This window comes from Bacillus sp. 205(2023) (assembly GCF_037027485.1).
Taxonomy (GTDB): domain Bacteria; phylum Bacillota; class Bacilli; order Bacillales; family Bacillaceae; genus Bacillus; species Bacillus halotolerans.
Map to the genome: position 1 here is coordinate 1,321,175 of NZ_JAXCHF010000001.1, position 115,343 is coordinate 1,436,517.

General features: G+C 44.6%; 117 protein-coding genes, 1 riboswitch and 2 other annotated features (2 of these 120 running past the window's edge). Of the genes, 34 read left to right on the forward strand and 83 right to left on the reverse strand.

Going from position 1 to position 115,343, the window contains the following annotated elements; all coding sequences use genetic code 11:
• Window positions 1-1,507: the 5' portion of a septation ring formation regulator EzrA gene (ezrA, locus tag WA325_RS06720; RefSeq protein ID WP_044153843.1), read on the reverse strand. It extends 182 nt beyond the left edge of the window; the window shows 1,507 of its 1,689 coding nt (coding positions 1-1,507); it begins with the start codon at window positions 1,505-1,507; the stop codon falls past the left edge of the window.
• Between the two features lie 196 nt (window positions 1,508-1,703).
• On the opposite strand from ezrA, the gene hisJ reads away from it, so the two are divergent.
• A complete protein-coding gene (gene hisJ / locus WA325_RS06725; protein WP_105953392.1) occupies window positions 1,704-2,510 on the forward strand; it encodes a histidinol-phosphatase HisJ in 807 nt (268 codons plus the stop codon).
• Here hisJ and refZ read toward each other — a convergent pair.
• A complete protein-coding gene (gene refZ / locus WA325_RS06730) occupies window positions 2,494-3,129 on the reverse strand; it encodes a transcriptional regulator RefZ (protein ID WP_010335311.1) in 636 nt (211 codons plus the stop codon). The genes hisJ and refZ overlap by 17 nt on opposite strands.
• Before the next feature lie 129 nt (window positions 3,130-3,258).
• Between refZ and WA325_RS06735 the strand changes: the two genes are divergently transcribed.
• Window positions 3,259-3,747 carry a GAF domain-containing protein gene (locus WA325_RS06735; protein WP_101860116.1) on the forward strand — a complete coding sequence of 163 codons (489 nt, stop codon included), beginning with the start codon at window positions 3,259-3,261 and terminating at the stop codon, window positions 3,745-3,747.
• 44 nt (window positions 3,748-3,791) lie between these two features.
• Here WA325_RS06735 and WA325_RS06740 read toward each other — a convergent pair whose 3' ends face one another.
• On the reverse strand, window positions 3,792-5,534 hold the full coding sequence (locus tag WA325_RS06740; protein WP_024122503.1) for a diguanylate cyclase domain-containing protein: 1,743 nt from the start codon (window positions 5,532-5,534) through the stop codon (window positions 3,792-3,794).
• Window positions 5,535-5,828: 294 nt separating this feature from the next.
• On the opposite strand from WA325_RS06740, the gene rpsD reads away from it, so the two are divergent.
• Window positions 5,829-6,431, forward strand: a complete 603-nt coding sequence (rpsD, locus tag WA325_RS06745; RefSeq protein WP_024122504.1) for a 30S ribosomal protein S4 — start codon at window positions 5,829-5,831, stop codon at window positions 6,429-6,431.
• Between the two features lie 22 nt (window positions 6,432-6,453).
• Here rpsD and sr7p read toward each other — a convergent pair whose 3' ends face one another.
• The 3 genes from sr7p to acsA all read right to left on the reverse strand — a co-directional run bounded on the left by sr7p (window position 6,454) and on the right by acsA (window position 10,048).
• Window positions 6,454-6,582, reverse strand: a complete 129-nt coding sequence (gene sr7p, locus WA325_RS06750; RefSeq protein WP_258182092.1) for a small protein SR7P — start codon at window positions 6,580-6,582, stop codon at window positions 6,454-6,456.
• A gap of 131 nt (window positions 6,583-6,713) precedes the next feature.
• Window positions 6,714-7,982, reverse strand: a complete 1,269-nt coding sequence (gene tyrS, locus WA325_RS06755; protein ID WP_069487060.1) for a tyrosine--tRNA ligase — start codon at window positions 7,980-7,982, stop codon at window positions 6,714-6,716.
• A 48-nt stretch (window positions 7,983-8,030) separates the two neighbouring features.
• Window positions 8,031-8,272, reverse strand: a binding site (T-box leader).
• A 54-nt stretch (window positions 8,273-8,326) separates the two neighbouring features.
• Complete coding sequence (acsA, locus tag WA325_RS06760; RefSeq protein WP_336183356.1) at window positions 8,327-10,048, reverse strand: acetate--CoA ligase; 1,722 nt, start codon at window positions 10,046-10,048, stop codon at window positions 8,327-8,329.
• A 160-nt stretch (window positions 10,049-10,208) separates the two neighbouring features.
• Between acsA and acuA the strand changes: the two genes are divergently transcribed.
• Genes acuA through WA325_RS06775 form a run of 3 tightly spaced genes read left to right on the forward strand, consistent with a single transcriptional unit; the run spans window position 10,209 to window position 12,675 of the window.
• On the forward strand, window positions 10,209-10,841 hold the full coding sequence (gene acuA, locus WA325_RS06765; protein WP_069487059.1) for an acetoin utilization protein acetyltransferase AcuA: 633 nt from the start codon (window positions 10,209-10,211) through the stop codon (window positions 10,839-10,841).
• A gap of 26 nt (window positions 10,842-10,867) precedes the next feature.
• Window positions 10,868-11,512: an acetoin utilization AcuB family protein gene (locus WA325_RS06770; protein ID WP_227598057.1), complete on the forward strand. Its 645-nt coding sequence runs from the start codon at window positions 10,868-10,870 to the stop codon at window positions 11,510-11,512.
• Complete coding sequence (locus WA325_RS06775) at window positions 11,509-12,675, forward strand: acetoin utilization protein AcuC (protein WP_336183357.1); 1,167 nt, start codon at window positions 11,509-11,511, stop codon at window positions 12,673-12,675. Before WA325_RS06770 ends, WA325_RS06775 begins: the two co-directional genes overlap by 4 nt.
• A gap of 11 nt (window positions 12,676-12,686) precedes the next feature.
• On the opposite strand, the gene motS is transcribed toward WA325_RS06775, so the two are convergent.
• The 13 genes from motS to WA325_RS06840 form a co-directional block, all read right to left on the reverse strand.
• Complete coding sequence (motS, locus tag WA325_RS06780; RefSeq protein ID WP_336183358.1) at window positions 12,687-13,415, reverse strand: flagellar motor protein MotS; 729 nt, start codon at window positions 13,413-13,415, stop codon at window positions 12,687-12,689.
• Window positions 13,405-14,223, reverse strand: a complete 819-nt coding sequence (gene motP, locus WA325_RS06785; RefSeq protein WP_105953384.1) for a flagellar motor protein MotP — start codon at window positions 14,221-14,223, stop codon at window positions 13,405-13,407. The genes motS and motP overlap by 11 nt, the downstream gene beginning before the upstream one ends.
• Window positions 14,224-14,292: 69 nt before the next feature.
• Window positions 14,293-15,297 (reverse strand): catabolite control protein A, encoded by a 1,005-nt coding sequence (gene ccpA, locus WA325_RS06790; RefSeq protein ID WP_024122513.1) that lies wholly within the window; start codon window positions 15,295-15,297, stop codon window positions 14,293-14,295.
• Window positions 15,298-15,578: 281 nt separating this feature from the next.
• Window positions 15,579-16,655 carry a bifunctional 3-deoxy-7-phosphoheptulonate synthase/chorismate mutase gene (locus tag WA325_RS06795; protein WP_024122514.1) on the reverse strand — a complete coding sequence of 359 codons (1,077 nt, stop codon included), beginning with the start codon at window positions 16,653-16,655 and terminating at the stop codon, window positions 15,579-15,581.
• 234 nt (window positions 16,656-16,889) lie between these two features.
• Entirely contained in the window at window positions 16,890-17,216 is a 327-nt protein-coding gene (gene ytxJ, locus WA325_RS06800) for a bacillithiol system redox-active protein YtxJ (RefSeq protein ID WP_105953383.1), read from the reverse strand.
• Window positions 17,217-17,240: 24 nt separating this feature from the next.
• Window positions 17,241-17,696: a YtxH domain-containing protein gene (locus WA325_RS06805; RefSeq protein WP_044153829.1), complete on the reverse strand. Its 456-nt coding sequence runs from the start codon at window positions 17,694-17,696 to the stop codon at window positions 17,241-17,243.
• 30 nt (window positions 17,697-17,726) lie between these two features.
• Window positions 17,727-18,146 (reverse strand): DUF948 domain-containing protein, encoded by a 420-nt coding sequence (locus WA325_RS06810; protein WP_024122518.1) that lies wholly within the window; start codon window positions 18,144-18,146, stop codon window positions 17,727-17,729.
• Between the two features lie 162 nt (window positions 18,147-18,308).
• Entirely contained in the window at window positions 18,309-19,607 is a 1,299-nt protein-coding gene (gene murC, locus WA325_RS06815) for a UDP-N-acetylmuramate--L-alanine ligase (RefSeq protein WP_059352187.1), read from the reverse strand.
• 246 nt (window positions 19,608-19,853) lie between these two features.
• Entirely contained in the window at window positions 19,854-22,745 is a 2,892-nt protein-coding gene (locus tag WA325_RS06820; RefSeq protein WP_336183359.1) for a DNA translocase FtsK, read from the reverse strand.
• 160 nt (window positions 22,746-22,905) lie between these two features.
• A complete protein-coding gene (ytpR, locus tag WA325_RS06825) occupies window positions 22,906-23,511 on the reverse strand; it encodes a YtpR family tRNA-binding protein (RefSeq protein WP_151174445.1) in 606 nt (201 codons plus the stop codon).
• Window positions 23,512-23,527: 16 nt separating this feature from the next.
• Window positions 23,528-24,337 carry a DUF1444 domain-containing protein gene (locus tag WA325_RS06830; RefSeq protein ID WP_105953380.1) on the reverse strand — a complete coding sequence of 270 codons (810 nt, stop codon included), beginning with the start codon at window positions 24,335-24,337 and terminating at the stop codon, window positions 23,528-23,530.
• Window positions 24,338-24,352: 15 nt separating this feature from the next.
• A complete protein-coding gene (locus WA325_RS06835; protein WP_010331513.1) occupies window positions 24,353-24,676 on the reverse strand; it encodes a thioredoxin family protein in 324 nt (107 codons plus the stop codon).
• Between the two features lie 39 nt (window positions 24,677-24,715).
• Window positions 24,716-24,832 carry a hypothetical protein gene (locus WA325_RS06840; RefSeq protein WP_125825412.1) on the reverse strand — a complete coding sequence of 39 codons (117 nt, stop codon included), beginning with the start codon at window positions 24,830-24,832 and terminating at the stop codon, window positions 24,716-24,718.
• A 77-nt stretch (window positions 24,833-24,909) separates the two neighbouring features.
• Here WA325_RS06840 and WA325_RS06845 point away from each other — a divergent pair, with 77 nt between their 5' ends.
• A complete protein-coding gene (locus tag WA325_RS06845; RefSeq protein WP_024122523.1) occupies window positions 24,910-25,356 on the forward strand; it encodes a YtoQ family protein in 447 nt (148 codons plus the stop codon).
• 57 nt (window positions 25,357-25,413) lie between these two features.
• On the opposite strand, the gene WA325_RS06850 is transcribed toward WA325_RS06845, so the two are convergent.
• Complete coding sequence (locus tag WA325_RS06850) at window positions 25,414-26,487, reverse strand: M42 family metallopeptidase (RefSeq protein ID WP_024122524.1); 1,074 nt, start codon at window positions 26,485-26,487, stop codon at window positions 25,414-25,416.
• A gap of 157 nt (window positions 26,488-26,644) precedes the next feature.
• Between WA325_RS06850 and WA325_RS06855 the strand changes: the two genes are divergently transcribed.
• On the forward strand, window positions 26,645-26,962 hold the full coding sequence (locus tag WA325_RS06855) for a PepSY domain-containing protein (protein ID WP_010331516.1): 318 nt from the start codon (window positions 26,645-26,647) through the stop codon (window positions 26,960-26,962).
• 54 nt (window positions 26,963-27,016) lie between these two features.
• Here WA325_RS06855 and WA325_RS06860 read toward each other — a convergent pair whose 3' ends face one another.
• From WA325_RS06860 to trmB, 3 genes are all read right to left on the reverse strand, one after another.
• Entirely contained in the window at window positions 27,017-28,717 is a 1,701-nt protein-coding gene (locus tag WA325_RS06860; RefSeq protein ID WP_336183360.1) for an NAD-dependent malic enzyme, read from the reverse strand.
• An 82-nt stretch (window positions 28,718-28,799) separates the two neighbouring features.
• A complete protein-coding gene (locus tag WA325_RS06865; RefSeq protein WP_336183361.1) occupies window positions 28,800-29,645 on the reverse strand; it encodes a YtnP family quorum-quenching lactonase in 846 nt (281 codons plus the stop codon).
• Between the two features lie 70 nt (window positions 29,646-29,715).
• A complete protein-coding gene (gene trmB, locus WA325_RS06870) occupies window positions 29,716-30,357 on the reverse strand; it encodes a tRNA (guanosine(46)-N7)-methyltransferase TrmB (protein ID WP_038954257.1) in 642 nt (213 codons plus the stop codon).
• Between the two features lie 207 nt (window positions 30,358-30,564).
• Between trmB and WA325_RS06875 the strand changes: the two genes are divergently transcribed.
• Window positions 30,565-30,843, forward strand: a complete 279-nt coding sequence (locus WA325_RS06875) for a YtzH-like family protein (RefSeq protein ID WP_024122528.1) — start codon at window positions 30,565-30,567, stop codon at window positions 30,841-30,843.
• On the opposite strand, the gene WA325_RS06880 is transcribed toward WA325_RS06875, so the two are convergent.
• The 5 genes from WA325_RS06880 to thpR all read right to left on the reverse strand — a co-directional run bounded on the left by WA325_RS06880 (window position 30,844) and on the right by thpR (window position 36,472).
• Window positions 30,844-31,641 carry a phosphotransferase family protein gene (locus WA325_RS06880; protein WP_336183362.1) on the reverse strand — a complete coding sequence of 266 codons (798 nt, stop codon included), beginning with the start codon at window positions 31,639-31,641 and terminating at the stop codon, window positions 30,844-30,846. It abuts the gene before it with no gap.
• 181 nt (window positions 31,642-31,822) lie between these two features.
• On the reverse strand, window positions 31,823-33,979 hold the full coding sequence (gene pulA / locus WA325_RS06885; RefSeq protein ID WP_336183363.1) for a type I pullulanase: 2,157 nt from the start codon (window positions 33,977-33,979) through the stop codon (window positions 31,823-31,825).
• A gap of 25 nt (window positions 33,980-34,004) precedes the next feature.
• Window positions 34,005-34,934 carry a YegS/Rv2252/BmrU family lipid kinase gene (locus WA325_RS06890; protein WP_336183364.1) on the reverse strand — a complete coding sequence of 310 codons (930 nt, stop codon included), beginning with the start codon at window positions 34,932-34,934 and terminating at the stop codon, window positions 34,005-34,007.
• Window positions 34,935-34,982: 48 nt separating this feature from the next.
• Window positions 34,983-35,897, reverse strand: a complete 915-nt coding sequence (locus WA325_RS06895) for a hypothetical protein (RefSeq protein WP_105990197.1) — start codon at window positions 35,895-35,897, stop codon at window positions 34,983-34,985.
• Window positions 35,898-35,920: 23 nt separating this feature from the next.
• On the reverse strand, window positions 35,921-36,472 hold the full coding sequence (gene thpR / locus WA325_RS06900) for an RNA 2',3'-cyclic phosphodiesterase (RefSeq protein ID WP_326139267.1): 552 nt from the start codon (window positions 36,470-36,472) through the stop codon (window positions 35,921-35,923).
• Window positions 36,473-36,620: 148 nt separating this feature from the next.
• On the opposite strand from thpR, the gene cysK reads away from it, so the two are divergent.
• Window positions 36,621-37,556 (forward strand): cysteine synthase A, encoded by a 936-nt coding sequence (cysK, locus tag WA325_RS06905; RefSeq protein ID WP_336183365.1) that lies wholly within the window; start codon window positions 36,621-36,623, stop codon window positions 37,554-37,556.
• Between the two features lie 32 nt (window positions 37,557-37,588).
• On the opposite strand, the gene pepV is transcribed toward cysK, so the two are convergent.
• Window positions 37,589-38,980 (reverse strand): dipeptidase PepV, encoded by a 1,392-nt coding sequence (gene pepV / locus WA325_RS06910; RefSeq protein ID WP_336183366.1) that lies wholly within the window; start codon window positions 38,978-38,980, stop codon window positions 37,589-37,591.
• A gap of 96 nt (window positions 38,981-39,076) precedes the next feature.
• Here pepV and pbuO point away from each other — a divergent pair, with 96 nt between their 5' ends.
• Window positions 39,077-40,375 carry a hypoxanthine/guanine permease PbuO gene (gene pbuO / locus WA325_RS06915; protein ID WP_105953371.1) on the forward strand — a complete coding sequence of 433 codons (1,299 nt, stop codon included), beginning with the start codon at window positions 39,077-39,079 and terminating at the stop codon, window positions 40,373-40,375.
• Between the two features lie 35 nt (window positions 40,376-40,410).
• Here the strand turns inward: pbuO and WA325_RS06920 are convergent, their stop codons facing one another.
• Together WA325_RS06920 and WA325_RS06925 are read right to left on the reverse strand one after the other, a co-directional pair.
• Window positions 40,411-41,568, reverse strand: coding sequence for an ABC transporter permease (locus WA325_RS06920; RefSeq protein WP_336183367.1), 1,158 nt, complete (start codon window positions 41,566-41,568; stop codon window positions 40,411-40,413).
• Window positions 41,565-42,275: an ABC transporter ATP-binding protein gene (locus WA325_RS06925; protein WP_326326475.1), complete on the reverse strand. Its 711-nt coding sequence runs from the start codon at window positions 42,273-42,275 to the stop codon at window positions 41,565-41,567. Before WA325_RS06925 ends, WA325_RS06920 begins: the two co-directional genes overlap by 4 nt.
• A gap of 287 nt (window positions 42,276-42,562) precedes the next feature.
• Between WA325_RS06925 and WA325_RS06930 the strand changes: the two genes are divergently transcribed.
• Window positions 42,563-42,784, forward strand: coding sequence for a DeoR family transcriptional regulator (locus tag WA325_RS06930; protein ID WP_003152337.1), 222 nt, complete (start codon window positions 42,563-42,565; stop codon window positions 42,782-42,784).
• A gap of 125 nt (window positions 42,785-42,909) precedes the next feature.
• Here the strand turns inward: WA325_RS06930 and WA325_RS06935 are convergent, their stop codons facing one another.
• Together WA325_RS06935 and murJ are read right to left on the reverse strand one after the other, a co-directional pair.
• Window positions 42,910-43,629, reverse strand: coding sequence for a pseudouridine synthase (locus tag WA325_RS06935; RefSeq protein WP_069487047.1), 720 nt, complete (start codon window positions 43,627-43,629; stop codon window positions 42,910-42,912).
• A gap of 65 nt (window positions 43,630-43,694) precedes the next feature.
• Window positions 43,695-45,332, reverse strand: a complete 1,638-nt coding sequence (murJ, locus tag WA325_RS06940) for a lipid II flippase MurJ (protein ID WP_105953367.1) — start codon at window positions 45,330-45,332, stop codon at window positions 43,695-43,697.
• Window positions 45,333-45,536: 204 nt separating this feature from the next.
• Between murJ and WA325_RS06945 the strand changes: the two genes are divergently transcribed.
• Window positions 45,537-46,799, forward strand: a complete 1,263-nt coding sequence (locus tag WA325_RS06945; RefSeq protein WP_336183368.1) for an NAD(P)/FAD-dependent oxidoreductase — start codon at window positions 45,537-45,539, stop codon at window positions 46,797-46,799.
• Window positions 46,800-46,992: 193 nt separating this feature from the next.
• The gene (opuD, locus tag WA325_RS06950) at window positions 46,993-48,525 is read left to right on the forward strand and encodes a glycine betaine transporter OpuD (protein ID WP_105953366.1); all 1,533 of its coding nucleotides are present in this window, start codon (window positions 46,993-46,995) and stop codon (window positions 48,523-48,525) included.
• 43 nt (window positions 48,526-48,568) lie between these two features.
• Here the strand turns inward: opuD and WA325_RS06955 are convergent, their stop codons facing one another.
• The 6 genes from WA325_RS06955 to rmgP form a co-directional block, all read right to left on the reverse strand.
• Window positions 48,569-48,751 (reverse strand): sporulation protein Cse60, encoded by a 183-nt coding sequence (locus WA325_RS06955; protein ID WP_003325003.1) that lies wholly within the window; start codon window positions 48,749-48,751, stop codon window positions 48,569-48,571.
• 63 nt (window positions 48,752-48,814) lie between these two features.
• Window positions 48,815-49,483: a YesL family protein gene (locus WA325_RS06960; protein WP_322008384.1), complete on the reverse strand. Its 669-nt coding sequence runs from the start codon at window positions 49,481-49,483 to the stop codon at window positions 48,815-48,817.
• Window positions 49,484-49,504: 21 nt separating this feature from the next.
• Window positions 49,505-50,794, reverse strand: coding sequence for a Gfo/Idh/MocA family protein (locus WA325_RS06965; protein WP_105953363.1), 1,290 nt, complete (start codon window positions 50,792-50,794; stop codon window positions 49,505-49,507).
• 12 nt (window positions 50,795-50,806) lie between these two features.
• Entirely contained in the window at window positions 50,807-51,310 is a 504-nt protein-coding gene (locus WA325_RS06970; protein ID WP_095714544.1) for a lipoprotein YteS, read from the reverse strand.
• A complete protein-coding gene (locus WA325_RS06975; protein ID WP_248337448.1) occupies window positions 51,307-52,428 on the reverse strand; it encodes a glycoside hydrolase family 88/105 protein in 1,122 nt (373 codons plus the stop codon). The genes WA325_RS06970 and WA325_RS06975 overlap by 4 nt, the downstream gene beginning before the upstream one ends.
• A 7-nt stretch (window positions 52,429-52,435) precedes the next feature.
• Window positions 52,436-53,401, reverse strand: coding sequence for a polygalacturonan/rhamnogalacturonan ABC transporter permease (rmgP, locus tag WA325_RS06980; RefSeq protein ID WP_059352175.1), 966 nt, complete (start codon window positions 53,399-53,401; stop codon window positions 52,436-52,438).
• 207 nt (window positions 53,402-53,608) lie between these two features.
• Here rmgP and WA325_RS06985 point away from each other — a divergent pair, with 207 nt between their 5' ends.
• The gene (locus tag WA325_RS06985; protein WP_336183369.1) at window positions 53,609-55,924 is read left to right on the forward strand and encodes a helix-turn-helix domain-containing protein; all 2,316 of its coding nucleotides are present in this window, start codon (window positions 53,609-53,611) and stop codon (window positions 55,922-55,924) included.
• 39 nt (window positions 55,925-55,963) lie between these two features.
• Here WA325_RS06985 and WA325_RS06990 read toward each other — a convergent pair whose 3' ends face one another.
• The 10 genes from WA325_RS06990 to WA325_RS07035 form a co-directional block, all read right to left on the reverse strand.
• Complete coding sequence (locus tag WA325_RS06990) at window positions 55,964-57,454, reverse strand: extracellular solute-binding protein (RefSeq protein ID WP_024122547.1); 1,491 nt, start codon at window positions 57,452-57,454, stop codon at window positions 55,964-55,966.
• Between the two features lie 23 nt (window positions 57,455-57,477).
• A complete protein-coding gene (locus WA325_RS06995; protein ID WP_105953794.1) occupies window positions 57,478-58,338 on the reverse strand; it encodes a carbohydrate ABC transporter permease in 861 nt (286 codons plus the stop codon).
• Between the two features lie 205 nt (window positions 58,339-58,543).
• The gene (locus tag WA325_RS07000; protein WP_248336990.1) at window positions 58,544-59,314 is read right to left on the reverse strand and encodes an NAD-dependent epimerase/dehydratase family protein; all 771 of its coding nucleotides are present in this window, start codon (window positions 59,312-59,314) and stop codon (window positions 58,544-58,546) included.
• A gap of 78 nt (window positions 59,315-59,392) precedes the next feature.
• Complete coding sequence (locus WA325_RS07005; protein ID WP_336183370.1) at window positions 59,393-60,580, reverse strand: cytochrome P450; 1,188 nt, start codon at window positions 60,578-60,580, stop codon at window positions 59,393-59,395.
• 89 nt (window positions 60,581-60,669) lie between these two features.
• Window positions 60,670-61,677 carry a biotin synthase BioB gene (gene bioB, locus WA325_RS07010; protein WP_336183371.1) on the reverse strand — a complete coding sequence of 336 codons (1,008 nt, stop codon included), beginning with the start codon at window positions 61,675-61,677 and terminating at the stop codon, window positions 60,670-60,672.
• Window positions 61,678-61,679: 2 nt separating this feature from the next.
• Window positions 61,680-62,375 carry a dethiobiotin synthase gene (gene bioD / locus WA325_RS07015; protein ID WP_059352171.1) on the reverse strand — a complete coding sequence of 232 codons (696 nt, stop codon included), beginning with the start codon at window positions 62,373-62,375 and terminating at the stop codon, window positions 61,680-61,682.
• Window positions 62,372-63,544, reverse strand: coding sequence for an 8-amino-7-oxononanoate synthase (gene bioF / locus WA325_RS07020; RefSeq protein WP_336183372.1), 1,173 nt, complete (start codon window positions 63,542-63,544; stop codon window positions 62,372-62,374). Before bioF ends, bioD begins: the two co-directional genes overlap by 4 nt.
• The gene (gene bioA / locus WA325_RS07025; protein WP_336183373.1) at window positions 63,534-64,880 is read right to left on the reverse strand and encodes an adenosylmethionine--8-amino-7-oxononanoate transaminase; all 1,347 of its coding nucleotides are present in this window, start codon (window positions 64,878-64,880) and stop codon (window positions 63,534-63,536) included. Before bioA ends, bioF begins: the two co-directional genes overlap by 11 nt.
• A complete protein-coding gene (bioW, locus tag WA325_RS07030) occupies window positions 64,852-65,646 on the reverse strand; it encodes a 6-carboxyhexanoate--CoA ligase (RefSeq protein WP_336183374.1) in 795 nt (264 codons plus the stop codon). The genes bioA and bioW overlap by 29 nt, the downstream gene beginning before the upstream one ends.
• Before the next feature lie 269 nt (window positions 65,647-65,915).
• Window positions 65,916-66,815: a dienelactone hydrolase family protein gene (locus WA325_RS07035; protein ID WP_105990181.1), complete on the reverse strand. Its 900-nt coding sequence runs from the start codon at window positions 66,813-66,815 to the stop codon at window positions 65,916-65,918.
• Between the two features lie 246 nt (window positions 66,816-67,061).
• Between WA325_RS07035 and WA325_RS07040 the strand changes: the two genes are divergently transcribed.
• The 5 genes from WA325_RS07040 to melA are packed head-to-tail and all read left to right on the forward strand — an operon-like array spanning window position 67,062 to window position 72,459.
• Entirely contained in the window at window positions 67,062-68,120 is a 1,059-nt protein-coding gene (locus WA325_RS07040) for a LacI family DNA-binding transcriptional regulator (protein WP_336183375.1), read from the forward strand.
• Window positions 68,121-68,130: 10 nt separating this feature from the next.
• Window positions 68,131-69,408 (forward strand): ABC transporter substrate-binding protein, encoded by a 1,278-nt coding sequence (locus WA325_RS07045; protein WP_105990180.1) that lies wholly within the window; start codon window positions 68,131-68,133, stop codon window positions 69,406-69,408.
• On the forward strand, window positions 69,401-70,312 hold the full coding sequence (locus WA325_RS07050; RefSeq protein ID WP_248336980.1) for a carbohydrate ABC transporter permease: 912 nt from the start codon (window positions 69,401-69,403) through the stop codon (window positions 70,310-70,312). The genes WA325_RS07045 and WA325_RS07050 overlap by 8 nt, the downstream gene beginning before the upstream one ends.
• Window positions 70,309-71,139, forward strand: coding sequence for a carbohydrate ABC transporter permease (locus tag WA325_RS07055; RefSeq protein ID WP_227598082.1), 831 nt, complete (start codon window positions 70,309-70,311; stop codon window positions 71,137-71,139). The genes WA325_RS07050 and WA325_RS07055 overlap by 4 nt, the downstream gene beginning before the upstream one ends.
• A 21-nt stretch (window positions 71,140-71,160) precedes the next feature.
• Window positions 71,161-72,459: an alpha-galactosidase MelA gene (gene melA, locus WA325_RS07060; RefSeq protein WP_024122560.1), complete on the forward strand. Its 1,299-nt coding sequence runs from the start codon at window positions 71,161-71,163 to the stop codon at window positions 72,457-72,459.
• A gap of 24 nt (window positions 72,460-72,483) precedes the next feature.
• Here melA and WA325_RS07065 read toward each other — a convergent pair whose 3' ends face one another.
• The 3 genes from WA325_RS07065 to WA325_RS07075 all read right to left on the reverse strand — a co-directional run bounded on the left by WA325_RS07065 (window position 72,484) and on the right by WA325_RS07075 (window position 76,089).
• Window positions 72,484-72,795 (reverse strand): rhodanese-like domain-containing protein, encoded by a 312-nt coding sequence (locus tag WA325_RS07065; protein ID WP_044153745.1) that lies wholly within the window; start codon window positions 72,793-72,795, stop codon window positions 72,484-72,486.
• Between the two features lie 115 nt (window positions 72,796-72,910).
• Window positions 72,911-75,325, reverse strand: a complete 2,415-nt coding sequence (leuS, locus tag WA325_RS07070; RefSeq protein WP_336183376.1) for a leucine--tRNA ligase — start codon at window positions 75,323-75,325, stop codon at window positions 72,911-72,913.
• A 110-nt stretch (window positions 75,326-75,435) separates the two neighbouring features.
• Window positions 75,436-75,650, reverse strand: a binding site (T-box leader).
• A gap of 103 nt (window positions 75,651-75,753) precedes the next feature.
• Window positions 75,754-76,089: a DUF4257 domain-containing protein gene (locus WA325_RS07075; RefSeq protein WP_003223352.1), complete on the reverse strand. Its 336-nt coding sequence runs from the start codon at window positions 76,087-76,089 to the stop codon at window positions 75,754-75,756.
• Between the two features lie 402 nt (window positions 76,090-76,491).
• Between WA325_RS07075 and WA325_RS07080 the strand changes: the two genes are divergently transcribed.
• Window positions 76,492-77,277, forward strand: coding sequence for a blue-light photoreceptor (locus WA325_RS07080; RefSeq protein WP_105990175.1), 786 nt, complete (start codon window positions 76,492-76,494; stop codon window positions 77,275-77,277).
• A 30-nt stretch (window positions 77,278-77,307) separates the two neighbouring features.
• Here WA325_RS07080 and WA325_RS07085 read toward each other — a convergent pair whose 3' ends face one another.
• Window positions 77,308-78,501: an MDR family MFS transporter gene (locus WA325_RS07085; protein ID WP_044153739.1), complete on the reverse strand. Its 1,194-nt coding sequence runs from the start codon at window positions 78,499-78,501 to the stop codon at window positions 77,308-77,310.
• Window positions 78,502-78,690: 189 nt separating this feature from the next.
• On the opposite strand from WA325_RS07085, the gene WA325_RS07090 reads away from it, so the two are divergent.
• On the forward strand, window positions 78,691-79,437 hold the full coding sequence (locus WA325_RS07090) for an LMBR1 domain-containing protein (RefSeq protein WP_227598083.1): 747 nt from the start codon (window positions 78,691-78,693) through the stop codon (window positions 79,435-79,437).
• A 37-nt stretch (window positions 79,438-79,474) separates the two neighbouring features.
• On the opposite strand, the gene WA325_RS07095 is transcribed toward WA325_RS07090, so the two are convergent.
• The 12 genes from WA325_RS07095 to WA325_RS07150 form a co-directional block, all read right to left on the reverse strand.
• Window positions 79,475-81,415: an FtsX-like permease family protein gene (locus tag WA325_RS07095; RefSeq protein WP_336183377.1), complete on the reverse strand. Its 1,941-nt coding sequence runs from the start codon at window positions 81,413-81,415 to the stop codon at window positions 79,475-79,477.
• Complete coding sequence (gene bceA, locus WA325_RS07100; RefSeq protein WP_024122567.1) at window positions 81,405-82,166, reverse strand: bacitracin ABC transporter ATP-binding protein BceA; 762 nt, start codon at window positions 82,164-82,166, stop codon at window positions 81,405-81,407. Before bceA ends, WA325_RS07095 begins: the two co-directional genes overlap by 11 nt.
• Window positions 82,167-82,267: 101 nt before the next feature.
• Window positions 82,268-83,272: a sensor histidine kinase gene (locus WA325_RS07105; RefSeq protein ID WP_044153730.1), complete on the reverse strand. Its 1,005-nt coding sequence runs from the start codon at window positions 83,270-83,272 to the stop codon at window positions 82,268-82,270.
• Window positions 83,265-83,960 carry a response regulator transcription factor gene (locus WA325_RS07110; RefSeq protein WP_105953793.1) on the reverse strand — a complete coding sequence of 232 codons (696 nt, stop codon included), beginning with the start codon at window positions 83,958-83,960 and terminating at the stop codon, window positions 83,265-83,267. The genes WA325_RS07105 and WA325_RS07110 overlap by 8 nt, the downstream gene beginning before the upstream one ends.
• Before the next feature lie 99 nt (window positions 83,961-84,059).
• Window positions 84,060-85,370 carry an ABC transporter permease YtrF gene (gene ytrF / locus WA325_RS07115; protein WP_105953346.1) on the reverse strand — a complete coding sequence of 437 codons (1,311 nt, stop codon included), beginning with the start codon at window positions 85,368-85,370 and terminating at the stop codon, window positions 84,060-84,062.
• Window positions 85,360-86,055 (reverse strand): ABC transporter ATP-binding protein YtrE, encoded by a 696-nt coding sequence (gene ytrE / locus WA325_RS07120; protein ID WP_105953345.1) that lies wholly within the window; start codon window positions 86,053-86,055, stop codon window positions 85,360-85,362. The genes ytrF and ytrE overlap by 11 nt, the downstream gene beginning before the upstream one ends.
• Window positions 86,056-86,069: 14 nt before the next feature.
• Window positions 86,070-87,047 carry an ABC transporter permease gene (locus WA325_RS07125; protein WP_326051366.1) on the reverse strand — a complete coding sequence of 326 codons (978 nt, stop codon included), beginning with the start codon at window positions 87,045-87,047 and terminating at the stop codon, window positions 86,070-86,072.
• Window positions 87,048-87,077: 30 nt separating this feature from the next.
• Entirely contained in the window at window positions 87,078-88,061 is a 984-nt protein-coding gene (gene ytrC / locus WA325_RS07130) for an ABC transporter permease YtrC (RefSeq protein WP_326051368.1), read from the reverse strand.
• The gene (gene ytrB, locus WA325_RS07135) at window positions 88,055-88,933 is read right to left on the reverse strand and encodes an ABC transporter ATP-binding protein YtrB (protein WP_105990170.1); all 879 of its coding nucleotides are present in this window, start codon (window positions 88,931-88,933) and stop codon (window positions 88,055-88,057) included. Before ytrB ends, ytrC begins: the two co-directional genes overlap by 7 nt.
• Window positions 88,926-89,318, reverse strand: coding sequence for a GntR family transcriptional regulator YtrA (gene ytrA / locus WA325_RS07140; protein ID WP_024122575.1), 393 nt, complete (start codon window positions 89,316-89,318; stop codon window positions 88,926-88,928). Before ytrA ends, ytrB begins: the two co-directional genes overlap by 8 nt.
• Window positions 89,319-89,351: 33 nt before the next feature.
• Complete coding sequence (locus tag WA325_RS07145; protein ID WP_044153715.1) at window positions 89,352-89,489, reverse strand: hypothetical protein; 138 nt, start codon at window positions 89,487-89,489, stop codon at window positions 89,352-89,354.
• 154 nt (window positions 89,490-89,643) lie between these two features.
• On the reverse strand, window positions 89,644-89,916 hold the full coding sequence (locus WA325_RS07150) for a YtzC family protein (RefSeq protein WP_010331570.1): 273 nt from the start codon (window positions 89,914-89,916) through the stop codon (window positions 89,644-89,646).
• 162 nt (window positions 89,917-90,078) lie between these two features.
• On the opposite strand from WA325_RS07150, the gene WA325_RS07155 reads away from it, so the two are divergent.
• Window positions 90,079-91,047, forward strand: a complete 969-nt coding sequence (locus tag WA325_RS07155) for a TIGR01212 family radical SAM protein (RefSeq protein WP_044153711.1) — start codon at window positions 90,079-90,081, stop codon at window positions 91,045-91,047.
• A complete protein-coding gene (locus tag WA325_RS07160; protein WP_202852644.1) occupies window positions 91,044-91,628 on the forward strand; it encodes a tRNA (mnm(5)s(2)U34)-methyltransferase in 585 nt (194 codons plus the stop codon). Before WA325_RS07155 ends, WA325_RS07160 begins: the two co-directional genes overlap by 4 nt.
• Here the strand turns inward: WA325_RS07160 and tbcS are convergent.
• Both tbcS and WA325_RS07170 read right to left on the reverse strand, forming a co-directional pair.
• Window positions 91,618-92,721: a tetraprenyl-beta-curcumene synthase gene (gene tbcS, locus WA325_RS07165; RefSeq protein WP_202852661.1), complete on the reverse strand. Its 1,104-nt coding sequence runs from the start codon at window positions 92,719-92,721 to the stop codon at window positions 91,618-91,620. The two genes, WA325_RS07160 and tbcS, sit on opposite strands and share 11 nt — an antisense overlap.
• Window positions 92,722-92,739: 18 nt before the next feature.
• The gene (locus tag WA325_RS07170; protein ID WP_227598088.1) at window positions 92,740-93,519 is read right to left on the reverse strand and encodes an alpha/beta hydrolase; all 780 of its coding nucleotides are present in this window, start codon (window positions 93,517-93,519) and stop codon (window positions 92,740-92,742) included.
• Window positions 93,520-93,569: 50 nt separating this feature from the next.
• Between WA325_RS07170 and WA325_RS07175 the strand changes: the two genes are divergently transcribed.
• The gene (locus WA325_RS07175; RefSeq protein ID WP_095714573.1) at window positions 93,570-94,085 is read left to right on the forward strand and encodes a gamma carbonic anhydrase; all 516 of its coding nucleotides are present in this window, start codon (window positions 93,570-93,572) and stop codon (window positions 94,083-94,085) included.
• 255 nt (window positions 94,086-94,340) lie between these two features.
• On the opposite strand, the gene alaP is transcribed toward WA325_RS07175, so the two are convergent.
• From alaP to metK, 3 genes are all read right to left on the reverse strand, one after another.
• Complete coding sequence (alaP, locus tag WA325_RS07180; protein ID WP_024122582.1) at window positions 94,341-95,732, reverse strand: alanine permease AlaP; 1,392 nt, start codon at window positions 95,730-95,732, stop codon at window positions 94,341-94,343.
• Window positions 95,733-95,868: 136 nt separating this feature from the next.
• A complete protein-coding gene (gene asnB / locus WA325_RS07185; RefSeq protein WP_326139240.1) occupies window positions 95,869-97,767 on the reverse strand; it encodes an asparagine synthase (glutamine-hydrolyzing) in 1,899 nt (632 codons plus the stop codon).
• A 149-nt stretch (window positions 97,768-97,916) separates the two neighbouring features.
• Window positions 97,917-99,119 (reverse strand): methionine adenosyltransferase, encoded by a 1,203-nt coding sequence (metK, locus tag WA325_RS07190; RefSeq protein ID WP_010331578.1) that lies wholly within the window; start codon window positions 99,117-99,119, stop codon window positions 97,917-97,919.
• A gap of 168 nt (window positions 99,120-99,287) precedes the next feature.
• Window positions 99,288-99,427: riboswitch (SAM riboswitch) on the reverse strand.
• Window positions 99,428-99,624: 197 nt separating this feature from the next.
• On the opposite strand from metK, the gene pckA reads away from it, so the two are divergent.
• Window positions 99,625-101,208 (forward strand): phosphoenolpyruvate carboxykinase (ATP), encoded by a 1,584-nt coding sequence (gene pckA / locus WA325_RS07195; protein WP_336183378.1) that lies wholly within the window; start codon window positions 99,625-99,627, stop codon window positions 101,206-101,208.
• A 39-nt stretch (window positions 101,209-101,247) separates the two neighbouring features.
• Here pckA and WA325_RS07200 read toward each other — a convergent pair whose 3' ends face one another.
• On the reverse strand, window positions 101,248-101,490 hold the full coding sequence (locus tag WA325_RS07200) for a DUF2584 domain-containing protein (RefSeq protein ID WP_024122585.1): 243 nt from the start codon (window positions 101,488-101,490) through the stop codon (window positions 101,248-101,250).
• Between the two features lie 52 nt (window positions 101,491-101,542).
• Entirely contained in the window at window positions 101,543-102,316 is a 774-nt protein-coding gene (locus WA325_RS07205) for an alpha/beta hydrolase family protein (RefSeq protein WP_336183379.1), read from the reverse strand.
• A 149-nt stretch (window positions 102,317-102,465) separates the two neighbouring features.
• Between WA325_RS07205 and WA325_RS07210 the strand changes: the two genes are divergently transcribed.
• From WA325_RS07210 to WA325_RS07220, 3 genes are read left to right on the forward strand one after another with little or no spacing between them, the layout of a single operon-like run.
• The gene (locus WA325_RS07210) at window positions 102,466-103,470 is read left to right on the forward strand and encodes an ABC transporter substrate-binding protein (RefSeq protein WP_227598091.1); all 1,005 of its coding nucleotides are present in this window, start codon (window positions 102,466-102,468) and stop codon (window positions 103,468-103,470) included.
• A gap of 12 nt (window positions 103,471-103,482) precedes the next feature.
• A complete protein-coding gene (locus WA325_RS07215) occupies window positions 103,483-104,265 on the forward strand; it encodes an ABC transporter ATP-binding protein (protein ID WP_024122588.1) in 783 nt (260 codons plus the stop codon).
• A complete protein-coding gene (locus tag WA325_RS07220) occupies window positions 104,240-105,052 on the forward strand; it encodes an ABC transporter permease (RefSeq protein ID WP_198097398.1) in 813 nt (270 codons plus the stop codon). Before WA325_RS07215 ends, WA325_RS07220 begins: the two co-directional genes overlap by 26 nt.
• Before the next feature lie 23 nt (window positions 105,053-105,075).
• On the opposite strand, the gene ytkD is transcribed toward WA325_RS07220, so the two are convergent.
• From ytkD to WA325_RS07235, 3 genes are all read right to left on the reverse strand, one after another.
• Window positions 105,076-105,552: an RNA deprotection pyrophosphohydrolase gene (gene ytkD, locus WA325_RS07225; protein ID WP_202852646.1), complete on the reverse strand. Its 477-nt coding sequence runs from the start codon at window positions 105,550-105,552 to the stop codon at window positions 105,076-105,078.
• Between the two features lie 212 nt (window positions 105,553-105,764).
• A complete protein-coding gene (locus WA325_RS07230) occupies window positions 105,765-106,169 on the reverse strand; it encodes a phage holin family protein (RefSeq protein ID WP_105990160.1) in 405 nt (134 codons plus the stop codon).
• 158 nt (window positions 106,170-106,327) lie between these two features.
• The gene (locus tag WA325_RS07235) at window positions 106,328-106,765 is read right to left on the reverse strand and encodes a Dps family protein (protein WP_010331587.1); all 438 of its coding nucleotides are present in this window, start codon (window positions 106,763-106,765) and stop codon (window positions 106,328-106,330) included.
• 123 nt (window positions 106,766-106,888) lie between these two features.
• Here WA325_RS07235 and ytzI point away from each other — a divergent pair, with 123 nt between their 5' ends.
• Window positions 106,889-107,038 (forward strand): YtzI protein, encoded by a 150-nt coding sequence (gene ytzI, locus WA325_RS07240; RefSeq protein WP_024122592.1) that lies wholly within the window; start codon window positions 106,889-106,891, stop codon window positions 107,036-107,038.
• Here the strand turns inward: ytzI and WA325_RS07245 are convergent.
• On the reverse strand, window positions 107,032-107,475 hold the full coding sequence (locus WA325_RS07245) for a FixH family protein (protein WP_105953334.1): 444 nt from the start codon (window positions 107,473-107,475) through the stop codon (window positions 107,032-107,034). The genes ytzI and WA325_RS07245 overlap by 7 nt on opposite strands.
• Window positions 107,476-107,596: 121 nt before the next feature.
• Complete coding sequence (locus WA325_RS07250) at window positions 107,597-108,070, reverse strand: S-ribosylhomocysteine lyase (protein WP_010331590.1); 474 nt, start codon at window positions 108,068-108,070, stop codon at window positions 107,597-107,599.
• Between the two features lie 127 nt (window positions 108,071-108,197).
• On the opposite strand from WA325_RS07250, the gene yidD reads away from it, so the two are divergent.
• The gene (yidD, locus tag WA325_RS07255; protein WP_010331591.1) at window positions 108,198-108,425 is read left to right on the forward strand and encodes a membrane protein insertion efficiency factor YidD; all 228 of its coding nucleotides are present in this window, start codon (window positions 108,198-108,200) and stop codon (window positions 108,423-108,425) included.
• On the opposite strand, the gene WA325_RS07260 is transcribed toward yidD, so the two are convergent.
• Together WA325_RS07260 and WA325_RS07265 are read right to left on the reverse strand one after the other, a co-directional pair.
• Entirely contained in the window at window positions 108,422-108,985 is a 564-nt protein-coding gene (locus tag WA325_RS07260) for a beta-class carbonic anhydrase (protein WP_024122594.1), read from the reverse strand. The genes yidD and WA325_RS07260 overlap by 4 nt on opposite strands.
• 110 nt (window positions 108,986-109,095) lie before the next feature.
• On the reverse strand, window positions 109,096-109,344 hold the full coding sequence (locus WA325_RS07265) for a type B 50S ribosomal protein L31 (protein WP_010331593.1): 249 nt from the start codon (window positions 109,342-109,344) through the stop codon (window positions 109,096-109,098).
• Window positions 109,345-109,545: 201 nt separating this feature from the next.
• On the opposite strand from WA325_RS07265, the gene WA325_RS07270 reads away from it, so the two are divergent.
• The 3 genes from WA325_RS07270 to WA325_RS07280 are packed head-to-tail and all read left to right on the forward strand — an operon-like array spanning window position 109,546 to window position 112,175.
• Window positions 109,546-110,877, forward strand: coding sequence for a cytochrome ubiquinol oxidase subunit I (locus WA325_RS07270; protein ID WP_044153676.1), 1,332 nt, complete (start codon window positions 109,546-109,548; stop codon window positions 110,875-110,877).
• Between the two features lie 42 nt (window positions 110,878-110,919).
• On the forward strand, window positions 110,920-111,963 hold the full coding sequence (locus WA325_RS07275) for a cytochrome d ubiquinol oxidase subunit II (protein WP_024122596.1): 1,044 nt from the start codon (window positions 110,920-110,922) through the stop codon (window positions 111,961-111,963).
• 53 nt (window positions 111,964-112,016) lie between these two features.
• Window positions 112,017-112,175, forward strand: a complete 159-nt coding sequence (locus tag WA325_RS07280) for a DUF1540 domain-containing protein (protein ID WP_010331596.1) — start codon at window positions 112,017-112,019, stop codon at window positions 112,173-112,175.
• Between the two features lie 22 nt (window positions 112,176-112,197).
• Here WA325_RS07280 and WA325_RS07285 read toward each other — a convergent pair whose 3' ends face one another.
• The 4 genes in view from WA325_RS07285 to WA325_RS07300 are tightly spaced (at most 18 nt apart) and all read right to left on the reverse strand, a layout consistent with a single transcriptional unit that may run on beyond the window.
• The gene (locus WA325_RS07285) at window positions 112,198-113,085 is read right to left on the reverse strand and encodes a metal ABC transporter permease (RefSeq protein WP_105953333.1); all 888 of its coding nucleotides are present in this window, start codon (window positions 113,083-113,085) and stop codon (window positions 112,198-112,200) included.
• Window positions 113,075-114,382 carry a metal ABC transporter permease gene (locus WA325_RS07290; protein ID WP_336183381.1) on the reverse strand — a complete coding sequence of 436 codons (1,308 nt, stop codon included), beginning with the start codon at window positions 114,380-114,382 and terminating at the stop codon, window positions 113,075-113,077. Before WA325_RS07290 ends, WA325_RS07285 begins: the two co-directional genes overlap by 11 nt.
• Before the next feature lie 5 nt (window positions 114,383-114,387).
• The gene (locus tag WA325_RS07295) at window positions 114,388-115,140 is read right to left on the reverse strand and encodes a metal ABC transporter ATP-binding protein (protein WP_202852662.1); all 753 of its coding nucleotides are present in this window, start codon (window positions 115,138-115,140) and stop codon (window positions 114,388-114,390) included.
• A gap of 18 nt (window positions 115,141-115,158) precedes the next feature.
• On the reverse strand, window positions 115,159-115,343 hold the 3' end of the coding sequence (locus tag WA325_RS07300) for a metal ABC transporter solute-binding protein, Zn/Mn family (protein ID WP_336183382.1). The gene runs 739 nt beyond the window's last position; only the last 185 of its 924 coding nucleotides appear in the window; its start codon lies beyond the right edge, outside the window; it ends in the stop codon at window positions 115,159-115,161.

The following is a 115,343-nucleotide window of genomic DNA, read 5'->3' on the forward strand; positions in this document are numbered from 1 at the left end:
TTTCAATCAGCATAACCTGCTCTACCAGTTCCTCTGATTCCCGGCTTGCCCTGTTCACGATATCTTCCGCTTGTTTCAGATGGGCTCCGGCTTCTTCCATATTTAAAGGAATTTCGTTTAATTGATTGACTGTTTCTTGAATGTGATGATGCGCGTTTTCCAGCATCTCTTGAATATGACTCGGGATGCCCGGGATGTTGCTTGTCTTCAGCAGTCTTGCTGTTTCAGAAATTGTTTTTTTCAGATTGCCAAGTGTCTCTCTCGCCTGCAGTTCTTCTTTTCTAAGAGCCTGCAGCTTTTCACGGTAATCCGTATGGTCTTTTTTCACTTCTTCAATCTGCTTCTCAATTGATGCGACCTCTTCAACTAAAAGAGAGTAGGCGACATGCTCTGCATCCAGCTTATCTTTTACTGACGCAAGCAGCTTGCCGACTTCATCAATGCGCTTTTCAAAGGCCTGCTGTTTGCCTAGCTCACCAGCTGTCAGTCTGTAGCTTTCCTTCACCAGTTCAGTTTCCGCCTTTGTCTGCTCCTTCTCTTCTTTCAGCTTATCGTAAGCAATGATCAGCTCAGGCATTTTGCTTAACACAGATTGGCCTGCTTCAACTTCACCCTCGAGCTGCTGGTAAACAGATTGAATATTTTCGTCTATGAGCTGCAGTATGGCAGATGCTTCATCAATATCCAGCTCAGTCATCAAAACATGTTCTGCCCGTTTCAGCTGATTTGACAGGTTTTCCAGTTCCTTATCAATCTGGATATGTTCAAGCTTATACCCTTTCTCTTTCATTTCGCGATATCCGTCTTTGAGCTTTGCAATCTGGCCCGGCAGCGTCTGCTTGCAGTCGGCTAACAGTTTCGGCACATCATCTATGTACGACTGAAGCCGTTCTAGATTGCGGTCCTGCTCAAGGAGAACTTTTCTTGCAGTAATATAGTTCCCGCCCTCTGTCTCTTCTTCAAACTGTTTGATCCCGCTCCAAATCTCGTCAAGATCTGCTTCAAGGCTGTCATAAAGCTCTCCGTAAAGGTGGCTGTATGCCAGCAGGTTTTTTCGGGACTTTGAGTAGCGTTCTCTTACCTGTTCAATCTCTTCGCGGCTCTTTTCTTCACTTGTGACGAGATTGCTGATTTCCCGGAGTATCTTTTCAATGTTCGATTCCGCCGCTGTCAGGAGATCGTCGATATGAACGAGCACTTGATTGGCTTTTTTAAACCGGTATTTGTCCGCGCATTCTTCGGCATCATAAAGGAGCTCTTCAACTTTCGGCATATGGGCAGTGACAATCTCATCCCATTCTTCACGCCATTTTTCAAAGAACTCTTCTGTCTGCCCCGTCATTTTCAGATGTTTAATTTTGGACATTTCTTCCACTATCGATCGATTGAGAATTTCAATCTTCCAAGATTCCAAACGATCAATTTCCGTGTAGATTTTTTTCCTGAAAAAGTAGCCCGCCGCAAACAGCGCGAGCAGTACAATTAATAATCCAATGACAAACTCCATAATGAGCCCCCTTGCTGTTAACCTTAATCTGTCAGGGTGTTTTATTTATTCAGAAAGATTTCAGGATATGTATTGAGAAAAACTGTCGTTTTCATTGTTATTATGATACCATGTAACCAACATTTTTTGAGCAGAAATCAAAAACTTTTTGTGCAAAATCGGCAGGATTTGACTATTTTTTCATGGGGTGACACCAATGCTAAAGCGAGACGGACATATTCACACACCATTTTGCCCTCACGGAACAGCAGACACACTCAGACAATATGCGGAGGAAGCGATAAAAAAAGGCTTTCAATCAATTACGTTTACAGAGCACGCTCCTTTGCCTCCCTCTTTTACCGATCCGACACCGCAAAAAGACAGCGCAATGGCGCAAGCCTCTTTGGAACGCTACATTAATGAAATTTCCGGATTAAAAAAAGAATATCGCGGACAGCTTGACATACGGACCGGGCTTGAGGTCGATTATATTGCTGAATACGAAGATGAAATCAAATCGTTTCTGAATACATACGGCCCATTTTTAGATGACTGTATCTTATCCGTTCATTTTTTGCGCACGGGCTCGTCCTATCTGTGCCTCGACTATGATGAGCATACATTTAAAAAGCTGATCTCAGAGTGCGGAAGCATCGAAGCTGTATATGAACTGTATTACCGCAGCATTTATTCTTCTATTGTAGCATCTCTCGGCGCCTATAAGCCAAAAAGAGTCGGTCACATCACACTCGTTAAAAAATTCATCAGGCTGTTTCCTTATAAAATGTCCGATCATATTCGCAGACTTGCTTCTGAGTGCCTGAACGCTGTCAAGGAAAACGGAATGGAGCTCGACTTTAATACATCAGGTCTGAGAAAAACATACGCGGGGGATATTTATCTGGAGGATTGGATGATTGAGGCGGCGAAGCAAAAAAACATCCCGCTTGTATTCGGGTCTGATGCCCATCAAGCGGGTGATGTCGGATACGCGTATGAGAAATTTACTGAACTGCGCTAATTTGTGACCGCATGTCTCCTGTCCGGAATACGCTTCTGATCCAAATCTTGATTTCTTCAAAATACATTTTATAAAAGTACGGCTCGTGCGGCTGCATATAGAGCACTTCAGAAATATATTGAGGCTGGAGATAGGGCATCATCAAGAGAGATTTTAATTGAAGAATAAAATGAGGCAGCGGCAGCGTTAAATGTTCTCGCTGTTTTTCTCCTTCCTCAATAATCAGCTGGAAGATATACTTTTCCTTCATCAGGTACGTCGACATTATTTCTCTTATTAAAGTCGAATCAATGGTGACTTCCCGGTAGACAAACCGAGTTAATTGACGATTGTTATGCTGATAGGATAAAATATCGAAAACCAATTGGAGAAGCTGTTCCTGCGTGCTTTGAAAAGAGATGTTGCCTGCCGCTGTTTCAAGTGTTTTATTGTAGCCTTCGTAAAACTCTGAAACTAAGTGTTCCATCAAACCTCCTTTGCCTTTAAAATAGTAGGAGATGTGCGCAACATTTACATCAGCTGACTTTGCAATTTCACGGACAGATGTGCCAGAAAATCCTTTTTGGTTAAAGAGCATGACAGCAGATTCAATAATTTTGTCTTTGGTGCTTACTTTCATACCGGCTCACTCCTTCCTCTTGTTACAAATTCAAGGCGGAGACCGGCTGTTCCTGTAAGAACTTATCGACAAATGCCGGCAGAAAAGCCGGGATTTTGTTTTATATTATAGAAAAAGTGAGGGTTTTCCATGTTTCATGTCGAACAACAATCTGGAGATAAAGAAAAAGACTATCAGCTTCTGCTCAAACAGCTCGAAGCCATAACAGAAGACGAAACAGATCAAATTGCAAACTACGCAAATGCGTCAGCACTGCTTTATCATTCATTGCCTGAGGTCAACTGGGCCGGTTTCTATTTTGCTAAAGAAGGGGAAGGACAGCTTGTGTTAGGACCGTTTCAAGGTCTGCCGGCATGTGTTCGTATTCCTTTCGGCAAAGGCGTTTGCGGAACAGCATATGCAAACGGAAAAGTAGAGAGAGTTGCGGATGTAAACGCATTTCCGGGACATATCGCCTGTGATGCAGCATCTCAATCAGAAATTGTGCTTCCGATTCATGTAGACGGAAACCTAGTCGGCGTTTTGGACATTGACAGCCCTGTCAAAAACCGATTTGATGAGATCGATGAAAAGTATCTTACACAATTTGCAGAAATCCTTGAAAAAGCTTTAGTGTAGAGCATACAACAAAAGCCCAAAACATGTAGCGTTTTGGGCTTTTTTCATTTTATCGACTCGTGAATCATCAAACGGTTTTTCCCGCTGCGTTTCGCGGTGTAAAGCGCTTCGTCGGCCTCGTGAACAAGCTCCTTCAAGGATTTTTTCGATTCTGAGTCCCAGCAGGAGATTCCGCATGAAATCGTCACCTCAGGCTTCGTGCTTTTTCTCACAGCACAAACAAGCCTTTCGGTAATCCGTTTCCCGACAGCAACCGTCACATTCGGAAGGTAAACCGCCAGCTCCTCGCCACCCCAGCGGGCGCCGACATCATGCTTTCGGATATTGCTTTTGATAACGGAAGCGACCTGTATTAAAATCTCGTCCCCTGTCTGATGTCCGTACGTATCATTTACATTTTTAAAATTATCAATATCAACAAGAATAAAAACGCCTTTTTGATGAATTTTCATGCTGTATTGGATTTTTTCATCTAAATAAACTCTTGAATACAGCTCTGTCAGCTGATCCGTTTTCACAAGATGCTCAAGGCGGTCGCGAAGCATCGAATTGGTCACAGCCAGTGTTGCGTGATGAATCAGCGCTTGGAACAGCTTGTACATTTCAAATGTAAAAGCGTACATTTCCTTTTTCAGCAAAACGGCAAATCCCAGGAGCTGGTCATTCTCCATCATCGGAACAGCCATAAGTGAACCGTATCCGGCTTTTCCAAACACAGACTGTCCATTTCCGATAAAAACGCCATTCTCTCCTTCGTACAGTTTTTCTTTTATTTCATTATATATATCAGACGACTTCGTTTCTTTAAAAAATGCTGTGCTCCCGGGAAGCAGTGTCTGATGTTCAAAATGGTCAATATGGAAAAAACCCACTTCTTCAGCATGAAATGATTCAGCCATTCTCACAGCAAGATCGTTCATCGTATCCGTCAGCGTCAGCCGCTGGTTGAGACGGCGCGATGTTTCATTAATTAATTCCAAGTTTGCAATACTTGTTTTGGATTGTTCATAGAGCTGGGCATTTTCAAACGCCTTTCCCGCCGCATTTGCTATCAGTGACATTTCATCAAGGTACACGTCGGTAAGAGGACTGTCTCCCGCCCCACCTGCCATCAGAACGCCGTACGTTCCCTGCTGCCCTTTAATTGGAATGTAAGCGACCGTTTCATTTTTCCGCAAAATGTTCCCGGATAGATAGACTTTAAGCGCAAAGGAATCGGCATCTTCCCCTTCCATATACAGTTCCTTTGCAGGAACACCTATACATTGGTCCTGATCATGAGAAATAAACAGAGAAAATTGAAACAGGGGAAACGTGGTGTGTAAGCTTTCAAGAAGCTTCTTCAACACTTCCGTCTGGTCGAGCAGCGAATGGAACAGTTCTGTCATCTTGTATATCTTTTTTTGATAGATTGTTTTGATATAAAGTCTTTCCTGTTTCATTGACTGATTCAAAAAAGAAGAAATCAAATCCGGAAGCTCTTCCGGAAACACTCCGTCCTGCCTGCATGTTAAATGAAAGCTCCTGCCGGAGACATGATCCTCGATAACATAAAATGAGGCATTTATTTTCGATGCAGAAAAATGCACTTCATCCTCTGCCATTTGTGCCATGTGATCAGATGGAGACGGTAAAAGGGATACACAAAGTGATGGAAAATATGTTTGAATAGCCGATGTCAGCCATAAAAGAGAGTCGGTGAATGAGACCTTTACAGATTTGGTTAATAAAAAATCGAGCATATGATAACGAAAGGCGGGTAATTGATCTTTTGTTTGTTCTATCATGTTTTATCACCTAAAAAGTTTACCACTAATTTTTGTTTATTATATCATAAACAGCAAAGCGATAATGGATGAATGATTGACTTCAAAACAAATAAATTATATAATGACCTTTGTGTGAAATATTGCAGCCTTTTTGTTCAGCTTCTATGTTTTCATTTTGTTCCTTATCAGTAAGGTGTATCGTGTAACTCTCTGCTGCTGGAGCGAGGATACATGAAAACAAAATGTACATGGTCGAATAGAACAGACGGTTTTTATTTTCCACAAAAATAAAACCAAAGGAGGAGTCACATTATGGCTCGCTATACAGGTCCATCTTGGAAACTGTCCCGCCGTCTAGGAATCTCTCTTAGCGGAACAGGAAAAGAATTAGAAAAACGCCCTTACGCTCCAGGTCCACACGGCCCAGGACAACGTAAAAAATTATCAGAATACGGTTTGCAATTGCAAGAAAAGCAAAAGCTTCGTCACATGTACGGTGTAAACGAACGTCAATTCCGTACATTGTTTGACAAAGCTGCAAAAATGACTGGTAAACACGGCGAAAACTTCATGATTCTTTTAGATTCTCGTCTTGATAACGTTGTGTACAAGCTAGGTTTAGCGCGTACTCGCCGTCAAGCTCGCCAATTGGTTAACCATGGCCACATTACTGTAGACGGAAGCCGCGTTGACATCCCGTCTTACCAAGTAAAAGCTGGTCAAACAATCGGTGTTCGCGAAAAATCAAGAAACCTTTCTATCATCAAAGAATCTGTTGAAGTAAACAACTTCGTTCCTGAATACCTTACTTTCGACGCTGAAAAGCTTGAAGGTACATTCACTCGTCTTCCAGAGCGTTCTGAACTTGCTCCGGAAATTAACGAAGCGCTTATCGTTGAGTTCTACTCTCGTTAATCGTTTAAAAAACCCCCTGCCGCTATGCGGTCGGGGGTTTTTTTTCGTCTGATTCTTCTACCGTTTCCTGCTGGACAACACTTTCTCTGGCCTGCTGCTCCCAATAATCCCGCTGCAATCTTTCTTTGGCGATCGTACACATGAGATTCACGGTGAGCTCTCCCTCCTATTGAAAAGGTGGTGAATGGTCGTGTTTGCCCTATCTAATATACTCTTTCCCTCAAATTCCTATGCGCTAAACCAAAAACATCCTTTGCCAATTAAGCAAAGGATGTTTTTTTCTTATTTATATGTGACAAGGAAGTATTTTTTCTTCCCGCGGCGCAGAACAGTAAATTGATCTTCAATGCGGTCTTCAGCAGATAAGATATAGTCAATTTCTGTCTGGCGTTCACCGTTAATGTAAACAGCCCCGTTTTTAATATCTTCACGGGCTTGGCGTTTAGACGGTGACAGTTTCGATTCAACCAGCACATCTACGAGTGACAGTTCTTCAGCGCTGTCTTTTTCTAGAGAAGGCACATCTTTAAAACCGATTTTTACGTCTTGGGCAGAAAGCTCTTTAATATTGCCGCTGAACAATGCTTGGGAAATATTAATCGCTTGCTCCAGTGCCTCGCGTCCGTGAACGAGCGCTGTCACTTCTTCTGCCAGGCGTTTTTGCGCTTCACGCTTTTCAGGTGCTGTTTCAGTTTTTTCAGCATATTCTTCGATTTCTTCCTTTGAAAGGAACGTGAAGTATTTTAAATATTTCACTACATCACGGTCGTCTGTATTGATCCAGAATTGATAGAACTCATATGGTGACGTTTTTTCTTTATCAAGCCAAATTGCGCCGCCTTCGGTTTTTCCGAATTTTGTGCCGTCCGCTTTCGTTACAAGCGGAATGGTAAGACCGAATGCTTTTGCTCCTTCTTCTTCAGATTTTCTGATCAGCTCAAGGCCAGCTGTAATGTTGCCCCATTGATCGCTTCCGCCGATTTGCAGCTTACAGTTTTTCTCTCTGTACAGGTTTAAGAAATCATAAGATTGAAGAATCATGTAACTGAATTCTGTGTAAGAGATGCCGGATTCGATTCTGGAGCTGACTGTATCTTTTGCCAGCATGTAATTGATGCCGAAGTTTTTGCCGACGTCACGAAGGAAGTCGATCACATTCAGGTTTCCGATCCAGTCGTAGTTGTTTGCCATAACAGCCGGGTTTTCTGCTGATTCAAAATCAAGAAATCTTGAAAGCTGATTTTTGATTTTTTGCGACCATTCGACAACGATATCAGCCGTGTTTAACGTACGCTCAGCTTTTTTTCCGCTCGGATCGCCTATTAAACCCGTCGCGCCGCCCACAAGCGCAATCGGATGGTGCCCCGCAAGCTGAAAACGGCGGAGTGTTAAAATGGGCAGCAGGTGCCCGATATGCAAGCTGTCTGCTGTCGGATCAAAGCCTGAGTACAGGCGGATTTTTTCTTCGTTCAGCTGTTTATTCAGTCCTTCTTCATCCGTCATTTGCTGAATCAATCCGCGGAAGGATAAGTCTTCAAGTAAGTTTGTCATGAGATAAAGCTCCTTTTTTAATAAAATAAAAACGCCCCTTCGTGTAAACGAAGGGACGATTGATTATCGCGGTACCACCCTACTAATAAGAGCATACATACAGCTTTTCGCTCTTATCACTTTGCCTGATAACGGATCAGGTCCGTTCTTTCACTACTGAAAGCCTGAGCGGCTTTGTTTGCAAAAGCGGTTCATGAGTGTATTCGACATATCCGTCTGTGCTGATTTTCACCGGCCATCAGCTCTCTGGAACGTAAGGATATTCTACTTGTCTCAATCTTTACCTTTTCATATGAAGCTATATCATTTTTAACATAAATAAAATCCCGTGTCAACGGCGCCTTTTAATCCTCCATCGTTGACAGGTCTCCGGCCGGAAGATTCAGCTCCCACGCCTTCAGCACACGTCTCATGATCTTACCGCTCCGTGTTTTTGGAAGCTTATCCTTAAATTCAATTTCACGCGGAGCCGCATGGGCTGCAAGACCTTGTTTGACAAATTGGCGGATTTCTTCCTTCAGTTTATCAGACGGCTCAAACCCTTCTCTGAGAGCGATAAAGGCTTTGATGATTTCGCCGCGCACGGGATCAGGTTTTCCAATGACCCCCGCCTCCGCAATTGCCGGATGTTCGACAAGCTTGCTTTCCACTTCAAATGGCCCGACACGCTCACCGGAGGTCATGATAACATCGTCCACTCTGCCTTGGAACCAAAAATACCCTTCATCATCCATGTAGGCAGAATCACCCGACACATACCATCCGCCAGGCATAAAATAAGATTCGTATTTTTCAGGGTTGTTCCAAATCGTGTGCATCATAGAAGGCCAGCCCTTTTTAATGGCGAGGTTCCCCATTCGATACGGCGGAAGCTCGTTCCCCTGATTGTCAACGATTGCTGCTTCTACACCGGGAATCGGTTTTCCCATCGAGCCTGGTTTAATATCCATGCAAGGATAGTTGCAAATCAGCTGGCCGCCCGTCTCTGTCATCCACCATGTATCATGAATCCGTTTATTAAAAACTTTATGCCCCCATCTGATCACTTCCGGGTTTAAAGGTTCACCGACACTCAGCACATGGCGGAGTGAAGTCAGATCATATTTGGCAGCCATCTCATCTCCGGCTCCCATCAGCATTCGAAAGGCAGTCGGCGCGCTGTACCAGACGTTTACGCCAAGCTGCTCAATCGTTCCATACCAGCTTTCCGGGCTGAATCGTCCGCCGACAATCACATTTGTCGCTCCGTTCAGCCACGGCGCAAAAATCCCGTACACCGTTCCAGTCACCCAGCCTGGGTCGGCCGTGCACCAGTAAATGTCCTCTTCCTTTAAATCAAGGACCCATTTTCCTGTCTGATACTGCTGAACCATCGCCTCATGGACATGAAGCACACCCTTTGGCGTACCCGTAGATCCTGATGTATAGTGAAGCAAATAGCCGTCTTTCCTGTCCATCCATTCAATGTCCAGTCTTGTGCTCTCATGCTTAGCCACTTCATCATAATGAATGATGTTTGTTCCGCTCTTTTCAGCCTGGCCGCCGACTATGAATATATGCTGTAAGCCAGGCAGCTTGTCAACCGGAATCCTTTCCAAAAGCTCAGGCGTCGTGACAACAACCTTTGCCTCGCTGTTTTGAAGCCGGTCCTTAACAGCCCCCTCCATAAACGCTTCAAATAACGGCCCGGCGATTGCGCCGATTTTGATAGCGCCTAGCATAATAAAATAAAGCTCGGGTGATCTCGGCATAAAAATAAAAACACGGTCCCCTTTTTCCACATTTCCATACCGTCTCAGCACATTCCCGGCTCTGTTTGTTTCTTCTTTCATTTCTTTAAATGTGTATTTTTCATCCCGTTTTGCGTCCTTATAATAAAGCGCTACTTTGTTTTTCCGAAAAGATTCGGCGTGGCGGTCTATCGTTTCATAAGCCGCGTTCAATTTCCCTGTCTTATGCCAAGAGAAATGTTTCTCCGCTTCGGACCAATCAAATTGCCGATACGTTTCTTCGTAGTTTTCTAGGTTATGATCCCCCTCTATAGCTGGTAACGCTTTCAAATTCATGTCCAAACATCCCCCTTTGCTGAAGTTGTCACATTTATTATAGTATATATTCATATTCTTCTCAATTTTTAAAATATAAACCATGTTGAAAACGCTTTATAATTTGTTATTCTTAAAGGAGGCATGTATTTTTTATAGAAATTGATGGGACGGTGAATCAGTGGAACATCATAAAACATATCACTCTGCAAACATCAAAACAGCAACCGGCTCCTTACTGATAGAAGGGCCTGTCTCTCCAGAAGACTTGGCAGGTTATGAGTTTCATAAGGATTTGACCGCATTTCGGCCGCCCCGGGAACAGCATGAAGCATTAGTCGATATTGCAGGCCTTCCTGAGGGACGCATTATCATTGCCAGAGACGGCCAGGCCATTGTCGGCTATGTGACGTATCTATACCCTGACCCGCTCGAAAGATGGTCAGAAGGAAATATGGAGGATTTGCTTGAGCTCGGAGCTATTGAGGTGGCACCGGAATACCGGGGATGTTCTGTCGGAAAAACACTTCTGACCGTCAGCATGATGGACGAACAAATGGAGAACTACATTGTGATGACGACAGAATATTACTGGCATTGGGATTTAAAAGGGATGAAAAAGGATGTGTGGGAGTACAGAAAGATCATGGAGAAAATGATGAACGCAGGCGGATTGGTCTGGTTTGCCACCGATGAGCCAGAGATCAGCTCTCATCCTGCGAACTGCCTGATGGCGCGCATCGGAAAAAACGTCAGCCAGGAATCAATTGAACGATTTGACAGGCTCCGTTTTTATCATCGTTATATGTATTAACTGACACTGACAAAGGGGAAAAGATAATGATTGTTGAGCAAATCATGAAAAAGGATGTCATCACATTAACGAAAACGGATACGCTTGAAACGGCAATACACAAGCTGAAGGAATTTCATATCAGGCATTTGCCTGTTATTAATGAAGACCGTCATGTGATTGGAATGATTACAGACAGAGATATGAAACAGGCCAGCCCCAGTATTTTTGAAGAAAGCAAACGCAGCCGTTTTCTCACACGAAGCGTTGAATCCATTATGAAAAAAGACGTCGTGTGCGCCCATCCGCTTGATTTTGTTGAAGAAATATCAGCAGTTTTCTACGAGCATGGCATCGGCTGCCTTCCAGTCGTGCAGCATCAAAAGTTAATCGGCATTCTGACAAAAACCGATTTGCTGCGGACTTTTGTGAAGCTGACAGGCGCTGACCAGCCCGGATCGCAGGTTGAGATAAAAGTAAATGACATCACAAAAAGCCTCGCCGATATCAGCGGCCTCTGCCAAAGACTTCAGGTGAAAATACTGAGCGTTCTTGTCTATCCCCATGACGATTCCGGCGCAAAAGTGCTTGTATTCCGTGTCAAGACGATGAATCCGCTGCCGTTTTTGCAGGAATTGCAAAAAAACGGGCATCTCATCGTATGGCCGTCAGAGCACAGGGATCAGCTATGAGGGACAGTGTGTTTATTTATTCTCCCTCTTATCAGACTTATATGTTTCATCAGGAGCACCCCTTTAATCAGCAGCGTGTTCTGCTGACATATGATTTGCTCAAATCGATGGATGCCTTTGACGAGGGGGATATCGTCAGTCCGCGGCTTGCGGCGGAAGATGAGCTGGCTCTTGTGCATACGGACGATTATATTCAGGCAGTACAGCTTGCCGGCGCCGGAAAACTTCCACCCGAAGAAGGGGAAAGCTACGGGCTCGGCACTGAAGATACACCCGTCTTTGCAGGCATGCATGAAGCGGCCTCACTATTAGTCGGCGGAACCTTAACAGCTGCGGATTATGTCATGTCTGGACAAGCACTGCATGCTGCAAACCTTGGGGGAGGCCTGCACCACGGGTTTCGCGGAAGGGCTTCTGGATTTTGTATATACAACGACAGCGCTGTAGCGATTCAATATATTCAGAAAAAATATCAAGCCAAGGTGCTGTATATTGATACGGACGCCCATCACGGAGACGGTGTGCAATTTGCGTTTTATGATAATCCCAACGTATGCACCCTGTCCATTCATGAAACGGGACGGTATTTATTCCCCGGAACCGGTCAGATTCAGGAAAAAGGCAGCGGAAAAGGCTACGGATATTCCTTTAATATCCCGCTTGATGCTTTTACAGAGGATGATTCATTTATTGAGGCTTACCAGACAGCAGCTTCAGAAATCGCCGCTTATTTTCAGCCGGATGTGATAATCAGCCAAAATGGAGCTGATGCCCATTACTACGATCCGCTGACGCATTTGTCAGCAACGATTGCCATTTACGAACAGATTCCGCGGCTCGCTCATGCTTTAGCGCATCAATATTGCGGCGGAAGATGGATCGCCGTCGGAGGAGGCGGATATGATATTTGGCGTGTGGTGCCCCGTGCCTGGGCCCGAGTATGGCTTGAAATGAAAGGGATCGATCCGGGACATGACATCCCATCTGAATGGATCGCAAAATGGCAAAAGCAATGCCCAGTCACCCTTCCGTCCACTTGGAGCGATCCCGCCGATTTATATCCGCCGATTCCACGCAAGCCAGAAATTACAGAAAAAAATGCCCAAACCGTCAGTAAAGCGTTATATGCGATACGATCAGAGCGTCAGGAAAAAACAAAATAAAAAAACGACCTTCACGAAGAGGTCGTTTTTGATTTTTTGATGACGATTTCTACACGTCTGTTTTCCTTCATGTGTTCATTTGTTTTGTTATCCTTTACAGGCTTTGTATCCGCATAGCCAACAGCGATAAATCGCTTCGACGGGAGTTTCTCTTTTGATGTGAAATATTGAATGACTCCGCTTGCCCGTGCTGCGGATAGCTCCCAGTTAGACGGATACCTGTACGTTGAAATATTTCGGCTGTCTGTATGGCCCTCCACCTGAATATCATTTGGAATAGTCTGAAGAAGAACTGAAATTTGGTGAAGAAGCGTTTCGGCATTTTCCAACACTTTAGCCTCGCCTGAATCAAACAGCACCGCTTCCTGAAGAACGAGCACGACACCGCGTTCATCCCGCTTTGCTGTCATTTTCGCCTTCAGCTGGTGCTCTTGAATGTATGTATTCACTTTTTGCAGCAGTTGATCCTGCTGATTCTCTTGCTTCTTTACATCGGCTGACGGCGTGTCTTTTTGATCGATGGCTGTCTGGTCTGGCTGAAGCCCGCTGCCTTCCTTTTGGATCGAGTTCACCGCTGCTTTAAATTTCTGCAGATCAATCTGCGACATTGAAAAAAGTAAAATAAAGAACACAAGGATCAGCGTAACCAGATCTGTAAAGGTTACCATCCAGCCCGAGGATGATTGATTGTTTTTCCCGTTTCCATTCCTTCGTTCAAATCGGTCTCTTCTAAGCTTCATGTACAGATCCCTTTTTTGTCTTTACTTGATTATGCTGCTTCCGCCATTCTTCCCGAGAACTGAAAACGACGAGCTGGCTTTCCAGATTGCGCGGATTTTTTCCGGATTGTATCCCGATGATACCTTCCACCATCACCTGTTTGATGAAGATTTCGCTTTCTGTTTTTTCTTCGAGCTTAGCCGCAATCGGGTTAAATACCATGTTTGCCAGCAATGATCCGTATAAGGTCGTCAAAAGTGCAACAGCCATATTCGGACCGAGCATATCAGGGTCATTTAAGTTTTTGAGCATCAGCACCAGCCCGACCAGTGTCCCGATCATGCCCCATGCCGGAGCAAATTCCCCCGCCTTCTCCAAAACACGCCGGCCTTTGCGGTGCCGTTCCTCCATTGCTGCAATTTCTGAATCCATGACAAGCCGAATCGTTTCTTCATCCCAGCCGTCAACCGCCAGAAGCAGCCCCTTTTTCAAGAATGGATCTCTGATTTCTCTAGCCTGGTCATCCAGTGATAAAAGCCCATGTTTTCGCGCATGATCGGAAAGGGAAACGAAGGTTTTTACAAGATCTTTTACATTGTCTTCCTGGCGGATAAATGCCTGCTTTAACACAGTGGGCGTTTTTTTCAGCTCTCTCGGCGGAAAACTGATAAAAACAGCGGCACAAAGCCCTCCTGTTACGATAAAGAAAGAAGTCAGATCAAGAAAAGAGCGGAAACCGCTTACTCCCGATCCGGAAATAATTCCAATCACAATCATAATCGTTCCTAACACAAAACCAACAGGTGTAAGATAATCAAAACGTTTCATCATTTCTCCTCACTCATACGAAAAAAGCAAGAATCCACCTTAGAGGTGAAGCTTGCTTTCTTGTTTTTCTTATGACTTGGTTGACTGTCTTAACTCTATACGATGCGGCAATTCGACAATATGCTCTTCCACCGGCTCTTTATTCATGAGCTTTGTCAGCAGTCTCATGGCAACCGCGCCAATATCATACGTCGGCTGAACTACTGTTGAAAGCTGCGGTCGAACCATCAAGCTTAATCTCGTATTATCAAAGCCGATAATGTCGAGATCTTCAGGAATGGAAAGGCCTTGATCCTGTGCGGCATGAATAATGCCGAGCGCCATTTCATCAGTTGCTGAAAGAATCGCTGTCGGTTTTTTATCCAGGCTCATGAGGTGCTGAAGCGCCTCTAGTCCGGAATCATACGTATAATCACCTTCAGCGACAAATTGTTCATTAAACGGAAGATTCGCCTCTTCAAGCGCCCGTTTGTAGCCTTGCAGTTTCTTTGAGCGGTTGATCGGTTCTGTCATCGGGCCGGAAACAAACGCGATATCAGTGTGCCCCTTATCAACCAAAAGCTTCACCGCATCATAAATCGCCTGCTCGTAATCAATTGCGACTGATGGTGTTTCACCTTGCTCTTCAACAGAAGCGGCAAGCACGATCGGCACTGGCGAACGCTTAAATTCCGCTACATGCTCGTCCGTAATGTTTCCGCCCATAAATACGATGCCGTCGACCTGTTTGCCGAGCATTGTGTTTAATAAGTGCAGCTCTTTCTCCAAGTTTTGGTCAGAGTTGCTCAAAATGATGTTATATTTATACATTGTCGCGATATCTTCAATTCCGCGCGCAAGCTCTGAATAGAAAATGCTTGAGATATCAGGAATGATGACACCTACAGTTGTTGTTTTTTTGCTTGCAAGCCCTCTTGCCACCGCGTTTGGACGGTAGCCGAGACGGTCAATGGCTTCCAAGACTTTTTTTCTCGTTGTCGGTTTTACATTCGGGTTTCCATTCACGACACGGGAAACGGTTGCCATGCTTACATTAGCTTCTCTCGCTACGTCGTAGATCGTAATATTGCTCATCCTAAAACCACTCCTTTTACTGGATACACTTATCCTTATCTATAGCATAAACACTTTATGTAGAGAAATGTCATAATGTCCGAATTTATGTCGTTTATGATTTGTAAGCGTAAGTCAGTAGTCTACATTATTTTTCATTATTCATCAAATTTAAATACTTCTCATGAAATTATACACGTTTTTATAGATGATGAAAACGTATACTTGAGTTTTATAATTAAATAAACGAGAAAGCGCAAAAAAAGGCCGCATATGCGGCCTTTTGTATTGATCTCATTCCATTAGGCGTTGACTTTCACCATTGGTTTCAGTTCATTCAGCCATTTTTCGAATTCAGGGATCGCCATTTGCTGAGCAGAGTCAGAAAGTGCGACTGATGGATCAGGATGAACCTCTGCCATTACGCCGTCAGCACCGATCGCTAAAGCGGCTTTAGCTGTCGGAAGAAGGAGGTCTCGGCGGCCTGTTGAATGCGTCACATCAACAAAGACCGGCAAATGCGTTTCCTGTTTCAGAATTGGCACAGCTGAAATATCGAGCGTGTTTCTCGTTGCTGTTTCGTATGTTCTGATACCGCGCTCACAAAGGATAATTTGATCATTGCCTTGTGCCATAATGTATTCAGCTGCATTGATGAATTCCGAGATCGTTGCAGCAAGTCCGCGTTTCAGAAGCACAGGCTTTTTCACGGAACCTGCAGCTTTCAGCAATTCAAAGTTCTGCATATTACGCGCACCGATCTGAATTACATCAATGTAGTCAAGCGCTTCTTCAATATGAGCCGGCGTTACGATTTCGCTGATAACAGCCAGATCAAATTCATCCGCTACACGTTTTAAGATTTGGAGTCCTTCTACACCGAGGCCTTGGAAATCGTATGGGCTCGTACGAGGCTTAAAGGCTCCTCCGCGGAGAATTTTAATCCCTTGTTTTTTAGCAGCCGCAGCCACTTCCGCCACCTGCTCATAGCTCTCAACCGCACATGGTCCGACGATAAATCTTTGCTGGCCGTCTCCGACTTTTTCACCTTTGATATCAACGATTGTATCTTCAGGTTTTTTCTTACGGGAAACAAGAAGCGCTTTGCTGTGATCTTCCTCCTGAAGCTCTAAACCTGCTTTAAAGATTTCTTTAAAAATGTGCTGGATAGTAGAATTTTCGAATGGTCCGTCATTGTTTTCAATGATTTTATTTAACATTGTGCGTTCTCTGACAGGATCAAAGCGATTGACACCTTGCGCTTCTTTCGCTTTACCGATCTCTTTCACAACATTTCCGCGCTGGTTGATTAATTTTAAAATTTGCAAGTTTAATTCGTCTGCCTGCTGCCTTAGAAGCTCTAATTCTGTGTTGCTCATTTTTTTCATCCTTTCCCTGCACATTCATTTTTTATTTTGTAGTTAACATGCATCTTACTATAAGTAAAACCAAATGGAAATACTGAAATACAAAATTTTTAAAAAAGTCTACTTTATTACCCAAACGCTTTTAAGTGATAAAGTAATGTATGATGCTATCGTACATGATGTGAAGAAAATGATCAATAGTTTTTTTCAAAAAAAAAGCGCCAGATCATATCTGGACGCTTTTTTCTAGGACAGATGCTGCTCAATCGCCGCTTCTGTAATTTGTGAATGTGAGGTATGCCACTTTACTTCACCGTTTTGGATCACGAAAACTTGAGGGCTTTCGTGCTTGACTCCGTATGTTTCTGCGATGAAATTTGACAGGGGCCGTGCCTCTTGTACTTGCAGATAGTAAGCCGGCACTTCTTCATGCTGATTTGCAAAGGCATTAAATTCTTGAAATGCGGCTTGGCTGATCGGGCATGTTAAGCTGTGCTTAAAAAACAAGAAAGTGTCTTCCTTTTCTGCAATACGCTTAAACTCTTCCTCAGATTGAATTAGCTGTTTTGCCATTAGTCAAGTCTGCTCCTTCCGGGCTCAGCGGTTGATGTGCTCGGCCTGTTTTTGTGCATCTTTCAGCTCGTCTTTTACGTCTTCTTTCGTTTGGAGGACTTGATCTTTTGCTTCGTCAGCCGCCTGCATTGCTTCGTTTTTCATATCTTGCATAGCAGATGATGACTCGGTATTTGCAGATTTTGAACGGTCTCTTAAATCTTTGACCTTGTTCATGATCTGTCCTGACTGATCGGCGACAAGCTGTGTGATGTTAGATGTTTTGTCTTTTGCAATGCTGACATATTGTGTGCCTTTTTCTTTTGCATCTGCCGTCATTTTATCTGTTTTATCCCGCAGAGCAACAGCTTGATTTCCGAGATCGTCGCGTAGTTCTTTCCCAGATTTAGGTGCTAGGAAAAGCGCAGTGGTGGCTCCGATGATTCCTCCGATTAAAGTACCGATTAAAAAATCTTTACTATTAATTCCATCTTTGCTCATCATTATTCCTCCTCAAAGTGTTTTTCTCTCTTAAAGAGCTGATTTCTTTCGCTTCCACTTCTCCCAAATTTCCATTGCTGCTTGGCTCCAGGTGACAACCTGATTGATTTTATCTTGGTTTTCTCTCACTGATGCCGATACAGACCCTGCCGCCTGCTTCATTGATGTATTGAACTGCTGCACAGAGGTTCCCACCCCTTGAACAGCATGAACGACCGTGTTCAGCTTTTCTGATTTTTCCTGAATATCTTCAGCCAAGCGGTTGGTCTTATGTAAAAGCTCGGCAGTTTCAGTGGTAATGCCTTTCATTTGTCCCTCCAGCCCTTCGAGCGTGGATGCAACATGTTTTAATGTCAGCTGCAGTGACTTTAGTGTTTTAGACAAATAGATCACTAAGACGAGAAATGCTACTGCGATTAGTGCAACGCTTAAATAAAGAATGATAATCATCTTAAACCTCCTTGCTGCAGGATATACTGCTGTTTACCCGATTTGTAAAATCATAAACATATCTGTTGGGCTGTATACATATTATTCTCCATTACATTTGAAAAATCCTTTAAGAGGATTTCTCTTCAGATAAATAAAAAGCAGTGAAATCACTGCTTTTTATTATGCCATGACGTTTTCGTAGGCTCTCATATATTTTTGGATATCTCCTGCTCCCATAAAGATGAGAACGGCTTTATCATGGGCTTTTAAAACAGATGTATCATCTTCTGCAATCAGCTTGGCATTATGAATTTTTCCCTGCAGGTCGCCGATCGTCAGCTTTCCTGCGTTTTCCCGGGCTGACCCGAAGATGTCGCATAAATACACACAGTCTGCCCCGCTCAGGCTTTCAGCAAATTCATCAAGGAATTGCTGTGTCCGCGTAAATGTATGTGGCTGGAATACCGCAACGATTTCACGATCAGGATATTTCTGTCTTGCCGCCTCAATCGTCACTTTTATTTCTGTCGGATGATGAGCGTAATCATCAATTAACACTTGGTTTCCGAGCTGTTTCTCATTGAATCTGCGTTTGACGCCGCCGAATGATTTGAGGCCATGTTTAATAACGCTGGCGTCAATTTCTTCATAATGGCACAACGCGATGACCGCCAATGAGTTCAATACATTATGATGGCCGTACGCAGGAATATAAAATGTGTCATAGAATGTATTGCGGACAAAGACATCGAAAGTTGTCCCTTCTGTGCTTTTTACGATATTTCTCGCTTGAAAATCATTTTCTTCTCCTGTGCCGTAATAAACGACAGGCACGTTCGCATGGATTTTCGGCAGATACTCATCATCACCGCAGGCAATAATGCCTTTGTTAACTTGAAGAGCCATTTCCTGAAAAGCGTCAAACACATCGTCAATATTTGAGAAGTAATCAGGGTGATCAAAATCAATATTCGTCATAATCGCGTAGTCAGGCTGATAGCTTAAGAAATGGCGGCGGTATTCGCACGCTTCAAATACGAAGTATTCGCTGTTTTCATTTCCTTGGCCTGTTCCGTCCCCGATTAAGAAAGACGTCGGTTTTGCGTTTTGGATAACGTGAGCCAGCAGCCCCGTAGTCGACGTTTTACCGTGCGCACCAGTAACCGCGACACTGGTGAATTTTTTCATGTAGTCACCTAAAAACTTATGATAACGAATCACCGGAATTCCGTCAGACATCGCTTTTTCAATCTCAGGGTGCGTGTCTGGGAATGCGTTTCCAGCGATAACTGTCATGCCGGGTTTGATGTTATCCGCGCTAAAAGGAAGAACAGTGATGTTTCTTTTTTCAAGCGCCGTTTGTGTAAAAATGAATTTTTCGATATCCGATCCTTGGACAGTATATCCATTATCATGAAGTATTTGTGCAAGCGGACTCATACCCGTCCCTTTTATTCCAACAAAATGATAAACAGTCATAATTGTACCTCCAACAAACGTCTATCTGTTCCCCAGTATATGACGTTCATTTCAATTTGCGACCGCGGCGGCTGAAAAGCCGCCTGACGGCGTATCCTTATATTTTTTGTTATGTTCAGTATCCGGTTATTGCTTTCCGATTAAACCTGAATATCACGATTTCTATGCCCATTTGCTGTAAAGCGGCATAGCTGTTAAATGCTCTATCCATTATCATACCATGTTTGCTGTGAAAATGAACCTATATTATTCGTTTATTAAATCACTTGCAGTGATCAGCACCTCTCGAGGCTTGCTTCCTTTCGCCTCAGAGATCATACCTTCCGCTTCCATCATATCAATCAGCCTTGCAGCCCGATTATATCCGATTCTGAATCTTCTTTGCAGGCTTGACGTGCTTGCACTGTTTTGCTCAACAACAAATTCGCACGCCTCATAAAACAGCTCATCCTCTTCCTTTAAGGCAGAGCCTTGTCTGACCAATTCTTCCTGTTCGAATAAATAAGCTGGCGGCAGCTGGTTTCTGACATGGGAAACAACACGGTCAATTTCCCGGTCCGATACAAAGTTGCCTTGGAGACGGACCGGTTTTCCAGAACCGTTCTCCAAAAAGAGCATGTCTCCTTTGCCGAGAAGTTTTTCCGCACCTGCCATGTCAATGATTGTTCGGGAATCAACCTGGCTGGAGACAGAAAACGCAATTCTCGTCGGGATATTCGCTTTAATCAGACCGGTAATGACATCGACTGACGGACGCTGAGTCGCGACAAGCAAATGGATTCCGCAGGCTCTTGCTTTTTGAGCAATCCGGGCAATGCTTTCTTCTACATCATTTGGAGCTACCATCATCAAATCCGCAAGCTCGTCAATGACCACAACTAAATACGGCAATTTTTCGCCCGTTTGATGATCAGAGGTTAATTGATTAAAACGGTCAATATCGCGAACACCGGAATGGGCAAACAGTTCATAGCGGCGCTCCATTTCCTCAACGACCCATTTTAAAGCAGCAGTGGCCGCTTTGGCGTCGGTAATGACAGGGCTGACGAGATGAGGAATTTTGTTGTAAGGCGCAAGCTCTACCATTTTCGGATCAATCAGCAGCACCTTCACTTCACTCGGATCAGCTTTATAAAGCAGACTCACTAAAATCGTATTGATGCACACGCTTTTTCCCGATCCTGTAGCTCCGGCAATAAGACCGTGCGGCATTTTCTTCAGATCAATGACAACAGGATTCCCCGAAATATCCAATCCAAGTGCTGCCGTAAGCGGTGACGTGCTCGTCCTGAAAGCAGAGCTGCGAATCATTTGGCGCAAATCAACCACCTTGCTCGTGCGGTTCGGCACTTCAATTCCGATCGTGTTTTTCCCCGGAATCGGCGCTTCTATTCGAATATCTCTGGCGGACAGGCTGAGTTTAATGTCATCAGACAGGTTGGTGATTTTATTCACCTTTACACCCGGTTCAGGGTGTACTTCAAATCTTGTGACTGACGGCCCTTGCGTTACATGAACCACATTGGCCCGAACGTTAAAGTTTTTCAAAGTTAAATCAAGCAGCTGACGCTGGTTTTCTATCCACGCAGTATCGTCCTGAACTTGTGCTGGCGGCACATCAAGCAGTGAGACATTTGGGAACACATAGCTTCCGCGGCGCTCCCCTGCTTTTTGCTGTTTATGCGCATCGCTTTTCAGCATCATAACATTAAAAGGAACAGACGGTCCCTTCTGAAGTGCTGGACTTCGTTCAGGATTGTTACTCGACTTCTCGGTTCTGTTCTGCTGTTCTACTGGGGCCGTGCGTCTTTCACCCGCAGAAATTTCTTCCTCCCGGCTTTCATCCGCCGCAGAATAGGATTGAGAATCCTCTTCTGTGCTATGTTCCGGTACTGGATAGTCATTTATCTGGGCCGCGGATGCTTCAGGCTGGCTGTTTTCCTCTATCACTTGAGCTGCTGCAGCTTCCGGAATGATTTCTTCGTGAGCAGCTGTATGGCTGTCTGACAGTTCCTCTGCTTCTTGCCCGGCATCTGCCACAGTCTCTTCCTCGTATCTTTCATTATGCAAGAAAGGCTGCTCATGCTCATGGATTTCCATTTGTTCTGCTGGGGCTGACATGGTGTCGGCAGTTTCTGGAACTGCTTTTTCACGAACGTTTTCTTCGTTGGCTGACGGCTCTTCTGCCTCAGTTTCAGCACCTGTCACAGCCTCTTCCCCATATCGCTCATCGGGTAAGAAATGCTCTTGGTTTTCCGTTTGTTCTGCTTGAGTTGAGGCGGTGTCAGCAGTTTCTGGAACAGCTTCTTCGCGGGCATATCCTTCGTTACCTGACAGCTTTTCTGCTTCCATTCCGGCACCTGTCACAGTCTCTTCCCAAGATTTTTCTTCGCGCAAGAAAGATTCTTCCTGCTGCTTCATTTGTTCTGTTTCTTCTGACCGCATCTCAGCAGCTTTTGGAGCCATTTCGTCTCCAGCGTTTACTTTTTTGTCTGACAGCTCCTCTGCTGAGTACTTTGCCATTGTTTCATTCGTACTTTTTAGGACGCCAGAAGGCTGTTCTTCGAATCGGTCATATGAAAAGAGAGGCTCCTTCTTCTGTTGCTGCGGCGGCCGGTCCGGCATTGGATAGCTGCGTTCGCGTTCGATTTCTTCTGAAAGCAGCGTGACCTTCTCTTCTACCGGCTTGTTTTGCACACCTTTTCTTTCCGCAGATTGTTTCGGCACGTCCTTTTTCACAGATGGTTTTTGATTAAATCCATATACAGGCGAAGGTATATTTGTCGGTTTAAAAGGTTTCTTGGCCGGCTCTGATTTTTCATATGTATGATGCTCTTTTTCATTATTTGTGCGGTCTCTGTGCTGAGCAGCGCTCGAACGAGGCTCCGCTTGCGGTTCCTCCGATGGCGGGCGGCGCCTTCTCAAATCATTTTTTTGGTATCCGTCAGGCACAACCGGAAAACGGAACTTGCCTTTAGGATATTCGTAATATATTTTAGGATCTTCCAATCGTTTTAATTGTCCTTCGGAGTGATGCGATTCTGGCTGTTTCGGAATTTGAGCAGGTTTTGTCTCCCGTTCAGCGTCCTCTTCACTCTCTCCTAAAAACAAATCAAAAAATTTATGAAGCCAACTCATAAGTCATCTCTAACTCCCTTATAGTTTTCTGGGACGATTTTTAGTATACCACTGCTTGTCGGCCCAGAAAAGATTAAGCTTTCAGCAAAACAAAGCCGCTAAACAAGGGCTTAGCGGCTTTTTTTACATGATTCGATTTTTTCGGCGCGTTTATGGGAGTCTAAAACTGAAATGCGTCCCCAGCCTCATGGTCTCCTTCTAATACAAGGATTCCTTTTTCAGCCGGAGCGTCAGGCAATGCAAGCTCTTTTGCGGAGCAGATCATTCCGCTCGACGGTACGCCCCGAAGCTCAGCATCCTTAATGACGAGTCCGCTCGGCATCACAGCGCCGACTTTGGCAACGACAACTTTTTGACCTTGATCAACATTAGGCGCGCCGCAAACGATCTGAAGCGTTTCATCTCCTACGTTGACTTTACATACGCTTAATTTATCCGCATTTGGATGTTTTTCTTTTGATTCAACATATCCGACAACAAACTTTGGCGATAAATCAACGACTAATGTTTCTTCAATGCCGTTTCTGTTTAGCATTTCATTCACATCTTGAACGAATGTTTCTGAAAGGGCAACAGGGCCGTTTTCATCAATGGTTAAGTATGAAGACGCGTTAAAGATGTTAAAACCCGTCGTTTCATTTGTTTCGCTATTGAAAATTTTGACGACGTCGCCGTGTTTTTCATAGCCTACTTGCTCGCGCGTTACGTCTTTTAGAGAGATTAGAAGTGTATCTCCCACACCTTCTTTATTATAAAAAGCGTTCATAAGTAAAAAATCCTTTCTAATCCTTTTTCGGACGGCTTTTTGCCAAGATAAACACCGGCTCCAGCTTTCCTTCATTGTACAGGAAAGAAAGCGCCGTAATCGGAACGGTGCCGCCTGCAAAGAAGCTCATCGACATTTGTCCTAAAATATCATAACCTGATTCATTCCGAATGTCAGCAACTATCAGAACGTCCTGATGCGGAACAGAGATCGCGAGCTCACCTTTAGCATTTTGTTTATACTCATTTAAAATCGCTTCGTTCAGAATCCGGCTGGCGTCGTAACCGTCGTTTGCTCTGAAGAAGTAAAAGAGATTGCCGGCAACAGTATCCTCTTTGACAACCGTCGGCAGAGAGCGGAGGTTAAACGCAGCCGTTTCTCTGATCCGCTCCCTTGTCCAGTTTTCTTTCTCCAGCATGCGCTGATCAATTAAACGATAGGTTTTGCCCAGATCAAGCGCGTAGTAAATTCTTGTTTCTGCGGTATGATCGTCATAAATAAGCGGAATCTCTTCGCTGGACTTGTCCGGAAAAGAGGTTGAGCGGATGACCGGATAAATGCGGCTTTCCTTCCCGGTTATTTCCTGCGACTTCCCTTCCATAGCTGTCATGGCTTCTGATACATAGTAAACGATCTCGTCAATGGCTTCGTCTTTTTTCAGTTCCCATTTTGCAATAATCGGCGGCAGGTCGAGCGTAATTCCTTTTTTAGTTGTTTCATCCTCAACACGGAGGGTGTCTTTTTCTCTGTCAAATAAAAAGGAGCGATTCTCGTGCTGAAGGCGCTGTTTCAATATGTCTGACAGCTTCCTTGAGGTCATTTTCAAACCGGATATCCTCCTTTACGCTTTTGCGAGAGAGTCAGTTAAAAACTGTTCAATTTCTTCTTTTGTTTTGCGGTCTTTGCTCACAAAACGATTCACTTCTTTTCCTTCATTAAACACAACAAAGCTTGGAATGCCGTAAATCTCCCACTCTGCGCATGTATCAATAAATTTGTCGCGGTCTACATAGTAGTAAGTGAATTCAGGAAAGTCTGCTTCCAATTCCGGAAGAAAAGGCTCTACAAAACGGCAGTCCGGGCACCAGTCAGCAGAAAACATAAATACTGCCCAATCATCCTTTACCGCTTTTTCCAGCTCTTGCGTTGTTTCGATTTTTTTCATCAAATATCCCTCCAGTTGTTTATGTTCTTACATGTTAGTTTATCGATACTCGTCCATTTGGATCATACCAAACTGCTTGCGGCAAAACCACTTATATGCAACGAATGAATATGTAAGATAAGCTTTCCCATTATCATTATCATATTTTATTTGCATTATCAAGCACGTTTCGTTTAACATCTTTTACATGAGGGTAAAATTGACAAATGGTCATACATAAGGAGGGATCCAGTTTGGAGTTTATCGTCTATTTAGCCGGAGAAATCCACAGCAATTGGCGTGAGGAAATAAAGGAGAAAACGAAGTCACTGAAGCTGCCGATTACGTTTGTCGGCCCGATGGAGCATCACGACCGTTCAGACAATATCGGAGAAGAAATCATGGGCGCTCAGCCAAACGCAGTCTATAAGGACGACAAGGCTTCTGATATCAATAACTTCAGAACTGCCGTCTTGATGAATAAAGCCGACTTTGTAATCGCCTTGTTTGGCGAAAAGTATAAACAATGGAACACAGCAATGGATGCTTCCTATGCCATCGCAAAAGGCAAACCCCTGATCATCATTCGTCCTGAATCGCTCCACCACCCATTAAAAGAGCTTTCAAACAAAGCGAATATGACTGTTGAAACGGTGAACCAAGCCATTAAAGCACTTTCCTATGTATTTGAAACAAAATAAGAAAAAAGCTTGTCGACATGGCTTACAGCCCTGCTCAACAAGCTTTTTCTCAAGGTTTTACATATTTTCTTTAATTGCTTCAACAGTCTGCTTGTCACAGGCAGTTACGAGCTTTATCAGCATTTCTTTAGCCGCAGCGTAATCATCAATATGGATAATAGACGCATTTGTATGAATGTAGCGGGAGCAGATCCCGATAACTGCTGACGGAACGCCGCTATTTGAAATATGCACTCTGCCTGCATCTGTTCCGCCGCCGGAAACAAAGTATTGATATGGAATCTGATGCGTTTCAGCCATATCCAGAACAAATTCTCTCATTCCGCGGTGCATGACTGTCGTTCTGTCAAGAATGCGGAGCAAAAAGCCCTTTCCAAGCTGCCCAAACTGCTGTTTATCGCCGCTCATGTCGTTTGCCGGACTGGCGTCAAGCGCGAAGAACAAATCCGGTTTGATCATATGAGACGCTGTCTGCGCGCCTCTTAAGCCGACTTCTTCCTGAACGGTTGCGCCAGCGTAAAGCGTATTCGGCAGTTCTTTTCCTTGCAATTCCTTCAGCAATTCAATGCTCAATCCGCAGCCATACCGGTTATCCCACGCTTTTGATAATATTTTCTTTTCATTCGCCATAATGGTAAACGGGCATACAGGGACAATTTGCTGGCCCGGTTTAATGCCGATTTTGATGGCGTCTTCCTTATCATCCGCTCCGATATCAATCATCATGTTTTTGATATCCATCGGACGGTTTCGCTGAGCATCTGTTAACAGATGCGGCGGTATGCTTGAAATAACCCCCGGAACCGGGCCGTTATCTGTTTGAATTTCCACTCTTTGCGCCAGCAGCACCTGGCTCCACCAGCCCCCGAGCGTTTGGAACCTGAGTAATCCGTTATCTGTAATGGATGTCACCATAAATCCGACTTCATCCATATGTCCAGCCACCATGATTTTCGGCGCGTCCTCTCCGCCTTTTCTGACTCCGAAAACACTTCCCAGTCTGTCCTGAACGATATCATCGGCATATTTGGCAAGCTCCTGCTTCATAAACGCGCGGACCTGATGCTCATTGCCCGGCGCTCCGGGAAGCTGCGTCAGTGTTTGGAAAAGCGCTTTCGTTTCTTGATTCATGTTTTCCCCTCATTTCTATGTAGTTCTTTTATTTTATTAGAAAAAATTCTGTTTTCCAAGCACGCTGATTGAATCTGCTCAATGAGCCGCGTATCGCTTAACAGGATTTGGCGGTTTCTGTATAATGAAAGTACGATCAATCAGGAGGTGCTTTATTTTGAAATTGCGTCATCTTCTTTTAGGAGCAGGACTTGGAATTTGTACGGCTGTTGTTGTGAAGCAATATGTGATGAAGCCTTATATTTCTTCAGAAAGAGCGCTTCGTATCGTAAAATCCGCTTTTAAACAGCGGGGGCCGATTGATGGATCATGGATCTACACCCAGCCGGAGCCCTACAATGTGAATGGAGAAACCGTGCAGGTGTACAAGACCGGTGTTACACGGTCAGCTTTCGGAGAACTAGAGCAATATGAAGTGATGGTGGATGCGAAAACGGGGAGAATTGTAGATGTCATCGATACAATCGCGTCTTAACACCGGACAAGCGTAAAATAGGAGCCGCTGCCCATGCAGCGGCTCTTTTTTATATTATATCGCGCGAATTGGTTTGTATACCGGATACCACATCGCGTCCTGCACAGCCTGAATGATGTCCTCAGGCTCTTCAGTGGCCACGCCTTCCTTAATGGCGGTTTTAGCGACTTCAACTGCAACCGTTGCCGATACAGTCCGTAAATCCTCCACCTTCGGCAGCATCGGCGCGCCAGGCATGCCGACATTGACCATACTTGCGATCGCGCGGGCACATGCTTCAAACATGCCATCGGTGATTAATTTTGATTTGGTGACAATCGTTCCAAGCCCAAGTCCTGGGAAGACTAGTGCGTTGTTGGCCTGTCCGATATGATATGTCACGCCGTTATATTCCACTGGCGGGAACGGGCTTCCTGTCGTGATAAGCGCACGGCCTTCCGTCCATTCAATTAAATCTTGCGGTTTTGCTTCGGAAAGAGTCGTCGGATTCGACATCGGCAAAATCGCCGGCCGTTTTACGTGTGACGCCATTTCTTTTACAATTTCTTCAGTAAAAGCACCGGAAACCGTAGATGTTCCGATCAGGATCGTCGGTTTCGCCTGCCGGACCACTTCAAGAAGATCAATGCCCCCGCCTTCTCCGTTACGCTGATAATCCTTCACTTCATCAGCCGAACGGGCATAAGGCTTTTGGAAATCGAGAAGCTGATCCATATCATCTGTTAACAGCCCGTTTCGGTCTATGCACCAGAATCGCTGGTATGATTCTTCCTCACTCAGCCCTTCGCGCACCAATGCTTCCCGCAGCTGTTCAGCAATTCCGATTCCGGCCGTCCCCGCTCCGAATATGACGACTCTGTGATCCCTCAGCGGCACTTTAGACGCTTTTGCACAGGATAAAACTGCCGCCAGTGAAACAGCGCCTGTGCCTTGTATATCATCATTAAACGTACATATTTTATCTTTATAGCGTTTCAAGATGCTGCGTGCATTTTTCGCTCCGAAATCCTCCCAGTGGAGCAATGCATTCGGGAATGTCTCTCTCGCAAGTGAGACATATTCATCAATAAATTGGTCATAGCGTTCACCGCGCACTCTGGAATGCTGATTGCCGACATAAAGCGGATCGTTCAAGAGGCTCTCTTGATTTGTGCCCGCATCCAAAACGACAGCCAGCACTCTGCTCGGATCAATTCCGGCAGCGGCCGTGTATACCGCAAGCTTGCCAATTGATATCGCGATACCGCCGACTCCCCAGTCTCCGATTCCTAAAATCCCTTCAGCATCGGTTGCGACAATTAAGTCGATGGCATCACTTTTGTCTTTAAACTGTTTAAAGGCCTCTCTCATGCCTTCCGGGTCATCGATGGACAGATAGAGCCCTCTCGGCTTCCTGTATTCATGGCTGTATCTCTGAATGGCCGTACCTACTGTCGGCGTGTATACAATCGGGAGCATTTCCCCTAAGTGGTCATTTAACAAACGGTAAAACAGCGTTTCATTTCGATCGTGCAGCGCTGTCAAATAAACGTTTTTACTTAAATCATCAGGCTGTGAGGAAAACTGTTCGTACGCTCTTTTTGCCTGTTCATCAATGGTCAATACCTTCGGCGGCAAAAAGCCATTCAATCCGAGCGCTTTTCTTTCCTCTGTTGTAAAAGCCACTCCTTTGTTCAAAAAAGGAACAGAGAGTACTTCAAGGCCTCTTAATGTTGTCTGAATGTCTCCTTCGTTCGTTACTTCAAATTGTTTCACCCTGCCTCTTCCTTTCTGAGCATAATTAGTACTAGGTTTGCTTTATTAGCCGGAAATCATGCAGGGTAAACATGAAAATATGCTATTGTTTCTTTCGTTTGAGTGATTCTGTCATTCTTTCGTCCCCGTCCCATTTCAGTGCGCGATATACGGCATCATGATAAAAAATAAACCATGCGTCTTTTTCCGCTGCATACGCCTGCCACTTTTGCTTTTGCGGTATAGAGGTCATCGGATAATCATCATAAGCCAGCACCCATAATGGATTGCGGTGGGCGTGTGTCGGCATCAAATCCGCCATATGTACCGCGGTTTCACCCGCATCCTCACATACAAGAACACAGTGGCCGTCACTGTGGCCCCCGGTATGATGCATTGTAACCCCCTCTGTTATCGTGCAAGTGTCTTCAAAGGTCTTCACTTGGCCGGCAACCGCCTCCCAGTTTTCTTTCCAGTAGGTATTTTTCGATCTGATATTCGGATGGCGCATTTCATTCCATTCAACAGATGAAGTATAAATAACGGCATTTGGAAAAACTGGCACCAGTTTATCTCCATCGTATTCCGTCAATCCGCACGCATGGTCAAAATGAAGGTGTGTCATGGCGATCACGTGGATATCTTCAACCGTTAACCCGAGCGCTGCTAATGATGTTTTCACATTGGATTCTTGGGTCACACCGTAGTTTCTTTTTTGTTTCTCAGTCAGCTTTCCGGACCCGATACCGGCATCAACAATCACGTTTTGCCCGTCCTTTTGAATAAGAATCGGATCTGTCCTTAGTTCAATCTGGTTTTTTTCATTGACTGGGTATTTTTTTGACCATAACGGCTTTGGAACAACGCCGAACATGGCTCCTCCGTCCATGTGAGTCACCCCTCCGTCAAGCCAGGTTAACGTCGTGTTTCCAATTTTCATCGTTTCCATCTTCATCCCCCCTGTCATCATCGTAGCAAACAGCGCATAAAAAAAACAGACTCCTGTGTCAGAGTCTGTTTTACGCTCTCCATTCAACTTCAGCCCGATAGATCGGCTGGCCGAGTGCTGAGAATTTTTCTTCATATTCTGTCATGATGTTATCTTCCATATCACTGTTATGCAGATCAAGACTGACATATGTCAGCAGCAGACCGTATTCCGAGAAGCTTTTCAGCGAGTACTCAAACAGGCCGCGGTTGTCTGTTTTAAAATGAATTGCTCCGCCTTTCCCCATCACTTCTTCATATTTCTTGAGAAAATGGGAATACGTCAGACGGCGTTTTTCGTGGCGGTTTTTCGGCCAAGGATCAGAAAAGTTCAAGTACACCCGTTTGACTTCACCCGGCTCAAACACGTCTGTCAGCGTGTCCGCGTCTATATTCAAAAGCTTTACATTCGGCACTTCGCTATCCTTTACTTTCTGGACAGCTGTCACAATTACGCTTTTAAATAACTCAATACCAATATAATTAATGTCAGGATTTTGTTTGGCCATCCCGGAAATAAATTGCCCTTTTCCTGTACCGACCTCGATATGGATCGGATTGCTGTTGCCAAACACTGTATTCCATTTTCCTTTATAATCAGCAGGATTGCTGATGGCAATATCTGCGTTTTCAGCCAAAAAGTCATCAGCCCAAGGCTTGTGGCGCATTCTCATATGATTGACACCTCTATCTATTATTTCGACTAACAACATACCATGAATTAAAAAGACCCGCAAGCTTGTTTTTGAAGGTGTGCCTTTCAGAGCAAATCACATAAAAAAAGAGGTTCCCATCTGTCGGAACACTCGTGTCTCATGCATAAAACCATACTGTTTTGAACAATTTAACCCGTAAGATACTGAAGGGATGTGTACCGTTTTATGGGTTTAAATTACGAGAATCAAGTTGATCTATTGAAGGACATTTTGACTGACCATCAATTAGACTGCTGCGGAACCGTCGCAGAGTACGAACAGCTTGAACGTGTGATTAAATCGCTGATGGCAAACACCGAGCTCGATTCACACTTAAAAAACGTGCTGGAAGATGTGTACCGATACAGCCAATCAGGAATATCATCCAAATCCATCGACTCACACATACAAGAGCACCAGAGCAGCTTGTCTCAATGGGTAGAGGAAATGGATTCGTATTCCTGATTATTGAACAATCCGCTTCATCAGCATATGCAGTTCTTCCATTGCATCATGGAATTCTTTATCGTTTCCTTTGGATTTATGCCAGGCAATGAAAGTGATTGTTTCAGATAGCACATACCATGCCATTCTTAACCGAAGGCTTTCCGTTAACTCAATACCGTACATGCCCAGCCAGCTCTCCCAAGCTGGCTTTTCGACGTAATGGTACAGCAATGGCCCTAGATCCATCGCCGGGTCAGCGATCATGGCGCCGTCCCAGTCAATTAAATACAGCTGGTTGTCTTCAGACAATAGCCAGTTATTATGATTGACATCACAATGGCAAACGACTTTCTCACCGAAATGCACTTCATGCAGATGATCTTCTAAATACGTAATCCCTTCTTGAATCAGCGGCGAAGATTGCTGCACAGCAAATACAGCCTGTTTAAGCTGAGACAGCAGAGTCCCTGGATTCAGAGGTTCCTTTCCAAGTCTCTTCAGCATGTCCAGCAAGGCTTTTGATGTGTGTATTTTACGAAGCAATTCAGCAACGGGCCGTCCGCTCATGTCTTTCGGCTTCAGCTCTCTGCCGGTCATCCAGTGCTGGGCCGTTATGACGTCCCCATTCTCCATCCGTTTTGTCCAAACCAGCTTAGGAACAATGCCTTCGGCGGATAAAACAGCTAAAAAAGGTGAGCTATTACGTTTTAAAAAAAGCTGCTGCCCGTTATGTTTCGCATAATATGCATCTCCTGTAGCTCCTCCGGCGGGGAAGATCTCCCAATCGCTACCTAGTAATTGTCCCAACCAGTTCATATCAATGTTCAACCCATCATTTCTTAAAATATTTTAGAATAAAGGCCTATTCGTCTTCAGTGTATCCAGCGAATGCCTTTTTCGTACGAATCGTATGAAAAATAAAAAAGACAGCTATTGAGAGTCTCATATGCTAATCAATAGCCGTCTTTTAAATTTTAGCGCTATAGCACAAACTTCGTCAAGCAAAACTCGTAAGATCTCGTGCTAAATATAAGATAACCGTTCCAATGCCGTTTACAGCAACCGCTTTCTTGATTTCTCCAGGCTCAGCACGAAACCCGTCAGTATCACATAGAAGGCGGTAAGCCTTATCTTTCGGCAGCTGCCATGTAACAGAATCGGGGCTGGCATGATGGATGACAATGATTTCTTCCCATTCATCGATTGCGCCGAGGTTAAACAGCCGGTATACAATAAGGTGCTCTTTGAGAGCCAGACATTCAAGGCAGCGCTGAATATCGGCTGATGACGTAAGCCGGAATGCCGGATGCGCTTTTCTGAGTGAAATCAGCCCGCGGACATAGTCAACATCCTGCTTGAATGTTTCACGCCGCGACCAGTCCAGCTGGTTGATGCTGTCACTGGATTGATAGCTGTTTTCCACCCCCTGCTTCGTCCGGAAAAATTCCTGTCCGCTGTGAATAAACGGCACTCCCTGGGCCAGCAGAATGATTGCAGACGCCAGCTTTTGCCTGCTTCTTTTTCGGCTCTCACTTTCTTGAGGAAGCGCGAGGCTCATTTTATCCCAAAATGTGTGGTTGTCATGCGACTCGACATAATTGATGGACTGGCTCGGAGCAGACACAAGCGGGTCTGTCTCTTTCCATCCGGAAGATCCGGCAATCCCGTGCATGACTGTTTCCGTTTTTTCGCCGTTCCCAAGGGCAAAACCCGCCGCCGCGATATGAAAGGTATTCCCTTTAACAGCGTCACGAAACGAATCATTAAAAAAACCGACGCCCGGCATTTTCGATGCATTCGCCAATGTCGCTTTCTGTTCAGGCGGCAGCGGTGTTGCCAAATCCCAGCCTTCCCCAAAGAGAAGGATTCCGGGCTTTACCTCATATGCTTTTTCTTTCATATGAAGAACCGTTTCAATATCTAAAATGCCGAGCAGATCAAAGCGGAAGCCGTCGACATCGTATTCCTTCAGCCAATACATGACGCAATCCGTAATGAATTTCCTTGCCATCCGCCTTTCTGAGGCGATGTCATTCCCGACGCCGGTGCCATTCGAAGGCATCCCGAATTGATCATGCCGGAAGAAATAACCGGGCACCGTTTTTTCAAAGGGCGAGTGCTCTCTTTGATATACATGGTTATAAACAACATCCAGAATGACACGCAGGCCATGCTGATGCAGGGTGTGAATCATTTGTTTTACTTCTGTGTTTCTTGTCTGAGGGTCGTGAGGATTGGAGGCATAGCTTCCCTCCGGGGCGAAAAAATGAAGCGGATTATAGCCCCAATTGTAGGCGGCAAGCGGGTTTTCTTCATCAACTCCGGCATAATCGTTTAGCGGCAAAAGCTCTATATGTGTAACGCCAAGCTCTTTTAAATAAGAAAGTCCTGTAGAATTGCCATTTTTCGTTTTGGTGTCCGTTTCAGCAAGCGCCGCATATTTCCCCTTGTTTTTCATACCGCTGTTTTCATGAATGGAGAAGTCTCGGATGTGCATCTCATAAATAATGGCATCAACTGGGGCTGAAAATGGTGTAAGCGTAGGAGCCGAATTTACTTGATCAGGGCGCAGCACAACACCCTTCTCTCCGTTGACCGTCACAGCTTTTGCATACGGATCAACCGTTTCTGTCCATTCTAAATTGTTGCAAATCCGGTACACATACTCATAACCGTGCAGATCTCCAGCCACTGTAACGGCGTATACTCCATTTTCCATTCTTGTCATTTGAAGCGTGTGCCCGCTTTTTTCGGGATGTGACAGCTTGACGGCAGCTGACGTGGCAGCAGGCGCCCATACCTTAAATTCAGTATAATCCGAAGCGTAAACAGCTCCGAGCTCCCCGTCATAATAAAATGCAGCATCAAACGCATCCGTCCTGACAACCGCCCCGATTTGGAGATCCGTTTTTCCGTCGCCGGATGCTTTGACATGATGCGTTTTCCCGAAAGTCACCGGCTGTTCAGCTACACATACATACTTGTATTTCCCTTCTATTTGCCATTCCTGACTGACTGTCAGAGGAATTTCCGCTGTATCTGTCTCAAGCTGAAAAGGCGGCGTAAAGGTATCTTTTTGATCAGCAGGAATCAGAACCGTAATGATATTCATTTCATCGGCATACGCTTCAAAGCTGCGTTGGATACTGACCATCAGAATCTCTCTCCTCCAAAAACGTTTATGTTTTGATCCGTAAAGGTGAGGGACTCGATGCCAGACGGAATGGGGTTGTGCCCATGATTTCTCCGTCAGCATGGAACGGAATTTTGTCCTTCGTGTAAAACGTAATGTCTTTCGCTTTAAACATCGTCACGCCGTCCATTTTGGTGTGTTTTCCAAATGTCATCAAGCATAAAAACCAATACTTTTTCAAAAACGGCAGATTCTCAACAATGATGATATCAAATGCCTGTTCGCGCGGATTCGCAAGCGGGGCCGCCTTCATGCCGCCTCCGTAAAACGGATGATTGGAGACGACCGCAAACCAGACATGATGAAATTCCTGTGTCTCCCCTTCAATTGTACAGGCCAACGAAAACGGCTTAAAGGTAGCCGACGCGTACAAATGGGAAAGCGGATAGACAAGGTAACGGAGGCGCAGAAAATGGACCGCCCGTTTTAATGGAAATTCCATCGCCTTCTTATTGACATATGCGTCAAAGCCGATTCCGATATGATTCAAAAAATAAAGAACCTGCGATTTATCCTGAAGCAAATTAATGCTTCCTAAATGAAACGTTCGCGTTAACGGACGCTTCAGCTGTCTGATTTCCTGAATCAGATCTATTTTCTTAATGGAGAATCCTCTGGAAAAATCATTGTACGCGCCAGCCGGCACAAAACTCAGTTCGATATCGTCAACATCTTTCAGCCCGTTGACGACTTCGTGCATCGTTCCGTCTCCGCCGATAACGATCAGGCGTTTCAGCTTATATTCCTGAATCGTTGAAATCTGCCGGGCGAGAACCTCGGCGTGTCCCGGATGTTCTGTTAAAAATGAGCGGTGCTCAATCTTTCGTTTCAATAATTCCTTTTGTATCGACTTCCAAACACGCAGGCCTTTTCGATGCCCTGCTGCCGGATTAATAATAAAAAACCATTGGCTCATCTTTCTCACCTGCTTATGTTATGAGAAAACCGCTCAAATCGTTCTGCTTTACTCCAGCCACTCTTGTCTGCGATAGGAGTCTGACAGGCAATAAGACAACAAAGCCTTTGCAGCCTTTAATTGATGATGTTTTATCGGAGCAGTGTTTTTCTTCTGCCTCTCCATCCAATCCGCCAAGCCCCGTTTGTCCACTATTTCCAGACCGTACGGCGGCTCGGGGTAATCGATGTATGACGTTCTGCTCAGGAGTAATTTCGAGACTGGAATATCAGCGCCTTTTTCCTTTACGATCTTCGACACAACAGATCCCGTCCGAAACAGACTCAACGCCGGATTTAATACCGATTCAGTCTGAGAGCCTGTTTTCTTCTCCCAAAAACGATGTTTAGATCCTATGTACACACTGTCTTCCTCTGCCTCTATAAAAGAAACGCAAAAAATGTCAAGAGGTGAAATGATCACTATGCTTAATTCTACTGCCGCCTGCTGAATTTTGAGCACAGGCTTATACATAATAAAATAAGAATCAGGAAGCTGCTGGGCCAGAAAACGCAAAATGCGGTCCTGCTTCACCTGGTTTGACAGATTTGACATCTCGGAAAGAGTAGAGCTTGCCCATTTGAGCTGAAATTCATATAAATGTCTTTTATAAAAGGAAGCAAGCGCCATCCTGCTCTTCGGCAGCCTTACGTTCAGATCGTCTTCTTCCTCAAACCATTGGTGTCTCTCTTCTTGTATATCGGCTTCTATCTCTTCTTTTCTTCTTTTCAATGAAAATTTTTTCCGTTTCTGCACCGGTTCCGGCTGTTCAGCACTGGCTTGTCTTTCTTCATGCTGGCGCTCCGCTGCTTCTAATAGTGAAAGCCAGCGCTCTTTTTTCAGCCGTATAAACTGATTCATATAATGGTACGGATCAAGTTCATATCTCGATATATAATCATGTATTTTGATGATTTGTGCCATTTTGTTTCTCCACTCCGCATGAATTAAGTTAAATGAAATTTGTATTTTTCCTTATATTTTGGTGATTGATTTAAGTGTGTCTGAAAAAGTGAAAATCGTTCAATAGCCGTTGAAACCTCACCGCTTTTAAACGGGATATGCGCCGGAAATCCCTTTTGGCCTGTCCATTTTCTTGCCAGCGTCATATGGGGATGATACGCTCTCTTTTCCACTTTAAAGCCTGCTTGAAGAACAGCTTGTTTTGTATGCTCCCGCAGTGTTTCGAGCGCCGTATTCCTCTTCGGCTCCAAATGTAACACGCGCGGCTGCCTGCGGTCTCCGAACACATCTATTTTGTCAAACTCAATTGTAAACGGATTGACATCTACAGCTATCTCGGCAAGCGAGCCTTCAAGCTGCTTGATTTGCGCTTCATCCGCCGCACCGAGAAAAATTAACGTAATATGGTAGTCAAGCGGGTGCACCCATTTTTGAAACGTGAGCGCCGGCTCGCTTTTCGCAGCCTGGTAAATCGGATTTGCAATTTCTGGCGGAATGGGCACGCCGATGAAATAATGAGGCCGGATATCTGACATCCGTCTGACACTCCCTTCTTTGACTGCTATTATTTTATCAATAAAGAGGCTGCGCGAATAGAGGAACCGCATATGAAAACACTCTCGCGCAAACCTTTATTATGTTAGGATATTATATGACACTTGTTTTATTCAGAAAGGAATGACAATGTTGAAAATCGTTGAAAACACTTCTGATCTTATAGGAGATACACCGCTTGTGAGATTGAATCGGCTTCAGCCGGAAAACGCAGCACAAGTCTATTTAAAACTTGAATTTTTCAATCCAAGCGGCAGTGTGAAAGACAGAGCCGCTTACAATATGATCATAGAAGCAGAACAAAACGGCTTACTCAAGTCTGGCTCAGTTATCATTGAGCCGACCAGCGGAAATACCGGAATCGGACTCGCCATGAATGCGGCGGCCCGCGGCTATAAAGCGATTTTAGTCATGCCGGATACAATGACGAAGGAGCGGATCAACCTCCTCAAAGCCTATGGTGCAGAGGTTGTGTTAACTCCCGGATCGGAAAGAATGCCCGGCAGCATTAAAAAAGCAAAAGAGCTAGCCGAACAAATTCCGAACAGCTTCATTCCGATGCAGTTTGATAATACCGCAAATCCTGACGCGCATCGAAAAACAACTGCTCTTGAAATTGCCCGGGCAATAAAAGAAATCGGAAAACCGCTAGGCGCTTTTGTAGCTTCTTCCGGTACTGGCGGGACCATTACAGGCACCGGTGAAGCGCTAAAAGAACTTTTCCCGGATATTTTGGTTCATGTTGTTGAGCCTGCAGGGTCTCCGGTATTATCAGGCGGAAAACCGGGTGCGCATAAGCTGGTTGGAACAAGCCCAGGCTTCATACCTCCAGTTTTAAATCAAGATGTATATGATGAAATTATCAAAATCACTGATGAGGATGCTTATACGACTACCAGACGCCTTGCTGCGGAGGAAGGAATTCTCGTCGGGCCTTCTTCAGGCGCTGCCTGCTTCGCGGCGATTGAAGCAGCCAAACGTCTCTCTCCTGATCAAGTCGTTGTCTGTATGACAGCTGATACCGGAGAACGCTATTTATCAACTGATTTATGGTCATTTGTGTAAAAAAGGACTGGCTTCAGAAGAAGCCGGTCCTTTTATTTTGCAAGTTCGTAGATGGCCTGCGCATATAAAGCAGTCGCTCTGAGGAGATCATCAATTTCAATATACTCGTCTTTTTGGTGCGCACTGTCGGGACGTCCGGGGAACAGCGGACCGAATGCGACGCCGGCTTTCAAAGATCTTGCGTACGTTCCCCCGCCGATTGAAATTAAATCAGCTTTTTTGCCCAATTGGCCTTCATATACCTTTTGCAGTGTTTTGACTAGCGGATGGTCTGCTGATACATGATGCGGCTTGCTGTCTTTAAATTCTCCAAGCTCAAATTCAGCGGCGCTTTCAAACGCATCGCGGATCATTTTGCTTTCCGCCGTTACCGGATAGCGGATATTGATTCCGAGCTCGCCTCCTTGCCCTTCTGTATAGCGCAGTGTTCCGACATTTAATGTCAGCTCTCCGCTAATCTCATCCTCACAGTCAATATTCAGTTTCTTTCCTCTCGTATCATCTGAGAATTTGTCTGACACGATTTGAACAAAACGCTGTCCGGCTTCATCCAGCTTAGTCTTGCGCAAAAATTCTGCCAGTTTGATGCCGGCATTCACTCCATTGTTCGGTTCCATCGCATGGCAGGAAAGTCCGTGCATGCGCAAGATCAGCTGCCTATTCTCAATCTCAGCTTCACCTTTTTGATCTGTCGCGCGGAGCATGTCTTTAAATGAGGCTAGAACCTCTTCTATATTTGATCCTTTGATAACGGCTTCCGCAGCGTCTGGCACCATGTTTAAGCGGAGGCCTGATGTAAACGAGGCAAGAACTGTTTCTGAAGCGGCTTCGTTTGCGCGGTGCGGGATGAGCAATGAAGCATCAATAATCCCTTTTTCCGCGTTAATAATCGGGAAATCAGCATCTGGCGCAAATCCGAGAGTCGGCATTTCTTCGTGCTTGAAATAATGCTCCACACATCTCCAATCACTTTCTTCATCTGTTCCGATAATGATTCTGACACGCTTAGAAAGCGGCAGATTCATGTCTTTGACGATTTTCAGCGCGTAGAACGCCGCCATCGTCGGACCTTTGTCGTCAATGGCGCCCCTGGCATAAATCCGTCCGTTTCGGATGTCCGCTGAAAACGGATCACTTGTCCAGCCGTCTCCGGGCGGTACAACATCAACATGGCAAAGAACGCCGACAATGTCTTCACCCTCGCCCCATTCGATATGACCGGCGAACCCCTCAAGATTTTTCACGGAAAATCCTTCTTTTTCTCCAAGCTCAAGCAAAGAGGTCAAGCTGGCATTTACCCCTTCTCCGAATGGTTTGCCGGGCCCGGCTGTTGTTTCGTCCATTACACTGTTGATTCTCAAGAATTCCTGCGTATCGCGAATCAAATCATCTTTTTTTCTGATCACTTCGACTTCCCAGTTCATAATGATCCCCTTTCTGCAATAAATCACTTGCAAAAACTAAATAAAACGAATAATATTAATGGTGTTTTGTTAAAACGTTCGTAATTGGAGGTTACTATGTTTCATCTAAAAGAGCAGCAAACATCGATTAAACAAGAAATCATAGCTGGATTGACGACCTTTTTTACAATGGTCTATATTGTAGTGGTGAATCCGGTCATTTTAGCGAATGCCGGAGTTCCTTTTGACCAGGTCTTTACCGCAACGATTATCGCCTCCATTGTCGGAACACTGTGGATGGCCCTGGCTGCAAATTATCCGATTGCCATTGCGCCCGGCATGGGCTTAAACGCTTACTTAGCCTATCACGTTGTAGGCGCAAGCGGCGGCGGCATCACGTACGCAACAGCTTTCAGCGCAGTATTCACAGCAGGGGTTCTCTTCATTATTCTATCGTTAACGCCTTTAAGAAAACAACTGATAGAAGCGATTCCAAACAATTTAAAATACGGCATCACCACAGGGATCGGACTTTTTATTGCGTTTATCGGTTTACGGCAGGCGGGAATGATTACGGCTGATAAATCAAATCTGGTCACACTCGGCAACCTTCATTCGCCAGCGGTTATCTTAACGCTGATCGGCTTATTGATCAGTGTGATCCTGATGGTGCTGAATGTAAGCGGAGCGTTATTTATCGGAATGGCAGCTACCGCTTTGATCGCGTTTTTTACCGGCCAGCTGCATTTTCCTAAAGGCTTTATGTCTTTTCCGCATTTGCCTGAGGGATTGATTATTTCAAATCCGTTCTCCGCTTTTGGCGATGTGATCCATCACGGCCTGTACGCTGTCGTCTTTTCATTTCTGCTGGTCACGATTTTTGATACGACCGGTACGATGATCGGTGTGGCCGAGCAAGCCGGATTGATGAAAAACAACAAGCTCCCGAACGCGCGAAAAGCACTGCTTGCTGATTCAACGGCGACCACAGTCGGTGCTGTTTTCGGAACAAGTCCGACAACCGCGTTTGTCGAGTCTTCAGCTGGCGTCGCAGCCGGGGGAAGAACAGGTCTTACGTCTTTAACTGTCGCGGTATTGTTTGCAGCTTCGATGTTTTTCAGTCCGCTTGTCAGCGCCTTATCCGGCATATCCGCCATCACTTCTCCGGCTTTGATTATTGTCGGCAGCCTGATGATGGGCTCGGTGTCGAATATTAACTGGAAGGAGATGGACGAGGCATTTCCGGCATTTCTCGTTGTTCTGACCATGCCTCTTACATCAAGCATTTCCACAGGAATTGCGCTTGGCTTTATTTCGTATCCGATTGTGAAAGCAGCACGGGGAAAATGGAGAGACATTCATCCTCTCGTCCTCGTATTTGCCGTTCTGTTTTTCATCCAGCTATTTATTCTATAACATACAGAAAACCCAAACGGCATCCGTTTGGGTTTTTATTTCACCAAAAAAGAGATAGCAGCCGCCAAAAAGCAGCAGGCAACACAAGCATAGTGCAGCGTGTTCACACTGCTTTTTCTGGCCCGGTAATATTCATTACTTTCCTTATCAGCCCCAATTAAGATCGGCGCATCCATCACTTTGTCAAAAATAAGCGAAAGCACATAACGGCAAACACCTGTATAAACCAGCAGCGCAATCACCTTAAGAACGATCGGGGAAACGACTGTTAAAACCGTAAAAGCCGACAAAAGCATATACAGATGCCTCGCATACTCCCCATTCCTCAGCATGACTTTAAAAAACAATTCTTTATAAATTGTATACATTGTCCGTTCCTTAAATATCCTTTTAGAATTCCGGAATAATAGTGGTTTTCTCCTCATCCTGTCCTTTACTCTCGGCATTCTCACATCCTGGCTCGTCATCATTACAAGACCTGCAAGAGTGAGCCTGATTTTTTTCTCCTCAAGCACCTCTGCCTCAAAAGCCGATAATGAAGCCGTCTTTTTCAAACTGCGTATGAAAGCAAAAATAAAAAACAAAACACCGGCAAGCGAGAGCAAGTGCCACTCGGTAAAGGTAATCATGAGAAAAGAACACGCCAAAAGCACAGCCTTGAGAAAAAAGTCTGCAATCTGTCTCCAAATAGATCTTGGTTTTCTGACCCTGTCCTGCTTCAAGGATAAAAAGAGCGTATGAAGACCGAATGCATAGATCAATAGAGCAGCGCTTTCTGGAATAGTGACGCGAACAGAATCAATGATAAAGGGAAGAAAAAGAAAAAAGAGCAACAGCCATTTGGCGAACGTGAACAATATAGAATACACCAATGCGTATTGTTTCATCTGGCGAATGATCGCTTTCTTTTGCAGCAAAAACACCTGGTCCGCTTCCAGTAAAAAAGTATGGATGGAGCCTGTGCAAACAATCAGTATACCGACAGCGTATAACCATCTCCATTCGACTCTCTCAGACCACTCGTAAAGAAGGCCGCTTCCGTTTGTCCACTCCACATACTGATAAATCACAAAAGCAAGCGCCGGCAGGACAATGTAGAGCGCAACCGTCCAATCAATGACAGCATGCAGCACCTTAAACTGATATCGGTAAAAATCCATCCACCTTCGAAAAAAGAGAGACCGCCCGTTCATGCCTTTTCTCCTTGAATCGCCGTATAAAAACAGTCAAGCAATGACTGCCCGTCTAACCCTGTCTGCTCTTGAATATCTTTTAAAGTTCCCTGAAGAAACAAAGAACCTTTATCAATCATGTAAAACCGGTCGCAGATTTTTTCCGCGGTATCAAGTACGTGTGTGCACATAAGAATGCCGGCTCCTCTATCTTTCTCAGCCTTCAGCATGTCCACAAAGCGTTTTGTCGATATCGGGTCAAGGCCGATAAACGGTTCATCAATCACATACATATCAGGCTTAGAAAGAAAAGCCTGAATCAGCATCAGCTTTTGCTGCATGCCCTTCGAAAACGTCACCGGCAGCTCATGCATGACATGATCAAGCGAAAATGTTTCAAGAAGACTTTGGGCCCGATATTCGAATTCACTCTGATCAATGCCGTGCAAAGTGCTGATCAGATCGAGATGCTCCCACAGCGTTAATTCCTCATAAAAGGACGGGTGCTCCGGAATATAAGCAAACGAGCAATCATTCCAAGTGATAGTCCCTTTAAAGTCTTGCGAGAGGCCGAGTATCGCCTTGATGGCTGTACTTTTTCCAGCGCCGTTCGCTCCAATCAACCCGACAAGCTCCCCTTCTCTGACTTCCAATAAAACATCGGTGAGCACTTTTTTTCGGTTTGTATACCCTGCTTGCTCTATTGATGCTTCCAACAACATTCTCAATCTCACTCACCCCCTTAATCACATACGAAACGGAATAAAAAAAGTTTCTTTATCCATAATAATATTGTGCTGAAATACATAGTAATCCAACAAGGATGGCGGCCAAACTCAAATTGGAAAAAATTTATCATACTTATTCCTAGATTCACTGCGGCGAAATCGTGTATAATGAAGGCGAATTATTTAAATATTACAGATGTCTGCCTTAGTTGCTATTTCGTACGCAGTTGATAGTCGTGAGTTGTGGTTAGTCAAGTCCATCCGATCTTATGATAGGGAGTGGTTTTTTGAAACCTTCAACAAACCGTATGCTAACTCGAATCAAATCAGTTTACATGTTTATTCAAGAGAAAGGCCTTGTGACAACACAGGAACTGGTTGACGAATTCGGCATTACACCTAGAACGATTCAAAGAGACTTAAATGTGTTAGCATATAATGATCTTGTTCATAGTCCAAGCCGTGGCAAATGGGAGACAACGAGAAAGAAAGTAAAGATTACCTCATAACATTAAAAATTACATAGGGCCGCCCTGTGAGCGGCCTGATAGATACAGGGCGAGGAACGTTCTTAGCCTTGTTTTTGTGTGCTTATATATAATAAAAAATCCCGCATGTGTGATGCGGGATTTTTTCATGCTTGCGGCTCGTTCAGCCTTTCAAGTTCTTCTTCTGTAAGCTCACGGTATTCTCCCGGCTCCAGAGCAGGATCCAAGGATACGCGTCCCATTGAGAGCCGCTTCAGATAAATGACTTCATTGCCGACAGCATTTGCCATCTGTTTGACTTGATGATATTTCCCTTCTGTTATCGTCAGGTATATCACGGTATGCCCTTTATCGTTTGCCTTTATTTCTGCTTGTGCCGGCTTTGTTTTGTAGCCGCCTTCAATAAATACCCCAGTCTCTAAGCTGGTGATGTCTTCTGGCGAAATTTGCGATTTTAAGTGGACCTCATACGTTTTCGGAACATGCTTTTTCGGCGATAGCAGCCGGTGAGCGAGCTGACCGTCATTTGTCAGCAGCAGAAATCCTTCTGTATCCTTATCAAGCCGGCCGGCAGGAAACGGCTCGAATCTAAGTTCATCCGGCGTCAGCAAATCGACCACTGTCTTTTGCCGGCTGTCCTCAGTCGCTGACAGCACGCCCTGCGGTTTATTCATCATGATATAAATAAACTCGCGGTAATCAATCGGCTCGCCATAAACGGTCACCTCCTGCGCATCAGGGTCTACGTGCGCCTTGACATCTTTTGCCGGCTTTCCGTCGACCATGACGGCTCCCGCTTTCACAATCGATTTAACCTCTTTTCTCGAACCATACCCGCTGTTGGCAAGCAGCTTATCTAGTCTCATGCCAATCTCTCCTTCCTATAAAAGAAAGCCCGCATCAAGCGAGCCCTCTGTTTCAACATATTCTGTTAATCAGCGGCATGTCTGCCTTTCTTTAAGAACCCCGGTAAACGGCGGCCGAATATTTTCTGTAAAAACCCTAAACGATAAGCGCAATACAGGTAGACAGCTCCGCCGACCACAGCAGCAATCAGCACGACGATCGCAGCATGCAGCTGGCCATCCTCGTAGGAGATGAAAAAGCTTAACACCCACTGGACGATTTTAACGGCTATCGCCATCACTGCTGACAAGAGCAGCATCAGAACGCTCCGTTTCACTAATATTTTATACGAATAGCCGGCATGCCGTTTGATCATGATAAATCCGTATATAAGTGAAGCTGTATACCCGAGTGCCGTAGCTAAAATAGCGCCGTCAGCCTGCATCAGCTTAATCAGCGGGACATTCAGCACAAGTTTGATCACGACACCGATCACAAGACTGGCAACCGCAAATTTTTGCTTATTGATGCCCTGCAATATGGCGGCGTTGACAGTAAACAAAGAGAACAAGATCGCAACTGGCGAATACCAAAACAGGATGTCTTTCCCCAATTCAGGATGAAGGCTCTCTGATCCGTAAAAGAACGTATACACAGGGCCTGCTAATACCGATATACCGACAACAGCCGGAATAATTAAAAACAGGATCGTCTGCATCGACTGGTTGATCTGCTGATTTAACAGCTTGTAGTTTCTGCTTGTAAACGATTCTGTGATCGTCGGGATTAAGGTCAGTCCGAATGCCGTCGCAAGAGAAACCGGGATCATCACGAGCTTCTGCACGTAAAGTGTCAGAATGGCCATCATGTCCTGACTGATAGCTTGATGCCCCGCTTCAATCATGGCTTTGTTAAACGTATTTGTATCAATATAGTTATACAAAGGGATGGCTAGTCCGACAAACACGTAGGGAGCGGCATAGCTGAAGAGCTCGAAAAACATTTTCTTGTAGCTTAAATCTGCTGTCGGCCCCGTATTAGGCATCATCGCCAGCAGATTGCCTTTTCGTTTGTTCCAATAAATATACAATACGATCAGCCCGCCGAAGGCACCGATCAGCGCTGCAAAGGTTGCATAACCGACAGCGATCACAAGGCCGCCGTTTAAGACTTTCAAAATCAAGAAGGTCGCACTCAATAAAAAGATGATGCGGACAATCTGCTCAACAACTTGTGAGACAGCCGTCGGCCCCATCATTTGGTGACCTTGGAAAAATCCGCGCACAAGACTCATAATCGGCACGACTAAAAGCGCTAAGCTGACCATGCGGATGACATATACGACATGATCAATCGTCAAACCGTTATTATCTTTGCCCCCAAGCGATATTTCCGCAAAAAACGGAGCAGATAAATATAGTATGAAAAAGGCAATCATTCCCGTTACAAGCATAACCGACATGCCCGCCTTCAGCATTTTTCTGCTTGTTTCATAATCCCCTTTGGAATTATATTTGGAAACAAATTTAGAAACGGCGGCTGGAAAGCCCATTGTGGCAATGTTCAAAAATAAAGTGTATTGATTGTATCCGTATTGAAATAACGCACCGCCTGTCGCTCCGACCATGATGCTGAAAGGAATTAAATAAACCATTCCCAGTATCCGTGAAATATATGTACCGAGCGTTAACACAAACGTGCCTCTTAACAGTTTGCTTGACATGTTTCTTCATCACCATTTTCTACGAAGATTCAACTTTTCTATTTTAACACAACTGGGCATATAGACGGTAATAAATACAAAAGCAATCTCAGGAACAATGCAAGTTTGCGGCAAAATACGTTTAAGCAGAACCTGTCTTTCGCTATAATAGTACTGCGGACAGCGTTCTGCATACGAAATGTAAAAAGAAAGTTGATGATAAAGATGAAGCAGTATGACGTAATTGTAATCGGCGGAGGCCCTTCAGGTCTGATGGCTGCCATTGCAGCCGGAGAACAGGGGGCTGATGTTTTGTTAATAGATAAAGGAAATAAGTTAGGCCGTAAACTTGCCATATCCGGAGGCGGCCGCTGCAATGTGACAAACCGCCTTCCTGTCGAAGAAATTATTAAGCACATCCCCGGCAACGGCCGTTTTTTATACAGTGCGTTTTCTGAATTTAATAATGAAGATATTATCAAGTTTTTTGAAAATCTCGGGATCAAATTGAAAGAAGAGGATCACGGCCGGATGTTTCCGGTGACAGACAAAGCGCAAAGTGTTGTCGACGCCCTGTTAAACAGGCTGAAACAGTTGCGTGTGACGATCAGAACGAACGAAAAAATCAAATCTGTTACATATGAAGATGGACATACAGCAGGCATTGTGACGAATAATGGCGAAGTGATTCATAGTCAGGCAGTCATTATCGCGGTTGGCGGAAAAAGCGTTCCCCATACCGGCAGCACGGGTGATGGCTATGAATGGGCCGAAGCCGCAGGCCACACAATAACAGAGCTGTTCCCGACAGAGGTGCCCGTCACATCTGCCGAGCCGTTTATTAAGAAAAAAACACTGCAGGGTTTATCGCTCAGAGATGTCGCCGTCAGTGTATTAAACAAAAAAGGCAAAGCCATTATCACACATAAGATGGACATGCTGTTTACTCATTTCGGCCTCTCAGGCCCCGCCATACTCAGGTGCAGCCAGTTTATCGTGAAAGAGCTGAAAAAACAGCCGGAAGTGCCCGTCAGAATTGATTTGTTTCCGGATATCAATGAAGAAACGCTATTCCAAAAGATGTACAAGGAGCTGAAAGATGCGCCGAAAAAAGCGTTAAAAAATGTGCTGAAGCCTTGGATGCAGGAGCGCTACCTTCTTTTCCTGCTCGAAAAAAACGGTATTTCACCGAACGTATCATTTTCTGAGCTGCCGAAGGAGCCTTTCAGACAATTTGTCAAAGACTGCAAGCAATTTACCGTTCTCGCAAACGGCACGCTGTCTCTAGACAAAGCGTTTGTCACAGGAGGCGGTGTATCGGTGAAGGAGATTGACCCGAAAAAGATGGCGTCTAAAAAAATGGACGGCCTGTATTTTTGCGGCGAAATCTTAGATATTCACGGTTATACAGGCGGATACAATATCACATCTGCGCTCGTCACAGGCAGACTCGCCGGACTGAATGCCGGACGCTTTTCCCGTATGTAAACATTAGACTTTTCAAACTCTTACAGCATGCCGGGCATTTGAAAATTTCCCGCAAAAATGTTAGGGTGAGATTTGTTTTGTTTCACCTGATTGCGGGGTAATTTACAGGAAGGAATGATCTGCCATCGTACGACCATACTAAGCCTGCGAGGAAGATATAGGCGTACACAAAAAAGTCAGAGGGTGAGAATGTTTGAAGAATATATCTAGTGTATTTTGGATTGTGATTGTCATCACAGCCGCAGCCGTTTTGTGGGGCGTTATTTCTCCTGACAGCCTGCAAAACGTGTCTCAATCGGCACAATCGTTTATAACAGATTCATTTGGTTGGTATTATCTATTAGTTGTCTCTTTGTTTGTCGGGTTCTGTCTCTTTTTAATTGTCAGCCCGATTGGGAAAATTAAACTGGGGAAACCGGATGAAAAACCGGAATTCGGGTTATTATCTTGGTTTGCCATGCTGTTCAGTGCAGGCATGGGAATCGGCTTAGTATTCTATGGTGCGGCTGAACCGATCAGCCATTACGCAATTAGCTCTCCATCAGGTGAAACAGAAACCCCCCAAGCCTTCAGAGATGCGCTCCGGTACACGTTTTTCCACTGGGGACTGCACGCTTGGGCCATTTATGCCGTAGTGGCATTATGTATCGCATATTTTCAATTCCGCAAAGACGCGCCTGGATTAATCAGCAGCACACTGACTCCGATTCTCGGCGATAAAGTAAACGGCCCGATCGGTAAACTGATTGACTGTATTGCTGTTTTTGCAACAGTTGTCGGCGTTGCAACGAGTCTGGGGATCGGCGCAACTCAAATTAACGGCGGATTGAATTACCTATTCGGAATTCCGAATCATTTTATCGTTCAATTGATTTTGATTGTTATTGTAACAGTGCTCTTTTTACTATCGGCTTGGAGCGGACTCGGAAAAGGCATTAAGTATTTAAGCAACACCAATATGGTGCTAGCCGGATTGCTGATGCTGTTTATGCTGGTTGTCGGACCTACCGTTTTGATCATGAACTCACTTACAGATTCAATTGGGCAGTATATTCAAAACATTGTTCAAATGAGCTTCAGACTGGCGCCGAACGATCCAGGCAAACGTGAATGGATCAACGGCTGGACGATTTTCTATTGGGCATGGTGGATTTCCTGGTCTCCATTTGTCGGCATTTTCATCGCCCGTGTATCCCGAGGCCGGACAATCCGTGAATTTTTGATCGGCGTTCTGGTGGCACCATGTATTTTGGCTTTCCTATGGTTCTCCATTTTCGGTGTTTCCGCAATGGACCTTCAGCAAAAAGGTATCTTTAATGTGGCGAAGCTGTCTTCCGAAACGATGCTGTTCGGAACACTGGATCACTATCCGCTGACGATGATCACGTCTATCCTGGCATTGATCCTGATCGCCGTGTTCTTTATCACATCAGCTGATTCAGCGACATTTGTCCTTGGTATGCAGACGACATACGGTTCATTAAACCCGGCTAACTCAGTCAAATTCAGCTGGGGTATCATCCAGTCTGCTATGGCAGCTGCGCTCTTGTATTCCGGCGGACTTGCCGCTTTGCAAAACACAGCGATTCTGGCGGCACTGCCATTTTCAATTGTTATCCTGCTCATGATTGCTTCTCTTTATAAAGCATTGGCAAGAGAACGAAGAGAAATCAGAGCAGCAGAGAAATTCCAGAAACCGAGAAGCCCAAGAGTGAAAAAGGCTTAACCATAAAAAAAGATCTTTCCGCAGTCCGCGGGAAGATCTTTTTTTATTTTCGATATAGAATGAGTGCGGAAAAACAGTAGAGCTGCTCGCCTTCAGGGTCACACGCCGCTGAAACCGTATATTTGATATCAACCAGCTGCTCTTCCGATATTCCTTTTAAAAATGAATTGATCTCCGTTTGCAAATCTTTTTCATGCTCTTCATCAAACACTGCCACCTTCAGCATTTATCCGCTCTCCTTTCTCTATCAATCTATTCCGTTTGGAATCAATATATGATAGAGAAATGTTTACCTCGTCTCCGGATAAAAAGCTTCTGGTGTAGGATGTTTCTTTGCCGGTTCATGGTCCTGCTGCTCCAGCTTCACCAGGACGGCATAAGCGATCCTCATGTGGCAGTAGCTGATGAGACTGACGCTGAAAAAAGGGACAATTCCCGGCAGATAAGCCAGCAGGAAAAAGAGCGCGACCGTCAGCGCAAGCATGACGAGGGTATATTGTAAGTACGCCACACTCAGCAAGAGGGAAAACTTAAAATACAGGCGCTTTTTCCAATCAAAGTGGACGAGCAGCGGAAACACATAAAAAAGCATTGATACAAACAGAAAGCCAAATATCATAATAGCAAAGCGCAGGATATGCAATAAGAAGTGGCTCGGGTAAATAAAGGCCAAATCGATATAAATGATCAAACCGATTAACACCAGTACAGCACCGATCAGATTGGAACGGAGAAATTCAGCTTTGTATTCCCGCCAAAAGGTCGGCAGCACCGGAACGTGATCCTGACCCTGAATCCATTTTCGCATAACAGCGAATAAAGCGGCAGTCGCGGGCATGACACCGAACACTCCGAGACCGATGATCGTAAAAAGCAGCCAAAGCAAATTGGTATACGCAAACCTCATGATCCACTCGCAAAAACGCAGCACCCGTGCCATTGATCCGTCATGTTCCACGAAAGCCCCTCCTCTTCGCTTTTATACATTTTGCATATGAAAAAGCTGTTTAATATCAATTGGTTTTTTTTCAACAACGGAGCGCCATATTCCCTCACCGACCGCGATAGAATAGGCTCCGGCTTCGGCTCCGGCCAAAATGTCATACTGGCGCAGCGGATCTTTGCCTATAAATAGATCAGCAAGCAAAAGCGGATCACCTCCGCCGTGTCCTCCCTCGTTTTTGACGACTTGAATGGTCTGCTTCGATTCAAAAAGCGGATAATACTCAATCGTCTGCTCGGGAAAAGCAAACGGAATTCTGGAAGGCTCATGGAATTCATTTGATTCAATGCGTCCTTTTGTGCCGTTTATCGTAAGGCGGTAGCCTTCGTACGGAGCGGAAAATGTGATCGAGTAGCTTAAAAGCGCACCGCCGTCATATTTGACAGCCGCCACATACGTATCCTCAATGTTGATCTCCTCGTCAAAAATGCATGCGTCAGGGCGATATGCGGTATATAAGCTTGACTGGTCTGCATCCGCCTTAAGATGATCATCCTTTACTGAAGCTTTAGAGGCACGGGGGTGCCATCTCGCATAGTAATGGCATTTCTCTTTGACCCGGCATGTGCCGCAAAAACGCCCGTCTTCTTCCGGCAGCGGATTCCACTCACTGTCCGGCCCGTAGTAATTCAACTCGCCGTAAGCAAATACCTCCGCCGGGTTTTGGCCGAGCCACCAATTCACCAGATCGAAATGATGTGTGGATTTATGGACAGAAAGGCCGCCGGAAAATTGCCTGGATCGGTTCCAGCGTTTAAAATAGCTGGCGCCGTGATAGGTATCAATATACCAATTCAAATCAACAGACGTGACCCTTCCTATTTTTCCTTCTAAAATCATTTCTTTGATTTTCCGATGATACGGACTGTAGCGGTAATTAAACGCGACAGTAACCTTCCCTTTGCTTTTCGCTTCTGCCTCAAGCACCCGCTTTGCATCCTGCACCGTCGTCACCATCGGTTTTTCCGTTATGACATCCGTATCCCACTGAAGGCTTCTCAATATATAGGTGATATGGGTGTCATCCCTTCCCGTCACAATCACAATGTCTGGCTTCGAAACGCTCATCATATGGTCAAAATCTTCTTCTTTATACTCCGGTACTTGTGCAAGCTCCGGAAATGCCTCTTTGCAGACGGCGAATCGTTTCGGATCGGCATCCAGCAATCCCGTAATTTCATAAATGGATGAAAACTGTTTGAGCAGCGGTTTGATAAACATGCTGAGGGCTCTGCTGCTTAATCCGCAAATGACGATGCTTTTCAATGGTCCCCACCCCTATCGGACTTCTGTTAATTGGGAAATCAGCTGCAGCGCTTCCTCTGTTTTTTCGGAGTATACAGGGATAAACGCTGCCATATTTCGATTCAGCCGAAAAGAATAGCCGTTCAGCTGTTTTTCCCCTTTCTCAATCAGAACGGCATAGACTGTTTTTTCTCCCGTTTTTTGATTTACGGCTGTATAGGGCGATGAATGTTTCAGTGACAATCCGTCTAACGGCTGAAAATTTTCCGGATCATCGTATGCTGCAAACAAGTCTTCAGGCACGATAAAGACGTCACCCTCGCGAGCCGTAATTTCAGTCAGCAGCTTTTCCGGCAAAGCGGGAAAGATTTCTGCCCTGCCTGCCTTCTTTTCAGCGGCCTCTTTTATGTTATCCTGTACGCCTGCCTGCATATCTGAAAACAGGATGACATGAATGCCGTCCGGTCTGCTTGAGCACGAAGCTAAAAACAGCAACGAGACGATCACACATACAGCCGCACATAGAGATCTTTTCATTTTTCGTCTGGCCCGAGAAGCGCTTCCAATTCTGTCATCGCCAAAATAAACGCTCCCGCCCCGTGAAGGTCGTTTGTGCTCCGTTCGCGGCTGACATAATAATCATAAAATCCTGCCGACGTTCCGACACATATATCTTTGACGAGAAACGCGCCGTCTTTTGTTGTTTCAGTTTTATGCTGAATCAGCCCTTGATACGCTTTTAACAAAGGCGTTTTATAGGATCTGTCGAGATATCCTTTATTAATTCCTTTAGCGATGGCATACATATACAGGCACGATCCCGAGCTTTCCAGCCAGTTGTCAGATCTGTCGCCCTTGTCAACGATCTGATACCATAATCCTGTTTCCTTGTCTTGGCAGCGGCAGATGCTTTCGAGCATGTCCTGCAGTGTTTTTTTCCAGACATGACGGGTTGGGTGCTTCTCAGGCAGCTCTTCAATCATGTCTGCGAGTGACATGACGTACCAGCCGATTGAACGCGCCCAAAACTCCGGAGAGCAGCCTGTCTCTTGACTGGCCCAAGGCATTTTTTTCGCTTCATCCCACGCATGATAGAAGAGCCCGGTCTTTGGATCCTTCGTATGCTTTCTCATCAGGCCTTCCTGAAGCACAACCATGTCAAACAGCTCCGGCTCGTGCTTCAAATTGGCATATTTCAGTGCAAACGGCCCACCCATATATAAACCGTCAAGCCACATTTGATATGGATAGCCGTCCTTATGCCAGAACCCCTGCTCTGACGTTCGGTTCAGCGTTCCGTATAAGCCCCGCAGCCTTTTTGCCGCTTTTACATAGCGTTCATCCTTCGTCTTGTCGTATAAAGGAAAAAGAATAAGGCCCGCCTGGATTGCGTCTAGTTCGTCTCTTTTAAATAATAGATTGCCGTAATCATCAATTAGGAGATCCGCATAAGCTTTCGCATAATCAAAGTACCGTTTCTGTCCGGTTGCTTCCCAAAGACGCAAAACCCCGCATAAGAAAACGCCCTGATGATAGTGCCAGCGGTTTGCAGGCGGCAGCTCTTCAACTGTATACGTGTTCATAATCGTTTCTGCCAATGCCTCCGCATACGTAAGAGGCGACTTTACAGCGATTGATTGATCCATTGATACCATCCCTTTCTTAATAGATTCCTTCCTCGCCAAATTTCTTCGCCAAACGATTCGCAAGCATGACCAAAATCAGTCCGACCGCCGCTTTAAATACGCCGACCGCTGTACTGTAGCTGAATTGGCCCTGTTTCAGCCCTGCAGTATAAACGTACGTATCAAAAATTTCCGCGACTTCCCTGTTTGTGGCGTTTAACAGCAAATATACATGCTCAAAGCCAAGCTCCAGCGTGTCCCCAATTTTTAAAATCAGCAAAACGACGATGACGCTTTTGATAGCCGGCAGCGTAATATGCCACATTTGCCGCAGCCGTCCCGCTCCGTCCATTTTCGCCGCTTCATAAAGCTGAGGATCAACCGCCGTCATTGCGGCCAGGTAGATGATCGTTGACCAGCCCGCTTCTCTCCAGATAACCTGCAGAATATACAGCGGACGGAACCATTCTTCATTCAGCAGAAAATTGATTTTTTCGCCGCCAAAAAACGTAATCAGTTCATTAATCAGGCCCCCGTCTACTGTCAAAAGCACAAATGACAGCGATACAACAATGACCCAGGACATAAAGTGCGGAATATAAATCAGCGTCTGAACGAATTTTTTAAAGAGTGCGATCCGCACTTCGTTTAGAAGAAGCGCTAATAAAATCGGCACCGGAAAAAAAATGACCAGATTCAAGGCAAAGAGCACGAGCGTATTTTTTAACAGGACAAAAAATGTAGGCTCTGTAAACAGCCTGATAAAATGCTTCAGCCCGACCCACTCGCTGCCCCAAATACCGAGAAACGGCTGATAATCCTGAAACGCAATCACGATTCCCCACATTGGAACGTATTTAAAAAGCAAAAAATAAATACATCCCGGCAAAATCATAAAGTACAAAAACTTTTGCTGCAGCAGCTTATTTAGTAAGCGCTTTCTTTTTTCTTTTTTAAAAATGACTGCGTCTACAGCCGGCGCTTGCGCTTCTGCTGTTTTCATCTTTTTCAAAGCCTCCTTTCACGGGTTCTTGTTTTCACTGTAGCGCAGCGTGCAAAAGTCCGTCTACAATCATATGATCACATTCTGCCTGAGCCCTTTGTCATCAAGGGTTTCGCCTCTCTATCTGAAAAAAAGACACCGATATTAGAAAATGATTATTGACAATATCTATCAATCTTTGGATTAATTGTATTAAGGTGTTATGAAATGGGGGGTTTTATGAAAAGAAGCCAATACAAGTTTTATTACAAACTCATCACGTTTTTTTGTTTACTCAGCACCATTCCCGTCATTTTGGTCGGTTTGTTTTCGTACGAGCACTCTCAGAAAACGGCCATCTCCAACGTTTCGGAGGAAAAACTTGACACACTCCAGCAGACCCAGCTAAGCATCGAGCACATCCTAAAAACCGTCGATCATTCTTTAACCCACTATGTGAGTTCGCCGCCTCTCCTCCGCACACTGTCCGAGCCTTTGCACTCTGACCAATTTCAAATCTATGACCAAGTGAACCAAGAGCTCAACTATTTGCAAAGCTTTGATACCGATTTGTCCAACATGACGCTTGTCAGCTATATGAAAAACTGGTACATGAACAATTCCGGTTTGTACCGCATGAATACGGACTCCCTTCATGAAGCAGCCGAGGCGTATTCGAAAAACAAAGCGAGCCGGTCCTATTGGACGCTGGAAAAAAACAACCGTTTGATCTCCACAAAGGAAGGCGCTTCAGAAAGCTGCCGGTATAATATCAATTTGATTAAGCAGCTCCCGCTGAACAGCACAAACACGAAGGGACTGGCAGCCGCAAGCATCCCAAGCTGTTCACTCGTTAAAAATATGCCTGATTATTCAAGCGCAAACAGCGTGTTTATCATTGATGAAAAAGGCCGTATCATCCTTCACAACAACCTGTCTGATATAGGCGATTCTCTTCAGAACGACGATTTTGTCAAAAAAATGCTGGCGCAAAGCTCCAAAAGCGGCCAGTTTGAAACAGTCATTGACCTCATTCATTATAAAGTGACCTATCAAAAATCAGACTATAACACGTGGACTTATTTTTCTCTCGTTTCCCTGCCTGAACTAAAAAAAGAAGCCAAGTCGATCGGCTGGATCACCTTTACGGTATGCTTCGTTTTGTTAACGCTTTCATTATTATTCTCTTGGCTGGGCTCCCGTCATTTTTATAAGCCGATCCGGCTGCTTTATGAATCGTTTGCGCGGCACGGAGCCTTTCCAGAAAAACAGCCTCATCAAAACGAGTTTGAATTAATTGAGCAAAGCTTCAAACAGCTCAAAAACAGAAACGACGACCTTGAAGAAACAATGAGGCAGCAGGCCACTCATCTTCAGCAATATTTTATGGTCAGGCTTATGCTTGGAAAGCTGACGGATGAGGAGGTCAATAACCGCTTTGAAAGCCTCGGCTTAAAACAAAATTGGCGGCATCTCGCCCTGCTGGTGCTCCAAATTGACACGCTGAATCAGACACCGTATGAGAAAAAAGATATGGATCTGCTGTTGTTTGCCGTCAACAGCCTGATTGAGCGGAACATCCCCGCGGAAAAACGCCTCGCACCAGCGGTAGTCGATAAACAGCAGGCAACCATATTGATGAATGAGAGCGGAACAAAAGAGGCATTTATGGCCGAGCTGAATGATACTGCCCGGATGATTCAGGATACAGTTGAAGCTGAGCTGCACCTGTCTGTCAGCATCGGCGTCAGCCAGCCGTTTGATGCATTAGCAATGGCGAAAAACGCCTATGCGGAAGGCTTAGAAGCGTTAAAATACCGGCTGAAAGCAGAAAACAAATCGATTATCTTTTATGAAGACCTGGATCAGAAAAAAACGTTCAAAACCCATTTTCCGAAGCAGCTTCAGCATGAGCTGTTCGATGCTGTAAAAGCCGGTGACAAGGAGAAAGCAGACAAATGCCTGCATGCGATTTTACAGTCGATTTTTACACACAACACCAACCCGTACCAATTTCAGATCGCAATCGCCCGTTTTCTGAATCATGTCATTGAACTAATGCATGTACTCGGAATTGAACTATTTGAGCTTGAAGAAAACAAAATGCTGTATGACCAAATTTTTGAGCTGAAAACATTCGAGGATACCGAAAACTGGCTGAAGCAAGAATTCATTGATCCGATGACAGACAAAGTAAATGCCCGGGCCGATGCACAGTATAAAAATATTTCCGACAACATAATCCATATCATCTACCATGAGTTTGAATCCGATTTAACGCTGGACGAAATTGCCCGCAGGCTGCATTACAACCCGAACTACTTAAGCAGTATTTTCAAAAAAGAAATGGGCATTTCATTCAGCGAGTATGTCTCAAATTACCGCCACCATATGGCAAAAAGCTGGCTGGCTGAATCCGACATGGCGGTGAAAGACATAGCTGAAAAGCTCAAATACAAAAACTCTCAAAACTTTATCAGGTCCTTTAAAAAGCTGGAAGGCATCACACCGGGCAACTACCGCCAGCAAAAAAGAAGCATATAAAAACCCAAAACCGCTTGCGCGTTTTGGGTTTTTTCAATATTACTTTGTTTTTTTAAACGCTTCTTCGTATTCCTGAATAATCTGCTTTCCTCCGCTTGTTTCCCATTTTTCAACTTCTTTATCAAACTGGCTTTCTGTAATTTCTCCGATCATATATTTATAGGTGGCATCGTCTATCATTTTTTTCAGTTCATCTCCGCGTTCAGACTCCGCGGCGGAATACAAGCTCTCTGCCGGATTGGAGACGATGATGTTTTCATTGTCTTCCGTCAGCTCCTCGTACGCTGTCCGCAGCGGATCACCGGTGTTTTTTAAGTAGGCTTTATCGATGGCGATTAAGGCGGACAGCGGCTGAATATCAGTCTGCCAATCTTTTACCTGGCTTTCTTTTCTTGTGAATGTTTTGCCTTTTCCTTTATTGTAATGGACCCCGTCAATGCCGTATGTCATCAGGCTGTAGACGTCCTCTTCGGCTATTCGATCAAAAAACGCCAAGATCCGTTTCAGCTCGGCTTCTGATTTCACACTCGTTTTCGGAAAAGCAAATACACCGTTATGCCCTCCTGACGCCCATACACGCTCTTTTCCGTCAGGGCCTTTTATGCGGTTGATGATCTCCAGCTCCATTGATTTATCGGAAGCATTGTCACGCAAATTGACAGCGTCCACCATATTCCCGATATAGATGCCGGCTTTTCCTTGAGAAAACAGCTCCTGCTGCTGGGTTTTGCTTGTGACCGGAAAGTCTTTATTCATGTAGCCGTTATCACGCAGTTTTTTCATGTAATCCATCGTGTCTTTGTATTCTTTCGTCATAAAATCAGGCGTAAATGTGCCGTTTGATTCCTTCCAGTCTGTCGGCATGCCTTCATAAGAGCCAAGCGTCTTAAAAGCGCCGTAAATCAGATCATTTCGGTCAGTCAATCCGAATGTATCATCTTTTCCATCCTTGTCCGGATCGTTCTCTGTAAACGCTTTGGCAACTTCATAAAGATCATCCAGCGTTTCCGGCGTTTTCAAATTCAAATTGTCCAGCCAGTCCTTCCGAATGACGATGCCTTGTCTTGAGAGAGGACGCTCTCTGTATATCCCGTAAAGCTTGCCATCGATTGTGACATTTTTATTAATGAGTTTATTCATCTTGTTTAAATTCGGATAATCTTTGATATAATCGCCGATTTCCCAGAACATTCCCGATCTGAAGGCGTTCATCACAGACGAATTTTTAATGTCTTGAATCGTCACGATTTGCGGGAGATTGCCAGCTGCAAGCGCTGCATTCAGTCTGTCTTCTTTTACCGCATCAGGAACCCATGTGATGTCCAGTTCTGTATTTGTCAGCTTCTCAATTTCTTTGATCGCCCTGTCTTTCGGCGGCTGCTGGTGATACAAAATCGCCATCATAGACAGCTTTACCTTTGAATCCGAGTCCGCCTTGCCTGATGATTGATCAGCCCCTTTACAGCCCGCCAGCACTCCGCCGAGAGCAAATACAAGCACAATCAGAAGCACCCTCCATTTGTTTCCCATCATATCCCTCCGTTTCATATTCTTTATCCTTTGACAGACCCCAGCAAAGCCCCTTTTGCAAAATGCTTTTGAATAAATGGATAGACCAGCAGAACCGGAATGGTCGCTACGACTATTACTGCCATTTTGATCGTTTGCTCAGGCGGCGGGCTGCCCGAGCCCATTTCCGACATATCCCCTTGCACCCCGCTTGATACAATAACGATTTGGCGCAAAAGCACCTGAATCGGCCACTTAGCTGAATCATTTAAGTACAAGATCGCCGTCATATACGTATTCCAGTACGTCACCGCATAAAACAGTGAAATCGTTGCGATCGCTGGAAGAGACAGCGGCAGCACAATTTTGAAGAAAATCCCCAAGTCATTGCAGCCGTCAATTTTTGCGGACTCTTCCAGGCTCGCCGGGATGTTTTGAAAGAAGTTTTTCAGAATGATCAAGTTAAAGGCATTAATCGCTGTCGGCAAAATAAGGGCCCAGTAAGAATCGAGCAATCCAAGCGATTTGACCACCAGGAAAGTCGGAATCATTCCGCCGCTGAAGAGCATCGTAAATACGACGAGAAACATGAGCGGCTGCCGTCCTATTAAGTCGCGGCGGGATAAACCGTAAGCCATCAATGAAGAAAGAAACATGCTGACCGCCGTGCCTACAACTGTCACAAACACAGAAACGAGCAAGCTTTTATAAATGATATCTGTCGAAAAAATGTAACGATAGGCATCGAGCGAAAAAGTGGTCGGTATTAAAATGAATTTTTTCGAAACCACTTCCTCTACTGTGGCAAAGGATGCCGCAATGACATGAATAAACGGAAGTACGCATATTAAAGCGAACATCAGCAAAAATCCGTAAATCAACATATCAAACAGGCGATTTTTCAGTGAATGTGCGATCGTTCCCACCTCCTTTTGTAAGCGTTATCATTTTTGATAAACGAGCTGCAGCTTGTGACGATATCGTGTCTAAAATGTAGCAAATGTGCGATTGCCGTGTCTATAATCATTTGAACACTGTCCCTTGCCCGACGGCATCGGAACTGGCTTGAAACCGATCATAAAAGAAAAAGAGCATAATCTTAGAAAATGATTATGCTCTGTTATTGCTGTTCTCTTCCTCTTTCAGAAGCTCAGCGGTATTCATTTGAGGCGCAAACCCAAGCTCCTGAACCGCGGATTCTATCGACCACGGCTTGCCGGGATTGTCAGAGACGGCGTAATAAGTGCCATAACGGATATTCGTTTCAATGGCTGCTTTAAAAATCGACAGCAAGTCCAGATGGGAAAGAAGCGTTTTTTTCGTCCGGTCGTTCTCATGCAGTGTATCCATTTCATCTGTGACAACCGTTCCGATTCGAAGGTTGATGACAGAGAGCTTATTTTCCAGATAAAACAGGTGGCCGATATGTTCCGAGGTCAGCTTTAGGACGCCGTATAGATTTTTTGACAGCGGATAATCGTCGGTTGTGATTTCCCGCCCTAAGAGCGAACGCCCGTCTTTTTCGTACACATCTGTCACATGATTGCTGCTGGCGAAAACAACCTTTGGGATGCCGAGCTCTGCTGCCGTGCGGCACAAATAGTAGCTTGCTCTATAAAAAATATCCGTCATTTTTTCAAATTCAGCTGTGTCCATGACATCGTATTTGATTTTGACAGCGAGTAAGTTCACGATCACGTCTGTATCTCTCGGAATCTTTTTCAATAGATCCTCATAGTTTGACGCGTCTGCCTGAATAGCGGGTGCTAAGCCTTCGTAGCGGTCTTTATCCAGCACCGTCACCTCGTACTCAGACATAAGCCCTTTAGCCAATATCCTCCCAATCACACCATTTCCGCCGGCGATCAGCACTTTTCTCATATGTTCACTCCCCTTTTTTATAGATTGCCCATTTTTGCCGGGGATGACACGTTTTCAGCATTCACATGGCCTTTAGCCTTAATTAAAAATAATCGGCAGCTCCATAAGCGCTCTAAAACCAATTAGCTTCCGGTATCGCACTTCAGAAACAGCGAGCTGCAGGCCTGGCATGCGCTGCAGAAGAGTGTTGATTGCAATTTGTGCTTCTAGCCGCGCCAGCGAGGAACCTATACAAATATGGCGGCCCTGTCCGAACGAAAGATGGGGATTAGGGCTTCTGGTGATATCGAACTCATTGGCATGCGAGAATACTTTTGGGTCTCGATTGGCAGCCCCCAGCAGAATATAGACATGCTCCCCTTGTCGAATCGTTACGCCATTCATTTCAATATCTTCTGACGAAACACGGGCTGTCATTTGTGTGGGGCTTTCATAGCGTAAACATTCTTCAACTGCGGTATGAATCAGAGCTGGGTTTTCTTTGAGCTGCAAAAGCTGTTCTTGATGCTGCAGCAGACAAAGAATTGAGTTGCTGATGAGATTCACTGTTGTTTCATGTCCGGCGATCGCCAGCAATATACACGTTGATGCCACTTCCTCCTCCGTCAGCTTACCAGCCTGTCCTTCCTTCAGCAACATGCTGATCACGTCATGCTGCGGTTTTTGTTTTCGTTTTTGAATAAGCTCTCTAAAATACTCCCTCATCACTACAGTGATCTGATTGCCATCTGTTAACACCTTTCTTGATCGGGTAAAATCAATCGTTTGAACAAGGTTTGACGACCACTCTTTAAATTGATCCCTTCCTTCTGCCGGCACACCTATGATCTTAGCTATAATGCTGCTTGCCAAAGGAAAAGCAAAGTCAGAAATCAGCTCCATCTTTTTTTTACCTTGCACTTGATCAAGCAGGTGATGGACAGTTTCATTTATAAATGGGCGATAGCCCTCTGTCATTCTCGGAGTAAATACCCCGCTGACCGGCATACGGAGGCGCCTGTGATCAGACTGATTCTGAAACAGCATCATCTGCTTCTGGACATGATTCAAATCCTTATATTTTATGGAGGTCTCAGGCAGCGGGACACGTGTTCTGAATCTGGTATCTTTCAGAATTGCTGCCGCTTCCTCATATCCCGTGACATACCAGCCTGGATACTTCAAAACATTCCCTTTATATAAAGGGTGTTCAGAACGTAATGTATCGTAAAAAGGATAAGGGTTTTTAAAAAACGCAGAAGGTGTAAGTGAAATTGGAATTGTCATATGCTCCCTCTCATGATTCTGACATCATCATTTTGACTCCATAAAAATAAAAGCAATCGACATGACACCGATTGCTTCTATTCTTGCTTTCAGCTATTTGCACTTAAACTGGCTTTCATTTCTTCGACCGATTCTACTTCAAATCCTAAATCACTTAGCATTTTATGATCCTCCGTCTCCTCCTGTCCGGAAGTCGTTAAATAATCTCCGACAAAGATGGAGTTGGCGGCGTACAGCCCCAATGGCTGCAATGAACGGAGATTGACCTCTCTTCCTCCAGAAATGCGGATTTCTTTTGACGGATTGATATAACGGAACAGCGCCAGCACTTTTAAGCAATACAGCGGGTTTAATTCATTTACGCCTTCTAATGGTGTGCCGTCAATCGCATGCAAAAAATTCACCGGAATGGAATCAGCGTCAAGGGCCTTCAAGCTTTGTGCGATATCGATGACATCCTGTTTCGTTTCCTTCATCCCGATAATGGCGCCTGAACATGGAGACATGCCGGAGATTTTTGCAATCTCAACCGTATTGACCCTGTCCTCATACGTATGTGACGTGGTAATATTTGAATGATTTCTCTGTGATGTATTGACATTATGATTATAGCGGTCTACGCCGGCTTCTTTCAGCCGTTTCGCCTGCTCCGGCTTTAACAATCCGAGACACGCACAAACTTTCAGTCCATACGTATCTTTTATTTCCTGTACCGCTTCTACGACCCGATCCACTTCTCTGTTGGACGGCCCCCTGCCGCTTGCCACGATACAATATGTACCTATGTTCAAATCATGCGCCCGCTTTGCGCCTTCCAGAAGGGTTTCCTTATTCACCATCCGGTAACTCTCAATCGGCGCTTTTGAAATGGCAGACTGGGAACAATAGCCGCAATTTTCCGGACAGAGCCCTGATTTTGCATTCATAATCATATTGAGCTTTACTTTTTTTCCATAAAACCGTTTTCTGATGTGAAAAGCTCCATGCATCAAAAGCAAGATGTCTTCATCTGGACAGTTTAATATCGAAAGCGCCTCTTCGTTGGTCACCTCTGCTCCGCCCAGCACCCGGTCTGCAAGTTCCATCCATTGATTCATTTTCATGCCCCCACTCGATTGATCAGTAATGATAAATCTATATGGTCCTTCACCATATTCTGAATCGTTTCTTTTGTTGTGTTTATCAGCTTTGGCGTCACTCCTAATAGCGGCACACCGCATAGGCTTTCAATCATTTCAGGATTGGTTTTTTCATCATGATCTGGAGAATCACTGATTCCATTGATGACGATTCCGGCGATTGGAAGACCCATGCTTTTGGCATATTGAACAGTTAAAAAGGTGTGATTAATCGTTCCAAGATGAGGGCGTGCCACAATAATCACTGGAAGCTGTAACGCTTTTATGACATGACTGACTAAAAAATCCTCTCCCAATGGCACAGAAATCCCGCCCGCACCTTCTACGATGAAGCATTCATGTTTTTCTCTTATCCGCTCCCAATGGCGTAAGACCTCTTCCATTTTGACAGCCTTTCCCTCCAGCTTTCCTGCAACGTATGGAGCTAGCGGCTCTTTGAATGCAAAAGGCGTAATCTCTTCATGTGAAAGACTCGTTTGCGACATCTCTTTCAGCAGGCTTGTGTCGCTCTCTGGATGATGAGGGGAGATCCCGCTTAGAAATGGTTTAAATACTCCGACATCCATCTTATTTTCCCGCAATAAGGCTGCAAGACCGCTGGATATCACCGTTTTCCCCACTTCTGTATCTGTTCCGGTTACAAAAAAACCTCTCATGGAATGATGTTCAGCTCCTTTCCGATTGAACGAAATGCTTCCAGCAAATGATCAATATCCCTCATACTGTGCCCAGCAGTGATGGTTAATCGGATACGGCTTTCTCCTGGCGCAACGGTCGGCGGACGAATGGCAGGGGCATAGATTCCTTTGTCCTGCAGTTTTTCAGCAAACGTGACCGTTTTTCGGGTATCGCCGATGACCACCGGAATAATCGGTGTATGATGCCCCTTCACCACATAGCCCATGTGCTTCAGATTCGTTTTGATCATCTGGATATAAGAATATAAAAGCTGCCGTTTTTCCTTGCTGGCCTCCATGATGTCTAACGCCTCATGGGCAGCAGCACAGCTTGCCGGCGGAATAGCGGTTTGAAAGATAAACGTTCTGGCATGGTTCAGCAGAAAGTCGATGAATACCGCTGAACCTGCAGCGAATCCCCCTTCTGCTCCGGCAGCTTTGCTTAACGTGCCGATGACAATGTCAGGACAAACACCGAAATGTTCACTCGTCCCTCCTCCTGATTCGCCCAAAACACCTGTTGCATGCGCATCATCAACGATCACGTAAGCATTGCAGCGTTTAGCAAGGGAGATGATCTGATCAAGAGGGGCAATCGTGCCATCCATGCTGAATACCCCGTCTGTTACGATAAAACGGCGCTGGTACCGCTGTGTTTCTTTCAGTTTTTCTTCAAGATCAGCCATTTCGATATGGCGATAAATGACCGTATCAGCCTTAGACAGGCGGCAGCCATCGATGATACTTGCATGATTTAATTGATCACTTAAAATGACGTCCCCTTTTTCAGGTAACGAAGAAAGGACACCGACATTGGCTAAATAGCCGCTTGAAAACAGTAAAGCCGCTTCTGTTCGTTTAAAGCCGGCAATCTTTTTTTCGAGTTTTTCATGCCAGGTCGAATTGCCCGTCGTTAAACGCGAGCCGGTGCTTCCTGCTCCAAATTGCCGCAGTGCTTCTTGAGCTGCCGAGATCAAGCGGTTATGGTTTGCGAGACCTAAATAATTGTTTGACGACCAGACCGTTTGATGTTTGCCATCAATCGTCACCTCCGGAACTGGAGGCCCATTCATTGTTCGCAGTGTACGGTATACGCCGGCTCCCTTCGCTTTGTCTAACCGGCGGCTTAACCAGCTGTCAATGCTCAAGGCTGGTTACCTCTTGGATCGCTTCTTTCATAATAGACACCATTGCTTCGAGCTCTTCAGCTGTGCTGGCAAGAGGAGGCAGAAATGCAATTACATCGCCGAGCGGTCTCGTCAGCATCCCGAGCTCTCTCATTTTCAAAGAAACTTTGTACCCCACTCGCCGATAAGCAGGATAAGGCCGTTTGGTTTCCTTTGACTGAACAAGCTCTGCGCCGCACATAAAGCCGAGCTGCCGAATATCCCCAACGTGAGGAAGTGCATGCAGGTCTTGAAGAAGTAAATGGAGCTTTTTACTTTTTTGCGCGACTTGTTCAACGATGTTTTCAGATTCAAATAATCTCAGGTTTTCAAGAGCAACCGCACAGCCAAGCTGATTTCCTGTATAGGAGTGACCGTGGAAAAAGGTTTTTTGTTCTTTGTAATCATCGTAGAATGCATGATAGATGTCTTCGGTGGCAAAGGTGACGGCTATCGGCAAATAGCCTCCTGTAATGCCTTTGCCGGCAGCCATTAGATCAGGCTGAACATTTTCGTGCTCACATGCAAACATTTTCCCCGTACGCCCAAAACCAGTGGCAACTTCATCAACAATCATTAAGACATCGTAAGCTGTACAAAGCTCGCGCACACCTGCCAAGTATCCTTCCGGCATCACAATCATGCCGGATGCTCCTTGAACCATTGATTCAATCGAAAGTGCTGCAATTTCGTGATGGTGTTCCTTCAGCAGCTGTTCAAGCGCATAGAGACACTCATCACGGCTCTGCACAGGATCGCCGCTTTCAGAGCGGTATACATAAGGGATCGGAGCTTTATAACTATCAAACATTAACGGGCCATAGACGTGGTGGAACAGTTCAATCGAACCGACACTGACGGCACCGATCGTATCGCCGTGATACCCATTTTTCATTGCAATAAATTTTTGTTTCTCAGGCTTTCCGATGTTCTTCCAATATTGAAACGCCATTTTTAGAGCAATTTCCATCGCTTCTGCACCGCTGTCTGAATAAAAAACACGCGTCAGCTTCTCCGGACTGATCTCGGTTAATGTCTCGGCAAGTTCAGTCGCCGGAACGTTGGTCATGCCCAACAATGTGGAGTGAGCAATTTTTCCAAGCTGTTTTATGATGGCCTCATCTAATTCCTTTTTGCGGTGCCCGTGCACATTAAGCCAAACGGAGGAAAAGCCGTCATAATATTCCTTGCCGTTTATGTCTCTTACTTTGATTCCGTTGCCGCTTTCGATGATCAAGGGATGTTCATCATAGTCTTTCATTTGAGTAAAAGGCAGCCAAAGATGTTTTTTACTTTTTTCTATCAAATTTTGAGTCATCATCTTCCTCCCACTCTATTAAAATAGGCTGCTTCTCGAGATCATTTATGTATGTGTTTACATTTACAGAGCCGTCAGCAAAAAAGATTCGGCAGCCCTCTTCAGTCCCGTATTCTTTCATTGCTGTAATACGCTGATAGCCCAATTTTTTACCCGCGACGTAGCCTGTTATGTAATCAGGGTCATCTGACCAGCATAATTCTGCAACGGTTGCCGGATGCTCACTCACCTTTGAAGCAAGTGCAAGGGCCTCTTTTATTCTTGGGTTTGATGGTGCGCCATAGCGTTGTGCCCATTGTTCAAAATTGAGGTCGAGCCAATCCATTCTGGACACCCGTACACCTTTATCGTGTGTTTGATCAATTCGTTCGCCAGTGTGAATATCAACCACCACCGCTCCCCTGATACCTGACCATTCAGGAATTTGTTGATATGCTTTTTCAATCACTTTTCTTGGAACACCCGCTCTCTCCAATAAGAATCGGGCAAGACTTTGTCCCTCTTCCGGGGATTCTACTTCATTTGTCTTCATTGGTAATGGATGAATCTTCTTAACCGGCTCATGAACCTCTTCAAATTGAATTTGCATAAAATCCGGTTTTCCTCTAGAGTGAGATAATCCTTTTTCTAATAAGGCATTCACCGTACGTTTCATATTATCGAACGTGATGAGCCGTTCTCCGCCGGATATATGCTTTCCTCCATCTTCGTGAGACCCATTCATAGAAGCTCTCATTCTGACACTGTAAAATGTTTCTTCTTGCATACCTTCTCGCCCTTTCAGCTTTGATTACAGAAGAAAGTATTCTATTTGTTAACCATTTATAAATTAGGGTTAACAAATAGAATACTATTATGTATACACAATTCTGTCAATATCAGAACGCCATTTCCTCATAAACAAAATCTATTTATCATGTATATTCCTGATAACTGTATTGATCTACTAAATAAAGAAGAGACGGGCAGATGCTCGCCTCCTTACCTGTTTAGAACCATTTCAGAAAAACACGTAAAGCCTGCCCTTTTTCACTGTCACAGCCACTTTTTCAAAAACTGCAGAGCTTCATGCCTCATCATAGCTGTCTCAAAATGCCCTGAAGCGGAGCGCACCATACGGTAACAATCAGAAGCCCCTTTTTTAGCATACAAAGCTGTTAATTCTTTTTCGATTTTGTTCACTCCCTCAGCGGGTGTTAGCCGATCATGTATGCCGGCAAGACTAAGGTGCGGGCGCGGTGCGATCAGGCTTTGGATATCTGCTGCAGAAAAATGCTTGGCAAGCGACGGAACGTAATAATAAAAGCCATGCCGGTCAAGGTTCTGTGTTTCAATCAGTACATGATGGTCAACCTGACTGCATAAATCCACACATGCCTTAATCCGTTCATCAAGCGCCGCTGTCCACCAAGCCATCAAGCCCCCCATAGACATGCCGATCGTTCCGATTCTGTCAGGCTGAATATCAGGGCGGCTCTGCACATAATCAATGGCTCTTATACTGTCATACATCATCATGCCCCACATCACCCTGCCCGTCAGAAGCATCTCTTTAAAAATCTCGCTTTCTGATTTTCCCCGTCTGTCTCCAAATCCCCAATGGTCGATTGCCAATACGCCATATCCGAGAGAAGTCAGCTCCCGAGCAAAAGAAGGCGCTTTCAAATAATCGGCTCCCTCAAGCAGTTCACTTTTTCCCCGTTCATACTGCCCGCCATGCGAATGCTGAAATAATATAACCGGGCACCGTCCTTTTGCGGCTTTCGGCTTCACAAAATATGCAGGCACCTTTTCAAGCCCATTTATATCAAGCAGCAGTGTTTCAATCATATATCCCTCTTTTTCCTCAATACGCAGCGTTTCCGCCCCCGTATGCTTCCGATCAGGCAAATCACCAAGCAATCGAAACAGCTGCTCTCTTTTTTCGTTACTCATCCCATCACCCTTCCTTCTTCGCTTATCTTCAATGTACGAGACGGATTTGTTATTCCCTTTATTTTTCACACAGCATATAGAAACAAAAATCGTAGTTTACTAAACTTTTACTAAATATAACGAAATATTCTGAAATTCATTATTGTAACCGCTTGCTTTCATATGATAGTATCAATTTATCGAAAACGTATGAGTAAAATATTTCTTTTGTTTTAGTAAATCTCATTCAAATGAAAGGGAGTAACCATGGTTCGTATAAAAGATATCGCCTTAAAAGCGAACGTTTCAAATGCTACTGTTTCGAGAATTTTAAATGAAGATCATTCGCTTTCTGTGGCTGGTGAAACGAGACAAAGAGTAATCAGTATCGCTGAAGAGCTAGGCTATCAAACTGTCGCTAAACGCCGAAAAGCCCGCGGACAAAAACAGCGCGCCCAGCCGCTTATCGGGGTGCTGAGCTGCTTATCTCCCGATGAAGAACGGCAGGATCCTTATTTTTCTTCTATTCGCAAAGGAATTGAAAAAGAATGCTTTGAACAGGAAATTTTCATTACAAACTCCATCCATCTCGGTTCCTTCCAGGAGCATATTTTTCGGGAATTAGACGGTATCATTGTGATCGGCCGTGTCCATGACGAAGCCGTTCAACATATCAGCGGCCGATTGGAGCATACCGTATTTATCAATCATTCTCCCGATCCGCAGATATACGACTCGATTGGGATTGATTTTGAAGCCGCCGCACGCCAGGCAATTGATCACCTTTTCAATTTAGGTTACAAACGATTAGGCTATATCGGCGGGCAGGAGAAGGAGCATACACTGAGGGACGGCCAAAGCATTCGCAGAACAATTGAGGACAAACGCCAGACTGCCTTTTTGCGGTCCGCCCATCCTCAGCCTGAACACGTCCTGGTCGGCGATTACAGCATGCGCGAGGGCTATCGCCTGATGAAAAAAGCCATCACTCAAGGCAAGCTGCCTGAAGCCTTTTTTATCGCAAGTGATTCTATGGCCATCGGCGCATTGAAAGCACTTCAGGAAGCCGATCTGCATGTGCCGCGGGATACAGCCATTGTCAGCTTTAACGGCATTGAAGAGGCCGAGTTTGCCAGCACACCTTTAACCACCGTGAAAGTGCATACAGAGGAAATGGGCCGCACAGGCGTAAAACAGCTTCTCGACCGCTTTAACGGCCGAACAATTCCTCATCAAGTCACCCTGCCGACAACACTGATCATCAGGCAAAGCTGCGGATACACAGCTAAGGAGGTGACGCAAGACAAACGTTCATCAAGATCATAAGGAGGAAAAGATGAAACACATATTTGTTTTATTTCTCTCTCTTATTCTGCTGATTCTGCCGGGCTGCTCATCTGAAGAAAGCGCTGCAGATACGGGCAAAAAGACGTTAACCATCTATTCTACGATGTCAACGGACAGTGAAAGAAACACATTCAGAAAACTAGCCGCAGCGTTCGAAAAGGAAAGCGGCATTCGCGTCAGCATTCATTTCCCAGGCAATGACTATGAAAATATGATGCGTGTCAGAATGGCCGCCAATGATCTGCCTGATCTCTTTGATACTCATGGCTGGGGGAAAATCAGGTACGGGGAGTATACAGCCGATCTCCGGGATATGGACTGGACTCAGAATCTTGATCCAAATTTAAACAGCATCCTTAAAAACAAGAGCGGAAAGGTATACGCATATCCGATCAACCAGGCAAAGGACGGCCTGGCGTACAACCGCAATATGTTAGACCGTTTCGGCATTGATCCGCCGGAAACGATGGATGACTTTATAAAAGCACTGAGAACGATTAAAGAAAAAAGCAATGGAGAAATCGTTCCTTTCTGGTTCGCCGGATATGATAAAAGCTCTTTCGCCCAATATTATGACCAATTCGCAACACCTCTTCTCATCACAGATCCTGCCCATAATGAAAAGAAACAGCTCATTGACGGCACCTTCAATTGGAGCAAATTTACTTATCTTTCAGATACCCTTAAACAAATGCAGAAAGAAAAACTCATCAATATCGATGCCGTAACAGCAAAAAAATCACAGCTCATTGAGTTAATGGCTCAAAACAAAATTGCTTTTACCATGCAGGGCGGCACCCTCGGCCAAGACGTCGCCCAAATTAACCCGAATGTAAAGGTTGGGATTATCCCGACACCAGCTATTCACTCCGGTGATGACCCGATATGGATTGGAGGCGAGCGCTATACCCTGGCAGCATGGAAAGACTCGCCTCATTTAAAGGAAGCAAAGCAATTTATCGCCTTTATGGCTCGTCCCGCCCATGCGAAAGAAATGGCTGAAGCCACATCGCTTCCTTCAGGGCTGACCAATGTAAAAGCTGATATTTTCTATGCCAAAGACTATCAGCATTATCAGAATATGAAAGTCGAGCCCTATTTCGACCGGTTGTACCTGCCGAACGGGATGTGGGATGTGATGGGAACGGTCGGCCAGGAGCTTGCGGCAGACATTTTGACACCCAACGAGATTTCCAAAAAGCTAGGAAGAGAATATAAACGACTCCGGGAGCAATCTGGAACACAGGGAGCTGAAAACAATGAGTGAGATCGCAAGAGATGTTCATGTGAAACAGGTCAAGCCGAAAAAACAATCCTCACTTTGGTGGATGTATATTCCGGCTCTGCTCTCCGTTTTGATCTTCATGATTTATCCGTTTGTAAAAGGCACTTTTATCACCTTCACAAACTGGAACGGATTTTCTCAGGTTTATCAGTGGGTCGGTTTCGCTCAGTATGAAAGGCTGTTTGCTGATCCCGACACATGGCATATCTTAAAAAACACGCTGCTATACGGACTCGGCAGCACCTTTTTTCAAAACGTCATTGGGCTTCTGTACGCCCTGCTATTAAATCAAAGCATAAAAATGAAAGCGATAACAAGAACCATTGTGTATTTGCCGGTTATGATCAGTCCGCTCATTATGGGCTACATTTGGTACTTTTTCTTTTCTTATGACGGAGGCGCACTTAATGACCTGCTTGGCGTTTTCGGCATCACCCCGATCAACGCGCTCGCCAGTCCGTCTTCGAACCCATGGATCATCGTCATGATTAACACGTACCAATATGTCGGCATCGCCATGATTGTCTATTTGGCAGGCCTGCAAAGCATTCCGAAAGATTACTATGAAGCAGCGGAAATGGATGGCGCGACACGGGGCCAGCAGTTTTTCGGCATCACCCTGCCGCTGTTAATGCCTTCGATCACGATCAATATGGTCATCAACATTATCGGAGGCTTAAAGCTATTTGACGTGATCATTGCGCTCACTGCAGGCGGACCCGGAAACGCGTCGCAATCGATGTCAACGTTTATGTATGACCTGTATTTTAAACGGCAGGATGCCGGATATGCTGCGACACAAGGCATATTTATGGCATTTGTCATTTTGATCATCAGCTTTTGCGCGCTTGCGTACTTTAAAAGAAAGGAGACGGAAATGTCATGAGAGCCGCCCGCTCAAACAAACTGCGGTTGATTACACTTCTCGCTGCCATTGTAGCCTGTGCGCATTTCATTCCTTTTTACATTCTGCTGACCACTTCATTGAAAGCAAAAGGAGATTACAGTTCCAAATGGCTGTTTCCAGCTGACTTTTCCTTTCAAAATTTTTCTGAGGCATGGGAGCGCGCTTCACTTGGCAACTCGTTTATCAACACAATCATCATCACAGGCGTTTCGGCATTGTTGTTAATCATATTCGGCTCACTGGCCGCCTACCCGCTTGCCCGGCGGGAAACCAAGCTGAATAAAGCCGTTTTCGCGTTGCTGATTTCTATTATGATCATCCCTCCGTTAACGTCCATGGTGCCTTTGTACAGAATGGTCGTGGACGCCGGCATGGTCAACACACACGCAGTCGCCATTTTGATCAATACAGCGGCGTATATGCCATTAACCGTGTTTTTGTATTCCGGCTTTATCCGTTCAACCATTCCAAAAGAGCTCGAAGAAGCGGCAAGAATGGATGGAGCAGGAATGCTGAAAATCTTTTTTACGATTGTATTTCCTTTGCTGAAGCCGATCACTGCCACCATCTGTATTATTTCCTGTGTCTTTATATGGAATGACTATCAATTTGCGATTTTCTTTTTACAGGATCAGAAGGTGCAGACACTTACGGTCGCAATGGCCGGGTTTTTCGGAGAAAACGCCAACAATCTGCATTTGGTCGCCGCGGCTGCCATCATGGCAATGCTGCCGATGGTCATTCTGTTTCTGGCGCTGCAAAAATATTTTATTGCCGGGCTGTCATCAGGCGCGGTAAAAGGATAATGAATTAAAGGAGGAACCGACATGAAAAAAATCACATTTATCGGTGCAGGGAGCACAATTTTCGCAAAAAATGTTTTAGGAGACTGCTTGCTAACGGAGGCGTTAAATGGATTTGAATTTGCGCTTTACGACATTGACCCAAAACGTTTGCAGGAATCTCAGCTTATGCTTGAAAACTTGAGAGACCGCTATAATCCGAGCGTGGTTATCAACAGCTATGATGACAGAAAACTGGCTTTGCAGCAAGCGGGCTATGTGATTAATGCCATTCAGGTCGGAGGCTATAAACCAAGTACAGTCATCGATTTTGAGATTCCTAAACGATACGGATTGCGGCAGACGATTGCCGACACAGTGGGCATCGGCGGGATATTCAGATCACTCAGGACAATCCCCGTGTTATTTGATATCGCAAGAGATATTGAGGAAATGTGTCCCGACGCCTGGTTTTTAAACTATACAAACCCAATGGCCTCCCTGACTGGCGCTATGCTTCGCTATACGGATGTGAAAACGATCGGGCTCTGCCACAGCGTCCAAGTGTGCACAAGAGATTTATTTAGATCTCTCGGTATGGAGCACGACGGGATTGAAGAACGAATCGCAGGCATCAATCATATGGCATGGCTGTTGGAAGTGAAAAAGGACGGCGCTGATTTATATCCCGAAATCAAAAAGAGAGCGAGAGAAAAGCAAAAAACAAAGCATCATGACATGGTGCGATTTGAATTGATGGATAAGTTCGGTTATTACGTCACGGAATCATCAGAGCACAACGCAGAATACCATCCTTATTTTATTAAGCGGAATTATCCTGAATTGATCAACGAGCTGCAGATCCCGCTGGACGAATATCCAAGAAGATGCGTGAAACAGATAGAAGATTGGGAGAAAATGAGGGATGACATTGTGAACAATAAAAACCTCACCCATAAACGTTCAAAGGAATATGGCTCAAGAATAATAGAAGCAATGGAAACGAATCAGCCGTTCACCTTCGGAGGAAACGTCTTAAATACCGGACTCATCACAAACCTTCCTTCCAAAGCGGTAGTCGAAGTTACATGCGTCGCCGACAGAAAAAAAATAACCCCGTGCTTTGCCGGAGAACTTCCTGAGCAGCTCGCAGCGTTAAACAGAACGAATATCAACACACAGCTGATGACCATTGAAGCGGCTGTTACACGAAAAAAAGAAGCTGTTTACCAGGCAGCCATGCTTGACCCGCATACAAGTGCGGAGCTGTCCATCAATGACATTATTTCTATGTGTGATGATTTATTTGAAGCGCACGGCGATTGGCTTCCAGCATACAAATAAAAAAAACTAGGGGTGATCTCTCCCCTAGTTTTTCGGTTTCGTTTCGCCTTCCCATGCCATCATGCCGCCTTCTACGTTGACTGTTTTAAAGCCTTGCTCATCCAAATACCTGCAGACATTCATGCTGCGCATCCCTGATCGGCAGATAAAAGTGTACTCTTTGTCTTTATCGAGGGTGTCCATTTTTTCAGGAATATCCCCCATGCGAATATGAACCGCTTGCGGAATCATGCCTTCCGCAACCTCTTCATCTTCTCTGACATCAATCAAATACAATTCTTCATCCGCCTCGATTTTTTCTTTCAAAGCAGCTGTGCTGATTTCTTTTATTTCCAAAGAAAACACTCCTATTCACCAATAATCATGTTCAGTATATCAAAGTCAGCTGGACGATTGCTATTTTGAGACTGATGAAAAAATCCCCTTTTTGACAAAGGGGATTTTTCCAGGATTAGTTTGCCACAATATTGACAAGCTTGCCCGGCACCGCGATGATTTTACGAATGGTTTTGCCTTCAAGCTGCTCTTTGACCTTTTCATCTGCTTGAGCAAGCTGTTCGAGCTGTTCCTTCGTCGCATCTGCAGGAACCTGTAGTTTCGCTTTCACTTTTCCGTTCAGCTGAACAACGATTTCAACTTCGTCGTCAACAAGTTTTGCTTCATCATATACAGGCCAAGCCTCATATGCAATCGTACCGCTATGGCCCAATTTCTCCCACAGCTCTTCCGCGAGGTGAGGCGCGATAGGAGAAAGAAGCTTCACAAAACCTTCCATATATTCCTTCGGCAGCTCTGACGCTTTATAGGCTTCGTTGATAAAGACCATCAGCTGAGAAATACCTGTGTTAAAACGCAGGCCCTCATAGTGGTCTGTCACTTTCATGACTGTTTCATGGTAGACGCGCTCCAATGTTTCACCGGCGCCTTCAACGATTTTGCCATTAAGCTCACCGCTGTCTTCAACAAACAGGCGCCATACGCGGTCAAGGAAGCGGCGTGCGCCGTCTAAGCCTGATTCAGACCAGGCAATTGAAGCATCAAGCGGTCCCATGAACATTTCGTACAATCTCAGCGTATCAGCGCCATGAGAGGCAACGATTTCATCAGGGTTGACAACGTTCCCTTTTGACTTACTCATTTTCTCGTTGTTTTCACCGAGAATCATTCCTTGGTTATACAGCTTTTGGAACGGTTCTTTCGTCGGCACTACACCGATATCATAAAGGAACTTGTGCCAGAAACGGGCATACAGAAGGTGAAGCACAGCATGCTCCGCGCCGCCGATGTACATATCAACCGGAAGCCATTTTTCCATTTTCTCAGGTGATGCCAGCTGATCCGGATTGTGCGGATCAATGTAGCGCAAGAAATACCAGCAGCTTCCCGCCCATTGCGGCATTGTATTCGTTTCTCTTCTTCCTTTTTTCCCTGTTTCAGGGTCTGTGACTTCAACCCACTCTTTAATGTTCGCAAGCGGTGATTCGCCGGTGCCGCTCGGTTTGATTTCGTTTGTTTTCGGCAGAATCAGCGGCAGTTCTTCCTCAGGCACAGCTGTTGACGTTCCGTCCTCCCAATGAATGATCGGAATCGGCTCGCCCCAGTAACGCTGGCGGCTGAAGAGCCAGTCGCGCAGACGGTAAGTGACTTTCTTTTCGCCGTTTTTCGTTTCTTCCAGCCAAGCGATCATTTTTTCAATCGCTTCCTGTTTATTAAGTCCATTCAGGAAGTCAGAGTTTACATGCTCTCCGTCGCCTGTGTACGCTTCTTCTTCCACGTTTCCGCCTTTTACGACTTCCTTGACTGGAAGGCCGAATGTGTTGGCGAATTCAAAATCACGCTCATCGTGACCGGGAACAGCCATGACTGCACCTGTTCCATATGAAGCAAGAACATAATCTGCGATCCAGATCGGCAGTTTTTCACCGTTTACAGGATTGATCGCATAAGCTCCCGTGAAGACGCCTGTCTTTGTTTTCGCGAGATCCGTGCGCTCAAGGTCACTCTTTGATTGAATTTCTTTGATATAAGCTTCGACAGCTTCTTTTTGCTCAGCAGCTGTGATTTTTTCTACCAATGCATGCTCCGGAGCAAGTACAGTGTATGTAGCGCCAAACAATGTATCAGGTCTTGTTGTAAACACCGTAAATGATTCATCATATCCGTCTATGCCAAAATGAACGTGCGCACCTTCAGAACGACCGATCCAGTTGCGCTGCATGTCTTTAATGCTTTCCGGCCAATCAAGCTCTTCCAAGTCATCAAGAAGCCTGTCCGCATAAGCTGTAATTTTCAGCATCCACTGCTTCATCGGGCGTCTTTCGACCGGATGGCCGCCGCGTTCACTCTTTCCGTCGATGACTTCTTCGTTGGCAAGAACCGTACCGAGTGCAGGGCACCAGTTTACCGGCACCTCATCAACGTAAGCAAGGCCCTTTTCATAAAGGTTTAAGAAAATCCATTGTGTCCATTTATAGTATTCAGGATCTGTCGTGTTGATTTCGCGATCCCAATCATATGAAAAACCGAGCGCCTGAATTTGGCGGCGGAAATTATCAATATTCTGCTTCGTAAACACTGCCGGGTCATTCCCAGTGTCGAGAGCGTATTGCTCAGCCGGCAGACCGAATGCGTCCCAGCCCATCGGATGAAGAACGTCATACCCCTGCATGCGCTTCATGCGGGAGAGGATATCCGTCGCTGTATAGCCTTCAGGGTGTCCGACGTGCAGACCCGCTCCAGACGGATAAGGAAACATGTCCAGCGCGTAAAATTTTTGTTTCTCATTATGATCAAGAGTGGCAAATGTTTTGTTTTCCAGCCAATAATTTTGCCATTTCTTTTCTATCTCTTTGTGCTGAAAACTCAAAGTAAAAACCTCCTTCTGATTGAATACGGCGTTTTATGGTTCAAGTATTGACGGGAAAGGGACAATTATATTCAGAATATTCCCAAACTAAAAAAAACTCCCTCATCCCTAAAAGGGACGAGAGACTTTCGTTTTCCCGCGGTACCACCCTCGTTAGCGCGGCAGACGCCGCACTCACTTGATACTTTTAACGCAGTTATGCGTCAGCGGCTTTTCACCGCTGCAACTCTGAGGTGAGTTCGGAAACAAACTTGATTGACTTTCACCAGCCGTCAACTCTCTGAAACAATATCTGCTTCTTACTGCTCCTCTTCATTGTTCTTATCGCAACCGTAATCTTAACTGTATTTTATAGAATTCTGTTCATAAGTGCAAGCAGGTTTGTATACAATGGGAATGTACCCTGAACGGGCGAAGATTGAGGACAATTATTCTGGTGGAGTTTTGGTTTGACGTTTCGACTCGGCCGGTTCGCCGCCGCTGTTCATTTCTCTTACAAAATCAAAGCTTCTGAGAACAGCTTCACCGCCGTAGCCTGAGATAATGGATAAGATGACAAGTTGAATTCCTGAATCGGGGTCAGCGGATAGTACAAGTAAAATGGAAGCCGTCATGCCGATAAACCAATCTTCCAAAAATCCAAGATAGATAAACCGCTTCGTCATCCTAGGTTTCTCCAGTCTGCCTCTCTTTTTCACATGACCGAGAATCCCCATGATTCCTCCAATTACACAAGCAATTAATACCTGATGCAGCATCTTCATCATCACCTTCCTAAAGCCCTTATTTCGTAAAGCGACTTCAGGCCATCCAGCCCCCTTAAACGATTCCGATGATTTTCGATATCTACATACTGGCAAATCTGAAAAAAGCTTGTTTCTTCCATTATATGTGAACACATGATCGGTAAGCTTGATGCATTGGATTCATTTTTCACCCAGTGACATTGACCTAGTCACCTATTTAGCATGTAGAAACCTTTCCGTTCATATGTTCAAACTCTGTTCTTATTTTTAGTGTATACGAGGACAAGCCCTAATGACAAACAACAAACTGCGCTTGCTTGAATCAGAACATGTGTTGTGCTACGGTTACTGTAGAATTCATTAAAAAAAGGGGAATATCAGGCTTTCGCATAGCAAGCTGGCAGCCTAAGGGGGAATTATATGGCTAGTTTTCAATCATTCGGAATAAAAGGACAGCTGGACATCATCAAAAAAGCGCTTGATCACGCGCGAGTCGGTGTAGTGATTACAGATCCTTCACTTGAAGATAATCCGATTGTCTACGTAAACCAAGGCTTTGTTCAAATGACCGGCTATGAGGCCGAGGAAATTTTAGGGAAGAACTGCCGCTTCTTACAGGGGAAAGATACAGACGCTGGTGAAGTGGACAACATCAGAGCCGGTTTACAAAATAAAGAACCGGTTACAGTTCAGATTCAAAACTACAAAAAAGACGGAACGATGTTCTGGAATGAGTTAAATATTGATCCGCTGGAAATAGAAGACAAAACCTATTTTGTCGGAATTCAAAAAGACATCACCAAGCAAAAAGAGTATGAAAAGCTTCTCGAGGATTCCCTCACAGAAATTACTGCACTTTCAACTCCTATTGTGCCGATTCGCAACGGCATTTCGGCTCTTCCGCTAGTCGGCAACCTGACAGAGGAGCGATTTAATTCCATCGTCAGCACATTGACGAATATCTTATCAACATCCAAAGATGATTATTTGATCATTGATTTATCAGGATTGGCCCAAGTAAATGAACAAACCGCCGACCAGATTTTCAAGCTGAGCCATTTGCTGAAATTGACCGGTACCGAATTAATCATTACCGGCATTAAGCCCGAATTGGCTATGAAAATGAATAAACTGGATGCCAATTTCTCATCGCTGAAAACATATTCTAATGTAAAGGATGCCGTGAACGTGCTTCCGATTATGTAAAAAGATCCCGCTCATCCGGCGGGATCTTTCTTATGAAGAAACTGAAGCTTGCTTATTCGCTTTATCAGCTGATTTTAACCGTTTGTCGTATAAAATCGTCGTGGCTATGCTGATCATAAGCAAAACCAAAAGTGATAAAACAAGAGCGTGAATGCCGGAATGATCGACGAGCACTCCTCCGAACAAAGGCCCAATCATTCTGCCGCCTGTCGCAGCGCTGTTCACAAACCCTTGATAAAACCCTTCTTTCCCTTTAGGCGCAAGCTGGTTGGCAATCGTCGGCACGGCAGGCCAAACAAGCATTTCCCCGATGGTCAAGATCACCATGGCAGCCAGAAACATTGGGAATTGCTTCGCAGTCAGCAGCATGCTGTAAGACACAATAAAAATGACAAAACCAATGATCATTTGCGCTTTCAGCGACTCAGCCCATTTTTTCACAAAAAAGCTGACAAGCGGCTGTCCAACCACAATTAAAATTCCGTTAATCGTCCACAGCACACTATATAAAGAAAGAGACATTCCGATGCTTTGCGTGTACGATGCAATGGTGGTAGACCATTGAGAATATGCCAGCCATCCGAGCACATACCCGCTGCTCAATATGACCAGAGCCGTAAATTTCGCTTTGCTGCTTACAGCGTCATAATCAAGCACAGACGTTTGAGACACATCCTTCGTCTGAATGTTTCGAAATCCGAAATATACGATAAAGAAAAAGACCACATACAGCGCGGCATTCGCCAAAAATACGTATGAAAACGAGAAAGACGCCACCACGCCGCCAAGCGCAGAACCGACGGCAACACCTGCGTTTTGCGCGACATAAATCGCATTAAATGCCCTTCTTCCCCCTTCTGGCCACACTGATCCAGCCATTGCGTAACTGGCCGGAAAAACAACACCCGAACCAAACCCGACAATCGTAAGCAGCACGATATAAAACGGCCAATCATGAAAAAAGACGAGACCCACCAGACTTGCTAACGTAATCGCAATTCCGAGCATGATGGATTTGAACCCGCCGATTTTATCAAACAAAAACCCGCCGCATAAATTCCCTGCCACACTGGCGCCGGAATTCAGCATAAGGACAATCCCCGCGACCGTTAACGACTTTCCTAAATGATTATGAATATAGATCGTGTTAAGCGGCCATAAAAAGGATGCCCCTGTCACATTAATAAACATCCCTATCACTAAAATTTTCAATGCGCGCGGCATACTGATCCCCCTTTCTTATCTATAAAAGCTCATGAAAAAACGGAAACCTCAACAGGCTCCGTACGAATCCAGTTATCATAGCACATTCATTCTATCTGTCTATCTCATATTTTTCAACAGATGAGTGTGAAAAAATCTAACAAATATTGCTCGAAAATTGTAAAATAAATAGAAAAAGGGGTAATTTTTATGGAAATGGCATTCGCATTCCTCGGTTTTTTTGTATTTCTCTTTTCGCTTGGCTATGGAGTGTACCATCTCGTCAGATATGTGCTGAAAAAAGAAAAACGATTCTCTAAAAAACTTTTTTGGCCGCTTTTTATCGGAGGTCTCATTCTGCTCTTCACCGGAGCAGCTTTGTCAGAACCTGACGCTGCCGCAGCAAATGCCGATAAAAAATATTCAGCACTAAACACTGAATATAAAAGTCTTAAACAAGAGCATGAAGCACTTGAGAAAGAGTATGAAGCCATCAGCTCTGAAGCAAAGAAACTGAAAGACGACACAAAAGATCAAGACAAGCTCAAGCAGCTGGAGAAAGAAAATAGTGAACTAAAAAAGACTCAGAAATCATTAAAAGCAGAAAATAAAGAACTTCAAGAAAAACAAAAACAGCTCAAAGATGATACCAAAACAGCAAAGGCTGAAAATGAAACCCTTCAACAAGATAAAACAAAACTTGAAAAGCAATTAAAAGAGGCACAAAACCGAACAGCCAGCACAAAAGAAAACAGCGAACATTCTTCAACCAGCACAAATAAAAGCAACGAAACCAGCTCAGCTGATACAGCAGAAGGCTGTCTTATCAAAGGCAGCAAAAACGGCATCTATCATACGCCGGGCAGTACATACTATGACCGGACGACAGACCCTGCTGAAATGTTTTGTTCAGTTGAAGAGGCTGAGGCAGCCGGGTATCGGGCGCCAAAACGATAAACAAAAAAGCTCCAGTTTCTCTGGAGCTTTAACTGTTTTACAATGCCGACTTAATCACCTTTTTATAATAAAGAACCGACAGAATACCGAAAATAGAATAGAGTGCAGTATATAACACCATCACCATAATCATCGGCGACCATACCTCTGATCCGAATAAGAACCAGCCGGATTGAACGGCAAAATAACTGTGAAAGAGGCCGATCACCAATGGAATGCCGAAGTTATACATTTGTTTGATGCGTATCCCCTTCAGCAGGTCTCCCTGTGTAAAACCGAGTTTTCTTAGAATGGTATAATTCGGTTTTTCTTCTTCACTTTCACCCATTTGTTTAAAGTAAAGAATACACCCCGAGGTGATGAGAAATGTTAATCCTAAGAAACCAACGATGAACATGACCATACCAAAAAGAGATTTTTGCGCAATACTTGTATCCAGCCTTGATAAATGTAGATCTTTCTTGTTCACCTTTTGAAAAAGCTCATTTGCTTTTTCAAGCTGATCTCCATGTTTCATATAAATGCCGATAAATTCAGATTGCGCCAGCTGAATGCGAGGGTCTTTATCTTTATTCAGCTGTTTAAACAGGTTGTCATCCACTATGACTGCGGGCATTCCCCCGCTTGTAAACGTGTAGGATACAAGAAACTCTTCTCTTAATCCTTTATAGTGTAATGATTGTGTCTCATTCTTGCTTTTGACTTTAATGCTGCCGGAGTCTTTTAAAACCATTATCTTTTGCAGCAAGTCAGTATATCCTGAGAAAACCGCTTCCCCAGCCGCCACATCGACTCCTTTTACATCTTTATCGCTAACAACAGCGAGCTGTGTGTTGCCGGGATCGCCCTGCATCTCTTTCGGGGTTCCATCCATGATATTTGTGATATCAAAAGACGATTGAAGGACAGGCATTTCTTTTTTGACGTATGAAATGTCATTTTCACTCAAACTGCTTTCAAACCGTTTGGCATCTTTCTCATTCATGAATGAAAAATCCGCCGCTACATTTTGTTCAGCAGTCTTTTCTGCCGAGAAATACGAAATATAAGCAAGGGATAACAGCCCGATGGCGAGCGCCGAAACGGTTGTGATAATTGTCAGCAGCAAAGCGTTCGATTTCATTCTGAACATAATCGATGACAGTGACAGAACCTCTGAGATATTCAAGTACCCGCCCTTGCTTTTCCGAATAATGTTCGAGATAAACGTAACCGATCCTTTATAAAAGAGAAACGTCCCGATAATGACGGACCCTAAGATCAAACTCATTGCGAAAAACAGTTCATTTATGGTCTTGAATTTTCCGCTAAACAGCTCGGAAGACACGTAGTATCCCGTTAAAATCAACACGATGCCCAGCGCCCCGATCAGCATCTGGAAAAAAGAGATTCTCTTCACTTTATCCTCAGTGGAAGATGTTACTTTAAACAAAGATAAAATGCTTTGTTTTTTGATAAACGTATAATTCATGATCATAATCAAAAGGTAAATGCCGCAGAACACAATGATTGTTTGCACCAAGGCTTGCTCAGAAAAATGCAGTTTCGCATCAGCTTTGACATCGACGATTTTGAACAAGATCATGAGCACAAGCTTTGAGATTGAAAATCCGGCAAAAACCCCGATGGCTAACGAGCTGAAATACAGCATGATATTTTCCGCACTTAAGATTCGAAAGATTTTGTGCTTTGTCATTCCGATTAATTGAAACAGCCCGATCTCTTTACTCCGCCTTTTAATAAAAATGGTATTGGCGTACAAAATAAAGATTGATACAACAGCCACAAGCAAAATTGAAGCGGTTTTAATAGCCGCGGCGCCTTTAATGGAAGCTTTTACTTCATTAATGGCCGGGTCATATTGGAGTGTGACAAATGCGAAATAAAGCGCCACACTAAAGATTAAAGCAAACACATAGAGATAATAATTCCTGATATTCTTTTTCAGATTTCGCAGAATGAGCTGATTAATGTTCATGCTGCACCCCGCCTAATACGCCTTGTGTTTTCATGATATCCTGGAAAAACGTCTGCCTGTCTTGGCCCCCTTTATTCAGCTGCGTATACATCAGACCATCCTTAATAAAAATAACTCTGCCGCAGTAGCTCGCTGCAACGGGATCATGGGTAACCATAATAATGGTGGCGCTGCGTTTTTGATTGAGCTGGCTCAGCTTGTTTAATAGGTCAGAGGCCGATTTCGAATCAAGCGCGCCGGTCGGTTCATCAGCGAAAATAATGCTCGGGTCATGAATAAACGCTCTCCCGGCGGATGTTCTCTGCTTCTGGCCGCCGGAAATTTCATTCGGGTACTTATCCCGCAATTCATAAATACCCAATTCCTTCGCCACTTCCTCAAACTTGCGGTTTGCTTCCTTTTTTGATATTTTCGTGATCGATAACGGCAGAAGGATATTTTCTTTCACTGTTAATGTGTCTAACAAATTGTAATCTTGAAAGATAAAGCCTAAGTGCTGTTTTCTAAATTCAGCCAGCTGCTTTTCCTTCAAGGACGTCATTTCGTTTCCGTTAATATTGATCGTTCCGTGGCTGACCTTATCAATCGAGGACAGAACGTTAAGCAAAGTCGTTTTGCCCGACCCTGAAGCACCCATAATACTGACGAATTCGCCCTTTTCAATGTGAATATCGATGCCCTTCAGCACTTCCTGTTTATTTAACTTGTTACCATAGCTTTTTCGAATTTTATTCGCTTCTAAAATCATCATTTCCGTAGTCTCCTTTTTATTGGATACTGTTATTATAAAAAGGATTGACGGGCTTTTCCTTCGATTAGGCGAACAAAATAGAAAAGCATGTGACATTTTCGTCACACGCTAATGACACGTTCGAATTGATTTCGTTTCGGAAAGGTTAAAGTAAAGGTTGTTCCATCCCCAAGCTCTGAATGTACATCGATATCGATCAGCAACGGTCCTGCGGCTCTCTTTGCCAGATACAGTCCCATGCCCGTAGAAGACTGATTATGATGATCGGTTGTGGATGTAAACCCTTTATCAAAAATTCGTGAGACATCTTTCCTGTCAATGCCCCGTCCAAAATCTTTCACCTCAAGAACCTTCCGTTCGTCTTTTTCATAGCTGTTGATCACAATATCAGCCGCTTCACTGTATTTTACGGCGTTGGTCAGCAGCTGCCTGATGATAAAGGCCAGCCATTTCGCATCGCTCAAGACTTCCTCTGCCTCCAGCTGAATGTCAAAACCGATTCCTTTCTGTATACACCACGATTGCAAGTCTCTGATCTCTTTGATAATCAAGGGCTTAAGCTTGATCATCTCTAAAGACAGATCATTTTCGATAAAGGACATGCGCTTTTGATGAAGCTGCTGATCAAGAAGCAGATGGATGCGCAGCCACTCATACGATAGCTGGGATTTTAATGATGGGTCTTCCATCCGATCGATGATTAAATGCAGCGCTGTTAATGGCGTTTTGACCTCATGTATCCACGCCATCAGTTCATCTTTTTCATTTTCTAATGCCAAGCGATTCTGCAATGCAGATTGCTTCAATTGTTCCGTTTGTCCGGTGATGCTTTTTTCAATCATCTCTTCAAACGGCGTCTCCGGTTCACTTATGGCTGTGACATCAAGATTATTTTCCCATTCCTCGAGGCTTTTATAGAATGCGGTTTCTTTCCGAAAACGGATAATAACAAACACAACAAAGATCAGGACACACAAATAAACAATATAAAGAACATTTTTAAATGGAATAGACGGATCGACAAAGGCAATCAGCAAAATCAGAATTTGCTGCAGCAAAAATGCGGCAATCCAGCTTCGTCTTTCGATGAGGAATGCTTTAATCATAGAAATGATCCTCTTCCTTCGCCATGTAGCCTTGGCCGACCTTCGTCTCGATATATGTTCCAAGCTGCAGTTCGTCCAGTTTTTTCCGCAGGCGGTTGACATTGACGGTCAGTGTATTATCGCTGACAAAACGCTCATCATTCCACAAGCTTCTGATCAGCTCCTCACGGCTGACAATCTTGTTTTTTTGTTCTATTAGCTGTTTTAGAATGAACATTTCATTTTTAGTCAGTTCAACAGAGCCTTCGTCATTGCTGACGAGATTCTGCTCTGCGTCTATGGCAGCCCCGCACCATGTTTTGATCGTGCTCGGCTCCGTATTATAATGATGCACGCGCCGGAAAATCGCTTGGATTTTCGCAATCAGCACATCAAAATGAAACGGCTTTTGAATAAAGTCATCCGCTCCCAGCTGCATCGACATGACCATATCAGCAGGGTGGTCACGAGAGGATAAAAAGAGAATCGGAACATTTGACCGGGAACGGATCAGCCGGCACCAATGAAACCCGTCAAATTTAGGGAGCTGAACATCAATAATGACGCAATCAGGTTTGATTGACGCAAATTCCTGCATTACTTGGCTGAAATCCTGTATGCCGTATACATCATAGGACCATCCCGTTAAACGCTCCTTGATTTCATGAAACAGCGATTGATCATCTTCTATCAGCATAAGTTTAAACAATGGACTCACCGCACTTTTTCCTTTTTTATGTCAAGTGTATAGCAAATCTTGTTGATGCGCTATACAGAAAAGCCGGCTGGTTCAGCCGGCTTTTTCTGATTACAACTCTCTTCTTAATGCTGTCAGCACGTTGGTTTTTGTTGCCTTTCGAGCCGGGTTCATACCCGAGATCACAGCGACACCGCCGCAAATCACAACCGCAATGATGACAAGGCTGAGCGGAATATAAGAAAACGTATAATTCAGATCGCCCGCTTCGCCTCCGCTTGTCGCCGCGAGAATCATCGGAACGGCAAGGTTGACAAGGTAGCTCACGCCGTAAGAAATGATAATCCCAATCACACAGCCTAAAATTCCGATATACGCGCTTTCCATCAAGAACATTCGGCGAATGATTGACGGACTCGCCCCAATCGCTTTCATAATGCCGATCTCCTGCGTTCTTTCTGTCACCGCCATCGTCATCGTGTTAAATATCCCAATGGCTGAAATGATAACCGCGATACATCCGACAAAGATCAGGCCGATTTTGAAGACCATGAAGAAGGTGTTGGCTCCTTCAAGCTCGGTAGTAACTGATGTGACATAGTATCCGTCATCTGTCAGATCATTTGTCAGCTGTTCCACATTCTCAAATTTATCAGCAAAAACGCCAACATTTTTTTCAACATTCCCGCCCTTGAAGTCCAAAAATTCCGAAAAGTCCTTCTTGAACTGATCACTAATGAAGATGTTTGAATCCTCCATCCAATCTTGAGATGGTTTTTTTGTAATACCGACAATTTTAAAGTCATATGTTTTTGTTTTCGTAACATCCCCTGTTTTAGGATCTGTTTTTGATACACTTAATTCAATCGTTTTGTTCAGGATGTCTTTCGTATAACCCTTTGGTTCTTCTATATCCTCGGGGTTTCCATTTGCTTCCTCGATTTTTTTGTTATATGCTTCAGATTCTTTTTTCGTCAATAATCTCTTTGCAAAGTCGTACCCTACTACAATTTCATTTTCCGACTTTGCGACTCTTCCTTTTTCTAATTCCATATTGGCCTTTAATTCATCATTCATATTGGTAAAGATAAGATTAGAGCTTTCATTTGTGCGATTGCCTAAAGTTGCTTTGTTTGGCTCATACACTTGCGTTCTTTCTACAACTGACCTTACATGATCATACTTCTCTAAATCAGCTTTTTTAATAGGCTTATCCCCTTCCTTGCCCATTACACTGACTTTAGTCACAATTTGCTGGCTCATCGTCATATCTGTGATTGTCTTTTGAATCCCGAATCCAACCGACGACAGCACAACCAAAAACGCACACGCCATTGTTGTCGCAAGAATTGTCATAAAGACACGGAGCCTGTTTTTCTTCATATTTCTTCTGATAAAATGAACCTGATCCTTAAATCTCAACGGTAATACCTCCTTTTAACACACCGTCATGCAGCTGGAATTTTGAGTGTCCGATTGAAGCTACTTCATCATCATGGGTAATAATCACAAATGTAATGCCCCGCTCACGATTCAGCTGCTGGATCAATTCAAGCACTTCCTGTTCCGTTTCTGAATCTAGACTTCCCGTCGGCTCATCCGCTAAAATAATTGACGGATTTAAAATCAGCGCTCTCGCAATGCTGACACGCTGCTGCTGCCCGCCTGACAATTCATTAGGATAGTGTGCAGCATGGTTTTCAAGACCGACGCGTTTCAGCATATCCTGTACCTTTTGCTTGCGCTCTGACGGCTTGATCCCTTTTAACGCCAGCGGCATTTCCACATTTTCATACGTCGTTAAGCCCGGGATGAGCTGAAAGCTTTGAAAAATAAACCCAAAGTGTTCAAGGCGGAACTGAGCCCATTCCTTCTCATTAAAGCCCGTGACATCAGTTCCGTTAATCACAATACGCCCTTTTGTCGGTGAGATGTAGCCTGAAATCAAATTCAGAAGCGTTGACTTCCCCGACCCGCTTCGTCCGACGATACAGGCGATTTCTCCTTTCGCAACAGTCAACGAGACATCTTTTAAGACAGGCACTTCATTCTCACGGCCCTTTTTTCCGATCGTGAAGGAATGGTTAATATGCTGAACATCAATCATCTTTTCTCTCTCCCTTATAAATGTTTTGTTTTTTTATAAATCGCAAAATAGCTGATAAGAAAACCAATCACAGCGCCAGCAGCCATACCGAATATGTAGCCGACGAAGCTCTCCGTTGCGGCAAATCCAAAATACCCGAAGCCCATGATTCCAATGATAATGACAATGACCTGTACCGGGCGGTCAAGCGTTTTCCACAAAAAGAAATATCCGTTCCGTTCATTAGACAGTTTGACAAAACCGATGTGGCCGATGATGTAAAAGATGATCGTCATGATGGCCGGAATCACTAAATAATACGGAGAATCCTCAACCCAGTTCGGCACAACGTAAGTAACCGGGAATAGATACTGCACCCATTCGGGCACAGGACCATGTATAAACTCTACTGTTCCGCCAAGAAGGATTTCCAAGTTGATAGCAGGAAGAGTCATGAACAAAAAAGGCAAAATCGTAACAGTAGCTGAAACCAAAAGCTGGGCAAAAGTATGGCCTGTCAAAGCTCCCCCCGCCATGACCAGAGAATAAGCCAGCAAGCTGACGATGATCATTCCAAGGCTGTAGTGATGAAAATAAACGGCTTGCTCGGGTTTCAAAAGCACTAGGAGCAAAACAGATAAAACATAACCTATGAGTTGCGGTATCACAATCACCATTCCGCCGGTAAGGAACTTCGCATTAAATATTTGCCCACGTGTATAAGGAAGGCTTAATGTAAAATCAAAGAGGCCCTTGCTTCGTTCTATTCCAAGCTGGCTGACAGCCAAAACGACACCCCACATCCAAAACAGTGAGATAAATGTGCCGTTTAAATAGTTAATCGTAAATACGCAGGTTCCGACCCACTCGTTCTGATTAGCCACGCAGCCTTGGTATGAGATGTACGTATTTAATACGGTAAAAGGATTGCTAAGCATAAATACCAAAAAAATCATGGTTAACAGAGCTTTATTTTGCTTCCACTCTTTATAAAACAGCCCGGAATCCGGCACATCACTTCCCTCCCAACTGAAAGCACTTCTTTAATGTTTTGTTTTCTTATAAATTGCAAAGTAGCTTACAAAAAAGCCGACAACCGCACCAATGATCATTCCAAAAATATAACCAATCATGGAATGTCCGGCAGAATATCCAAACAAACCAAATCCGAGAATGCCAAAAGCCATAACCAAAATTTGTACCGGACGATCTAAGCTGTTCCAAAGGAAAAAGTATCCGTTTCGTTCACTTGGATGCTTTTTAAAGCTTATATAGCCAATCAAGTAAAACAGAATGCTCATGACAGCCGGAATGAGTAGAATATATTTACTGTCGGTTAGCCAGTCATTTGCAACATATCCCATAGGCACAAGATAGTATAACTTACGAACCAATGCAAAATAATCCTCAACAGAAGGAAAATAATCCCATATATTTACATCAAAAATAAATTCTATGTTTAGAATCGGCAAAGCAACAATTAAATACGGCAGTACCGTAGCAGCAAATGCCGTTAATAGCTGAGCAAAAGCATTTCCAGTTAACGCTCCGGCGGCCATCACAAGTGAGTAAGCCATAAAGCTAATCACGATTACTCCAACACTGCTGTGCTCAAAATAGTAGACGTGTTCAGGGCTATAAACAAGAATCAGCAGCCATGCAAGTAAAAAGCCAATCAATTGAGATAGCACAATCACAAAACCGCCTAACCAAAATTTCGTCTGGAAAATTTGGCTTCTGTTATACGGAAGGCTTAATATAAAATCCATCGTGCCTTTCGAACGTTCCATTCCCAGGAAGCAGACCGCCAAAATGACACCCGGCACCCAGTTGATATCTATCAAGTTGCTCGTGTAATTCACGATAAAATCACAATATTGCGGGTCTTGGCGATCAAGACATCCTTGATAAGACAAATACGTATTAACGATAGAAAGCGGATTTGCCAGCACCAAAAACACAATACTTAACAAAATCACCACTTGATTCTGCTTCCACTCTCGATAGAGGAGACCTCGGTCTACCATCTCCGCTTCCCTCCAAACTTCGCAATGAACACTTCTTCCAGGTTGACAGGAAGCTCATTCCACACTTTTGGCTTCAGCTCTCTCAAAAAGCTCTTGTTCTTCTCATCGCTGTTCGGAATCAGCACCGTGTAAAACACACCGGCCTGATCGAGCATCGGAATGTTTTGCTCTCTGATGGCCAAATTGACATCTGTATCAAACGCCATTTGAATTTTGATGTATTCTTCTTTTAGCTCATCAAGATCCATCACATTCGTCAGTCTGTTATCTTCGAGAAAACCAATTCGGTTGCACATCCGTTCAATGTCCTCAAGGCGATGGGAAGTGATCAGAATGCTCGTATCACGCTCCGCCACTTCATCGACCATCAGCTGCAGCACATCATGCCTTGTCACCGCGTCTATTCCATCCGTCGGCTCATCAAGGAGAATCAGCGCCGGTCTCGCCGCAAATGACAGAACGAGCGAAAGCTGTTTTTTCAAACCTGTCGACAGCTCGCGGTATTTTTTCGTTTCCGGAATTTCATATCTGTTCATCAGCTCATTCGCGTACGTGACATCAAATTTCGGATAAATTCTTCTTAGGATATCGACTAGCTGCTTGTATGTATACTTGTCGTAAAAAGGATTTTGAACAGGCATGTAGATGATATTCTGTTTCACCTTCGGATGCTTTTTGATTTCTACGCCATCAAATAAAATCGTCCCGCTGTCGGCGAAAATGATTTGCTGGATTAAGCGAAGCATTGTTGTTTTGCCTGACCCATTGCGGCCGAGCAGCCCGAAGATTTCTCCTTTTTCAATTGTTAATGAAACATCTTTTAATACTTGATTTCCGTCAATCGTTTTTGACAGCTGTCTTAATTCAATCATCGCTCTTGCCCCCTTTCACATCAGCGCTGATTTCTTTTATCCATTCTTGCAGTTTATCCAGCTCAACCCCCGCATAATGTGCATCGATGATGAGCTGTTTGAGTTGCTCTTTAATCATCGTCATCTTCCCTTCAACCAGTGTCGTTTTTGCATTTTCCGATATATAGGTCCCTCTGCCACGCAGCGTTTCAATAATACCCTCTCGCTCAAGCTCTTTGTACGCTTTGCTGACAGTATTCGGATTCGCAATAATGATCGTCGCCAATTCTCTGACAGAAGGAAGTTTATCACCAGGCTTCATGATCCCTTTCAAACAAAGCTCTTTCATTTGCTGAATAATTTGTTCGTAAATGGGCGTTGAGCTTCTTGGATCGATTTGAATCATTTACTTCCCTACTTTCTATACGATCTGAACCTTTTATAGATAAAACTGATCAATTATACTTTTTTGACATTCAAAACCGATCATTACAAGAACAAGAAAAAAAGAACAAGCGATCACAGATGCCGCGATCAGCATTGGCACGTTACGTTTGTTTCGTTTTTTATGTTTCATAACTGCCTCCCTTAATTTCAATATATAAATGACTTTTCATCAGTGTCTATAGTGTATTACTTCAATTAGTACACTTAATACAATAAATACTTTACTGTGCAAAGTCAATCCTTTTTTTACAAAAAAACGGACCCTTATCAAAAGGGTCCGTTTCTTACACATCAAGAGGGTGCTGCAAGATCATATTATTTTGCAAAGCTTGAAGCTGAAGTCTCATTCTGTACAGCTGTTCTCTCTGCTGATCATTTGATGACAGCCATAGTTTATTCAAGGCATTTACCGCATTTTCAATCTGCATTTGCGCATCACTGTATTCTTGGTCGTTATAATGCTCTTGTTTAGAAGCGATTTTCAGCTGTTCTTCAGCATAATCATACGCCTGCATACATTGTTGGAGATGTTCATCTACTGATTGTCTTGTTGCCACAGTAACCCCTCCTCTTGGTAATGGAAAACAATCCATCATCCATAGTGTAGCCTCATCAGACACGATTCAATAAAGAAATTTATGGTCGAGATTCATTTGTTCTCATATGAAATGCGTGCTACAATTTTAGGATGCAATTGTACGCAAGGAGGCACATTAATCGTGATTCAGAACAATCCTTTTCCTTATTCAAATACGGAAAAACGCTATCATACATTAAATTATCATCTCAGAGATCATTTCGGGCATAAGGTATTTAAAGTAGCGCTTGACGGCGGCTTCGACTGCCCGAACCGGGACGGCACTGTCGCTCACGGCGGCTGTACCTTTTGCAGCGCTGCGGGCTCCGGTGATTTTGCAGGAAACCGGGCCGATGATTTAATGACACAATTCCACGACATTAAAAACCGCATGCACGAAAAATGGAAGGACGGGAAATATATCGCTTATTTCCAGGCTTTCACCAATACGCATGCTCCGGTTGACGTGCTGCGAGAGAAATTCGAGTCTGTTCTCGCGCTCGACGATGTGGTCGGCCTTTCAATCGCCACACGTCCGGACTGCCTGCCGGATGACGTTGTTGAGTATTTGGCAGAACTGAATGAACGCACGTATCTTTGGGTGGAGCTTGGGCTTCAGACAGTTCACGAACGCACAGCTCTTCTGATCAACCGGGCACATGACTTTGACTGCTACGTTGAAGGTGTGAATAAGCTAAGAAAACACGGCATACGCGTCTGCTCGCATATAATCAACGGACTTCCTCTGGAAGACCGCGATATGATGATGGAAACGGCAAAAGCAGTGGCAGATTTGGACGTCCAGGGTATTAAAATCCATTTGCTTCACCTGCTAAAGGGCACGCCGATGGTGAAACAATACGAAAAAGGAAAGCTGGAATTTCTCTCTCAAGACGAATATGTGCAGCTCGTCTGTGACCAGCTTGAAATCATCCCGCCAGAAATGATCGTACACCGTATCACTGGTGACGGGCCGATTGAATTGATGATTGGGCCGATGTGGAGTGTGAACAAATGGGAAGTGCTTGGCGCTATCAATAAAGAACTTGAAAACCGCGGCAGCTACCAAGGTAAGTTCTTTCAGCGTCTTCAGGAGGAATCGGCCTTATGATTCTGAAAAAAATTCTTCCCTACAGTAAAGAGCTGCTGAAAATGGCCGCAGGGGATGGAGACATCGTTGTTGACGCCACAATGGGGAACGGGCACGACACCCTGTTTTTAGCTGAGCTTGTCGGTGAAAACGGCCATGTATACGCATTTGATATACAAGAATCAGCAGTGGCCAATACGAAGGAGCGGCTCGGTGACACCTATCAAAACCGGACAACTTTATTTCATAAAAGCCATGACAAAATTGCTGAATCACTTCCGCAGGAAACACACGGCAAAGTGGCGGCCGCTGTGTTTAACCTCGGCTATCTGCCAGGCGGGGACAAATCGATTACGACAAACGGCAATTCAACGATCCAAGCAATTGAACAGCTTCTCAGCATCATGAAAGATGAAGGCCTGATTGTTTTGGTCGTCTATCACGGCCACCCAGAAGGCAAAGCTGAAAAAAACGACGTGGTAGACTTTTGCCGGGACTTGGATCAGCAAACAGCCCGTGTCTTAACATACGGATTTATCAATCAGCAAAATGACCCGCCGTTTATTATTGCTATCGAAAAAAAAGCTCAAATCAGCAAATGATTTGAGCTTTTTTCTTTGAGTTTTTCATCCAGGCCATTTTTTGAAACTTTCTGTAGGCTCTGCCGTTGATATAAAAGAAAAAGGAGGTTTTTCCGCTTGCTTTGATCAGCTTTTTCGCGAGCCGGCCCATTTCCTTTTGGCCCGCCACTTTGTCATCAGACAAATAGACACCCAGCAAGCCGCGGTTGATTAAGCGGTGGAAGTTTTCGTGCGGAATGCCGTGCAGATGTTCATCGGCTTTCTGAATAAAGTGCTGCAGCCGATTCATCATTTCTTCATGCGACTGATAATACGAGCAGAAATTCAAGTCCCCTTCAAGCAAGTCCTCCTCCTGGTCAATCAAATAATCAAGCAGAATATGAAGACCTTGTATGTAAGGAAAATAACTGTTGCGGATTTTTTTTGCGGTGCTTTCAGTAAAATCGGGCTGAAACGAATATGCGACAAGACAGAAAATGCCTAGCGTGGAGCCTGCACAAGCTGAGAATTCATACCATTCCATCTCGGGAAGCTCCGATTCATATTGGGTAAACCACTTTTCAAGGCGCGGGACACGCTCATGCTCAACAACGTGCTTATGCACCTGCAAATCGCAATAATATCCGCAAAGCTCAAGCAGATAAGGTTTAATCATTTCGTAGTGTTCAATAGATCCGAGAACACGCTGGCACGTTTTCACCAATTCCTGCAAATATCCGCTGTCATCCTGCTCGTCCCTGAATTGATAATAATGTTGCGGTTCAGCTCCCACTGTCAATGCGTCCTGCATAGAGGTGTGAAGCATTCGAAAATCTTGCGGGTCAAGTGATGTGCTGCGGTCGCACAAATTGTCCAGGTAGTCGCTGATCGTTTGGTATGCGATGATGAACTCAACACATTTCTGCTTATGATTTCCTGACAATAAGGCCAATATGCCGCCGCCTTCGCAATGAAACGTTTTATCTCGAATACTTGCGGTTGCCTGTGCTTTTAATTCACTGTTTTTAATTGCTTCTGATTTTTGCTTCCATATGTTCAGCTCTTGATGAACGAGCGGAAAAATATCACGATATACTTTTGCCATCAGTCCAAAAGGATGTTCCGGTACTGTCAACACATGCACCCCCCTAGTTCAAATATATTGATCAGTAAATGCTCTTGCGGCTTTAAAAACGTCTTCTCTTTCCGGTTCATTAAATATTTCATGATAAAGCCCTTCCCATTCCCTATATGACTTATTGTGGGAAGCAACCCCTGAAAACCACTTGATGACCTTCGTTTTATCGACCAGCTTGTCATCTCCGGCCTGCATGACCAAAAGCGGCACCCTCAGAAAAGCCTCTGTCGGCACCATGGCAGACTCGAGAGTTTTTAACAGCTCTCTGTACCATCTGACAGAAACCTTCTTCACAAAGAGGGGATCGTTCTGGCCTGCTTCGATGACATCTTCATTGCGTGTCGCCATATCAATCGATAATCCCGAATCAACTTTAAGCGACGGAGCAATGACATTCAGCCCCTTTGATGCAAGATCAAGCACTTTATTGACTTTAATTTGCAGCCCGAGACACGGTGATGATAAAATAATTCCCGTAATGCGGGGGTTTCTCTGCTGTTTAAACCATTCAATCGCAATCAGGCCGCCCATGCTGTGGCCGAGAAGAAAAACAGGCAGCTCAAAGGTTCGCGCTTTATCTATCCAAGTATCTACTTCATCAATGTATTCTTGAAATGAGCGAATATGACCTCTGGCCCGGGTGGTTGTCCCTTGTCCCGGCAGATCACCCATTACAACGTGATAACCCGAAGATCTCCACATTTCACTCAGCCATTTATATCGTCCATGATGTTCACTTGCCCCGTGGATCATAACAATCACTGCCACAGGTCTGTCTGCTTTCCAGGTCCACATGCGGTTCACCTCATACAAAAATTAAATAGAGAAAGAAGGATGAAAGATATATGATTTACCCTTATAAGGAATACACGCCAGAAATCCACCCAACGGCTTTTGTAGCCGATAATGCAACAATTACCGGTGATGTGGTCATCGGGGAACAATCCAGCATTTGGTTCTCAGTTGTCATAAGAGGAGATGTAGCCCCGACCAGAATCGGTAACAGAGTCAATATCCAGGATTTAAGCTGCCTCCATCAAAGCCCGAACCGGACGCTTCTCATTGAAGATGACGCCACGATAGGCCACCAGGTTACACTCCATAGCGCCGTGATCCGTAAGAACGCCTTAATCGGCATGGGTTCAATCATTTTAGACGGAGCCGAAATCGGTGAAGGCGCATTTATCGGTGCCGGCAGCCTTGTTCCGCCGGGGAAAATCATTCCGCCAGGCCATCTAGCCTTCGGTCGCCCGGCAAAAGTCATCCGTCCTTTGACGGATGAAGACCGAAAAGACATGCAGAGAATACGGTCTGAATATGTAGCAAAGGGTCAATATTATAAATCACTTCAGCAAATGTAAGACCAGCTTCGTTTTACTTTACCATTTTTCAAAATATTATTTAAGCGATAACCATCGCTGACCCGAACCAAATGCAGTTCGGGTTTTTCATTTTCCATAAAACGTTCACATGTAAAAATAACCGTGTGACTTTTATCTTATCATAAAAAACAAGACGCCACTGTAAGCAGTCTCTGCAAAAAACATATTCCTATTCTCTGCTTTCTATGAGCAGCTTTACTTAAACAAAAAAGAGCCCTCCGGGAGCTCTTTTTGTCAGCTGATCTGTTGTTCAGTTGACACAGCTGCGTTTTTCTTATGAAAGCCTTTTCCATAATAAACGGCGATCAAAATCAGAAACCAAATCGGACCGACAATTACGGCGACTCTTGTTTCCGGGCTATAAGCCATCAGGATAATGACAAATGCTAAAAAGGCCAAAGATAAATATGACGTGAATGGGTAAAAAGGCATTTTGTATTTTAATTGCTTTTGATCCTTTGGCTGCATGCCTTTTCGATATTTGATCTGAGAAAGCAAGATGATCGCCCATGTCCAAATCGCTCCGAACGTCGCAATGCTTGTGACCCAAGTAAATACCTTCGCAGGCACAACATAGTTTAACAGCACGCCGACTAATAACGCACCCGCAGAAGCCAGTACGGCTTTACCCGGAATGCCGCCTTTGGTCAGCTTACCGTATGCTTTTGGCGCCTCGCTCTGCTCCGCTAAGTTAAAGAGCATACGTCCGGTGCTGAATATGCCGCTGTTGCAAGAAGACAGCGCTGCCGTCAGAACGACAAAGTTAATGATGCCTGCCGCATATGGAATCCCCACTTTTTCAAACGTGAGTACAAAAGGGCTTCCTTGCGATCCGATTTCCTGCCACGGATAAATGGACATGATAACAAATAAAGCACCGACGTAAAAAATCAAGATACGCCAAAATACCGTATCAATCGCTTTCGCTAATGATTTTTGCGGGTTTTTAACTTCGCCGGCCGTCACCCCTATCATCTCAATGCCTAAATACGCGAACATCACCATTTGAAGTGACAATAAAACCCCTTTTATTCCATGAGGAAAAAATCCGCCGTTGCTCCACAAGTTGCTGATGCCAGTCGCAATACCTCCATTGCCGACGCCTGCAATGATCATTAATAAACCGACAGCAATCATAGAAAGGATCGCGACAATTTTAATCAATGCGAACCAAAACTCCAGCTCTCCATACGCCTTTACGGCCAGGAAATTGACACCAGTCATAATCACCAGCGCCGACAATGCCCAAATCCAATTGGGCACATCCGGAAACCAGTATCCCATATAAATTCCGACAGCGGTGATTTCCGCCATACAGGTTACAACCCATAAGAACCAGTAATTCCACCCGGTTAAGTAGCCTGCGAGCGGACCTAAGTAGTCACGCGCATACCTGCTGAAAGAGCCCGCGACCGGCTTTTGAATCGCCATTTCCCCAAGCGCCCTCATAATAAAAAACATAACCAGACCGCTGCAGGCATATGCCACCAAAATACCCGGCCCTGCTAATTGAATAGCTGATGCAGAGCCAAGGAAAAGTCCCACTCCTATGGCAGCCCCTAAAGACATCAAAGAAATATGCCTTTCTTCCAGACCGCGATGCAATTCTTGTTTTTGTTTTTGCATGTTCCCTTCTCCCCTAGAAAAAAATATCATTACATCATTTTTCTGAATATTTCACACGAATGTGCAGGGTAATCAATGATGATGGAGAAATACTGGTATAATAACAAGGCTTTCGACGAATCGAAAGCCTTATCTGTTAGACAAAGATGACTTCTTTAGGCTGATGGCTCAGCTCTTCAGGCATATACCGTTTTTCAATATTGATGCTGTGCCAGATCATAAAGATGAGCACTGTCCAAATTTTACGGCTGTTATCAGCCTTGTCGGCACAATGGTCTTCAAGAAGCTGAAGAACGTAATCCTTATGGATATAAGCGTCCGTTTGGCTTTCCTGAATAATGCTGCGCACCCATTCGTTCATTTCGTTTTTCAGCCAATGACGGATCGGTACAGGGAAACCAAGCTTTTTGCGGTTCAATACATGATCCGGCACAATGCCTTCAGCAGCTTTGCGAAGGAGATACTTTGTCGTACCGTTCTTTGTTTTCAACTCATCAGGAATTTTAGAAGCAACGTCAAATACGACTTTATCAAGGAACGGCACACGCAATTCCAAAGAATTCGCCATCGTCATTTTATCCGCTTTTAGCAAAATGTCGCCTCGCATCCAAGTGTGGATATCGACATACTGCATTTTGTTAATATCGCTGTATGAGCTGCTTTCTGTAAAGTAAGGCTTCGTCACATCGCGATACGAAAGGCTCGGATCATAGTGCTTCAGCAGCTGTTTCTTCACGGATTCTTCAAAGATCTTCGCGTTGCCGATATAACGCTCCTGAAGCGGAGTGCAGCCGCGCTCAAGCAGGCTCTTTCCTCTCATTCCCTCAGGCATAACGGCCGCTACGTGCAGAAGCATCTTTTTCAAGCCGGACGGAATGCGTTCAAACGGTTTAAGAGAAAGCGGTTCACGGTAGATGTTGTATCCGCCGAACAGCTCGTCCGCACCTTCGCCAGATAACGCAACCGTTACGTGTTTTTTCGCTTCTTTCGCCACGAAATACAATGGAATCGCAGCCGGGTCTGCAAGCGGATCATCAAAGTGCCATACGATTTTAGGAAGCTCGTTCATGTATTCTTCAGGTGAAATGACTTTGCTGATATTTTCAATGCCCAGTGCAGCGGCAGTTTCTTTCGCTACATCAACTTCACTGAAGCCCTGCTGTTCAAATCCGACAGAAAATGTTTTCAGGTTTGGATGAAATTCTTTCGCAACGGATACAATAAACGAAGAATCGATTCCGCCTGATAGGAATGAACCGACAGGCACATCACTTCTCATATGAACGTTTACAGAGTCATAGATAGCGTCTCTGACTTCTTTGACAAGTTTATCTTCTTCCGTCTGAACAGGCTGGAAGTTCGCCTTGAAATACGTTTTGAATGTGATATCACCGTCAGGACGGATTGTAAACTGAGAACCCGGCTCTACTTTTTTCACATCAATATCAAGCGTACTTGGCTCAGGAACGAATTGGAAAGACATATACTGCTGTAATGCTTCTTTATCTATTTCAATATCATTTTGGGCTGCCATTAAACTTTTTCTCTCTGAGGCAAAATAAACCTGATCATTGATCGTTGTGTAATACAACGGCTTAATGCCGAATGGATCTCTTGCTCCATAAAGAACATGATCGTTTTTATTCCAAATCAGAAAGGCAAACATGCCGCGCAGCTTGGAAGCCGCTTCTTCTTTATAGTGACGGTAAGTCGCAAGAAGAACCTCTGTGTCAGAATCTGTGTTGAAAGTATATCCCTTTGCTTCAAGCTCTTCTCTCAGTTCGATATAGTTATAGATTTCCCCGTTAAAAATAATCCAATATTTTTCATCTTCATATGATAAAGGCTGTCCGCCATTTTCCACATCAATAATGCTGAGCCGTCTGAATCCGAATCCAACGTGCTCATCATGGTAATATCCATCACTGTCAGGACCGCGGTGAACGATCATTTGGTTCATTTGTTTGATTAGTTCTTCTTGATCAGCGGTTTGAGTTAACGGATGCTTGTTAAAAACCCCGACAAATCCACACATAGTATTGCCTCCATATTTAAAATTGTCATCATTGAACCCCTATTTATAGACGCTGTGAACAGTGTTTGGTTTCACAGTTATGTAAAAAAATAAACATGGATACATCGATAAAAAAGGGAAAGCCGCTTAACCAGTAAGCGGCTATAAAATTATTCTCCTAACGCTTCTTTACGCAGCTGTTCCGCTTTGTCTGTACGCTCCCACGGAAGGTCAACATCGTGGCGTCCAAAGTGGCCGTACGCAGCAGTCTGTTTGTAGATCGGACGGCGTAAATCAAGCATTTTGATAATGCCGGCAGGTCGTAAATCAAAGTTATTGCGCACAACTTCAATCAGTTTTTCCTCCGAAGCTTTTCCGGAACCGAATGTGTTGATTGAGATAGACACAGGCTGTGCAACACCGATCGCGTAAGCAAGCTGCACTTCGCAAGAATCTGCAAGCTCAGCCGCAACGATGTTTTTCGCAACGTATCTTGCAGCATAAGCAGCTGAACGGTCTACTTTCGTCGCATCTTTACCAGAGAACGCGCCGCCGCCGTGACGTGCGTAGCCGCCGTACGTATCAACGATGATTTTACGTCCTGTAAGCCCCGCATCCCCTTGAGGTCCTCCGATGACGAAACGGCCTGTAGGGTTAATGAAGTATTTTGTTTCTTCATCAATTAATTCTTCAGGAACAACCGGATTGATGACATGTTCTTTAATGTTGCGCTGAATTTGCTCAAGCGTAATTTCAGGGTGATGCTGAGTTGAAATAACAATCGCGTCAATGCGGACAGGTTTGTTATTTTCATCATACTCAACCGTTACCTGTGTTTTGCCGTCAGGGCGAAGGTAAGGAAGAACATCTTCTTTACGCACTTCACTCAAGCGGCGGGCTAATTTATGAGCAAGTGAAATCGGAAGAGGCATGAGCTCTTTCGTTTCGTTGCACGCATAACCGAACATTAAACCTTGGTCACCCGCCCCGATTGCTTCAATTTCTTCGTCGCTCATTGTGCCTTCACGGGCTTCAAGCGCTTGGTCTACACCCATCGCAATATCAGCAGACTGCTCGTCAATTGATGTTAAAACTGCACAAGTTTCCGCATCAAATCCGTATTTTGCACGTGTGTATCCGATTTCTTTAATCGTTTCACGAACCGTTTTTGGAATGTCAACATACGTAGAAGTTGTGATTTCTCCGCTGACAAGAACCAAACCAGTTGTCACAGACGTTTCACAAGCAACACGCGCGTTAGGGTCTTTCTTTAAAATTTCATCTAAAATGCTGTCAGAAATCTGGTCACAGATTTTATCCGGATGCCCCTCCGTAACAGATTCTGATGTAAATAAACGACGATTTTTACTCATGATTTGCTTCCTCCTGCACAAGGCCTCCCGAAAGACCTTATATATATGATACGGAACTCGCTCCCTCTTATACAATGTTACGTTTATATTAGAGATGTTAATTGGCATATTTATGAAATAAAAAAACCTTTTCCGTTCGAGGAAAGGGTTTGGTCTTTGTGCCTTTCACTCTTATCGCTCAAGGAATCATTCAACCTTGCATCAGGTTAGCACCTTGGTTGTCTCACACAATTTGAACATAATGAATAATAGAGAAACCGGTTGCTGGGCTTCATAGGGCCTGTCCCTCCGCCAGCTCGGGATAAGAGTATCCGCTCAATGAAATATCTTATCGTAAAAGGGTTTGCAATGTCAATATGAATCAGGAGAAATAGACGCCTTTATTGCGGAAAACAATGGAAATGCACACACAAAAAACGATAAATAGTATAGACTATTTGAAAATATATGTTATACTAATTCACAATTAGCAAAACACAAATAAAATGATAAAGGAAGGTTTCTTATGAACTCAGTTGATTTAACCGCTGATTTGCAAGCCTTATTAACAAGTCCTAATGTGCAGCATAATTTATCTGCAGCTCAGCTTACAGAAAAAGTACTTTCCCGCAGCGAAGGCATTTTGACATCCACGGGTGCCGTCCGGGCGACCACAGGCGCTTACACGGGACGTTCGCCGAAGGATAAATTCATTGTAGAAGAAGCAAGCACAAAGAGTAAGATTGATTGGGGTCCGGTGAATCAGCCTATTTCCGAGGAAGCGTTTGACCGGCTGTACACGAAAGTTGTCAGCTATCTGAAACAGCGAGATGAGCTGTTTGTTTTCGAAGGATTTGCCGGTGCCGATGAAAAATACAGACTGCCGATCACCGTCGTTAATGAATTTGCATGGCACAATTTATTTGCCAGACAGCTGTTTATCCGTCCTGAAGACAATGATAAAAAAACAGTCGAACAGCCGTTTACCATTCTTTCCGCTCCGCATTTCAAAGCGGACCCAAAAACAGACGGCACACATTCAGAAACCTTTATTATTGTTTCTTTCGAAAAGCGCACGATTTTAATCGGCGGAACGGAGTATGCCGGAGAAATGAAAAAATCGATTTTCTCCATCATGAATTTCCTGCTGCCTGAGCGAGATATTTTATCCATGCATTGCTCCGCTAATGTCGGTGAAAAAGGCGATGTCGCGCTTTTCTTCGGCCTGTCAGGAACAGGAAAGACCACCCTTTCGGCGGATGCTGACCGGAAACTGATCGGTGATGATGAACACGGCTGGTCGGATACCGGTGTCTTCAATATCGAAGGCGGATGCTATGCCAAGTGCATTCATTTAAGCGAAGAAAAAGAACCGCAGATTTTTAAAGCGATTCGGTTTGGATCCGTTCTCGAAAATGTTGTTGTAGATGAAGATACGCGTGAAGCCAATTACGATGATTCCTTCTATACAGAAAACACACGTGCCGCTTACCCGATTCATATGATCGACAACATTGTGTCTCCGAGCATTGCGGGCCACCCGTCAGCGATTGTATTTCTGACGGCTGATGCATTCGGCGTTCTGCCGCCAATCAGCAAGCTGACGAAGGAGCAGGCTATGTACCACTTCTTAAGCGGTTATACGAGTAAACTAGCCGGAACCGAACGCGGCATCACGTCTCCTGAGACGACATTCTCCACATGCTTCGGTTCACCGTTCCTTCCGCTCCCGGCCCATGTATATGCGGAAATGCTCGGCAAGAAAATCGACGAACACGGCGCAGACGTTTACTTGGTCAATACCGGCTGGACCGGCGGCGGCTACGGCACAGGCGAACGCATGAAGCTTTCATACACACGGGCGATGGTAAAAGCAGCGATTGAAGGCAAATTAGAAAATGTGCAAATGACCACTGACGATATTTTCGGCCTGCACATCCCGGTTCATGTTCCGGGTGTTCCCGATCATATCCTTCAGTCGGAAAACACGTGGAATAACAAAGAGGAATACAGAGAAAAGGCTGTGTATCTGGCAAACGAATTCAAAGAAAACTTCAAAAAGTTCACAAATACAGATGCCATCGCACAAGCAGGCGGGCCTCTCGTTTAAAAAAGCAAAAGCCAAGAGCAATTAAGCTCTTGGCTTGTTTTAATTGACTGTATGCAAGGAAGTCAGCTTGTACGTAATGATTGTCCGCCCGTCTGTCCATTCAAGCTTCTGCACTTCGGCTGTGCCTGACTTTTCACCAAACTTTGTTTTGCTGACATCCATCGGAATCTCCATTGGATAAATGCGATACCCGTCTTTCTCTAATCTGAATATATTTTCATCTATGCGAACTTCTTTTCCTTTTGTCACAATCAATGTATTAAATTCAACAGGCATTCCCAAATTGAAATCCCCTTTCGTTCTCTTTTTTTCTATATCATAACATATTTCACCGTCAGCGGTTTTTCATCCACTGCGTGAGCTGCCGCACAATACGCCGGTTTTCCTTCGGCGGAAAATAATGTGTGAATGTACTGTAGTACCACGTCTCTACAGGCTTGTGCAGCTGTTTTAATTTCTCCTCAAATAAATACGAATGCTGAATGGAAACGTTTTGATCTTTTTCTCCGTGAATTAATAAAACGGGTGCCTCAATTTTGTTCACTTGGTCAAAAGGCGTTCGCCATTTGTATTCGTCAGGCACCTTTTTCGGCGTTCCCCCAATCACTCTTTTCATCATTCTTCGTAAATCCTGCCGCTCCTCATATGTAAGAATCATATCGCTGACGCCTCCCCACGAAACGAATGAAGCCGCATGCCGTCCCATTTCAATCGCAGTAAGCATTCCCATTATGCCGCCTCTGGAGAAACCGAAAATATGAATTCTGTTCTTTTTCACTTGCGGATGCTGCTGGAGCAGGCGAAAAGCGGAAAAAGCATCCTCTCTGTCTTCTCCTGCAAAATCCTCGTTGCCCTCCCCTCCCTGATTCCCTCTGTAAAAGGGGGCAAATATAACAAATCCTTGGGACGCAAACTGGATAATTCGGCCCGGTCTGACCATTCCAACACTTTTAATACCGCCGCGCAAATATAAAAATCCGTCATATTGCCCAGGTGCCGCCGGCTCCGCCAGCAGCCCTTTCACTTTTAAGCCATTTGAAAGGTAGCAGATGGTAAACAAACGCACATGCCGGCTCGGCGACGGAAATCTTCTTTTCTCAACAATCAATGCTCCCGCCTCCTTTTTTCTTTATTCTTTCCTGCCTTTAAAAATAAATCCTGTAACCCGGATTAGGCATTCACACATTTTTATACCCATCATACGATATGTAAAGCAAAAAAGGATATTAACTTGATGCTAAATAAGGAGGTTGTCATGTGAACAAATGGTTAAGGCTGGGCTGTTTCTGCGTTTGCAGTGTGTTTCTCATCATTGCCCTGAGCGCTTGCAAGCAGGAAGCAACACTCACGAAAGTAAAAGTAGCCGAAGTGACCCATTCCATTTTTTATGCACCTTTATATGTTGCAGAATCTAAAGGCTTTTTCAAGGATGAAGGCCTTGATGTCGACGTCAATACGACCTGGGGCGGCGATAAAACGATGACTTCGCTTCTTTCAAACGGCTCGGACATTGCTCTTGTCGGATCAGAAACATCCATTTATGTCGAATCGCAAGGGGCTAAAGACCCTGTCATTAACTTCGCACAGCTGACTCAGACAGACGGAACGTTCCTTGTCGCAAGAGAAGACGCCGAAAATTTCAGCTGGGATCAGCTGAAAGGAAAGACTTTTCTCGGCCAGAGAAAAGGCGGTATGCCGCAAATGGTCGGAGAGTATGTGCTGAACCAACATCACATTGATCCGCATAAGGATATTGAACTCATCCAAAACATAGACTTCGCCAATATATCCAATGCCTTTGCTTCTGGAACCGGTGAGTATGTCCAGCTTTTTGAACCGACTGCTTCACTCTTTGAGAAAGAAGGCATCGGCCACATCGTTGCTTCGTTCGGAGAAGAATCAGGCCAGGTTCCTTATACAACATTTATGGCAAAACAAAGCTATTTAAAGAAAAACGAGGATACAGCCGTCAAATTCACGAGAGCTATTTATAAAGCGCAGCAGTGGGTGGTAAACCACTCAGCGAAGGACATCACAGAAGCGATTAAAAATGAATTTGACGATACAGATCCAGATGTCATCGAAACGTCCATTGAACGCTACAAAAAACAAAATTCGTATTCTCCAGACCCGCTCCTCAACGAAAAAGAATGGGAACTGCTCCAAACGATTATGGATCAGTCGGGTGAACTGCCAAAGCATATACCATACAGTCAGCTTGTGAACAAACACATCGCCGAAAAAGTCACCTCGGAAAAATAGGAGGCGCCATCTATGTCTTTTTTACATGTCGACCATGTAACTCATACTTATTTTTCTATTAAAGAAAAAACAACAGCCGTACAGGACATTCATTTCGATGCCGAAAAAGGCGATTTCATCTCATTTCTCGGTCCGAGCGGCTGCGGAAAAACAACACTGCTTTCCATAATTGCAGGCTTAATTGAACCCTCGGAAGGCAGAGTTCTGATTGAAGGCCGCGAGCCGAATCAAAAAGAACATAACATTGGCTACATGCTTCAGCAGGATTACTTATTTCCCTGGAAATCCATTGAGGAAAATGTGCTCCTCGGTTTAAAAATTGCCGACACGCTTACTGAAGAAAACAAGGCCGCAGCACTTGGTCTTTTGCCGGATCTGGGTCTCGTTGATGTTGAAAAGAAATATCCTAAGGAGCTGTCAGGCGGGATGAGGCAGCGGGCCGCGCTTGCAAGAACTCTAGCCCCAAATCCAAGTCTGCTTTTGCTGGATGAGCCATTTTCCGCGCTTGATTTTCAAACGAAGCTGTCCTTGGAAAACCTCGTTTTCCGCACATTAAAGGAGTATCAAAAAACAGCGGTGCTTGTCACTCATGATATAGGGGAAGCGATTGCGATGAGTGATACCATCTTTTTATTTTCTAATCAGCCGGGCACCATTCATCAAATTTTCACAATCCCTAGAGAATTGGCTGCGATGATGCCTTTTGACGCCCGTCAGGAGCCATCCTTCCAGACGCTGTTTCAAACGATATGGAAGGAGCTGAATTCTCTTGAGAAACAGCAAAGAAACAATTGATCTGCTTCATGAGCAATATCAATTTAAACAGAAAAAAGAGAAATGGAATGTGCATTCTTTTCAGCTTGCGATATTTATCCTCTTTTTCTCCGGATGGGAAATCGCAAGCAGACAGGGCTGGATTGATCCTCTCATCTTCAGCTCGCCATCAGCCGTATGGCGTTTACTGATTGAAAAGGTTGCTGACGGCTCATTGCTGTCGCACATCGGGGTTACTTTATTTGAGACCGTGCTTGGCTTTTTGCTGGGGACTTTTCTGGGCACGTGTCTTGCCGCGTTGTTATGGTGGTCCAATCGGCTTGCCAGGATATTAGATCCGTATCTGGTCATTTTAAATGCAATGCCGAAAGTGGCGCTCGGTCCTATTCTGATTGTTGCGCTCGGTCCCGGCTTTGTCAGCATCATCGCGATGGGAGCGGTCATCAGTGTCATCATCACAACCATCGTCGTTTATACTGCCTTTCAAGAGGTGGATGAAAACTATATTAAAGTAATGAAAACATTCGGCGCAAACAAGTGGGTTATTTTTAAAGAAGCGATTCTTCCCGCTTCTTCGCCCGCTATTATTTCAACACTGAAGGTAAACGTCGGTTTATCGTGGGTCGGTGTTATCGTAGGCGAATTTCTTGTTTCAAAGGTCGGATTAGGATACATGATTATTTACGGATTCCAAGTCTTCAATTTTACACTCGTCTTCTTAAGCCTGTTGATCATTGCTGTATTTGCCACCCTGATGTATCAGGGCGTAGAACTGTTAGAAAAGAAATGGACGAAGGGCAGAACATAAAAACCCGGCGGATAGCCGGGTTTTTACTTGATCCATCCCGCTTCTTTCAGTTTTTTCAAACTGATGGGAAGCACAGAATCCTTCATAATAAAACTGAATTTTTTATTGCGGGGCAGGTTTTCCGGAAGTTCATGAAACAGAACCGGCCCTTTCGTTTCAAAGTAATCGCTTTGCTTTTCAAGCTTCTCTATATCTGCAAAATATATATTCTTCACAATAACCTTTTCTTTTCCGAGAACTTTATACTGTCCGAGATACTTGAGGCTTTTCACTCTCGCCCCTGTTTCTTCCTTTACTTCTCGAAGCGCCGCCTCTTCCGCGCACTCCATCGGTTCCACTTTCCCGCCCGGAAACTCAAAGCCTCTGTCCTCATGTTCTGTCAAAAGCCATTTGTCACCAAAACGGCAGATGACCCAGACATGCTTCGGGCTGTCCGAAAAGGGCTGATTGTCAAAGGAGAGCTGAACAGTATTCTGATAATAATCTTTAAACTCGTACATGTTTATCCCTCAAATCCGTTCCTAGCTATCTTCCATACATCATACCACAGTTACGTTTCTTCGGAAGCTTTTTATCAAAAAATAAGGGAAACCCAGCACGCCATCCGGATCTGAAACGATAGACCAGCTCGTACAGCTTTTGGCCGCAGCTCTTGTCAAAATGTAAATGACTGACGCTCTGGGCTTTATTATGACCCGCGAACAGATAAAAGTTACGGTTTGCGCCTGAATTTATTTTTTAACGTTTCTAATAGATCCACAAGCATTTCCGGAACAGGTATACCGAGAGAGCTGGCTGTCACGACAATTTGCACAGATTCATAAAGAATATAAAACATAATGGCCAAGTCACGTATTGATCCCTGTGTACTCAGCAGCTGGTCAAAAAAGTGGCAGACAGAGATCAGAGCCAACGTAACTAATTTTTTGACGAAACGGGCAAAAACCTTCTTGAACGCCAGTTTGTGAATAATCGTTTCCTTCAAGGTCGTACTGATAAATTCAATTGCCATAAGAGACAGCAGAATGAGGAGTGAGTACTGAAAACCTCCGAAGAAAAACCCCGCTGCTGAAACGCTGACTGCAAAAAACGAAAAGATGCCAAAGTCTCTATCCATTTATCCCAACATCCTTTCACAGAAACGGCCTTACCATATTCTATGGAAAGCATGCCGAACGGATTGGATTTTTCAGAAAAATGGACTAGTTGTCGCCTATTTTTGCGAGGCAAAACAAAAACCGGACATCTTCAAAGATATCCGGCCTTTCGTTTCTATTATCCAAGGTAAGCTTTCAGCATCCAGTTATGTTTTTCAATATTTTGGTGAATGGCAAGAAGCATGTCCCCTGTTGTTTCGTCTCCGACCTCATCGGCTAAGTCCATGCCGCTTTTCAGTTCTTCCGCGATGACTGTAAAATCATCATACACACTCTGAACCATTTGTTCTGCTGTCTCGTTTCCGTTCGCTTCTTTTACAGAAGCTGTTTCCAAAGATTCTTTCATTGTTGCGATCGGTTTTCCGTTCAGAGCCAAAAGACGCTCTGCCAAATCATCAATATAAGTTGCTGTCTCGTTATAAAGCTCTTCAAATTTTTCATGCAGTGTAAAGAAATCTTTCCCTTTTACATACCAGTGATAATTATGTAGTTTCACATACATGACTGTCCAGTTGGCTACTTGTTTGTTCACGGCTTGAATCAATTGTTCTGACATATTATCTTCCTCCTTGTTTATATTAGGTGTATACCCTTCATATCGTACGCTAAAACCTTTATTTTACCCGTCTGTCACAATGTCTTCCACTATGTTACAATTATTGAAAACGGAGGTGGAATCATGACGCTTCTCATCACGATAAGTATTTTGATTGTGCTGGCTGTTTTGCTCGTAAGTGTTTGGACGACTGTAAAAGCCTATAATGTAAAACACACGATTGACCCTCCTCAAGAAGGAAATGCTCCCGGTTCAGATCCAAAAAGTCAATGATGGTGTGATTGATCTTCTTCAGGTTGCTTGGTGGCAGCATCGGCGTCTCCGACTTGGACTTTTAAGGTCGGCATGCTGTGCTGTTTTTTTGCAGTGACATGAGATTGCACAGTGTATACGCCATCTTCCTTAAACTCTGTCTCAAATCGATATACGCCATCTTCCTGTTTGGCTTTAAACATCTTGCTGTCGTTTTTTTCTCCGTCTTTCCATACCTCAAACTCCACTTCATCAGCATCTGTCACCGCTTCATCTCCGTAAGAAACCGCCGCTTCATAAGCAGCATTCTCTCCCGGCTTCACTTTTTCCGGTCCGGTGAGTTTTACATCTAATACCTCAGGCGTCTCAGCTGCTGTATGTGCTTTATTCTCCTCAGATCCGCACCCGTTCAGTAAAAAAACAGCAGAAAAAAGTACTGCAGCGACCATCTTTTTCATTCCATCACCCTTTTCGTCGTTTACCTCAATAGTAGCAAACGCTTACAGCAAATGGTATACAAAATCTGTAACGTCACAAAAAAGACCTTTTTGCTTTCGGGCAAAAAGGTCTTTTTTCTATTTAGCCAAATACTTTTAGCAATTCTTCTTTATCCTGTGACAGCCAGAAACGCATCAAACGTTTTGCGCCTTCCAGGTCATGAAGCTTCGCCTGGCCGCACTGCTTTTCATTGGCAGCCGGAATTTCGGTAATTTCTACAGCTTCCTTCATTGTGTCTTCAAGCAAGTCAACGATTTCCGCAGGAGTCGGCTCTCCGCTGACAACAAGATAGTAGCCGGTTTGGCAGCCCATTGGCGAAATATCAATAATATCAAAATGATCATATTTCTCAGCATGAGTGCGAATCGTAAATGCGAGCAAATGCTCAAGTGTATGGATCGTATCAGGCTTCATCGCCTGTTTATTCGGCTGGCAAAAACGAATATCAAATTTATTTACAACACCGTCTGTTCCTACTTTATGCACACCGCAATGTCTGACGTATGGGGCAACAACCGCATTATGGTCAAGTTCAAAACTTTCTACTGAAGGCATAATGGCACTCTCCCTTTTTTAAAAATGTATTTTTATTATAACATACCTTTCCGATAAGAATTATCGAATAACTTTTCAAACCGCGTTATTTTTTTTATACTTGCATCAGAAAGGTTGCTGAAGACACATGAAAACCATATTTATTGCTCTGATCAGAGGGTACCAAAAATTCATCTCGCCGCTGACGCCGCCAACATGCCGCTTTTATCCGACTTGTTCACAATATGGAATCGAAGCCATTAAAACGCACGGCGCCCTTAAAGGCGGATGGCTGACTCTCATACGGATTTTGAAATGCCATCCATTTCATCCGGGCGGTGTCGACCCCGTCCCTGAAAAAAAGCGCAAAGATTAAGCGTTATAGCCGTTTACGACAACATCCAGTTTTCCTGTCTCAGGATCAATAACTAAACCGTGGACAGGCACAGTTTCCGGGAACAGCGGATGATGTTTAATGACGTCCACGCTGTCTTTTACGCTCGCTTCCACTGAATCGAAGCTTTTAAACCATTGGTCAAAGTCAACTCCGGAGTACTTCAATGTTTCGATGCGTTCTTCCGGAATTCCTCTTTCCTTTATTCTATTAAGCATGCTTTCGCTGCTGATTTTGCTCATACCGCAATCGTGGTGTCCGATTACACAGACTTCATCTGCGTTCAGCTCGTACACTGCAACCAGTAAACTTCTCATAATGCTTCCGAACGGGTGTGTAACAAGCGCACCGGCACTCTTTATAATTTTGATGTCACCGTTTCGCATATTCATCGCATGCGGCAGCAATTCAACCAAACGAGTGTCCATGCAAGAAAGAATCGCCATTTTTTTATCCGGGAATTTTGATGTCTGATACTTTTCATAATCTTTTTGTTCAATAAAAGTTTTATTAAAGTCAAGAATATCATTTAGAAGACTCATAGCGGTATTCCTTTCCGGTCTTTTTTCTTCAATATATCACAGCCTCTGCCTTTCGTCATCCTATCGGCATGATGTTAAGACCAGAAAAAAAGGCAAGCCCTGCGGCTGCCTCATTTTCCCATGTTATATCTTTTGTTGAACTGCTCGACTCTTCCGCCTTTTTCATTGAATTTCTGGCGGCCTGTATAAAACGGATGAGTATCTGAGCTTACCTCTACTTTAATAACCGGATATGTGTTTCCATCTTCCCACTCCGCTGTTTCTTCCGATGTTTTGGTAGACCTGCTCAAAAAGCGGTATCCGCTGTTTACATCCTGAAATATTACTTTGTGATTCTTCGGATGAATTCCTTCCTTCATGTCTATCACTCCTTATTAAATCGTAATAATTACGTTTTATTTTATATCCTAACAAACATTTTGTCAATCTCCTTACAGGTTTCCCGATCTTTCACTTCATAAACCTCATGCTTTTAAGAACAGGAAGAATAATCTAACCAAGGAAGCAAATAATAAACCCATATTACATACAGATCGTTTTGAGAAAGGTGGTTTATGATTGTGGATGATTTAGTTTTGGCTAGGAGTCTTTTTGGTACGACAATGGGCTTTCATATCATTTTCGCAACCTTGGGAGTCGGTCTGCCGCTCATGATTTTAATAGCTGAATTGATCTATCAAAAAACGAAGGATGACCATTATGCCATCATGGCGAAGAGATGGACAAAAGCACAGGCTGTTTTACTGGGGGTCGCCATTCCGACCGGAACCATTGCCGGTACTCAGCTCGCGCTTTTATGGCCGGGTTTTATGGAAGTCATCGGCCGGGTCATGTCCCTGCCATTCCAAATTGAAATCTACGCTTTTTTTATCGAAGCCCTGTTTATGTCGATTTATGTATATGCCGCAGACCGCTTATCGCCGGTCATGAGGATTATCGCTGTTGTCTTTGTGCTGATCGGGGCCGCGGCGTCTGCCATTCTGATCACGAATGTCCATGCCTTTGAAGGAACCCCGGCCGGATTTAAAATTATAAACGGAAAGATAACTGACGTTGATCCGTGGGCCGCGTTTTTTAACCCAAGCTTTTTTGTAACCGCCGGCCATGTCGTTCTGTCTGCGTTCATGACAGGAGCCTTTATCGTTGCTTCTGTTGCCGCATACAAAATGATCCGGTCGAGAAAAAAAGAAAACGTCTATCGCTTTCACCGGAAGGCCCTGCTGCTCGCGCTGACGATCGGCGGTATCTTTTCATTGATAACAGCCTTAAACGGCCACGAATCAGCACAGATGCTGCATGAATATCAGCCGGAAAAACTCGCCGGAGCAGAGGGCCTGTTTGAAACAAGATCCCATGCCCCGCTTGCAATCGGCGGATTTACTGATCCTGAAGAGGAAAAAGTGAAATGGGCAATCGAGATTCCGTGGGCATTAAGCTTTTTGGCAGCCAACAGTTTTGACACTGTTGTAAAAGGATTAAATGCGTTTCCGAGAGACGAATGGCCGCCACTTTTTATCCACACGTTATTTAATGCGATGGTCGGTGTCGGAATGCTGCTTATTCTTTATTCCATTATCGGTGTCGTCTGGAGAAAAGTATTAAAGAAAGATCGTTTTCCAACCTGGCTGCTGTTGATTTTCATGACGGCCGGTCCTCTCAGCATTATCGGAATTGAATTCGGCTGGATTTTCGCTTGTACGGGGAGACAGCCGTGGGTCATCTATCATCTGCTGAAAACATCAGATGTCGTCACGACGACAGGCTCGATCGGTGTGCTCTTTCTGTTTTTCACATTTGTTTACGCCGTGTTGGGCGCAGCTGTCGTTTATGTGCTGCTTTACTATTTCAAAAAGCACCCTGTGGATGAGGATTTAAATACGGCGGAGTCTTAATAGCTTCGCAAGCAGGAAACTAAATGGAAGGAAGATCGACAAATGGACATTTCAACTGACGCTCTGATCGCCATCTCAATTATTTGGGGTTTTGTGTTTATTTACGCCGTCATGGCCACAATGGATTTCGGAGCGGGATTTTGGTCTATGATCTATTTAAACAAAGAGCATATGAAGGCGACTGATATCGCAAACCGCTTTCTGTCGCCGACTTGGGAGGTCACTAACGTCTTTATCGTGGCCATCGTCGTTGCACTTTTCAGCTTTTTTCCAGGTGCGACGTTTGTGCTCGGAACTGTTTTATTAATTCCCGGCAGCATTATTTTATTGCTTTTAGCAATCCGAAGCGGATTTCTCGTTTTTTCAAACACAGCGAAGGAAAGGAAATTGCTCAGATATATTTCCGGCATCTCCGGTTTTATTATTCCCGCTGTTCTGATTTTGGTTCTCCCGGTGACACACGGTGGATTTATCGAAAACACAGACGGCGTATACAGCTTGAATATGTCTACCATTTTGACAAGCCCAAACGCCTATTCATTTATAGGGTTTGCGATTTTAAGCACTTTATTTTTATCCTCCCTGCTGCTGGCGGATGTTTCGAATGTGGCTGAGGAACAGGACGCCTACACGGCGTACAGAAAAAGCGCCTTAATCACCGGCCCGATTTCGCTCCTATTTGCCGTATGCATTATGCTGACGATGCGGAATGAAGCAAACTGGCTTTATACTGGAATGATGAATGATTTTTCCTGGATTATTGCGTCGTTTATTACATTCATCATCGCAGGCATAGCTCTTTTTCTGCCTAACAAAAGCTTCGGCAAAAAGATTGGGAAACCCAGACTGGCGCTTGTCGCGATTGCGATACAGTATTTCCTGGCAAGCTACGCGTACGGCCGCGCCCACCTCCCTTATATGATTTATCCTGACGTGACGATCATGTCCGGTTTCACCGAGCCCGCCACGTTCAGAGCGCTGTTTATGACATATATCGTTGCATTCATTATCCTGTTCCCAGGCTTCTACTTCTTCTGGAAGCTGTTTATGAAGGATAAACGGTATATCCGCCAGCAGGAAGAATAGGGCCCAAGCCCTCCGGCTATACTAAGCTTGAACCTTTATAAGGAGGGGATGGCATGGACCAGAAAATCCTATGCGAGGTCAACAACTGTTCTTATTGGGACAAAGGCAACAGATGCACAGCCGATGCCATTTATGTTGTCAGCCATACTGGCGAGACTGCCGAAAACAGCCGGGAAACAGACTGCAAAACGTTTAAACCGCAAGATTTGTAAAAATCAAAAGAAAGAGCTGGCATCAGACAGCTCTTTCTTTTTCTGTTTTGAGCATTCTTATCTTTTTCGTCATGACTCCGTTTGACGGCGAAAATAAAAAGGCACCTGCATAAAAAACTCCTGTCATTGCCGCCATCGCCCCGGAGATGGAAACATTGAGCCATGTTGCGCAGATATAGCCCAATAGAGCTGACAGCCCTCCGATCACCGCGCTGATAATCAGCATATAAAGCAGCCGGTCCGTTAATAGATGGGCGGCAGCAGGCGGAACAATCAGCATCGCCACAACCAATATGGCGCCGACCGAATCAAAGGAGGCAACGGTCGTAAGCGACAGCATCCCCATCTGGAGGTAATGAATCAGCATGACCGGTATTCCGATGGCCAAAGCCATTTGCGGATCAAACGAAGAAATTTTGAACTCCTTATAACACACACTGACCATCGTTATATTGAAAAGCAGCACAACAACCAGCATCCAAAACGCTTTTGGCCCGATGTCCACTCCGAATACCGTGATCGTATTCCATGGCACAAAAGCGATTTCTCCCATTAATGAATGTTCAATATCGAGATGGACATTCGCTCCATATACTGATAACAAAATGACACCAACTGCAAATAAGGAGGTAAAAACAACGCCTATGGCGGCATCTGATTGAACCCCTTTGCTGTGAAGAAGCTGTACCAAAAATGCCGTTAACAGTCCCGACACGGCTGCACCGATGAACATAGGAATCCCGTCAAGGCTTTTTGTCACAAGAAAAGCACCAACAATTCCAAGCAAAACAGTATGGCTGATGGCATCGGCCAGCATTGCCATTCTCCTTAATACAAGAAATGTTCCGATCAACGCACAGCTGACACCGACTAGTATGCCCGTCACTATAATCCACGCTTCAAAGCTCATTGGCAATCTTCCCCTTCTCGATTTCAGGGTATGGCTGACGGAGCTCAGGCATCATGCCATGCAGCTTCAAAAGTGAAAGAAGCCTATCTCTTGTAGCCTCCGGCAATCGGTCCGGCACAAAATCATCCTGATCCGCACCTGCTTTTTCTATATCCATTTCATGCATGAGGTACATTTCATACATCCGATATTTTAAAGCCGTCAGATAACCTTTTTCTATCCCAGACTGTGTTACTTTCCAAACCCCGTTTTCAATCCGTACAACGCACCTCTCTTTTTCCAAATCATTCAAAACTTTATGACATAATGAAGGTGAAAGCCGCCTTTTCTTTCGTATACTTTCCTCCGTTACATAAATTTCCTTATGTTCATACTGCTCAAAAATCGTCAGAAGCACCTGCTCCCGGTTTGTTTTTCTACGCAGCCTTATTAATCTTATCCCTTTAGCAGCCAGTCCCCGCTTAGGTGCACAAATCATCGAAAAAAGAAAAATGATCGTTGCCGATAAAATCATCAAAGGCCCCGTCGCCATGCCCTCCATTGTTGTACTCAGCAATGTTCCGGAAACGCCGCTGATCCCGCCTGTCATCCCGGCAATCACGATCATGCCCGTTAAACGCTCGGTCCAATATCTTGCGGCAATCGCGGGTGTAATGAGCATAGCTGCCATTAAGATGACACCTACAGTTTGAAGCCCTATCACAACAGCGCAGACAATAAGACAGGCCAAAAGTCCGTTTAAAAAATGTACCGGCAATCCCAATCCCTTTGCAAATGCGATATCAAAGGTGATGATTTTAAATTCCTTAAAAAAGACAGTACAAAGCAGCAATAAAACGGCGGATACTCCTGCAATAAGAATGATATCCTGTCTGACTAATGAAGCAGCCTGGCCGAACAGAAAGGAATCAAGTCCGCTTTGGCTTCCCGACCCCAGCTGCTGAATATATGTCAGCAGTATAATACCGACGCCAAAGAACACAGAGAGAACGATCCCGATAGCCGAGTCCTCTTTTGTTTTTGAAACCCGCGGTATCAGCTGAATCAGCCACGTTCCGAGAAGCCCTGCAAGCGCTGCACTGAGCAAAAAGAAAGGGAGTGATTTTTCTCCGGTGAACAGAAAAGCGAGACACACACCCGGCAGGGCAGAATGGGCCATCGCATCTCCGATTAAACTTTGTTTTCTAAGCAGCACAAAGCTCCCCAACACGCCGCTTGCTGCGCCGAGCAAAAGCGTCCCGGCCAACACCCACTGTGTATTCGGATGCTGGAGCTGCTGCCACAAACTTTCTATCAATGCGCTCACCCCTTATTACCTTCTGCCAGTACTTTATCTTTTAGAAATGTCAGCCTTCCTCCATACGTTTTTTGAAGGTTTTCAATCGTAAACACTTCCTCCGCCGGTCCGAAGGCGATTTTCCTTAAATGAAGCAGCAATATCCAATCGAAATAGTCTTCGGCGGTTTGCAGGTCATGGTGGACGACAAGTACGGTTTTGCCCTTCTCCTTAAGCTCCGCCAAAAGAGTCATGATTGCCCGCTCCGTCGCTGCATCCACGCCGGCAAACGGTTCATCCATAAAGTAAATGTCGGCGTCCTGACAGAGTGCCCGGGCAAGGAATACCCGCTGCTGCTGGCCCCCTGACAGCTGGCTGATCTGCCTGTTCGCATAATCGAGCATGCCGACTTTTTCCAAAGCCGCTTCAGCCATTTCCGCGTCTGCCTTTTTCGGTCTTTTCAGCAAGCCGATTCGGCCGTACCTTCCCATCAGCACGACATCGAGAGCGCTGGTAGGAAAATCCCAATCAACCGAACCTCGCTGCGGCACATATCCGATTCTTGTCCGCTGTTGTTTATAAGTTTCGCCATAAATGGAGATGTCTCCTGAGGCACGGGGCACAAGACCGAGAATCGTTTTGATCAAAGTGGACTTTCCAGCGCCGTTCGGGCCGATAATACCGATTAATTTCCCCTTCGGCACCTGCAGCGAAATCTCTTGCAGAACGGGCTTTTTATCATAAGCGACTGTTACATTTTCCAGCTCAACAGGAAACATTTCTTTCACCTCTATTCCTTATTTAAGCGCTTCGGTAATCGTGTTGATATTATGGCGGAACATGCCTTCGTATGTACCTTCTTTTGTCCCCTTTTCACCCATTGCATCCGAATAGAGCTGACCGCCGATTGACACCGAATGGCCTTTTTCTTTAGCCCCTTCCACCACGGCATTAATTGATTTTTCAGACACGCTGCTTTCTA

Excerpts from the sequence above, each read along its gene's own strand:
- hisJ (WP_105953392.1), top strand. The coding sequence starts at position 1,704 with ATGCTAAAGCGAGACGGACATATTCACACACCATTTTGCCCTCACGGA.
- refZ (WP_010335311.1), bottom strand. The coding sequence starts at position 3,129 with ATGAAAGTAAGCACCAAAGACAAAATTATTGAATCTGCTGTCATGCTC.
- WA325_RS06735 (WP_101860116.1), top strand. The coding sequence starts at position 3,259 with ATGTTTCATGTCGAACAACAATCTGGAGATAAAGAAAAAGACTATCAG.
- WA325_RS06740 (WP_024122503.1), bottom strand. The coding sequence starts at position 5,534 with ATGATAGAACAAACAAAAGATCAATTACCCGCCTTTCGTTATCATATG.
- rpsD (WP_024122504.1), top strand. The coding sequence starts at position 5,829 with ATGGCTCGCTATACAGGTCCATCTTGGAAACTGTCCCGCCGTCTAGGA.
- tyrS (WP_069487060.1), bottom strand. The coding sequence starts at position 7,982 with ATGACAAACTTACTTGAAGACTTATCCTTCCGCGGATTGATTCAGCAA.
- acsA (WP_336183356.1), bottom strand. The coding sequence starts at position 10,048 with ATGAATTTGAAAGCGTTACCAGCTATAGAGGGGGATCATAACCTAGAA.
- WA325_RS06770 (WP_227598057.1), top strand. The coding sequence starts at position 10,868 with ATGATTGTTGAGCAAATCATGAAAAAGGATGTCATCACATTAACGAAA.
- WA325_RS06775 (WP_336183357.1), top strand. The coding sequence starts at position 11,509 with ATGAGGGACAGTGTGTTTATTTATTCTCCCTCTTATCAGACTTATATG.
- motS (WP_336183358.1), bottom strand. The coding sequence starts at position 13,415 with ATGAAGCTTAGAAGAGACCGATTTGAACGAAGGAATGGAAACGGGAAA.
- motP (WP_105953384.1), bottom strand. The coding sequence starts at position 14,223 with ATGAAACGTTTTGATTATCTTACACCTGTTGGTTTTGTGTTAGGAACG.
- ccpA (WP_024122513.1), bottom strand. The coding sequence starts at position 15,297 with ATGAGCAATATTACGATCTACGACGTAGCGAGAGAAGCTAATGTAAGC.
- WA325_RS06795 (WP_024122514.1), bottom strand. The coding sequence starts at position 16,655 with ATGAGCAACACAGAATTAGAGCTTCTAAGGCAGCAGGCAGACGAATTA.
- ytxJ (WP_105953383.1), bottom strand. The coding sequence starts at position 17,216 with ATGGCAAAACAGCTAATTCAATCTGAGGAAGAGTTTAAGCGTATTGCA.
- WA325_RS06805 (WP_044153829.1), bottom strand. The coding sequence starts at position 17,696 with ATGAGCAAAGATGGAATTAATAGTAAAGATTTTTTAATCGGTACTTTA.
- WA325_RS06810 (WP_024122518.1), bottom strand. The coding sequence starts at position 18,146 with ATGATTATCATTCTTTATTTAAGCGTTGCACTAATCGCAGTAGCATTT.
- murC (WP_059352187.1), bottom strand. The coding sequence starts at position 19,607 with ATGACTGTTTATCATTTTGTTGGAATAAAAGGGACGGGTATGAGTCCG.
- WA325_RS06820 (WP_336183359.1), bottom strand. The coding sequence starts at position 22,745 with ATGAGTTGGCTTCATAAATTTTTTGATTTGTTTTTAGGAGAGAGTGAA.
- ytpR (WP_151174445.1), bottom strand. The coding sequence starts at position 23,511 with ATGAACGCTTTTTATAATAAAGAAGGTGTGGGAGATACACTTCTAATC.
- WA325_RS06835 (WP_010331513.1), bottom strand. The coding sequence starts at position 24,676 with ATGAAAAAAATCGAAACAACGCAAGAGCTGGAAAAAGCGGTAAAGGAT.
- WA325_RS06840 (WP_125825412.1), bottom strand. The coding sequence starts at position 24,832 with ATGCAAATAAAATATGATAATGATAATGGGAAAGCTTATCTTACATAT.
- WA325_RS06850 (WP_024122524.1), bottom strand. The coding sequence starts at position 26,487 with ATGAATCAAGAAACGAAAGCGCTTTTCCAAACACTGACGCAGCTTCCC.
- WA325_RS06865 (WP_336183361.1), bottom strand. The coding sequence starts at position 29,645 with ATGGAAACGATGAAAATTGGAAACACGACGTTAACCTGGCTTGACGGA.
- trmB (WP_038954257.1), bottom strand. The coding sequence starts at position 30,357 with ATGAGAATGCGCCACAAGCCTTGGGCTGATGACTTTTTGGCTGAAAAC.
- WA325_RS06875 (WP_024122528.1), top strand. The coding sequence starts at position 30,565 with ATGGGTTTAAATTACGAGAATCAAGTTGATCTATTGAAGGACATTTTG.
- WA325_RS06880 (WP_336183362.1), bottom strand. The coding sequence starts at position 31,641 with ATGAACTGGTTGGGACAATTACTAGGTAGCGATTGGGAGATCTTCCCC.
- pulA (WP_336183363.1), bottom strand. The coding sequence starts at position 33,979 with ATGGTCAGTATCCAACGCAGCTTTGAAGCGTATGCCGATGAAATGAAT.
- WA325_RS06890 (WP_336183364.1), bottom strand. The coding sequence starts at position 34,934 with ATGAGCCAATGGTTTTTTATTATTAATCCGGCAGCAGGGCATCGAAAA.
- WA325_RS06895 (WP_105990197.1), bottom strand. The coding sequence starts at position 35,897 with ATGGCACAAATCATCAAAATACATGATTATATATCGAGATATGAACTT.
- thpR (WP_326139267.1), bottom strand. The coding sequence starts at position 36,472 with ATGTCAGATATCCGGCCTCATTATTTCATCGGCGTGCCCATTCCGCCA.
- cysK (WP_336183365.1), top strand. The coding sequence starts at position 36,621 with ATGTTGAAAATCGTTGAAAACACTTCTGATCTTATAGGAGATACACCG.
- pepV (WP_336183366.1), bottom strand. The coding sequence starts at position 38,980 with ATGAACTGGGAAGTCGAAGTGATCAGAAAAAAAGATGATTTGATTCGC.
- pbuO (WP_105953371.1), top strand. The coding sequence starts at position 39,077 with ATGTTTCATCTAAAAGAGCAGCAAACATCGATTAAACAAGAAATCATA.
- WA325_RS06920 (WP_336183367.1), bottom strand. The coding sequence starts at position 41,568 with ATGAACGGGCGGTCTCTCTTTTTTCGAAGGTGGATGGATTTTTACCGA.
- WA325_RS06935 (WP_069487047.1), bottom strand. The coding sequence starts at position 43,629 with ATGAGACTAGATAAGCTGCTTGCCAACAGCGGGTATGGTTCGAGAAAA.
- murJ (WP_105953367.1), bottom strand. The coding sequence starts at position 45,332 with ATGTCAAGCAAACTGTTAAGAGGCACGTTTGTGTTAACGCTCGGTACA.
- WA325_RS06945 (WP_336183368.1), top strand. The coding sequence starts at position 45,537 with ATGAAGCAGTATGACGTAATTGTAATCGGCGGAGGCCCTTCAGGTCTG.
- WA325_RS06955 (WP_003325003.1), bottom strand. The coding sequence starts at position 48,751 with ATGCTGAAGGTGGCAGTGTTTGATGAAGAGCATGAAAAAGATTTGCAA.
- WA325_RS06970 (WP_095714544.1), bottom strand. The coding sequence starts at position 51,310 with ATGAAAAGATCTCTATGTGCGGCTGTATGTGTGATCGTCTCGTTGCTG.
- WA325_RS06975 (WP_248337448.1), bottom strand. The coding sequence starts at position 52,428 with ATGGTATCAATGGATCAATCAATCGCTGTAAAGTCGCCTCTTACGTAT.
- rmgP (WP_059352175.1), bottom strand. The coding sequence starts at position 53,401 with ATGAAAACAGCAGAAGCGCAAGCGCCGGCTGTAGACGCAGTCATTTTT.
- WA325_RS06985 (WP_336183369.1), top strand. The coding sequence starts at position 53,609 with ATGGGGGGTTTTATGAAAAGAAGCCAATACAAGTTTTATTACAAACTC.
- WA325_RS06990 (WP_024122547.1), bottom strand. The coding sequence starts at position 57,454 with ATGGGAAACAAATGGAGGGTGCTTCTGATTGTGCTTGTATTTGCTCTC.
- WA325_RS07000 (WP_248336990.1), bottom strand. The coding sequence starts at position 59,314 with ATGAGAAAAGTGCTGATCGCCGGCGGAAATGGTGTGATTGGGAGGATA.
- WA325_RS07005 (WP_336183370.1), bottom strand. The coding sequence starts at position 60,580 with ATGACAATTCCAATTTCACTTACACCTTCTGCGTTTTTTAAAAACCCT.
- bioB (WP_336183371.1), bottom strand. The coding sequence starts at position 61,677 with ATGAATCAATGGATGGAACTTGCAGACCGGGTGCTGGGCGGAGCAGAG.
- bioD (WP_059352171.1), bottom strand. The coding sequence starts at position 62,375 with ATGAGAGGTTTTTTTGTAACCGGAACAGATACAGAAGTGGGGAAAACG.
- bioA (WP_336183373.1), bottom strand. The coding sequence starts at position 64,880 with ATGACTCAAAATTTGATAGAAAAAAGTAAAAAACATCTTTGGCTGCCT.
- bioW (WP_336183374.1), bottom strand. The coding sequence starts at position 65,646 with ATGCAAGAAGAAACATTTTACAGTGTCAGAATGAGAGCTTCTATGAAT.
- WA325_RS07035 (WP_105990181.1), bottom strand. The coding sequence starts at position 66,815 with ATGAGTAACGAAAAAAGAGAGCAGCTGTTTCGATTGCTTGGTGATTTG.
- WA325_RS07040 (WP_336183375.1), top strand. The coding sequence starts at position 67,062 with ATGGTTCGTATAAAAGATATCGCCTTAAAAGCGAACGTTTCAAATGCT.
- WA325_RS07045 (WP_105990180.1), top strand. The coding sequence starts at position 68,131 with ATGAAACACATATTTGTTTTATTTCTCTCTCTTATTCTGCTGATTCTG.
- WA325_RS07050 (WP_248336980.1), top strand. The coding sequence starts at position 69,401 with ATGAGTGAGATCGCAAGAGATGTTCATGTGAAACAGGTCAAGCCGAAA.
- WA325_RS07055 (WP_227598082.1), top strand. The coding sequence starts at position 70,309 with ATGAGAGCCGCCCGCTCAAACAAACTGCGGTTGATTACACTTCTCGCT.
- melA (WP_024122560.1), top strand. The coding sequence starts at position 71,161 with ATGAAAAAAATCACATTTATCGGTGCAGGGAGCACAATTTTCGCAAAA.
- WA325_RS07075 (WP_003223352.1), bottom strand. The coding sequence starts at position 76,089 with ATGAAGATGCTGCATCAGGTATTAATTGCTTGTGTAATTGGAGGAATC.
- WA325_RS07080 (WP_105990175.1), top strand. The coding sequence starts at position 76,492 with ATGGCTAGTTTTCAATCATTCGGAATAAAAGGACAGCTGGACATCATC.
- WA325_RS07085 (WP_044153739.1), bottom strand. The coding sequence starts at position 78,501 with ATGCCGCGCGCATTGAAAATTTTAGTGATAGGGATGTTTATTAATGTG.
- WA325_RS07090 (WP_227598083.1), top strand. The coding sequence starts at position 78,691 with ATGGAAATGGCATTCGCATTCCTCGGTTTTTTTGTATTTCTCTTTTCG.
- WA325_RS07095 (WP_336183377.1), bottom strand. The coding sequence starts at position 81,415 with ATGAACATTAATCAGCTCATTCTGCGAAATCTGAAAAAGAATATCAGG.
- bceA (WP_024122567.1), bottom strand. The coding sequence starts at position 82,166 with ATGATGATTTTAGAAGCGAATAAAATTCGAAAAAGCTATGGTAACAAG.
- WA325_RS07105 (WP_044153730.1), bottom strand. The coding sequence starts at position 83,272 with ATGATTAAAGCATTCCTCATCGAAAGACGAAGCTGGATTGCCGCATTT.
- ytrE (WP_105953345.1), bottom strand. The coding sequence starts at position 86,055 with ATGATTGATGTTCAGCATATTAACCATTCCTTCACGATCGGAAAAAAG.
- ytrC (WP_326051368.1), bottom strand. The coding sequence starts at position 88,061 with ATGGTAGACCGAGGTCTCCTCTATCGAGAGTGGAAGCAGAATCAAGTG.
- ytrB (WP_105990170.1), bottom strand. The coding sequence starts at position 88,933 with ATGATTGAATTAAGACAGCTGTCAAAAACGATTGACGGAAATCAAGTA.
- ytrA (WP_024122575.1), bottom strand. The coding sequence starts at position 89,318 with ATGATTCAAATCGATCCAAGAAGCTCAACGCCCATTTACGAACAAATT.
- WA325_RS07145 (WP_044153715.1), bottom strand. The coding sequence starts at position 89,489 with ATGAAACATAAAAAACGAAACAAACGTAACGTGCCAATGCTGATCGCG.
- WA325_RS07160 (WP_202852644.1), top strand. The coding sequence starts at position 91,044 with ATGATTCTGAAAAAAATTCTTCCCTACAGTAAAGAGCTGCTGAAAATG.
- WA325_RS07170 (WP_227598088.1), bottom strand. The coding sequence starts at position 93,519 with ATGTGGACCTGGAAAGCAGACAGACCTGTGGCAGTGATTGTTATGATC.
- WA325_RS07175 (WP_095714573.1), top strand. The coding sequence starts at position 93,570 with ATGATTTACCCTTATAAGGAATACACGCCAGAAATCCACCCAACGGCT.
- alaP (WP_024122582.1), bottom strand. The coding sequence starts at position 95,732 with ATGCAAAAACAAAAACAAGAATTGCATCGCGGTCTGGAAGAAAGGCAT.
- asnB (WP_326139240.1), bottom strand. The coding sequence starts at position 97,767 with ATGTGTGGATTTGTCGGGGTTTTTAACAAGCATCCGTTAACTCAAACC.
- metK (WP_010331578.1), bottom strand. The coding sequence starts at position 99,119 with ATGAGTAAAAATCGTCGTTTATTTACATCAGAATCTGTTACGGAGGGG.
- pckA (WP_336183378.1), top strand. The coding sequence starts at position 99,625 with ATGAACTCAGTTGATTTAACCGCTGATTTGCAAGCCTTATTAACAAGT.
- WA325_RS07215 (WP_024122588.1), top strand. The coding sequence starts at position 103,483 with ATGTCTTTTTTACATGTCGACCATGTAACTCATACTTATTTTTCTATT.
- ytkD (WP_202852646.1), bottom strand. The coding sequence starts at position 105,552 with ATGTACGAGTTTAAAGATTATTATCAGAATACTGTTCAGCTCTCCTTT.
- WA325_RS07230 (WP_105990160.1), bottom strand. The coding sequence starts at position 106,169 with ATGGATAGAGACTTTGGCATCTTTTCGTTTTTTGCAGTCAGCGTTTCA.
- WA325_RS07235 (WP_010331587.1), bottom strand. The coding sequence starts at position 106,765 with ATGTCAGAACAATTGATTCAAGCCGTGAACAAACAAGTAGCCAACTGG.
- ytzI (WP_024122592.1), top strand. The coding sequence starts at position 106,889 with ATGACGCTTCTCATCACGATAAGTATTTTGATTGTGCTGGCTGTTTTG.
- WA325_RS07245 (WP_105953334.1), bottom strand. The coding sequence starts at position 107,475 with ATGAAAAAGATGGTCGCTGCAGTACTTTTTTCTGCTGTTTTTTTACTG.
- WA325_RS07250 (WP_010331590.1), bottom strand. The coding sequence starts at position 108,070 with ATGCCTTCAGTAGAAAGTTTTGAACTTGACCATAATGCGGTTGTTGCC.
- yidD (WP_010331591.1), top strand. The coding sequence starts at position 108,198 with ATGAAAACCATATTTATTGCTCTGATCAGAGGGTACCAAAAATTCATC.
- WA325_RS07260 (WP_024122594.1), bottom strand. The coding sequence starts at position 108,985 with ATGAGTCTTCTAAATGATATTCTTGACTTTAATAAAACTTTTATTGAA.
- WA325_RS07265 (WP_010331593.1), bottom strand. The coding sequence starts at position 109,344 with ATGAAGGAAGGAATTCATCCGAAGAATCACAAAGTAATATTTCAGGAT.
- WA325_RS07275 (WP_024122596.1), top strand. The coding sequence starts at position 110,920 with ATGGACATTTCAACTGACGCTCTGATCGCCATCTCAATTATTTGGGGT.
- WA325_RS07280 (WP_010331596.1), top strand. The coding sequence starts at position 112,017 with ATGGACCAGAAAATCCTATGCGAGGTCAACAACTGTTCTTATTGGGAC.
- WA325_RS07285 (WP_105953333.1), bottom strand. The coding sequence starts at position 113,085 with ATGAGCTTTGAAGCGTGGATTATAGTGACGGGCATACTAGTCGGTGTC.
- WA325_RS07295 (WP_202852662.1), bottom strand. The coding sequence starts at position 115,140 with ATGTTTCCTGTTGAGCTGGAAAATGTAACAGTCGCTTATGATAAAAAG.